The organism is Alcaligenes faecalis (assembly GCF_041521385.1).
Taxonomy (GTDB): domain Bacteria; phylum Pseudomonadota; class Gammaproteobacteria; order Burkholderiales; family Burkholderiaceae_B; genus Alcaligenes; species Alcaligenes faecalis_E.
The window spans coordinates 3,587,668-3,703,010 of the sequence record NZ_CP168006.1 but is presented as its reverse complement, the minus strand read 5'-3'; the positions used below and the strand labels follow the sequence as shown (position 1 = coordinate 3,703,010).

Annotated in this window: 105 protein-coding genes, 1 tRNA gene and 4 pseudogenes (1 of these 110 running past the window's edge); 52 read left to right on the top strand and 58 right to left on the bottom strand. The window is 55.9% G+C overall.

Features of this window, described 5'->3' with window-relative positions:
• Window positions 1–148 precede the first annotated feature (148 nt).
• From infA to lysS, 5 genes are all read left to right on the top strand, one after another.
• Window positions 149–421: a translation initiation factor IF-1 gene (gene infA, locus ACDI13_RS16030; RefSeq protein ID WP_316990262.1), complete on the top strand. Its 273-nt coding sequence runs from the start codon at window positions 149–151 to the stop codon at window positions 419–421.
• 111 nt (window positions 422–532) lie between these two features.
• Window positions 533–2,242 carry a methyl-accepting chemotaxis protein gene (locus ACDI13_RS16025; RefSeq protein ID WP_316990263.1) on the top strand — a complete coding sequence of 570 codons (1,710 nt, stop codon included), beginning with the start codon at window positions 533–535 and terminating at the stop codon, window positions 2,240–2,242.
• A 110-nt stretch (window positions 2,243–2,352) separates the two neighbouring features.
• Window positions 2,353–3,457 (top strand): peptide chain release factor 2 gene (prfB, locus tag ACDI13_RS16020; RefSeq protein ID WP_316990264.1). Its coding sequence is split into 2 segments (ribosomal slippage): window positions 2,353–2,433 and window positions 2,435–3,457, totalling 1,104 coding nucleotides; the frame shifts between segments, so codons are not numbered across the junction.
• A gap of 1 nt (window position 3,458) precedes the next feature.
• A complete protein-coding gene (locus tag ACDI13_RS16015) occupies window positions 3,459–4,196 on the top strand; it encodes an SDR family NAD(P)-dependent oxidoreductase (protein WP_316990265.1) in 738 nt (245 codons plus the stop codon).
• A gap of 11 nt (window positions 4,197–4,207) precedes the next feature.
• Window positions 4,208–5,731 (top strand): lysine--tRNA ligase, encoded by a 1,524-nt coding sequence (gene lysS / locus ACDI13_RS16010; RefSeq protein ID WP_316990266.1) that lies wholly within the window; start codon window positions 4,208–4,210, stop codon window positions 5,729–5,731.
• Window positions 5,732–5,911: 180 nt separating this feature from the next.
• On the opposite strand, the gene ACDI13_RS16005 is transcribed toward lysS, so the two are convergent.
• The 8 genes from ACDI13_RS16005 to uvrB all read right to left on the bottom strand — a co-directional run bounded on the left by ACDI13_RS16005 (window position 5,912) and on the right by uvrB (window position 13,682).
• The gene (locus tag ACDI13_RS16005) at window positions 5,912–6,919 is read right to left on the bottom strand and encodes a tripartite tricarboxylate transporter substrate binding protein (RefSeq protein WP_316990267.1); all 1,008 of its coding nucleotides are present in this window, start codon (window positions 6,917–6,919) and stop codon (window positions 5,912–5,914) included.
• Window positions 6,920–7,229: 310 nt separating this feature from the next.
• Window positions 7,230–8,108 (bottom strand): methylglyoxal synthase, encoded by an 879-nt coding sequence (locus tag ACDI13_RS16000; RefSeq protein ID WP_316990268.1) that lies wholly within the window; start codon window positions 8,106–8,108, stop codon window positions 7,230–7,232.
• Between the two features lie 6 nt (window positions 8,109–8,114).
• A complete protein-coding gene (locus ACDI13_RS15995) occupies window positions 8,115–8,438 on the bottom strand; it encodes an iron-sulfur cluster assembly accessory protein (protein ID WP_003801383.1) in 324 nt (107 codons plus the stop codon).
• A 53-nt stretch (window positions 8,439–8,491) separates the two neighbouring features.
• The gene (locus ACDI13_RS15990; protein ID WP_372372517.1) at window positions 8,492–8,854 is read right to left on the bottom strand and encodes an iron-sulfur cluster assembly scaffold protein; all 363 of its coding nucleotides are present in this window, start codon (window positions 8,852–8,854) and stop codon (window positions 8,492–8,494) included.
• Between the two features lie 17 nt (window positions 8,855–8,871).
• The gene (locus ACDI13_RS15985) at window positions 8,872–10,065 is read right to left on the bottom strand and encodes an IscS subfamily cysteine desulfurase (protein WP_316990270.1); all 1,194 of its coding nucleotides are present in this window, start codon (window positions 10,063–10,065) and stop codon (window positions 8,872–8,874) included.
• Window positions 10,066–10,098: 33 nt separating this feature from the next.
• On the bottom strand, window positions 10,099–10,575 hold the full coding sequence (iscR, locus tag ACDI13_RS15980) for a Fe-S cluster assembly transcriptional regulator IscR (protein ID WP_021446710.1): 477 nt from the start codon (window positions 10,573–10,575) through the stop codon (window positions 10,099–10,101).
• 142 nt (window positions 10,576–10,717) lie between these two features.
• Window positions 10,718–11,209: a low molecular weight protein-tyrosine-phosphatase gene (locus ACDI13_RS15975; RefSeq protein ID WP_316990279.1), complete on the bottom strand. Its 492-nt coding sequence runs from the start codon at window positions 11,207–11,209 to the stop codon at window positions 10,718–10,720.
• Window positions 11,210–11,660: 451 nt separating this feature from the next.
• Window positions 11,661–13,682: an excinuclease ABC subunit UvrB gene (uvrB, locus tag ACDI13_RS15970; protein WP_316990271.1), complete on the bottom strand. Its 2,022-nt coding sequence runs from the start codon at window positions 13,680–13,682 to the stop codon at window positions 11,661–11,663.
• Window positions 13,683–13,766: 84 nt separating this feature from the next.
• Between uvrB and ACDI13_RS15965 the strand changes: the two genes are divergently transcribed.
• From ACDI13_RS15965 to lexA, 3 genes are all read left to right on the top strand, one after another.
• Window positions 13,767–14,969, top strand: coding sequence for an amino acid aminotransferase (locus tag ACDI13_RS15965; protein ID WP_316990272.1), 1,203 nt, complete (start codon window positions 13,767–13,769; stop codon window positions 14,967–14,969).
• A gap of 70 nt (window positions 14,970–15,039) precedes the next feature.
• Complete coding sequence (locus tag ACDI13_RS15960) at window positions 15,040–15,600, top strand: GNAT family N-acetyltransferase (RefSeq protein ID WP_316990273.1); 561 nt, start codon at window positions 15,040–15,042, stop codon at window positions 15,598–15,600.
• A gap of 107 nt (window positions 15,601–15,707) precedes the next feature.
• Window positions 15,708–16,367: a transcriptional repressor LexA gene (gene lexA, locus ACDI13_RS15955; RefSeq protein ID WP_316990274.1), complete on the top strand. Its 660-nt coding sequence runs from the start codon at window positions 15,708–15,710 to the stop codon at window positions 16,365–16,367.
• 66 nt (window positions 16,368–16,433) lie between these two features.
• Here the strand turns inward: lexA and ACDI13_RS15950 are convergent.
• The 5 genes and pseudogenes from ACDI13_RS15950 to tig form a co-directional block, all read right to left on the bottom strand.
• Window positions 16,434–16,688, bottom strand: a pseudogene (locus ACDI13_RS15950) (IS3 family transposase); the annotation flags it as partial.
• Window positions 16,689–16,919: 231 nt separating this feature from the next.
• Window positions 16,920–19,385, bottom strand: a complete 2,466-nt coding sequence (gene lon / locus ACDI13_RS15945; protein ID WP_316990275.1) for an endopeptidase La — start codon at window positions 19,383–19,385, stop codon at window positions 16,920–16,922.
• Between the two features lie 191 nt (window positions 19,386–19,576).
• Complete coding sequence (clpX, locus tag ACDI13_RS15940; protein ID WP_316990276.1) at window positions 19,577–20,878, bottom strand: ATP-dependent Clp protease ATP-binding subunit ClpX; 1,302 nt, start codon at window positions 20,876–20,878, stop codon at window positions 19,577–19,579.
• A 100-nt stretch (window positions 20,879–20,978) separates the two neighbouring features.
• The gene (gene clpP / locus ACDI13_RS15935) at window positions 20,979–21,632 is read right to left on the bottom strand and encodes an ATP-dependent Clp endopeptidase proteolytic subunit ClpP (protein WP_021446711.1); all 654 of its coding nucleotides are present in this window, start codon (window positions 21,630–21,632) and stop codon (window positions 20,979–20,981) included.
• Window positions 21,632–22,942 carry a trigger factor gene (gene tig / locus ACDI13_RS15930; RefSeq protein WP_316990277.1) on the bottom strand — a complete coding sequence of 437 codons (1,311 nt, stop codon included), beginning with the start codon at window positions 22,940–22,942 and terminating at the stop codon, window positions 21,632–21,634. Before tig ends, clpP begins: the two co-directional genes overlap by 1 nt.
• Window positions 22,943–23,115: 173 nt before the next feature.
• On the opposite strand from tig, the gene ACDI13_RS15925 reads away from it, so the two are divergent.
• Window positions 23,116–24,327 (top strand): CoA transferase, encoded by a 1,212-nt coding sequence (locus tag ACDI13_RS15925; protein WP_316991094.1) that lies wholly within the window; start codon window positions 23,116–23,118, stop codon window positions 24,325–24,327.
• 123 nt (window positions 24,328–24,450) lie between these two features.
• Window positions 24,451–24,535: transfer RNA gene (locus ACDI13_RS15920), tRNA-Leu, on the top strand.
• Between the two features lie 857 nt (window positions 24,536–25,392).
• Here the strand turns inward: ACDI13_RS15920 and ACDI13_RS15915 are convergent.
• The 5 genes from ACDI13_RS15915 to ACDI13_RS15895 form a co-directional block, all read right to left on the bottom strand.
• Window positions 25,393–25,929, bottom strand: a complete 537-nt coding sequence (locus tag ACDI13_RS15915) for an AmiS/UreI family transporter (protein WP_316991095.1) — start codon at window positions 25,927–25,929, stop codon at window positions 25,393–25,395.
• 367 nt (window positions 25,930–26,296) lie between these two features.
• A complete protein-coding gene (locus ACDI13_RS15910) occupies window positions 26,297–27,286 on the bottom strand; it encodes an arsenic resistance protein (RefSeq protein WP_316991096.1) in 990 nt (329 codons plus the stop codon).
• Between the two features lie 20 nt (window positions 27,287–27,306).
• On the bottom strand, window positions 27,307–27,549 hold the full coding sequence (locus tag ACDI13_RS15905; protein WP_316991097.1) for a hypothetical protein: 243 nt from the start codon (window positions 27,547–27,549) through the stop codon (window positions 27,307–27,309).
• Between the two features lie 243 nt (window positions 27,550–27,792).
• On the bottom strand, window positions 27,793–28,635 hold the full coding sequence (locus tag ACDI13_RS15900; RefSeq protein WP_316991098.1) for a DNA/RNA non-specific endonuclease: 843 nt from the start codon (window positions 28,633–28,635) through the stop codon (window positions 27,793–27,795).
• 266 nt (window positions 28,636–28,901) lie between these two features.
• The gene (locus ACDI13_RS15895; protein WP_316991099.1) at window positions 28,902–29,300 is read right to left on the bottom strand and encodes a DUF1090 domain-containing protein; all 399 of its coding nucleotides are present in this window, start codon (window positions 29,298–29,300) and stop codon (window positions 28,902–28,904) included.
• A gap of 314 nt (window positions 29,301–29,614) precedes the next feature.
• On the opposite strand from ACDI13_RS15895, the gene ACDI13_RS15890 reads away from it, so the two are divergent.
• Window positions 29,615–29,971 (top strand): DUF202 domain-containing protein, encoded by a 357-nt coding sequence (locus tag ACDI13_RS15890; RefSeq protein ID WP_372372516.1) that lies wholly within the window; start codon window positions 29,615–29,617, stop codon window positions 29,969–29,971.
• A gap of 19 nt (window positions 29,972–29,990) precedes the next feature.
• On the opposite strand, the gene ACDI13_RS15885 is transcribed toward ACDI13_RS15890, so the two are convergent.
• The 3 genes from ACDI13_RS15885 to ACDI13_RS15875 all read right to left on the bottom strand — a co-directional run bounded on the left by ACDI13_RS15885 (window position 29,991) and on the right by ACDI13_RS15875 (window position 33,247).
• Complete coding sequence (locus tag ACDI13_RS15885; RefSeq protein WP_316991101.1) at window positions 29,991–30,458, bottom strand: PaaI family thioesterase; 468 nt, start codon at window positions 30,456–30,458, stop codon at window positions 29,991–29,993.
• A 40-nt stretch (window positions 30,459–30,498) separates the two neighbouring features.
• A complete protein-coding gene (locus ACDI13_RS15880) occupies window positions 30,499–32,274 on the bottom strand; it encodes an SLC13 family permease (protein WP_372372515.1) in 1,776 nt (591 codons plus the stop codon).
• Between the two features lie 166 nt (window positions 32,275–32,440).
• Window positions 32,441–33,247: a sulfite exporter TauE/SafE family protein gene (locus tag ACDI13_RS15875; protein WP_316991103.1), complete on the bottom strand. Its 807-nt coding sequence runs from the start codon at window positions 33,245–33,247 to the stop codon at window positions 32,441–32,443.
• Between the two features lie 106 nt (window positions 33,248–33,353).
• Here ACDI13_RS15875 and ACDI13_RS15870 point away from each other — a divergent pair, with 106 nt between their 5' ends.
• The 5 genes from ACDI13_RS15870 (at window position 33,354) to ACDI13_RS15850 (ending at window position 39,111) form a co-directional block, all read left to right on the top strand.
• Entirely contained in the window at window positions 33,354–34,121 is a 768-nt protein-coding gene (locus ACDI13_RS15870; protein ID WP_316991104.1) for a helix-turn-helix transcriptional regulator, read from the top strand.
• A gap of 193 nt (window positions 34,122–34,314) precedes the next feature.
• The gene (gene dapD / locus ACDI13_RS15865) at window positions 34,315–35,133 is read left to right on the top strand and encodes a 2,3,4,5-tetrahydropyridine-2,6-dicarboxylate N-succinyltransferase (RefSeq protein WP_316991105.1); all 819 of its coding nucleotides are present in this window, start codon (window positions 34,315–34,317) and stop codon (window positions 35,131–35,133) included.
• 2 nt (window positions 35,134–35,135) lie between these two features.
• Window positions 35,136–36,272, top strand: coding sequence for a succinyl-diaminopimelate desuccinylase (dapE, locus tag ACDI13_RS15860; RefSeq protein ID WP_316991106.1), 1,137 nt, complete (start codon window positions 35,136–35,138; stop codon window positions 36,270–36,272).
• Window positions 36,266–37,189, top strand: coding sequence for a 50S ribosomal protein L3 N(5)-glutamine methyltransferase (gene prmB / locus ACDI13_RS15855; RefSeq protein ID WP_316991107.1), 924 nt, complete (start codon window positions 36,266–36,268; stop codon window positions 37,187–37,189). Before dapE ends, prmB begins: the two co-directional genes overlap by 7 nt.
• Window positions 37,186–39,111 (top strand): ATP-binding cassette domain-containing protein, encoded by a 1,926-nt coding sequence (locus ACDI13_RS15850; RefSeq protein WP_316991108.1) that lies wholly within the window; start codon window positions 37,186–37,188, stop codon window positions 39,109–39,111. Before prmB ends, ACDI13_RS15850 begins: the two co-directional genes overlap by 4 nt.
• A 328-nt stretch (window positions 39,112–39,439) precedes the next feature.
• On the opposite strand, the gene ACDI13_RS15845 is transcribed toward ACDI13_RS15850, so the two are convergent.
• Complete coding sequence (locus tag ACDI13_RS15845) at window positions 39,440–39,598, bottom strand: hypothetical protein (protein ID WP_316991109.1); 159 nt, start codon at window positions 39,596–39,598, stop codon at window positions 39,440–39,442.
• Between the two features lie 20 nt (window positions 39,599–39,618).
• Here ACDI13_RS15845 and ACDI13_RS15840 point away from each other — a divergent pair.
• A pseudogene (locus tag ACDI13_RS15840) lies at window positions 39,619–40,338 on the top strand (MFS transporter); the annotation flags it as partial.
• A gap of 116 nt (window positions 40,339–40,454) precedes the next feature.
• On the opposite strand, the gene ACDI13_RS15835 reads toward ACDI13_RS15840, so the two are convergent.
• From ACDI13_RS15835 to ACDI13_RS15825, 3 genes are read right to left on the bottom strand one after another with little or no spacing between them, the layout of a single operon-like run.
• On the bottom strand, window positions 40,455–40,838 hold the full coding sequence (locus ACDI13_RS15835) for a DUF4148 domain-containing protein (protein ID WP_316991110.1): 384 nt from the start codon (window positions 40,836–40,838) through the stop codon (window positions 40,455–40,457).
• A gap of 41 nt (window positions 40,839–40,879) precedes the next feature.
• Window positions 40,880–42,406, bottom strand: a complete 1,527-nt coding sequence (locus ACDI13_RS15830) for an MFS transporter (RefSeq protein ID WP_316991111.1) — start codon at window positions 42,404–42,406, stop codon at window positions 40,880–40,882.
• A 2-nt stretch (window positions 42,407–42,408) separates the two neighbouring features.
• Entirely contained in the window at window positions 42,409–43,551 is a 1,143-nt protein-coding gene (locus ACDI13_RS15825) for an HlyD family secretion protein (RefSeq protein ID WP_316991112.1), read from the bottom strand.
• 98 nt (window positions 43,552–43,649) lie between these two features.
• Between ACDI13_RS15825 and ACDI13_RS15820 the strand changes: the two genes are divergently transcribed.
• From ACDI13_RS15820 to ACDI13_RS15810, 3 genes are all read left to right on the top strand, one after another.
• On the top strand, window positions 43,650–44,297 hold the full coding sequence (locus tag ACDI13_RS15820; protein WP_316991113.1) for a TetR/AcrR family transcriptional regulator C-terminal domain-containing protein: 648 nt from the start codon (window positions 43,650–43,652) through the stop codon (window positions 44,295–44,297).
• Window positions 44,298–44,320: 23 nt separating this feature from the next.
• The gene (locus ACDI13_RS15815) at window positions 44,321–44,698 is read left to right on the top strand and encodes a hypothetical protein (protein WP_316991114.1); all 378 of its coding nucleotides are present in this window, start codon (window positions 44,321–44,323) and stop codon (window positions 44,696–44,698) included.
• A 210-nt stretch (window positions 44,699–44,908) separates the two neighbouring features.
• Entirely contained in the window at window positions 44,909–46,855 is a 1,947-nt protein-coding gene (locus ACDI13_RS15810; protein WP_316991115.1) for an alkaline phosphatase D family protein, read from the top strand.
• A gap of 32 nt (window positions 46,856–46,887) precedes the next feature.
• Here ACDI13_RS15810 and ACDI13_RS15805 read toward each other — a convergent pair whose 3' ends face one another.
• The 6 genes from ACDI13_RS15805 to purN all read right to left on the bottom strand — a co-directional run bounded on the left by ACDI13_RS15805 (window position 46,888) and on the right by purN (window position 54,570).
• On the bottom strand, window positions 46,888–47,196 hold the full coding sequence (locus ACDI13_RS15805; RefSeq protein WP_316991116.1) for a cytochrome c: 309 nt from the start codon (window positions 47,194–47,196) through the stop codon (window positions 46,888–46,890).
• 53 nt (window positions 47,197–47,249) lie between these two features.
• Complete coding sequence (locus tag ACDI13_RS15800) at window positions 47,250–48,470, bottom strand: sulfite oxidase (RefSeq protein WP_316991117.1); 1,221 nt, start codon at window positions 48,468–48,470, stop codon at window positions 47,250–47,252.
• 387 nt (window positions 48,471–48,857) lie between these two features.
• A complete protein-coding gene (locus ACDI13_RS15795) occupies window positions 48,858–51,152 on the bottom strand; it encodes a UvrD-helicase domain-containing protein (protein WP_316991118.1) in 2,295 nt (764 codons plus the stop codon).
• Complete coding sequence (locus tag ACDI13_RS15790) at window positions 51,149–52,375, bottom strand: fatty acid desaturase (RefSeq protein WP_316991119.1); 1,227 nt, start codon at window positions 52,373–52,375, stop codon at window positions 51,149–51,151. The genes ACDI13_RS15795 and ACDI13_RS15790 overlap by 4 nt, the downstream gene beginning before the upstream one ends.
• A gap of 99 nt (window positions 52,376–52,474) precedes the next feature.
• Window positions 52,475–53,740, bottom strand: coding sequence for an RsmB/NOP family class I SAM-dependent RNA methyltransferase (locus tag ACDI13_RS15785; RefSeq protein WP_316991130.1), 1,266 nt, complete (start codon window positions 53,738–53,740; stop codon window positions 52,475–52,477).
• 173 nt (window positions 53,741–53,913) lie between these two features.
• Window positions 53,914–54,570: a phosphoribosylglycinamide formyltransferase gene (gene purN / locus ACDI13_RS15780; protein WP_316991120.1), complete on the bottom strand. Its 657-nt coding sequence runs from the start codon at window positions 54,568–54,570 to the stop codon at window positions 53,914–53,916.
• Window positions 54,571–54,619: 49 nt separating this feature from the next.
• Here purN and ACDI13_RS15775 point away from each other — a divergent pair, with 49 nt between their 5' ends.
• The 6 genes from ACDI13_RS15775 to rlmF all read left to right on the top strand — a co-directional run bounded on the left by ACDI13_RS15775 (window position 54,620) and on the right by rlmF (window position 61,805).
• Complete coding sequence (locus ACDI13_RS15775; RefSeq protein ID WP_316991121.1) at window positions 54,620–55,585, top strand: bifunctional riboflavin kinase/FAD synthetase; 966 nt, start codon at window positions 54,620–54,622, stop codon at window positions 55,583–55,585.
• Window positions 55,575–58,415: an isoleucine--tRNA ligase gene (gene ileS, locus ACDI13_RS15770; RefSeq protein ID WP_316991122.1), complete on the top strand. Its 2,841-nt coding sequence runs from the start codon at window positions 55,575–55,577 to the stop codon at window positions 58,413–58,415. Before ACDI13_RS15775 ends, ileS begins: the two co-directional genes overlap by 11 nt.
• On the top strand, window positions 58,408–58,941 hold the full coding sequence (lspA, locus tag ACDI13_RS15765; RefSeq protein ID WP_372372514.1) for a signal peptidase II: 534 nt from the start codon (window positions 58,408–58,410) through the stop codon (window positions 58,939–58,941). Before ileS ends, lspA begins: the two co-directional genes overlap by 8 nt.
• A 20-nt stretch (window positions 58,942–58,961) precedes the next feature.
• A complete protein-coding gene (gene coaBC, locus ACDI13_RS15760; RefSeq protein WP_316991123.1) occupies window positions 58,962–60,146 on the top strand; it encodes a bifunctional phosphopantothenoylcysteine decarboxylase/phosphopantothenate--cysteine ligase CoaBC in 1,185 nt (394 codons plus the stop codon).
• Between the two features lie 74 nt (window positions 60,147–60,220).
• Window positions 60,221–60,682, top strand: a complete 462-nt coding sequence (gene dut / locus ACDI13_RS15755; protein WP_123049011.1) for a dUTP diphosphatase — start codon at window positions 60,221–60,223, stop codon at window positions 60,680–60,682.
• 127 nt (window positions 60,683–60,809) lie between these two features.
• Entirely contained in the window at window positions 60,810–61,805 is a 996-nt protein-coding gene (gene rlmF / locus ACDI13_RS15750; RefSeq protein WP_316991124.1) for a 23S rRNA (adenine(1618)-N(6))-methyltransferase RlmF, read from the top strand.
• A 273-nt stretch (window positions 61,806–62,078) separates the two neighbouring features.
• Here rlmF and ACDI13_RS15745 read toward each other — a convergent pair.
• Window positions 62,079–62,211, bottom strand: a pseudogene (locus ACDI13_RS15745) (SDR family oxidoreductase); the annotation flags it as partial.
• 605 nt (window positions 62,212–62,816) lie between these two features.
• On the opposite strand from ACDI13_RS15745, the gene ACDI13_RS15740 reads away from it, so the two are divergent.
• Window positions 62,817–64,100 carry a phospholipase D family protein gene (locus ACDI13_RS15740; protein WP_316991125.1) on the top strand — a complete coding sequence of 428 codons (1,284 nt, stop codon included), beginning with the start codon at window positions 62,817–62,819 and terminating at the stop codon, window positions 64,098–64,100.
• Between the two features lie 16 nt (window positions 64,101–64,116).
• On the opposite strand, the gene ACDI13_RS15735 is transcribed toward ACDI13_RS15740, so the two are convergent.
• From ACDI13_RS15735 to clpS, 13 genes are all read right to left on the bottom strand, one after another.
• A complete protein-coding gene (locus tag ACDI13_RS15735; RefSeq protein ID WP_316991126.1) occupies window positions 64,117–65,766 on the bottom strand; it encodes an N-6 DNA methylase in 1,650 nt (549 codons plus the stop codon).
• Window positions 65,766–66,074, bottom strand: coding sequence for an XRE family transcriptional regulator (locus tag ACDI13_RS15730; protein ID WP_316991127.1), 309 nt, complete (start codon window positions 66,072–66,074; stop codon window positions 65,766–65,768). The genes ACDI13_RS15735 and ACDI13_RS15730 overlap by 1 nt, the downstream gene beginning before the upstream one ends.
• A gap of 377 nt (window positions 66,075–66,451) precedes the next feature.
• Complete coding sequence (locus ACDI13_RS15725; protein ID WP_316991128.1) at window positions 66,452–67,189, bottom strand: ABC transporter ATP-binding protein; 738 nt, start codon at window positions 67,187–67,189, stop codon at window positions 66,452–66,454.
• The gene (locus ACDI13_RS15720; protein WP_316991129.1) at window positions 67,186–68,022 is read right to left on the bottom strand and encodes an ABC transporter ATP-binding protein; all 837 of its coding nucleotides are present in this window, start codon (window positions 68,020–68,022) and stop codon (window positions 67,186–67,188) included. Before ACDI13_RS15720 ends, ACDI13_RS15725 begins: the two co-directional genes overlap by 4 nt.
• Complete coding sequence (locus tag ACDI13_RS15715; protein ID WP_372372513.1) at window positions 68,019–69,125, bottom strand: ABC transporter ATP-binding protein; 1,107 nt, start codon at window positions 69,123–69,125, stop codon at window positions 68,019–68,021. The genes ACDI13_RS15720 and ACDI13_RS15715 overlap by 4 nt, the downstream gene beginning before the upstream one ends.
• Complete coding sequence (locus ACDI13_RS15710; RefSeq protein ID WP_094196387.1) at window positions 69,122–70,054, bottom strand: branched-chain amino acid ABC transporter permease; 933 nt, start codon at window positions 70,052–70,054, stop codon at window positions 69,122–69,124. Before ACDI13_RS15710 ends, ACDI13_RS15715 begins: the two co-directional genes overlap by 4 nt.
• Before the next feature lie 128 nt (window positions 70,055–70,182).
• Window positions 70,183–71,340, bottom strand: coding sequence for a branched-chain amino acid ABC transporter substrate-binding protein (locus ACDI13_RS15705; protein WP_316989255.1), 1,158 nt, complete (start codon window positions 71,338–71,340; stop codon window positions 70,183–70,185).
• 129 nt (window positions 71,341–71,469) lie between these two features.
• On the bottom strand, window positions 71,470–75,243 hold the full coding sequence (gene putA / locus ACDI13_RS15700) for a trifunctional transcriptional regulator/proline dehydrogenase/L-glutamate gamma-semialdehyde dehydrogenase (protein ID WP_316989256.1): 3,774 nt from the start codon (window positions 75,241–75,243) through the stop codon (window positions 71,470–71,472).
• A gap of 112 nt (window positions 75,244–75,355) precedes the next feature.
• Window positions 75,356–75,970: a PqiC family protein gene (locus ACDI13_RS15695; protein ID WP_316989257.1), complete on the bottom strand. Its 615-nt coding sequence runs from the start codon at window positions 75,968–75,970 to the stop codon at window positions 75,356–75,358.
• Complete coding sequence (locus ACDI13_RS15690; protein WP_316989258.1) at window positions 75,967–77,619, bottom strand: MlaD family protein; 1,653 nt, start codon at window positions 77,617–77,619, stop codon at window positions 75,967–75,969. Before ACDI13_RS15690 ends, ACDI13_RS15695 begins: the two co-directional genes overlap by 4 nt.
• Before the next feature lie 10 nt (window positions 77,620–77,629).
• Window positions 77,630–78,916 (bottom strand): paraquat-inducible protein A, encoded by a 1,287-nt coding sequence (locus ACDI13_RS15685; protein WP_316989259.1) that lies wholly within the window; start codon window positions 78,914–78,916, stop codon window positions 77,630–77,632.
• Between the two features lie 3 nt (window positions 78,917–78,919).
• A complete protein-coding gene (gene clpA / locus ACDI13_RS15680) occupies window positions 78,920–81,241 on the bottom strand; it encodes an ATP-dependent Clp protease ATP-binding subunit ClpA (protein WP_316989260.1) in 2,322 nt (773 codons plus the stop codon).
• A gap of 93 nt (window positions 81,242–81,334) precedes the next feature.
• Complete coding sequence (clpS, locus tag ACDI13_RS15675) at window positions 81,335–81,658, bottom strand: ATP-dependent Clp protease adapter ClpS (protein ID WP_316989261.1); 324 nt, start codon at window positions 81,656–81,658, stop codon at window positions 81,335–81,337.
• A gap of 165 nt (window positions 81,659–81,823) precedes the next feature.
• Here clpS and ACDI13_RS15670 point away from each other — a divergent pair, with 165 nt between their 5' ends.
• Both ACDI13_RS15670 and ACDI13_RS15665 read left to right on the top strand, forming a co-directional pair.
• Entirely contained in the window at window positions 81,824–82,069 is a 246-nt protein-coding gene (locus ACDI13_RS15670; protein ID WP_003801483.1) for a cold-shock protein, read from the top strand.
• 46 nt (window positions 82,070–82,115) lie between these two features.
• Window positions 82,116–82,586, top strand: coding sequence for a DUF192 domain-containing protein (locus tag ACDI13_RS15665; protein WP_316989262.1), 471 nt, complete (start codon window positions 82,116–82,118; stop codon window positions 82,584–82,586).
• Here the strand turns inward: ACDI13_RS15665 and pcaF are convergent, their stop codons facing one another.
• Window positions 82,587–83,792: a 3-oxoadipyl-CoA thiolase gene (gene pcaF, locus ACDI13_RS15660; RefSeq protein WP_316989263.1), complete on the bottom strand. Its 1,206-nt coding sequence runs from the start codon at window positions 83,790–83,792 to the stop codon at window positions 82,587–82,589.
• 323 nt (window positions 83,793–84,115) lie between these two features.
• On the opposite strand from pcaF, the gene bfr reads away from it, so the two are divergent.
• Window positions 84,116–84,580 carry a bacterioferritin gene (gene bfr, locus ACDI13_RS15655; RefSeq protein WP_316989264.1) on the top strand — a complete coding sequence of 155 codons (465 nt, stop codon included), beginning with the start codon at window positions 84,116–84,118 and terminating at the stop codon, window positions 84,578–84,580.
• 139 nt (window positions 84,581–84,719) lie between these two features.
• Here bfr and sodB read toward each other — a convergent pair whose 3' ends face one another.
• Window positions 84,720–85,298 carry a superoxide dismutase [Fe] gene (sodB, locus tag ACDI13_RS15650; protein WP_009455685.1) on the bottom strand — a complete coding sequence of 193 codons (579 nt, stop codon included), beginning with the start codon at window positions 85,296–85,298 and terminating at the stop codon, window positions 84,720–84,722.
• Window positions 85,299–85,351: 53 nt separating this feature from the next.
• Window positions 85,352–86,698: an exodeoxyribonuclease VII large subunit gene (xseA, locus tag ACDI13_RS15645; protein WP_316989265.1), complete on the bottom strand. Its 1,347-nt coding sequence runs from the start codon at window positions 86,696–86,698 to the stop codon at window positions 85,352–85,354.
• 426 nt (window positions 86,699–87,124) lie between these two features.
• On the opposite strand from xseA, the gene ACDI13_RS15640 reads away from it, so the two are divergent.
• From ACDI13_RS15640 to ACDI13_RS15595, 10 genes are all read left to right on the top strand, one after another.
• Entirely contained in the window at window positions 87,125–87,730 is a 606-nt protein-coding gene (locus tag ACDI13_RS15640) for a MotA/TolQ/ExbB proton channel family protein (RefSeq protein ID WP_316989266.1), read from the top strand.
• Window positions 87,730–88,134 (top strand): biopolymer transporter ExbD, encoded by a 405-nt coding sequence (locus ACDI13_RS15635; protein WP_316989267.1) that lies wholly within the window; start codon window positions 87,730–87,732, stop codon window positions 88,132–88,134. Before ACDI13_RS15640 ends, ACDI13_RS15635 begins: the two co-directional genes overlap by 1 nt.
• Window positions 88,131–89,210, top strand: a complete 1,080-nt coding sequence (lpxK, locus tag ACDI13_RS15630; protein ID WP_316989268.1) for a tetraacyldisaccharide 4'-kinase — start codon at window positions 88,131–88,133, stop codon at window positions 89,208–89,210. The genes ACDI13_RS15635 and lpxK overlap by 4 nt, the downstream gene beginning before the upstream one ends.
• Complete coding sequence (locus tag ACDI13_RS15625) at window positions 89,210–89,395, top strand: Trm112 family protein (RefSeq protein WP_316989523.1); 186 nt, start codon at window positions 89,210–89,212, stop codon at window positions 89,393–89,395. The genes lpxK and ACDI13_RS15625 overlap by 1 nt, the downstream gene beginning before the upstream one ends.
• 1 nt (window position 89,396) lies before the next feature.
• Window positions 89,397–90,161 carry a 3-deoxy-manno-octulosonate cytidylyltransferase gene (gene kdsB, locus ACDI13_RS15620; protein ID WP_316989524.1) on the top strand — a complete coding sequence of 255 codons (765 nt, stop codon included), beginning with the start codon at window positions 89,397–89,399 and terminating at the stop codon, window positions 90,159–90,161.
• A gap of 102 nt (window positions 90,162–90,263) precedes the next feature.
• The gene (adk, locus tag ACDI13_RS15615; RefSeq protein WP_316989525.1) at window positions 90,264–90,920 is read left to right on the top strand and encodes an adenylate kinase; all 657 of its coding nucleotides are present in this window, start codon (window positions 90,264–90,266) and stop codon (window positions 90,918–90,920) included.
• Window positions 90,921–90,982: 62 nt separating this feature from the next.
• Window positions 90,983–91,747: a 3-hydroxyacyl-CoA dehydrogenase gene (locus ACDI13_RS15610; protein WP_316989526.1), complete on the top strand. Its 765-nt coding sequence runs from the start codon at window positions 90,983–90,985 to the stop codon at window positions 91,745–91,747.
• Between the two features lie 18 nt (window positions 91,748–91,765).
• A complete protein-coding gene (murJ, locus tag ACDI13_RS15605) occupies window positions 91,766–93,319 on the top strand; it encodes a murein biosynthesis integral membrane protein MurJ (protein WP_316989527.1) in 1,554 nt (517 codons plus the stop codon).
• Between the two features lie 56 nt (window positions 93,320–93,375).
• On the top strand, window positions 93,376–93,639 hold the full coding sequence (gene rpsT, locus ACDI13_RS15600; protein ID WP_316989528.1) for a 30S ribosomal protein S20: 264 nt from the start codon (window positions 93,376–93,378) through the stop codon (window positions 93,637–93,639).
• A 157-nt stretch (window positions 93,640–93,796) separates the two neighbouring features.
• Window positions 93,797–94,738 (top strand): 2-hydroxyacid dehydrogenase, encoded by a 942-nt coding sequence (locus tag ACDI13_RS15595; protein ID WP_316989585.1) that lies wholly within the window; start codon window positions 93,797–93,799, stop codon window positions 94,736–94,738.
• 55 nt (window positions 94,739–94,793) lie between these two features.
• On the opposite strand, the gene ACDI13_RS15590 is transcribed toward ACDI13_RS15595, so the two are convergent.
• Window positions 94,794–95,108, bottom strand: a complete 315-nt coding sequence (locus ACDI13_RS15590; protein WP_121738685.1) for a DUF3579 domain-containing protein — start codon at window positions 95,106–95,108, stop codon at window positions 94,794–94,796.
• A gap of 252 nt (window positions 95,109–95,360) precedes the next feature.
• Here ACDI13_RS15590 and argF point away from each other — a divergent pair, with 252 nt between their 5' ends.
• Entirely contained in the window at window positions 95,361–96,302 is a 942-nt protein-coding gene (argF, locus tag ACDI13_RS15585) for an ornithine carbamoyltransferase (protein ID WP_316989584.1), read from the top strand.
• A 275-nt stretch (window positions 96,303–96,577) separates the two neighbouring features.
• Here argF and ACDI13_RS15580 read toward each other — a convergent pair whose 3' ends face one another.
• The 7 genes from ACDI13_RS15580 to ACDI13_RS15550 all read right to left on the bottom strand — a co-directional run bounded on the left by ACDI13_RS15580 (window position 96,578) and on the right by ACDI13_RS15550 (window position 105,101).
• Window positions 96,578–97,285: a response regulator gene (locus ACDI13_RS15580; protein ID WP_316989583.1), complete on the bottom strand. Its 708-nt coding sequence runs from the start codon at window positions 97,283–97,285 to the stop codon at window positions 96,578–96,580.
• Complete coding sequence (locus ACDI13_RS15575; protein WP_316989582.1) at window positions 97,282–99,951, bottom strand: sensor histidine kinase KdpD; 2,670 nt, start codon at window positions 99,949–99,951, stop codon at window positions 97,282–97,284. The genes ACDI13_RS15580 and ACDI13_RS15575 overlap by 4 nt, the downstream gene beginning before the upstream one ends.
• Before the next feature lie 45 nt (window positions 99,952–99,996).
• Window positions 99,997–102,081: a potassium-transporting ATPase subunit KdpB gene (kdpB, locus tag ACDI13_RS15570; RefSeq protein ID WP_316989581.1), complete on the bottom strand. Its 2,085-nt coding sequence runs from the start codon at window positions 102,079–102,081 to the stop codon at window positions 99,997–99,999.
• 14 nt (window positions 102,082–102,095) lie between these two features.
• Window positions 102,096–102,770: a K(+)-transporting ATPase subunit C gene (kdpC, locus tag ACDI13_RS15565; protein WP_316989580.1), complete on the bottom strand. Its 675-nt coding sequence runs from the start codon at window positions 102,768–102,770 to the stop codon at window positions 102,096–102,098.
• Window positions 102,771–102,782: 12 nt separating this feature from the next.
• Window positions 102,783–104,486, bottom strand: coding sequence for a potassium-transporting ATPase subunit KdpA (gene kdpA / locus ACDI13_RS15560; protein WP_316989579.1), 1,704 nt, complete (start codon window positions 104,484–104,486; stop codon window positions 102,783–102,785).
• A gap of 137 nt (window positions 104,487–104,623) precedes the next feature.
• Complete coding sequence (gene kdpF, locus ACDI13_RS15555) at window positions 104,624–104,719, bottom strand: K(+)-transporting ATPase subunit F (RefSeq protein WP_316989578.1); 96 nt, start codon at window positions 104,717–104,719, stop codon at window positions 104,624–104,626.
• A 76-nt stretch (window positions 104,720–104,795) separates the two neighbouring features.
• Window positions 104,796–105,101, bottom strand: coding sequence for a hypothetical protein (locus ACDI13_RS15550; protein WP_316989577.1), 306 nt, complete (start codon window positions 105,099–105,101; stop codon window positions 104,796–104,798).
• A gap of 464 nt (window positions 105,102–105,565) precedes the next feature.
• Here ACDI13_RS15550 and ACDI13_RS15545 point away from each other — a divergent pair, with 464 nt between their 5' ends.
• The 7 genes and pseudogenes from ACDI13_RS15545 to ACDI13_RS15515 all read left to right on the top strand — a co-directional run.
• A complete protein-coding gene (locus ACDI13_RS15545; RefSeq protein WP_316989576.1) occupies window positions 105,566–106,615 on the top strand; it encodes a LacI family DNA-binding transcriptional regulator in 1,050 nt (349 codons plus the stop codon).
• A 153-nt stretch (window positions 106,616–106,768) separates the two neighbouring features.
• Complete coding sequence (locus ACDI13_RS15540; protein WP_316989587.1) at window positions 106,769–107,734, top strand: ABC transporter substrate-binding protein; 966 nt, start codon at window positions 106,769–106,771, stop codon at window positions 107,732–107,734.
• Window positions 107,735–107,762: 28 nt separating this feature from the next.
• A complete protein-coding gene (locus ACDI13_RS15535; RefSeq protein ID WP_316989575.1) occupies window positions 107,763–108,569 on the top strand; it encodes an ABC transporter permease subunit in 807 nt (268 codons plus the stop codon).
• A 7-nt stretch (window positions 108,570–108,576) separates the two neighbouring features.
• Window positions 108,577–109,389: an ABC transporter permease gene (locus tag ACDI13_RS15530; RefSeq protein WP_372372512.1), complete on the top strand. Its 813-nt coding sequence runs from the start codon at window positions 108,577–108,579 to the stop codon at window positions 109,387–109,389.
• Window positions 109,379–110,470, top strand: a complete 1,092-nt coding sequence (locus ACDI13_RS15525) for an ABC transporter ATP-binding protein (protein WP_316989574.1) — start codon at window positions 109,379–109,381, stop codon at window positions 110,468–110,470. The genes ACDI13_RS15530 and ACDI13_RS15525 overlap by 11 nt, the downstream gene beginning before the upstream one ends.
• Before the next feature lie 70 nt (window positions 110,471–110,540).
• Window positions 110,541–111,374, top strand: a complete 834-nt coding sequence (locus tag ACDI13_RS15520) for a phosphodiesterase (protein WP_316989573.1) — start codon at window positions 110,541–110,543, stop codon at window positions 111,372–111,374.
• 85 nt (window positions 111,375–111,459) lie between these two features.
• Window positions 111,460–111,603: pseudogene (locus ACDI13_RS15515) on the top strand (IS3 family transposase); the annotation flags it as partial.
• Between the two features lie 143 nt (window positions 111,604–111,746).
• Here the strand turns inward: ACDI13_RS15515 and argG are convergent.
• The gene (gene argG / locus ACDI13_RS15510) at window positions 111,747–113,081 is read right to left on the bottom strand and encodes an argininosuccinate synthase (RefSeq protein WP_316989572.1); all 1,335 of its coding nucleotides are present in this window, start codon (window positions 113,079–113,081) and stop codon (window positions 111,747–111,749) included.
• Window positions 113,082–113,258: 177 nt separating this feature from the next.
• On the opposite strand from argG, the gene ACDI13_RS15505 reads away from it, so the two are divergent.
• The 4 genes from ACDI13_RS15505 (at window position 113,259) to ACDI13_RS15490 (ending at window position 115,330) form a co-directional block, all read left to right on the top strand.
• Complete coding sequence (locus ACDI13_RS15505; RefSeq protein WP_372372511.1) at window positions 113,259–113,849, top strand: peroxidase-related enzyme; 591 nt, start codon at window positions 113,259–113,261, stop codon at window positions 113,847–113,849.
• Window positions 113,850–113,851: 2 nt separating this feature from the next.
• The gene (locus tag ACDI13_RS15500; RefSeq protein ID WP_316990709.1) at window positions 113,852–114,241 is read left to right on the top strand and encodes a YbaN family protein; all 390 of its coding nucleotides are present in this window, start codon (window positions 113,852–113,854) and stop codon (window positions 114,239–114,241) included.
• Between the two features lie 46 nt (window positions 114,242–114,287).
• Window positions 114,288–114,701 carry an NUDIX domain-containing protein gene (locus tag ACDI13_RS15495; protein WP_316990708.1) on the top strand — a complete coding sequence of 138 codons (414 nt, stop codon included), beginning with the start codon at window positions 114,288–114,290 and terminating at the stop codon, window positions 114,699–114,701.
• A 155-nt stretch (window positions 114,702–114,856) separates the two neighbouring features.
• Window positions 114,857–115,330: a hypothetical protein gene (locus ACDI13_RS15490; protein ID WP_316990707.1), complete on the top strand. Its 474-nt coding sequence runs from the start codon at window positions 114,857–114,859 to the stop codon at window positions 115,328–115,330.
• Here ACDI13_RS15490 and metC read toward each other — a convergent pair.
• Window positions 115,310–115,343, bottom strand: the 3' portion of a protein-coding gene (metC, locus tag ACDI13_RS15485; RefSeq protein WP_316990706.1) for a cystathionine beta-lyase. The gene runs 1,190 nt beyond the window's last position; the window shows 34 of its 1,224 coding nt (coding positions 1,191–1,224); its start codon lies off the right edge, out of view; the stop codon is at window positions 115,310–115,312. The genes ACDI13_RS15490 and metC overlap by 21 nt on opposite strands.

Sequence of the window (115,343 nt, the reverse complement as noted above, 5' to 3'; positions counted from 1 at the left end):
GATTCACCCCAATTTTTATGGGCCTAGTGCCAGGCTGGACTTTAGACACCGTTTGTACGGTTTGTCGGTCTGTCTTGTTGCCAAGCCCGTCCCCGTCCCGCCCAGCAGGGCCAGACGGGAATGATTATTTTTAAAGGAGTCCCGATTTATGGCCAAAGAAGAGCTACTTGAAATGCAAGGTTCCGTCACCGAAATCCTGCCTGATTCGCGCTTTCGTGTCACCCTGGACAACGGTCACGCCGTGATCGCCTACACGGGCGGCAAAATGCGCAAGCACCACATCCGTATTCTGGCTGGCGACAGCGTCACCCTGGAAATGTCGCCTTACGACCTGAGCAAAGGCCGCATCATTTTCCGCCACTTGCCCAAGCGTGTTGGCGCCCCCACGTCGGCCCCTCGCCGCAGCCCCCAGCGTCGTTAAGACATATCGCCACACCCCTGTCACAATTAGATGCAAAGATAGGCGCGCCTGACAGGGGTGCGACAAGAGCCATCAGTGCTCGGGGGCACCCCACTCTTTGTGGGAGTCGCCTTGAAAAAACTACTGACGCTCAAAACCGGCTTCATCGCCTATTTTGCAATCCTGAGTCTGTTTTTAGTCCTGATGCTGATTGCCCTGCAGCATTTAAGCAGCAGCATCGAACAACGCAAACACCTGGAAGCCCAGCGCCACCAAACGACGGCGCTTAGCAAAGACTTCAAGCGCATCAGCGAATTGCTCAGCCGTCAGGCCATCGCCTTTGTCTCCAGCGAGCAAGTTGAATTTCAGGATACTTTCCGCCATCTGCTGGCGGTGTTTACGGGTGCCCAGGCGGATCAGGAGGGGGTCACCTTGACAATGCTGGACCGCTTCAGGGATCTGGAACTGGCGCCAGCCGAACAGGATTTGCTGCGCTCTGCCTATGAGCAGACTCTGGCACTCAGCCAGGTCCAATCCGAGGCCATCCAAACCGCCAGCGGCCAGTTTGAAGATGGCAGCGGCGCGATCCGTATCGCCCTGCCCAATGCCTTGATGGCTAAAGTGCTGGTGTTCAGCCAGCAATACATTCAAGCCTCTACCCAGATCACGAACACACTGGATCAGTTCGAGCACCAGTTCAGCGACCGCCTGGACAGCTCTCTGGATCAGGCAGGCCGCAGCAGCGACCGGGCATTCAGCCTGGCACTGGCGGCCCTGGCCTTGTTCTTCATCGCCAGCACCCTTGCTCTGCGCCTTTTGTATCGCTCGATCAAACAGCCACTGGATCAAGGGGCAAATCTGGCCAAGGAGCTGGCCCAGGGCAAGCTCAATGCCCAACTCAGCGTGCGCCGTCACGATGAATTCGGAACACTATTGACGGCGCTCAATGGTATCGGCCAAGGCGTACAAACGGTGGTGCATCAAATCCGTGAACAAACCGGCTTGATACGCGATGGCTCGCACGCGATTGTGTTGGGCAGTCAAAACTTGAGTGAACAAATTCTGGATCAATCCACCGAATTGAATCAGACCGTCAAGGCGATGAATCAATTGGCCGACACTGTGCGCCAGAATGCCGAACAAGCCCAAACCGCCGACCACCTGGCGCAGGACACCTCCAGCCAGGTGGCCCAAGGCAATCAGGCCGTGCACAGCCTGCTCGATACCATCAACGCCATTGCCGACAGCTCGCACAAAATGAGCGAGATCACCCAACTGATTCGCAGCATTGCCTTCCAGACCAATATCCTGGCCCTGAATGCTGCCGTGGAGGCCGCCCGCGCTGGCGTACACGGTCATGGCTTTGCCGTGGTTGCCGCCGAAGTACGTAACCTGGCTTTGCGCTCTACCGATGCCTTGCAGCAGATTTCCACCTTGATCTCCAGTTCAGTCGAACAAACTGAACAAAGCTCGACGGCTGCGCGCGGTATGGTAGAGGTCATGGCCAACACACAGCACAAGGTCAATAAGATGCGCAGTATCGTGGCCCACATTGCCCAGGCCTCTCAGGAGCAGGCCACACATATTGAGTACGTGAACCAGGTCATGACACGTCTGGACCAGCAAGGCCAGTCCAACCGGCAGTTGGTTGAACACAGCGCCCACACGGCCCAGGAACAGTTAGAACAAACGACCTTGCTAGCCCAGGTAGTGGCCCATTTCAGCCTGGACAGCGATCTTACCAAACCCGATACTCCCGCCCTGCCAGCCGCCTCCAAGCGGCCTCCTTACCGCTCTGCATCCGCCTATCGCACCGCCACATGCACAATGTCCGGTTCCTGAGCGGCCAATACGTGCCATAGACCTCCGATAAGGGTAAAATCGGAAGTTTGCCGCGCGCCGCCCTGCTGGCTGGCGCGGATGGCCCTCAAATATAGGAAAGCCGCTGAATCATGGAATCGGAACGACTTAATCAACTGGAAGCCCGCCTTGCCGATTATTCGGAGCGGGAAAATGCCTTACGGAGGTATCTTTGACTACGATGACAAAGCGCATCGTTTGTACGTAGTCAATGCCGAACTCGAGGACCCCAACGTCTGGGACAACCCTCAACACGCTCAGGATCTGGGCCGCGAAAAGAAAAGTCTGGAAAACGTGGTGCATGTGCTGGACGCCTTGCACACGGGCCTGAAAGATTCGCAGGACCTCTTCGAGCTTGCCGCGATGGACGATGACGATGCCACGATCGCCGCCATCGAAGAAGATTGTGCCGCCATGGCCAGCCGTATTGAAGAGCTGGAATTCCGCCGCATGTTCTCCAACCCTGCCGATCCGCTGAATTGCTTTATGGATATTCAGGCCGGCGCGGGGGGGACCGAAGCCCAGGACTGGGCCTCCATGCTGCTGCGCATGTACTTGCGCTACGCCGAACACAAAGGCTTCAAGGCTGAAATCCTGGAGCAGTCTGACGGTGATGTCGCCGGCATCAAATCGGCTTCCATCAAGATTGAAGGCGATTACGCCTATGGTTTTCTGCGCACAGAAACCGGCGTACACCGCCTGGTTCGCAAAAGCCCCTTTGACTCGTCCAACGGCCGCCACACATCCTTTACCAGCGTGTTTGTCTACCCAGAGATTGACGACTCTTTCGAGGTCGAAATCAATCCGGCCGACCTGCGTATTGACACCTACCGCGCCAGTGGTGCCGGTGGTCAGCACATTAACAAAACCGACTCGGCCGTTCGTATTACGCACGAACCCAGCGGCATTGTGGTGCAATGTCAGAATGACCGCTCGCAGCACCGTAACCGGGCTGAGGCCATGCAAATGCTGAAGTCCCGTCTGTACGAGCTGGAAATGCGCAACCGCATGGCCGAGCAGCAAAAACTGGAAGACTCCAAGAGCGATGTGGGCTGGGGTCACCAGATCCGCTCCTACGTGCTGGACCAAAGCCGCATCAAGGACTTGCGTACGAACTACGAAAGCTCCAATACGCAAAAGATTCTGGATGGCGACCTGGATCCCTTTATTCAGGCCAGCCTGAAACAAGGTATTTAATATGCACACTTCCACGCTGACTGTTCTAAGCGGTGCCTCGCGCGGCCTGGGCTTATCCCTGGCACGTCAGGCACTGGCCGCTGGCCATCAGTTGATCACTCTGGCCCGCAGTGACCTGCAACTGGAGGCCCCCCAAGGGGCGCATCACCATCTGCAAGTGGATCTGGCCAGCGTGGAAGGTGCGCAACAGGCAGCCAAGGCTCTACAGGCCTTGATCAGCCAGACACAGGCTCAACGCTACGTCCTCATCAATAATGCAGGCACCGTTGATCCCGTTGGGCAAGCCAGCCACCTGCTCAATGCCCAGGCCATTACACAGGCGCTGCAGTTGAACCTTGCCAGTGTCATGAGCCTGACCGCCGCCTTTTTGCAAGGCGCCCCCAAGGATGCCCAGCGCCAGGTGCTCAATATCTCCTCGGGTGCTGGCCGCAAGCCCGTCTCGGGCTGGGCCGTGTATGGCTCCAGCAAGGCAGCACTGGACTTCTATACACAAACCCTGAAACTGGAAAATCCCGAGCTGGCCGTTTGCTCTCTGGCCCCTGGCGTGGTCGATACCGATATGCAAGGTCATATCCGTAACCAGTCCCGCGACCAGTTCCCGAACCTGAGCCGCTTTATCGACCTGCACCAGCAAGGGCAGTTAAGCAGCCCACACGAGGCGGCCGAGCGAATTTTGCGCCTCCTGAACAGCCCGGATTTTGGCCAGCACGTTCTGGATGACATCCGCCACTACGAATAAGTACTGACACAATGACTGAACCGCTAGACACTTCTGCACCCGTCGTAGACGAAAACCGCCTGATCGCCGAGCGACGTTCCAAGCTGGACCGCCTGCGCGAAAACGGCATCGCCTACCCCAACGATTTCCGCCCTGACGCCCATGCTGCCGAGCTGCACAGCCAATACGGCGAGCAGGACAAGGATGCCCTGGCCGCAACCAATAAAGTTGTGAAAGTGGCTGGCCGCATGATGCTCAAGCGTGTCATGGGTAAAGCCAGTTTTGCTACGTTGCAAGATGCCTCTGGCCGTATCCAGATCTACCTGGACAAAGCCGCACTGGGCGAAGAGAACTACGCGGAATTCAAGGGCTGGGATATCGGTGACATCCTGGCCGTGGAAGGTACCGTCTTCAAAACCAATAAGGGCGAGCTGTCCGTACACGCCTCCCGTGTGCGCCTGCTGGCTAAATCCCTGCGGCCCCTGCCTGATAAATTCCATGGTCTGGCCGACCAGGAGTTGAAGTACCGTCAGCGTTACGTCGACCTGATCATGGGTGAAGACACCCGTCAAACCTTTCTGGCTCGCAGCAAGGTCATGAGCAGCCTGCGCCAGCACATGGCCCAGGCCGATTTCCTGGAAGTGGAAACCCCCATGCTGCACCCCATTCCGGGCGGTGCATCGGCCAAACCCTTTGTAACCCACCACAATGCGCTGGACATGGAAATGTACCTGCGCATTGCGCCCGAGCTGTACCTGAAACGATTGATCGTCGGCGGTTTCGAGCGCGTGTTCGAGATCAACCGCAATTTCCGTAACGAAGGCGTCAGCCCTCGTCACAACCCTGAATTCACCATGATGGAGTTCTACGCAGCCTACACGGATTACCAGTGGCTGATGGACTTCACCGAAAACCTGATACGCGAAGCCGCGATCAGCGCCCGTGGTACGGCTACCCTGCAATACCAGGAACGCGAGCTGGATCTGAGCCTGCCTTTTGATCGCCTGACCATTACCGGCGCCATCATGAAGTACGCTCCTTCCTACCAGATCGAACAGTTGGAGGACATCCAGTTCCTGCGTACCGAACTGGCGCGCCTGAAAGTGGACGTAAATTCGCCCCCACTGCGTGATGCCGGCCTGGGCGCTTTGCAACTGGCTCTGTTTGAAGAAACAGCCGAGTCCAAGCTGTGGCACCCTACGTTCATCATCGACTACCCTGTCGAGGTCTCACCGCTGGCACGTGCCTCGGATACCCAGGAAGGAATTACCGAGCGTTTTGAGCTATTCATCACCGGCCGCGAAATTGCCAATGGTTTCTCGGAGTTGAACGACCCTGAAGATCAGGCCGCACGTTTCCAGGCCCAGGTTCAGGCCAAGGACGCTGGCGACGAAGAAGCCATGTTCTACGACGCCGACTACATCCGTGCGCTGGAATACGGTATGCCCCCTACAGGCGGCTGCGGTATTGGTATCGACCGACTGGTCATGTTGCTGACTGATAGCCCGGCTATCCGTGACGTAATCCTGTTCCCGCACCTGCGTCGCGAGGACTGATCAATCTCAAGACGGAAAAACGCGCGGCCTTCTTGACCGCGCGTTTTTTTATGCATCCGCGCCCCCGAATACCCATACGCACATACGCACATACGCACATACGCAGCTATTCTGCCCGTTCGGGAACAAACTCCACTCCAATCTCATCATTAGCCTGCCCTACGCCTGTAAGCGCAGATTTCACTCAGGCTTGATACCAGCAACTGCCGCCACGTCACGAAACAAGGCAATATCCCGTGCCACGATCTGATCCAGCGACTCAGCCGAGCTGGGAGCGATCACAAAGCCCTGCTCCTCCAATGGCGCTGCAAATTCGCGCGAACGCAGTACAGCCGTAATATCGTGATTCAGGCTTACTACCACTTCATCGGGTGTGGCTCGTGGCACAAAGATGCCCTGCCAGCTTTCGATCACGAAATCAGACACGCCCAGCTCATGAAAGGTGGGGACATCCGGCAAAACCTTTGACCTCTGTGGCAACGTTACGGCCAGAGGTACCAGCTCACCAGCCTGAATATTCTGAGTTGCCCCCGAAATATCCATCAGCGCGCCGTCCACATGCCCGCCCAATATATCCAGAACGGCCGGAGCGCCTCCCGCATAGGGAATGTTATTGGTTTGCGTACCCAAACGCTGATTAAGCATCTCCACAGCGAGATGATAGATGCTGCCATAGCCAATCGCCAGTGCCAGGGATACGGCGCCCGGCTGCCGCTTGAGTAGCGCCACATAGTCCTTGAAGTGGCTAATACCCAAGCCAGGGCGAACCACCAAGACCTGCGAATTAACAATAGTACGAGTCACTCCGCGAACGTCGGTCTCGCTATAAGGTAACGTGCGACCCAGGGCCGCGTTGATCGCAAGCTGATCCCCGCTGGAGAGCAAAGTGTAGCCAGTCGGCGCCGCGCGCACCACACGGTTGACACCGAGACTAGTGTGCGCGCCAGGCACATTATCCACAATCACTATTTGGCGCCATAACTCGGCAAGACGCTGCGCAAGCATACGGGCGATACGGTCAGCATTGCCACCTGGGCTCACCGGGACAACAAGGCGCACCGGACTCGACGGAAAAGGAGTGGTCTGCTCCGCCCGAGCCGGAACAACAACACCAAGCGCAGAGACCGCAGTTCCAAGACGTGTGGCGATACCCGCTCCAGAGGCTTTCAAGATCATGCGGCGATTCAAACCGACCTCCAGTATCTATCCTACCCAATTGATCGGACGACCTTGTGTCACAGCGCCTGCAAATTACGATCCCTAATCTAGCGAACCCTCTACTGCAAATCAAGCAGAGCTTGCCCAAGTCATTGATCAAGCCTCTGTATCGGTCTCTTGCACAGTCTGGGGACTTGTCCAGAAAACAGTATGCAAAAATCAAAAAGGACGTTTTTACACGTCCTTTTTAACTGCCAATACCGGCACTACTATATACATCTTCGCCTATGCTGATAGCACGACTTTATTGGTTCGTTCTCGCTAACACGCCCCTGTGCAATCAATCCACCGGCAAACGCATCACCGCCTGCGCCCATTTATGGGCCACTTCGGGCGAAGAAAAACACGACGCCTTGTCCGCCACCACACGAACAGCCCGTTCCAGCAACTGAATGTCGGCCTCGTGCTGACGGGCGACGTGCGGGTCCTCGAAGAAGATCACACGCTGACAACGATTTTCCAGCACCAGCTCGGCAATTTGCGCATCGCCACCCAAAGGACCACTTAAATAAGATTGAATCCAGGAGGTCTCCTTGGGCCAGCCCTTGGACCAGGCCAGCTCGTTCAACAAGCGGCTGGTCGTGCCCGTTCCCACGCGTTGGCCGAAACGGGACAGCAAATCAAAATGCTTGTCAGCGAACTCAACCATTTTTTCCTTGAGCGCATCGTGCGCAATCAAGGCCAGGGTTTGATTCGGAAAGTCAAAAATACGTTTGCAGCTGGAATCGGGCCACAGGCCACGACTGACACGTTCTACTTCAATCCATTCAATCGCGCCCATCAGAGTCGAGATGAAAGGACGGCCATGCGTGATGCATTGGCGCTTGAGTGCCAGTGCTTCCGGGAAAATGGAGGAAGGGTCTACCGGGTCAATCAGGTAAATGGCACCATCAAAAGGCGGCGTGCCGTCCGGGCTTTGAGTGACCCGGGCCACCAGCTTCATCAAGCCGCCATCACGACCATAAGGATAGCGAACCAAGCCGCCATAGCCTTCCAGCAGGCCCGAACGCTCGATGGCATTACAGGTACGACCCACCGTATAAAGCTCAACTTCCAACTCGCGAATACCGCTGGCTGAGCGCCGCAACCACTGAAACAAAGCCGCATCTGCCGAATCATGGTGCAATTGATTGGCCGCCAAACCGAAACGTAATGACATGAGTTCCTACACGGTAAACGATTCGCCACACCCGCAGGAGGCTTTCTCGTTTGGATTGATGAACTTGAAACCTTCATTGAGGCCATCACGGCCATAATCCAGACGCGTGCCATCAATAAAGGGCAGGCTTTTCGGATCAACAAACAGTTTAACGCCGTGCTCTTCAAACAGTTGATCGCCTTCAACCGGCTCATCAACAAAATCCAGCTTGTAGGCCAGACCCGAGCAACCGGTCAGGCGTACACCCAAACGTAGCCCCAAACCGCCCCCGCGTTTTTTCAAATGACGCTGGATATGTTCTGCGGCGGGCTGAGTAAGAGAAATAGACATGATCTTTTCCTTTCTATAAACCTGAAGAGTAGTCAGCCTTCAGGCTTGGACAACTAAAACGCGCCTTTGTTCTGTACCGAGGCAATGGCCGCCTGAACCGCCTCCTGGGCCAACAACGCACAATGCACTTTGACCGGCGGCAATTCCAGCGCTTGCTGTACATCCGTGGACGAGAACCGGGCCGCTTGCTCCAGACTGCGATCCTGTAGCCATTGCGCCGCATAGGAAGCGGCAGCGATGGTACAGCCACAGCCATAAGCCTTGAAACAGCTATCCTGAATCTGGCCCTGCTCCGATACCTTGAGCTGGATCCGAATCAAGGCCCCGGTTTCGTGACTTCCTGCTTCCCCTGTACCTACGTCAGCATCACTGCTGTTCATGACACCCACATGACGCGGGTGCAGAAAATGCTCCATGACAGCGTCACTATATATCATTGTGCGAACGGCTCCGAAGCAGGCTCGCTCCACAAGGGAGAGATGGCCCGCAATTGTTCAACCACACGACGGATGGCCGCAATCGTGTCATCAATGTCCTGCTCGGTCGTGAAACGGCCAAGGCTCAAGCGCAAGGAGCTGTGCGCCAACTGATCGCTGCGACCCAAGGCCGTCAATACGTAGGACGGTTCCAGGCTGGCCGACGTACAGGCCGAACCACTGGACACGGCCAGATCCGTCAGGGCCATCATCAGGGCTTCGCCCTCGATGTGATCCACACTGATATTCAGGTTATGGGGAACACGCTGTTCCAGGGTGCCGTTCAGGAACAAGTCCGGAATCTGCTGCAAGCCCGCCCACAGACGATCACGCAGCGCGGTGATGCGCTGGTGCTCTTCATCCATGTGCGCGCCAGCCAACTCAAAGGCACGCCCCATTCCCACAATTTGATGCGTAGCCAGCGTACCGGAACGAAACCCGCGTTCGTGCCCCCCACCATGAATCTGCGCTTTAAGACGCACCGCCGGTTTGCGACGGATATACAAGGCACCAATCCCTTTGGGCCCGTAGGTCTTGTGCGCCGACATGGACATCAAATCCACCGGCCATTCCTGCAGATTGATCGCCACCTTGCCGGTGGCCTGGGCAGCATCCACATGGAACAGTACCTTATGCTCACGACACATTGCCCCCAAAGCCTGCACATCCTGAATCACGCCAATTTCATTATTCACCAACATGACCGAGGCCAGGATGGTATCAGGACGAATGGCTTGTTCAAACGCCTGCGGATCAATCAGACCACTGGGCAGGACATCCAGAAAGGTGACTTCAAACCCCTCGTCCTGCAAGGCCAAACAGGTATCCAACACAGCCTTGTGTTCCGTACGGGCGGTAATAATATGGCGGCCCCTGGACTGATAAAACTGCGCGGCACCCTTCAAGGCCAGATTGATGGCTTCGGTAGCACCGGAAGTCCAGACGATTTCTCGCGGCTCCGCCCCGACCAGGGAGGCGACCTGACGACGCGCCTGATCCACGGCTTCCTCCGCATCCCACCCATAAGGATGGCTACTGGAGGCAGGATTGCCAAATCGTTCCGTCAACCAGGGAATCATGCTGTCGGCCACACGCCGGTCTACCGGTGTGGTGGCGGCATAATCCATATAGATACGCTGAGCGCGACTCATACAAAACTCCGGGTCAGTAGTGGCGACTGCCTACTACAAAGTACATTCTTCTGGCTGACCGGCTTCCTGAGCGGCCAACTTGAGCTGACGCAGACGTTGCTGATCAACCAAGTCCTGTAGCGAGACAGAGTCCAGATAATCGACCATTTTACGACTAAGCGTCGCCCAAAGCTCGTGAGTCATGCACTCGCCTTTCTGCCCGTTTGTGCCCTGCTTGCAATTACCCTTGCCACCACACTGGGTGGCATCAACGGGCTCATCGACCGCAAACACAATGTCAGCAACAGTAATGTGGCGGGCCAGACGCGCAAGCGTATAGCCACCACCCGGACCACGCACACTATCGACCAGTTCATGGCGGCGCAACTTGCCAAACAACTGTTCAAGATAGGAGAGTGAGATACCCTGTCGCTGGCTGATGCCTGCGAGCGTCACCGGTCCACTTTGCTGGCGCAGCGCAAGATCGATCATCGCGGTTACGGCGAAACGCCCTTTTGTCGTCAAACGCATGATAGTTTCCTTGCCAAAGGCGAAAGCGGCCGGACTGCCAAAGGCAAATCCGACCAATTTGGTCCAGTATAGCAAATACAGGGGAAACTACCGTGCTTGAGCGTGTGTTTTTACACTTATACTGACGTGTTATTTTAGTCGCTCAGGCAGCACGGTAATTAGGTACGCGCTTGCAAACCAACTCGAATACGCCCTGACAGGCATCTTCAATATAGTCCATGACCTTATTGAAGCCATCCTGACCACCATAATAAGGATCGGGCACAGTCGCCGCTTCGTAATCAGTGGCAAAGCGCATCAGCAACATGAGCTTGTGACGGTACATGGGAGGGCACATTTGCTGCAAGGCAGCATGATTTTCCCAGTCCATACTCAAGATAAGGTCAAAGCTGCGAAAATCCTCGCGTTGGACCTGTCGGGCCTGATAGGTAGAAATGTCATAACCGCGTTTACGAGCGGCTATTTGTGCGCGTGTGTCCGGATGCTCGCCAACATGAAAGCCGTGCGTGGCGGCTGAATCCACCAAAATAGCCTCCGACAAACTGGCTTGGTCAACCAGTTGGCGCAAGACGCCCTCGGCGCTGGGGGAGCGGCAAATATTCCCTGTACAGACAAACAAAACCTTACTCATAATGCGTCAAAGTCTGCGGGAAAACCCCAAATAAGGCAAGACAGAACAAGGGCCCAAACAGAGCCTCGAAACGGCTCGGGAAACAGCAAAGCCGTATCGTTTGGGGGCTGCAAATAAGAACAGTACGCAGCTGCTTGAAGTTTGGAATAAACCAAAGGCGCAGCACCCTTTGCTTAGCGGATACCGCGACTTCCCACGATGAGATAAATCAAGCAATACACCTGAGCAATGAAAGCCGGTAGTAGAACTGTGTTTTTTCTGTACTTTCGTCCAGACTTAGTTGCAATTATGCAACAAACATCATCAAAAATGGAATTGCCCCACTTTTACTGGAGGGGCGTCAAGCACGAGTAGATCCGAACATGTAATCCGGTTCCAGGCGAAGGTCGCCACCTCAGTTCAAGACCGACTCCAAAAAGGGCGTCTCTACGCCAGAAACACCACGCCCAAGCCATCAAGCCATCAGCAGCTTGGCCTTGAGCCTTTGCAACTTGTCGCGCGCAGCCGCGGCTTGCTCGAACTCCAGGTTGCGAGCGTGATCCATCATCTCTTTTTCCAGACGCTTGATCTCGCGTGCAGCGGCCTTCTCGTCGCGAATCAAGGCGTCCGGCACATCCTCGCGCAAGCTGGCGGTTGGGTCCGAAGCAACAACACCATCAATCAACTCACGGACGGCCTTGTTCACGCCGCGCGGCGTGATGCCATGCTCTTCGTTAAAGGCGATCTGCTTGGCACGACGGCGCTCGGTTTCTTCAATGGCGCGATGCATGGAATCCGTCATTCTGTCGGCATACAGAATGGCTTTCCCGTTCAGATTACGCGCTGCCCGGCCTATGGTTTGAATCAGGCTGCGCTCGGAACGCAGGAAGCCTTCCTTGTCTGCATCCAGAATCGCCACCAGAGACACTTCGGGCAAATCCAGACCCTCGCGCAACAAGTTGATCCCGACCAGTACGTCGAATACGCCCAGACGCAGATCTCGGATAATTTCGGCCCGTTCCACGGTATCAATGTCCGAGTGCAAGTAGCGCACACGGATACCGTTCTCCGACAAATATTCGGTCAGATCTTCAGACATGCGCTTGGTGAGCGTTGTCACCAGCACACGATCTTCCTGCGCGGTACGCAACTTGATTTCACCCAGCAAATCATCCACCTGCGTGGTGGCAGGACGAACCTCAATTTCCGGATCCACCAGGCCAGTAGGCCGCACCACCTGTTCAACCACATTATCGGCATGCTCTTGCTCGTAGGCAGCGGGCGTGGCCGATACGAACACGGTTTGCGGCATGCGGCGCTCGAACTCTTCCAGCTTCAAAGGGCGATTATCCATAGCCGAAGGCAGGCGGAAACCGAACTGCACCAGCGTTTCTTTACGCGAGCGGTCGCCGCGATACATGGCGCCCAACTGCCCGATGGTGACGTGGCTTTCGTCAATAAACATCAGGGAGTTACGCGGCAGGTAGTCGATCAGTGTCGGTGGCGGATCGCCGGGCGCCGCCCCTGACAAGTGACGGGAGTAGTTCTCAATGCCTTTGCAAAAACCCAGCTCCTGCAGCATTTCCAGATCAAACCGGGTGCGCTGCTCCAGGCGTTGCGCCTCCACCAAGTGCCCTTCCCGTGTCAGAAACTCCAGACGCTCACGCAGTTCCAGCTTGATGGTTTCAATCGCCCGCAACACGGTTTCTCGTGGTGTCACATAGTGCGAACTGGGGAACACGGTAAAGCGGTTCAGCTTTTGCACGACCTTGCCTGTCAGCGGATCGAACAACTCCAATTCTTCAATCTCGTCATCAAACAGGCTGACCCGCAAGGCCAGCTCCGCATTTTCTGCCGGGAAGATATCAACCACTTCACCACGAGCGCGGAACACACCGCGCTGGAAATCCAGGTCGTTGCGCTCGTACTGCATGGCGACCAGACGCGCCAGCAGCTCCTGCCGAGCGATGCGATCACCCTTGCGCAAGGTCAGCACCATGGCATGGTAGTCACCGGGGTTACCGATACCGTAGATGCAGGACACGGTGCCCACAATAATGGTGTCAGGCCGCTCCAGCAGACTTTTGGTAGCCGACAAGCGCATCTGCTCGATGTGTTCATTGATGGACGAGTCCTTTTCAATAAACAGATCGCGTGATGGCACATAGGCCTCGGGCTGGTAGTAATCGTAGTAGGACACGAAGTACTCCACGGCATTGCGTGGAAAGAACTCGCGCATCTCGGCATACAACTGCGCAGCCAGGGTTTTATTGGGTGCCAGAACAATGGCCGGACGCCCGGTGCGAGCAATAATGTTCGCCATGGTATAGGTCTTGCCCGACCCTGTTACCCCCAACAGGGTCTGGTACATCAAGCCGTCATCCACCCCTTCGACCAATTGCTCAATTGCCGCAGGCTGGTCGCCAGCGGGCAAATAAGGCTGGAAAAGCTTGAAGGAACTCCCTGGAAACTCTTGAAAGGCTGGCTCAAATTTCATGCTAGACACACTTTAGGGTAAGCCCGTATTATCACATTAATGCTTTGTTTTTCTACCTTTCTGCGCTAACGCCCCCATATCATCATGACATCGCTCTTCGAAACCGTCGAACTGGCCCCACGCGACCCTATTTTGGGTTTGAACGAACAATACAATGCCGACGAACGCAACGGCAAAGTTAATCTGGGGGTCGGTGTTTATTACGACGATCAAGGGCGTATCCCGATTTTGCAGGCTGTTCAAAAGGCTGAAGACGCCTTGATGAGCAAAGCCGCTGCACGCAGCTACCTGCCTATCGAAGGCATCAACACCTACAACCTGGGTGCTCAAACCTTATTGCTGGGCGCCGATTCCCCCATCATTGCCGAAGGTCGTGCCTTGACCGTGCAATCTTTGGGCGGTACCGGCGCTCTGAAAATCGGAGCTGACTTCCTGCAGCAAATACTGCCGCAGTCCGAGGTTTACATCAGCGATCCAAGCTGGGAAAACCACCGAGCCCTCTTTGAGCGCGCCGGCTTTACCGTCAACACCTATGCTTATTACGATGCCGCTACGCATGGCCTGAACTTTGAGGGCATGATCGCCTCCTTGCGCGCCATGCCTGCCCAGTCCATCGTGGTCTTGCACGCATGCTGCCACAACCCCACCGGCGTGGACCCCAGCATGGAGCAATGGGCCCAAATCGCCGAACTGATCAAAGAACGTCAACTGGTTCCTTTCCTGGACATCGCTTACCAAGGCTTTGGTGCCGGTCTGGAGGAAGACGCCAGCGTGGTGCGCCTGTTTGCCAAGCTGGGCCTGTCCATGTTCATCAGCTCCTCTTTCTCCAAGTCCTTCTCGCTGTACGGCGAGCGCGTTGGTGCCCTGACGTTGGTCACCTCCAGCAAGGACGAAACGTCCCGCGTGCTGAGCCAGGTCAAGCGCGTGATTCGCACCAACTACTCCAATCCACCAACACACGGCGGCAAAGTTGTAGCCACGGTTCTGAGTTCGCCTGAGCTGTTCCAAACTTGGGCAACCGAGCTAGCTGGTATGCGTGATCGCATCCGTGACATGCGTGCCCAACTGGTTGCCAAGCTGAAAGAACATGGTGCGACCCAGAACTTTGACTTCGTACTGCAACAGCGCGGCATGTTCTCCTACTCCGGCCTGACCGCCGAGCAAGTAGAGCGCCTGCGCCAGGAACACGGTATTTACGCTGTCAGCAGCGGCCGTATCTGCGTTGCTGCACTCAATAGCCAGAACATTGACGTCGTGGCCAAGGCCATCGCTCAAGTCCTGAAGTAAGCTATCTCGCGCTACAGCCCTGACGCCCTTCTTCGGAAGGGCGTTGTCGTTCCGGCCCTTGGAATCCCCCATGACAGACACTATTTCCCTGAACACCGAACGCCTGATCCTGCGCCCCTGGAAAAAGACAGACCTGGAACCCTTTTACCGATTAAATAGCGACCCCCACGCGCTGCGCTTTTATCCAGCCACTCTGGAGCGCGAGCAAAGCGACGCCATCGCCCACCGCAGTCAAAGCCTGATCGAAGAACATGGCTGGGGCCCTTGGGCGGTGGAGCTGAAAGAAAATGGCGCCTTCATCGGTATGATCGGCTTGAACCGCCCGACTGCTGCGCTGTACTTTCAGCCTTGCGTAGAACTGCTCTGGCGCCTGCTTCCCGAATACTGGGGTAAAGGCTACGCCACCGAAGCGGCTTGCGCCTGCATGGACTTTGGCTTTGACGAGCTGGGCCTGGACCAAATTGTGGCATACACCGCGCAGTTGAACCTGCCTTCACAAACCGTCATGCAGCGCCTGGGCATGACAAAGCAAGCCGGCACCTTTGCACACCCTGGCGTACCTGCGGGCCACCCACTTGTCCCTCACGTGTTGTACACGCAGGACCGCAAAGATTGGCCCCGGTCTGTCTGAACAGGGTCCGAGGGCTCAAAAATTAAGCCTTCACGGCCCGCAGTGCTTGCAAAAACGCCAACTGTAACGCACAATCTTTACTGTATATATATTCAGCAGACAATACTATGACCGCCAAGCTCACTGCACGCCAGCAACAAGTGCTGGACATTATCCGTTCTGAAATCGAACGGACGGGTTTCCCCCCCACTCGCGCAGAAATTGCTCAAGTGCTGGGTTTCAAATCCGCCAATGCGGCCGAAGATCATTTGAAAGCTCTGGCCCGCAAAGGCGCTATCGAGCTGACCGCCGGCGCCTCGCGTGGCATACGCCTGCTCGGCACGGAGACACGCGAAAGCACAGCGCCTAGCAACAGCGCATTAGCCAATCTGGCTGACGCTCTCTTGCTGCCCATTATTGGTCGCGTGGCTGCCGGTAGCCCTATTCTGGCCACCGAGCATATCGAGCGTGAAATTGGTGTTGCCCCTACGCTGTTCACCCAAACGCCTGATTACCTGCTACGCGTACGTGGCCTGAGCATGAAAGATGCTGGAATTTTTGACGGCGATCTGCTGGCCGTCAAAAAAGCCAGCGAAGCACGCAATGGGCAGATTGTGGTGGTCCGCATTGGTGATGATGTCACCGTCAAGCGCCTGTCGCGCTCCAGTAATCAGGTCATCCTTTTGCCTGAGAACCCGGATTTTGAACCCATCATCGTTACCGACCCGGAATCCCTGTCCCTAGAGGGCATTGCAGTAGGTCTGATTCGTACCAGCCCGCTGCATTAAACCTTGTCTCTCTGGGCTACCAGACCTGTTTTATACGCTTGGTACACCTGATGAGAGCCCCCCCGTCTATGAACTGCCCCCCCCCATCAGTTGGACGGCCATAGATGAGAAAGCCAAGGCCTGAGTTCGGTATTGCACTGAACTCAGGCTTTTTAGTGTTGTTCTGATACGTTCGTGATTGTAGTAGTAAATGTATTGGCAGATGCCGACCTGAAGCTGCTCGATGTTCTCGAAACAGTTCAGGTAGAAGAACTTGGACTTCAACGTACCGAAGAAGCTTTTCATCGCGGCACTGTCCAGGCAGTTGCCATTGCGTGATATGCAAACCTGAGTGTTTATTGGCCAGAGCGCATGCTGCCCTGCAGATTGAAGTCACCGCACAGCGGCGACGACGATTATGGTTGCCACTATATTTACGATGAAGGTCTTTGCTGCAATGTGCATGTGGGCAGTAGCCTATGTCTATGGAAAGACTTAGACAGCCCAGCCAAAAAGTAAACAGGCCACCTTGATTTCAAGGTGGCCTGTTTTACATCTTGCTGAAGCTAACGCTTAGTGCTTGAAGGACTCAGAGCCCGTACCAGCAGCACGAGAAGCAGCCAAGGCCTCTGCCGCCAAGCGAGCGACTTCCTCGTCGCTCAGAGGCGTGACGGCATCTTGCAGGGCGACTTCCAGTACACGATCAATCCAACGCACTGGAATGATCTCCAGCGTGTTCTTCACATTATCTGGAATATCGGCCAGGTCTTTGACGTTTTCCTCTGGAATCATCACCGTTTTGATACCGCCGCGTTGCGCTGCCAAGAGCTTCTCTTTCAAGCCGCCAATAGGCAGAACTTCGCCGCGCAAGGTGATTTCACCCGTCATAGCTACGTCGGAACGAACCGGAATACCCGTCAGGCTGGACACGATAGCGGTCGTGATGGCAATACCGGCCGATGGACCGTCCTTGGGCGTAGCGCCTTCTGGAAAGTGCACATGCAGATCACGCTTCTCGAACACCGTATTGGGGATACCCCATTTCTGGGCACGCGAACGCACCACGGTACGGGCCGCCTCGACGGACTCTTTCATCACGTCGCCAATCGAACCCGTACGCAGCACATTGCCTTTACCGGGCATATCGGCCACTTCAATGGTCAGCAGATCACCACCCACCTCGGTCCAAGCCAGACCGGTCACCTGCCCAATCTTGTTCTCCTTCTCGGCCAGGCCGAAGGAGAAACGACGCACCCCCAGGTACTCGTTCAGATTCGCTGCATTCACGACCAAGGTTTCCTGGGTCAGCGTCTTGTTGCGGGCCGCACGCGTACCAGCCTGAGGATTGGCCACCAGCAGTTTGCGAACCACCTTACGGCAGATCTTGCTGATTTCACGCTCCAACGACCGCACACCCGCTTCACGCGTGTAGTAACGCACGATGTCCCGTACCGCGTCTTCTGTCACCTCCAGCTCACCATGACGTACGCCATTGTTCTTCATCAACTTGGGCAAGAGGTAATCGAACGCAATGCGTACCTTCTCGTCTTCGGTGTAGCCGGACAGACGAATCACTTCCATACGGTCCAGCAGGGCCGGTGGAATATTCAAAGTATTGCTGGTTGCCACAAACATCACGTCAGACAAGTCGTAGTCCACTTCCAGGTAGTGATCCTGGAAAGTGTGGTTTTGCTCGGGGTCCAGAACCTCCAGCAGCGCCGAGGAAGGGTCACCACGGAAATCCGCACCCATCTTGTCGATCTCGTCCAGCAGGAACAGCGGGTTACGTACACCCACCTTGCTCATGTTCTGAACCACCTTGCCGGGCATGGAACCGATGTAGGTACGACGGTGGCCACGAATCTCGGCCTCGTCACGCACACCACCCAATGCCATGCGAATGAACTTGCGGTTCGTTGCCTTGGCAATGGACTGACCCAGCGAGGTTTTACCCACGCCTGGAGGGCCCACCAAACACAAGATTGGAGCCTTCAACTTGTCCACACGTTGCTGAACAGCCAGGTACTCGACAATACGTTCCTTGACCTTTTCCAGACCAAAATGATCGGCATCCAATACCTCCTGGGCATTGCCCAAGGAATTATTGATACGGCTCTTTTTGCGCCAAGGCAGGCCAACCAGCGTTTCGATGTAGTTGCGCACCACCGTGGCTTCGGCTGACATCGGCGACATCAGCTTGAGCTTCTTCATTTCAGCCTCGGCCTTCTTGAGCGCCTCCTTGCTTAGCTGAGCCTGTTCGATGCGTTTTTCCAGCTCTTCGACATCGGCGCCGTCCTCGCCTTCGCCCAGCTCTTTCTGAATCGCCTTGACCTGCTCGTTCAGGTAGTAGTCGCGCTGGCTCTTTTCCATCTGCTTTTTCACACGGCCACGAATACGCTTCTCGACCTGCAGAATGTCGATTTCACCTTCCAATTGCGACAGCAAGCCTTCCAAACGCTCCATGGCCTTGGGCGTTTCCAGCATGCCCTGCTTTTGCTCCAGCTTGAGCGGCAAATGGGCAGCAATGGTATCGGCCAAGCGACCAGCATCATCGATCCCGGTCAGGGAAGTCAAAATTTCCTGGGGAATCTTTTTATTCAGTTTGACGTATTGCTCGAACTGGGCCAGCACAGCACGGCGCAAGGCCTCGGTTTCAGCCGCATCACCAGCGTCGCCGGGCACCTCGACCACCGAGGCCATAAAATGGGTTTCCGCATCCTGAACCTGGGTGATACGGGCGCGCTGCAAGCCCTCCACCAGCACTTTCACGGTGCCATCAGGCAACTTGAGCATTTGCAAGATACTGGCCGCACACGCAATTTCGTAGAGATCCTCGGGAGCAGGATCGTCCTTGCCTGCGGACTTTTGCGCCACCAGCATAATGTTGTTGCCGGACTCCATCGCCAGCTCAAGGGCTTTTATCGAGCGAGGCCGACCAACAAAAAGCGGAATCACCATGTGAGGGAACACCACTACATCGCGCAAGGGAAGCAGCGGCAGCTCAATAGGTTCCGTAGAAAGAATCTGGCTCGCAGACATAGTCATTTCCTATAAATGTCCTTAGACGCAAAAGGGAAGCCTGGGCTTCCCTTTCACGGTTTAACCTGTTGTAGCTCAGATTGTGGCGAATTTTGATATTTCAAGTAGGCCGCACGAACATTAGAACAGAACTTTATCTTGCCCATGCCCTTCCGACCAGAGCCAGATAGAGCACAAACAAGGATATATCTCTAAGCTACTGCGTTCTTCAGGGGCGACTCAGTGTCACTGGCTTCACTATCGGGCAAAGTGCGCCCCAAAATCAATTCGGGTTTACTCTTTCCAACAATAGCGTCCTCAGTCAACACCACTTTGCTGACATCCTTGCGCGAGGGCAGCTCGTACATCGTATCTAGCAGCGCCTGTTCGACAATGCTGCGCAGACCACGAGCGCCGGTACGACGCTTGATGGCACGCTGGGCCACGGCACGTAGTGCGGCAGGCTGCACCTCCAGCTCCACACCTTCCATGCTCAGCAGCTTCTGGAACTGCTTGACCAAGGCATTGCGCGGCTCGGTCAAAATGCGGATCAAGGCATCTTCGTGCAGTTCTTCCAGCGTAGCGACCACAGGCAAACGCCCCACCAGCTCGGGAATCAGGCCGAATTTGATCAGATCCTCGGGCTCGGCCTCTGAAAACAGCTCGCCAACGCCCCGCTCGGATTTGGCTTTCACCGAGGCGGAAAAACCGATACCCGATTTTTCTGTACGGTCTCGAATTACCTTTTCCAGACCATCGAAGGCACCGCCGACAATAAACAGGATATTGGTGGTATCCACCTGCACAAAATCCTGATTAGGATGTTTGCGGCCACCTTGTGGAGGCACTGAAGCCACGGTGCCTTCAATCAGCTTGAGCAGTGCCTGTTGCACGCCCTCGCCCGATACGTCGCGGGTGATCGAAGGGTTATCCGACTTGCGAGAAATCTTGTCGATCTCGTCGATGTAGATAATGGCGCGCTGCGCTTTTTCCACATCGTAATCGCAGTTCTGCAGCAGTTTTTGAACGATGTTCTCGACGTCCTCACCCACGTAACCGGCTTCGGTCAGGGTGGTGGCGTCTGCCATCACAAAAGGCACATCCAGCATGCGGGCCAGCGTTTGAGCCAGCAGCGTTTTACCCGAACCCGTAGGCCCAATCAACAAAATATTACTTTTGGACAGTTCTACATCGTCACGGCCTGCCTTGCCGCCACGAATTCGTTTGTAATGGTTGTAAACCGCTACGGCCAAGGTGCGCTTGGGCGTCTCCTGGCCAATGACATACCCGTCCAGAAAATCTTTGATTTCCTGGGGTGTGGGCAATTCTTTACGTTCACCATCAGGAGTGGCGCCCGCAGCTTCGTCACGAATGATATCGGTACACAGATCAATACATTCGTCGCAGATGAACACGGACGAAGGTCCAGCGATCAGTTTCTTGACCTCATGCTGGCTTTTATTGCAAAACGAGCAATGCAGAACTTTCTCGTCGGCCGATTTCTTTTCGGACATAAATTTAAATTCACTTCAGGATGGTAAAAGGACGGGAACAAGTCCCGCCCCCGAACAGCCATATTACTGCTTTAGATCGATCCCTGTGGGGAACAGATGATTACTCGTCACGCGTATTCATCACCTTGTCGATCAGGCCATAGGCCACAGCGTCTTCCGCTGCCATGAAGTTATCACGCTCGGTATCCAGCTCGATACGCTCGACAGGCTGACCGCAGTTTTCGGCCAGGATCTTGTTCAAGCGTTCGCGCAGGCTCAGGATTTCCTTGGCCTGAATCTGGATATCAGAGGCCTGGCCCCGCGCACCGCCCGAAGGCTGGTGAATCATGATGCGCGAGTTAGGCAAGGCAAGGCGCTTGCCCTTGACGCCCGAAGACAGCAAGAAGGCGCCCATGCTGGCAGCCATGCCGGTACACAATGTCGAGACTTCCGGCTTGACGAACTGCATCGTGTCGTAGATGGCCAAGCCTGCGTAAACCGAGCCACCGGGCGAATTGATGTAGAGCGAAATATCCTTTTCAGGGTTTTCCGACTCCAGAAACAGCAGCTGGGCCACAATCAGGTTGGCCGAGTTGTCATGAACCGGGCCCACCAGAAAGATGATGCGCTCGCGCAGCAGGCGGGAGTAGATGTCGTAAGACCGTTCTCCACGACCAGACTGCTCGATCACGATAGGCACGTAGCCCAAACCCGTAGGGGCAACGGATTGCCCCCCATGCATTGAGGCGTAGAAGTCGACAAAGGTTGACGACATTAGTTGGTTCCCATGATTTGGTCGAACGCCACCTCCTCGTCGGACACCTTGGCCTGGGACAGTACGTGCTCGACGACGTTGTCTTCGAGTACCACTGCCTCAATCTCGGCGCGACGCTGGCGATCGGACAAGTAGTAGGCCACCACTTGGGCGGGCTGTTCGTAGTTCTGGGCAAATTCTTCGATGCGGGTACGCACTTGCTCGGGCTTGGCTTGCAGTTCAGCAGCCTTGACCAGTTCGGAGACCAACAGACCCAAACGCACACGGCGGGTGGACTCTTCCTGGAAAGCTTCGGCAGGGATAGGCATCTTGTCTGCGTCGGGCACGCCACGGTCTTTCAGTTCAGCACGAGCCGAAGCGATACGACCTTGCACGTCGTTGTCCACCAAGGACTTGGGTACGTCAAATTCGCTGGCGGACAGCAACGCATCCATGACAGCGGACTTGTTGCGGGCATGCACACGCGCCTTGATTTCGCGTTCGATGTTGGCACGGATATCAGCCAGCAAAGCGGCTACATCACCTTCGGCCTGACCCAGGGACTTGGCGAATTCAGCATCCAGCTCGGGCAGAACAGGCTGGGCCACGTCTGTCACGGTGATCTTGAATTCGGCAGTTTTGCCAGCCACTTCCTTGCCGGTGTAGTCGGCAGGGAACTCCAGAGGGAAGGTTTTGGTTTCGCCTGCTTTCATGCCGGCAACGGCAGTCTCGAACTCGGGCAGCATGCGGCCACGACCTTGCAGGTACTGGAAACCTTCGGCGCTACCGCCTTCAAAGGCGACACCGTCAATGGTGCCCACAAAGTCCAGAGTGATACGGTCATCTTCTTGAGCTTCGCGCTCGGCGCTGGACTCGTAGTTGGCGCGTTGCTTACGCAACACGTCTACGGTGCGCTGGATGTCTTCGTCGGTTACAGGCGTATTGGCACGCTTGATTTCCAGCTTGGACAGATCGGGCAAAGCCACTTCTGGGTAGACTTCGAAGGTCGCGGTAAAGGCCATCGTGCCTTCAACTGGCTCGCCTTCTTTGGCTTCCAGATTAGGAGTGCCGGCTACGCGCAATTTGGAGTCCTGGATCACTTTGTCCAGGGCTTTGCCGATTTCTTCGTTGATGGCGTCGTAACGAATACCAGGGCCGTGGCTGCGCTCGACAACGGACAAAGGCGCTTTACCGGGACGGAAGCCCTGTACCTTGGCCGTGCGAGCCACACGCTTGAGCTGGGCCTGGACTTGTTTTTCTACGTCGGCCACCGAAACGACCACATCGACTCGGCGCTCCAAGCCGGACAGAATTTCAACCTCGGGCTGCATTGAAGACCTATATTAAATTGAGTAATTGATAAGAGTAATCCGGCATTTTACCGGAAACTGGCACGGTAAATCCAAACAAACGTATTTTGAATCATAATTTCCTGTCAAGACAATACAGCCGTGCCGGACTATGATCCCTTACTTTACCTTCCCTACGCAAGACTGATATGCACATGACTACCCCTTTGGGCGGCATCCGGGTCCTGGAACTGGGCCAATTGATCGCTGGCCCCTTTGCCGCCAAGATTCTGGGCGAATTTGGCGCGGACGTGATCAAGATCGAATCCCCTAAGGGTGGCGACCCCTTGCGTAAGTGGCGTTTGCTGCATGACGGTAACTCGGTCTGGTGGGAGGTGCAATCCCGTAACAAGAAGTCTCTGGCTCTGGACCTGCGACAGGCTGAGTGCCAGAGCGTGGTGCGCGCACTGGTAAAAGAGTGTGACATTCTGATCGAGAACTTCCGCCCCGGCGCTCTGGAAGAATGGGGACTGGGTTGGGAAGACCTGAACGCCATCAACCCCGGTCTGATCATGCTGCGCGTATCCGGTTACGGCCAAACCGGCCCGTACAAGGACAAACCTGGTTTTGGCGTCATTGGCGAGGCCATGGGTGGCTTGCGACATCTCAGCGGTGAAGCTGGACGGCCACCCGTACGCGTCGGCGTATCCATCGGCGACTCCCTGGCTGCTTTGCACGGTGTCATCGGCATCATGATGGCCTTGCGCCAGCGTGAACAGAACCAGGGCGAAGGCCAATATATTGACGTGGCCCTATATGAATCCGTTTTCAACATGATGGAAAGCCTGCTGCCGGAGTACTCCGCATTTGGCGCGATACGAGAGCCTGCGGGTAGTAGCCTGCCTGGCATCACTCCTAGCAACGCCTATGTCTGCAAGGACGGTAAATATGCCCTGATCGCGGGCAATGGCGACAGCATCTTCAAGCGCCTGATGAACGCGATTGGCCGAGCTGATATGGCTGACCATCCCGACTACGCGCACAATGACGGGCGTGCCCGGAATGCAGGCGTGATTGATGCTGCCATCGGTCACTGGGCCAGTGCCCTGGAGCTAGACAAGGTGCTGGAAATTCTGGACCAGGCTGGTGTGCCCGCAGGCCGTGTGTACGACATCGCCGATATTGCAGCCGATCCCCACTACCAGGCCCGCGAGATGCTGTTGGACAGCCGCTTGCCGGACGGCACACCGCTTAAGGTTCCGGGCATTGTTCCCAAGCTAAGTGACACCCCTGGCGGTATCTACCGCCTTGCCCCCCATCTGGGCCAGGACACCGAGGAAATTCTGGATAAGCTGGGCATCAGCGCCGAGCAACAGGCCAACTGGCAGGCTCGTGGACTGATCGCCAAAAACCCAAAACGCACGTAAAACAAAACACGACAAAAGCGGCTGAGAGCCACCTCAAGATGGCCCCTAATCAATTTGCTTATCCATAAGGCCAATTACTTGCCTAGCGTGAAAATCCACGCTAGAATCTACTTCTTTCGTGCTGCGAACGTGGCGGAATTGGTAGACGCACCAGATTTAGGTTCTGGCGCCGAGAGGTGTGAGAGTTCGAGTCTCTCCGTTCGCACCAAAGCATGAAAACCGTTGATTCAAAAAAATCAATTTTAAACAAAATCAACGGCTTACGAGTATGATTTGAAATCAATTGACCCCTTAAAATCAATTTTTCCAGCAATTTGCTCGCAGATTTACTCCCACATAGCCGGCCTTAAAAAGACCGACAACACGTAGCATTAGTGGATTGGCAAGTCGGCGCTTGAGTAAAAAAGCGGGCCAGAGAAGAAACATCGTCAAGGCACCTCCAAACAGGGCACCTATCCTTAAGCAAACACAAAGTTTGTCGCTCGTGTTTCCCTGGGGACATCACTGAGCCAGCTCAGATGCTGGCGGCCAGAAACCAGTTGCACAACACAGACCCCGCTCGGAACGCTTTCCAAATCGAAATCAACTGCCCAACAACAGACTCCTTTATGGGCTCACATTTGGCGTACAAAAAGGCCGCCCATCCTAGGGCGGCCATATTAATGAGGATTTGATTCCGGCCTGTCATGCTTGCCCGGAAAATCACTAGGCCAACGCATCGGCCTGGGTTCGGGCTGAGGAGCTGGACAGGGAGTGTGAGCACGATTCACGTCCTAACCTCCTTCACTGGATAATCATAGAGGTGCAGCGCCAAGCGCAAATTGCACTAAATATCATAACAATATCAGATCCTGGCAAATCCCCTGGCCTCAAACCCGGAGAAATATATGCCGCTGCTCAAGCCAACATCCCAAAAAGACGTTTACCACCAAAATAAAGGACAGGCCTGCACCTTTTTATAAGACCACGTTCAGCACTTGTAGTTCCCTGCCAACACAATCGATGAAAGCCGTGCTACTGACTAGCGTCACGCACAGTCCGGAAAAACAAAAACCGCCCCTGCAATTAAATCGCCCCCCAAAAATACAATAAGGCAGGCAGCAATGCCGTCAGCACGCCCTGCACAGCAGACACCATGCCTGTCAGGCGAGCAATGGGCTTGTTCAGGACAAGCAGCAAGAAGAACAGGAACCATAGGACGGCCCAAGACAACCAGCTCAACACTTGCCAATAATCAAAAATCCGCTCGGCAAGGCTCAAGTTGGTAATCGCAGCAGGGACCGCGATGCAGGCAACCACCAAGGAATACCAACCCAAAGCACGCCCATCACTTCCTGTAAACGCGTTCACGCCCACCCAAAAATAGGTCAAGGCAAACAGGCCCAGATAAAGGGCAGACAAGGGGGAGTAGACCACGCTGTTGGCCGGGTTCAGGATGTGGGACATGCAGATAAACCCCAACACGGCGGTGAATAAATTGACGATGGCAGCATCTTTAGCCTCCACCACCCTACCCGCGCGATGACCTTCAGAGTAGTAGAGACGAACACCATTAACGAACAGGCACAGGCCTGCAAACGCCAGAAAAGCGGCAACTAGCATTTTGAGGGTTCCTAAATAATAAAAAGCGAGCACAGAACATGCCCGCAACATGATGTTGCACTCAGAGCCGAGGCGGAGCAGATCATAGAGCTTGGCAGCTCTATCACCATGTATGTTTTTTTATAAGCTCTATAAGAAAAAACCACATATTTTGACGGCAGTTTTCTGGTGAGCAATCAGGCTAAGAAATAAAAGCTATGCACAGACATCAACTGGCCAGATCGCCCCTTGTCCATCTTGAAAACGAAACCTGGCCGAAAACAAGAAAAGCGTTCTCCATCAATGCATAGAAAAGCCAATCAAATTCAGGACAAGTGCGCCGAAAATGATGTTTGCCAGTCAACAATCGGCTTACACAAGGAACCACTCAAGCCTGCTCGTGTTGTCCCCAGCGAGCCAATACACGCACATAGACCAGTTGCGCCAGCAACTCCACCAAGGTCTGGGTCAAAATAACGGCGGGCAACAAGGGCGAGGCACCTGGAATAGCCAGGGCCAAAGGCAGAACAACCAGGGAGTTACGAGTCGCACTGCTAAAGGCCGCGGCTCGTCGCAAAGGGACCTCCAAACGTACTTGTCGCGCCAGCACCCAGCCAATGACAGGAGCCAGGAAGGCAAACAGCACATACACCGGCAATACGCGCCACAAAACATCCAGAGCAGGTTCCAACTGCCTCAAAACGGCTGCCACCACGATAAACAGTACCAGGGCAGTAGCCGGAACAGGCGCCAGACCCAAACCCGCCTGGACCTGCGCCCAGGCGCGACTTTTCCCAGCAAGATACTGAGTCGCCCCCGCCAATAGCAGTGGAATCAAAATCAGAAAAAAGAAGGCATCCAGAAAAGGGCCAGCCTTGATGTACAGGCCAAACTGTTCTCCCAGCGCCAACTTGAGGAACAAGGGCAAAAGCAGCATTTGCACTACAAGCAGCACCGGCGTGGCCGCCAGAAGCGTTCGCGCATCCGCCCGGCCTAATTGAGCAAACGTGACGACGTAGTCAATGCAAGGGCTCAGCAAAACCAGCAACACGCCCAGACGCAGCATCGTGTGGTCAGGCAGCAAAGGCAGCAGCGCAAAGACAAAGAGAGGAACCAGGCAAAAATTGGCCACAAGCAGCACGACCAAAAAGCGCAGTTGAGTCAGTGCCTTACCCAGTCGAGAAACAGGCACCTGCAAAAAAGTGACATACAGCATCAAAGCCAGAGCCGGGTTGATCCAGTCGACCAGACCGGCCGGCATCACCCAGACACTGGCCATCAAACCGGCCAGCAACATCGCCACAACATAAATGACGATTTGCCGGCTTTCCAACGCATCACGAATCACAGTCAGCACCTCGCTTGGCAGCAAGCCCATGGCACCGCCGTGACAAAACCTTACAGACCGCTACGGCGCAAACGTGCGGCAGACTGACGATTCAAGTCCCGAGCCTCGCGCTCGGCATATTCGCTTTCACCGGCCTCGTAGCGACCCTCATGCATGCAGGACTCACGGTCCCAGGTACATTCATTGAAGAGTTTTGAGACGGGGCCACCGCCTGGCTTGGCCGAAGAGCACGCCGCCATCAAGGCTGTCAAGCCTATGACCACCACACCTTGAATCAGTCGTCGAAGCATCATTCCGTCTTTCCTACAAAAAATCTTTTCTTACCGCGAATCGAAACGACAACCAATCGCGGCCCATACAAGCACTGTACCCCGAGGCCTGAAAGCTCGTCGATTCCCTTTCCTGTTAATTTGCAATTGATAACTCAAGAGCAATTTCTGCAATTGACCCAAATCTTGCCCTTGTCACCCAGCCCGAAGACAGCGCAGGAAGTGCGACATCGAGGCAGGTGACATCCCTGACCCAAGGACCTCCCACTATTCCGAGGTTTTCACACTGGAATCCGGTAACAAATGCAGTCCAGTCCGACGGACAAACTCCTCGTAGCTGATAGGCGGGCTAAGGCGCGTAGACGCCTGATTCGCTTGCCAATGGACCCAGGAACGGCGAGTGGTGGCGTCATACACCAGCTTGAATAAATAACTGGGAACGGCAACCTGACCGGAGCCAATGCTTGCCGCACTGCGCTCATACACTGGTCCGGTAAAAACAAAGACACTCCCTGCCGCACGGGCGACGTATTTACGAGTATCCGCTTCAATCTTGTTCCAGGGACCGGCATTATGAGTCTGGTTTTGCGGCACCATATTAGCCAAAGAAAAGCTCTGAGCCATACTCTGCTCAGAGGCCATGTCCCCTGCCGGGGCCATATGCCCACGTGAAAAGCCTGAGCCCCGGTAGTCATTCAGTTCGGCTCGTTCCGCCCGAGGCAAACGACCTTCGGCATAAAATCGATCCGTACGCTTGACGCCCTTGGCCGACTGAATCTGTTGCCGATTCAGACGCTGCACAACAAACACCGGGGTTTTGGTTTGGCCGCTATGCAAAATCGCAAAAGAGCTAAAGCACAACTCTCGTTGCGTATAGGCCGCAGGCACAACGGGCCGTGAACCGGGGAAGAACTGGGGACATTGCGCAAAAGAGGTCTGAACATACCCATCAATGGCAGCAGGGACGGGGGAACTGTCTTGCTGAACCGCTGTGGGCCAACCCAGCGATACCAGAAACGGCTCAAGACTTTGCCAGTTCACCCCCTGAGGATGAAGCCAGGCCGTCGCAATCCCGAAACTGGTCAGGGCCGCAGCGATGACTGATTTCAAGAATCGGGACAGACTGGTCTGCCTTGCCTTCTTTCTACTCCTGGTTTTTGTAACGCGACGACCTGTGCTTTTTCTACTCATACCACTCTTGTTTTATGCTTGGTCGGCCTACATCATTGCGCCGACTGCACCTGTGATTATAAGCAGTCCTTTCTGTTTAAACAGTACGTGCCCCCATCGGGAGCACGTACTTCCTTCTGAATCCTGTCCTGTTCAACCAATTTGATGAGCTGGACAGAAGCAAATTCAAAAGCTTGAGCGCACGTTTACTTCACGCTCAAGGCCTGTAGCTCTTTCAATTCCTCTTGCAACTGCCCCAGCTTGGCGCGATCGCGCTCCAGCTTTTTCTCCAATTCCTGCACCTTATCTTGGCGCCCTTCAGAACGCTTTTCAGCGATCTCTTCGATACGGTCCTGAATGTCCTCTTCTTGCTCTCGGATATCGTCCTGCACATCGCGCAGCAAGTCAGCATCCTGACAATGCATTTGCAGATTCGCCAATGCACGCTGCAGACCACGCTCGCGATGCACATTACCATGCTGGCGAGCATAGTCGATCTGATGCTGGATCTCGGCAGCCCGATACTGGCAAGCCGGGTTATCCGCCCAGACAGGCAAAGCCATCACACCTAACATGACACTCAAACACCATACCGAGTTTTTCATCCTGATTACTCCCCTTGTGTTCATTCGGACTTCCATCCTACCAGCGCATTTTCTATTTATCCGGAATGGACGCCTACAACAAACCTCGCCGATTTGTCACAAGAACGTGATTAAATTCGTCTATTCCTTCGTTTATGTCATGTGCAAGCAACATAATTGTCGCGATTTGTGTCAAAGAACTTACACAACGTGTCTTTAAGCATAAAACAGTTCAGTTACACTCAAAATCCTCATAAAGCAAACTTTTACTTTTCATCGTGTCCAACATCACCATCAGGAAATGGATTTTTTTCCTGTGCGCTGCTTTGATTGTCGTGTGGCTCTTTCCCTTTGCGCACATCAACGAAAGTTTGCTCAACTCCTCACAGGCGTATTCCGCCTGGCACACCAGTGTGCTCAACTCCTTGATGCCGTTATCAATCCTGGCCGTTGCCAGCTTGATCTGGGCAGACAAAGCGGTGTCCGCCTGCCTGGCCCTGGCCGTCAATACTGTCTTGTTTTTACTGGCGATCAAAAATATCTGCGATACCGCCGACCGTTTCTCGCACGTATGCGGTATTGACGTTTCTGTTTCTTACGGAGCTATCCTGTATGGACTGGGTATGACAACGCTGTGGATACTGCTGCTTATCTATCGCTGGAAAAGTCCTAAAGAGCGGCCCGGTTTCTGAGATAGCCCCGCCCCCGGCCTCAAGCCTTCTCCGCCCGCCCCTGCATCACCATAATCGTTTGCTGCATCAACGCACATAACGTCTGCTTGCCTTCTTCCACGGCAAATACCTCGGCCTGTGTCACGATCAAACTGCGGCCCTGACGAACCACAGCCCCTCGGGCCAACAAAGACTCCCCCTTGGCCGGCGCCAGAAAATTCAGCTTGTACTCCACACTGAGCACACTGGCGCCCAAAGGCGTATACGTCATGGCGGCATATCCTCCGGCCGAATCTGCAATCATGCCGACAACACCACCATGCACAAAACCATGTTGTTGCTGCACCCCCTCCCAATGCGGCAAATGAATCTCGACCAAGCCTGTCTGAACCAGCGGCATGGTGGCGCGAATCAGGCTCATTGCCTGCTGGCGGGAAAAACTGTCTTGCACGGCTTGCAGCACTTGCGGATCCAAGACGGGATTAGCGGAAGCGCGGGCTGAATTCATCACTGATGTCTCCTTTATTTTTATCCTGGATACAGCGGTATCAAACGGGATTGAACGGCCAGAAAACGGGAATCAACAGGACGCCCAAGACCCAGAAAATCAAGTTCAAGGGCAAACCAACTTTCAGAAAATCAACAAACCGATAGCCACCCGCGCCGTAAACCATGGTGTTAGTTTGATAGCCCACAGGGGTTGCGAAACTGGTGGAGGCGGCAAAGGTCACCGCGATCAAAAAAGGCGTGGGATCAACGCCCATCATATTGGCCGTGGACATCCCTATGGGCGCCAGCAGCACCGCTGCGGCGGCATTGCTCATAAACTCGGTCAAGACCAAGGCCATCAGATAGACCATCGCCAACACCGTCAACGGTCCAAACGAATCGACCAGACCAACCGTGTTTTCCACCAGAAACTGGGCGGCCCCCGTCTCGCTCATGGCCAATCCCAAGGGCAACAAACCCGCCATCAAGATAATGATGCGCCAATCAATGGCGTCGTAAACCTCATCCGCCTTCAGGCAGCCGGCCAGCGTCATGGCGACGGCACCAAGCAATGAGGTAATACTGATAGGGACCCAGCCCAAGGCAGGCACCACAATCACCAAGGCCATGGTGAGCAAGGAAAAAGGTGCGCGCCAACCCATTTCTTTTTCAGCCTCACGCTCGGACAGCACGATAATATTGCTATCCGCCCGCAAATCGGCCGCCTCGGAAGCGGGGGTCAACATCAACAAAATATCCCCCACCTGCAAGCGTACCGCACGCAATTGCTCACGCAAGACCTGACCACGGCGATGAATCCCCAGTACGGTAGCGTTCCTGTGCCAACCCGCCCGTAAACTGCCCAAGGTACGTCCACTAATACGCGAACGCGGCGCAATCATGACCTCCGTCAACACCTGGTCGACCTGTTCAAAAGACCGTTGCTCCAACTTGAACTGCGGATCTACCTCCAGGCCGGCTTCTTTGCGCAACTCATCCAGCTTGGTCCAATCTCCACGCGCCAACAGCACATCATCCTGCTCAATCTTCTGCTCGCGCGGCCCCCACACTTTGATATCACCACGCAACAGTTCCAGAACAAAGACGCCGTATTGCTCACCCAACTTTGCTTCGCCAACAGACTGACCAATCAAGGAAGAATCCGGCATGACACGCAGTTCGGTTATGTACTTGCCCAACTCATATTGTTCGACCAACTCGCCACCGCGCGCAGCAGGCAGCAACCACCGCCCGACTGTCAGCAAATAAACACAACCGACTGCCATGCAAATGACACCCAGCTTGGTGAACTCAAACATGGTGAAGCCCGGATGCCCCATATCACGGGCAATGGCATTGACCAGCAGGTTGGTAGAGGTCCCGACCAAAGTACAGACCCCGGCCATTTGCGAGACATACGACAAGGGAATCAAGGCCTTGGAGGCCGACATGCTTATCCGTGTGCTAGCGGCCATCACGATAGGAATGAATACCGCCACCACTGCCGTGTTATTGACAAAGGGGGCGATTACCGCCAGAACCAGAAACAAGAGCAACAGAAACTGGACCGGGGAGCGGGCCTTGCCCAGCAAATCCCCAATCCCGGACAAAGCCCCGCTATTTTGCAGCCCGGCAGCCAATACAAACATGGCGGCGACAGTGACTGTGGCCGGATTACTGAAGCCGCCTACAGCCTGCTCCGGAGTCACCAAGCCCAAAATAGCCAAGGTGCCAAGCACCAATAAAGCAATCGCATCAATTCGGAGTTTTTCTGTGGCAAACAAGACAATCGCAACGAAAGCCAAGCCCAAAACCACTGCAATCTCTGTTGTCATGTTGCCCCACTCCTGTTTGTTCTGTGCTGCCAAGTATAGGTAAAAATGCAGCATCCCAAGCTCTGCATTTCGCCGTACTCAACAAAAAAACACAAGTTTTTCCAAACAGACAAAGTGACACCCGCTACGTCAGGCGGACGCTAATCCCGCATCGCGCCGACCAAACCTAGATCAGCAACATCAGCAAAAACACCACGCCCAACAAAACGATATAGGCTTGGGCGTGAATACGGTCGGGGATCTTGCCGATCCAGCGTGAAGCCAAGCGAATCCCCAGGCAGGAACCCAGCACCAGCACCAGACAGGCTCGCAGGTCGATATACCCCACATGCCAAGGCCCCAATGAATCTGCGTTCCAGGCCAGCATGGCGTAGCTCAGGCTCCCCATCACCGCCATAGGCAAGGACAAGGGGTTTGCTGCCGCTGTGGCTGCCGTCATGCTGGCGCCGCGTCGGCGCATCAAGGGTACAGTAATCACGCTTCCGCCTACGCCCAACAAGGCGGCGATCGCACCAACAAGAACGCCGGCCCCGGCGCTACTTGCCCTGCTCAACGGGCGCATGACCGTGCTTGCCTCCTGGGTAAAACCCGATCGAAACAGGCTATCGAGAATCGTCAGGCCCAGATACACCACAAAAACCCAACGCACCCAGGACCCGCTCAAGGCCATGGCCGTTACCGCCCCGGGAATCGCCCCCACAGCGATAAACCCGAGCAAAGGGCGCAGTTGCCCCCAAGGCACGGTGCCAGCCTGGTGATGACGCCAACTGGACAAGCCAGCTCCAAAGATCATGACGCAGGTGGACGTCGCTACCGCAATATGCATGGCCGCCTGCCCCATCTGACTGTCCACGCCATACCTAGCAATCAACACCGAATACAGCACGGGGACCACCACAAACCCACCACCGAAGCCAAATAGCACGGTGCTCACCCCAGCCAGCAAGCCAAAAAACAGCAATAGAAAATACATACCTATCCATCAAAAGAGTTGCCAACGTCCAAGGATAGGTCGCCCCACTGTGGCTGACATGCTAAAACCAGTCAACAATACTTTCATTTCAGCCAGAGGTTTGTGTATGCACAATGTACGACTGGATCGCGTGGATACAACCCCGCGCCCCTTGCTGGCCATTGGCACAGATTACGCACCGGGTACCTTGCTGGATTTTCATGCCCACCGGCGGGCACAGATGCTCTATGCCATGACGGGTTTGATGGAAGTGGACACTGACGATGGCGCCTGGGTCATCCCGCCTTATCGCGGTGTGTGGATTCCAGCCGGCAAGCGCCATCGTGTACGCATGCACAGCGCCAGTACGCGCAGTCTGTATATAGAACCAGGGGCAGTCCCCCGCAGCAGCGCCCATTGCGAAGTGCTGGTCATTACGCCCTTGCTGCATCACTTGCTGCTGGCCTCCCTGGCCTTGCCCGCCCTGTACGAGGAAAATGGTCGCGACGGTGCCTTGGCTCAGTTGCTCTTGCATGAAGTTGGCCTGGCACACACCATGCCACTCTTTGCGCCCATCCCTCAAGATTCGTCCTTGGCCGCACTTTGCAAAGCATTCTTGGGCCAGCCTCATATCCAGAGCACGCCAGAACAGTGGGCCATGCAATTGAATAAAAGTCTGCGCAGTTTTACGCGTTTTTTTCGACAGCAGACCGGCATGAGCTTTAGCCAGTGGCGGCAACAGGCCTGTTTACTGACAGCCTTGACCAAGCTGTCTGCCGGCCAATCCGTCACCCGGATCGCGCTGGATCTGGGTTATGACAGCTCCAGTGCTTTTTCCACCATGTTCCGTCGCTGCTTGGGACAGGCACCTAGCCACTTTATTCTGCCCCCCTGAAAACATCAGCAAAACAGGATGCCCCTTGAGGCAAATGCGACAAAGAAAGCCATAAAACCGTGCATGGATGGGGCAGACTCGGTTATCCTGTTGCCTCCATTCAAGCACGGCCGCTGCGGTAGTTAACCGCGCATCATGCGCCTTCTGTATTCCGGTACTGCCCATGACGGCCTGCATTCACAGAGCCTAGCCTATGAGCGACCTCCAAAGTCTGATCGAGTCAGCGTGGGAACAACGAGCTTCCCTCAGCCCCCAAGCACACAGCATTGAACTGCGCACGGCCATCCACACCGTGATTGAAAAGCTGGATTACGGTTCCCTGCGCGTGGCAGAAAAGCTCGACGGACAGTGGCAGGTCAACGACTGGGTCAAGAAAGCGATTCTCCTGTCCTTCAGGATCAAGGAAAACCGCGTGATGTCCAGCGAACCCGCTCCCTTCTATGACAAGGTGCCGCTGAAATTCGAGCAACACGACCAAGCCGCTTTTGCCCAGGCTGGTTTTCGCGCTGTACCCGGTGCCATCGTGCGCCAAGGTGCCTATGTGGCTCCCGATGTCGTGCTGATGCCCTCGTTTGTGAACATCGGCGCGTATGTCGGTGAAGGCACCATGGTCGATACCTGGGCCACCGTCGGTTCCTGCGCCCAGATCGGCAAGCATGTTCACCTGTCAGGCGGTGTCGGTATTGGCGGGGTATTGGAGCCTCTGCAGGCCAACCCCACTATCATTGAGGACAACTGTTTTATCGGTGCCCGCTCCGAAGTGGTGGAAGGGGTCATCGTGGAAGAGAACTCGGTGCTGGCCATGGGCGTGTTCCTGTCGCAGAGCACCAAGATTTACGAGCGCGAAACGGGCAAGATTTATCAAGGCCGCGTCCCTGCGGGCTCCGTCGTGGTTCCTGGCTCCCTGCCTTCTGCCGATGGGCTGTACAGCCTGGCCTGCGCCATCATCGTCAAACGTGTGGACGCCCGTACCCGCGCCAAGACCAGTATTAATGATTTACTTCGCGCCTGAACATGAGCACTGACAATTCTGTACTAGAGACTCTCAAAGCCCTGATTGCCCGCCCCTCGGTCACTCCTGAGGACGCCCACTGCCAGCAATGGCTGGGCGCACGGCTGGAGCAAGCGGGCTTTAGCCTGGAACCTCTGCCCAGCGGCCCGGTGTCCAACCTGTGGGCCCGCCGTGGCACCGAAGCACCCTTGTTTGTTTTTGCCGGTCACACGGATGTGGTTCCTGCCGGGCCGGAAGCGGCCTGGAACTCACCACCGTTTGAGCCTACCGTGCGCGACGGGCAGCTCTATGGTCGTGGCGCTGCGGATATGAAGGCCTCGATTGCAGCCTTTATCCATGCCGTTGAAGAGTTTACCCAGGCCCATCCAGCACACAAAGGCTCGATTGCCCTGCTGCTGACCTCGGATGAAGAAGGCCCGGCAACCGACGGTACCGTGCATGTTTGCCGGGTTCTGAAAGAACGTGGCGAACAACTGGACTACTGCATCGTGGGCGAACCCACCTGCTCACGCCAATTGGGTGACACCATTAAAAATGGCCGTCGCGGCTCCATGTCCGGCCACCTGATCGTAAAAGGTCGCCAGGGCCATGTGGCGTACCCGCAACTGGCCATCAACCCACTGCATCTGTTCGCCCCTGCGCTGCACGAGCTGACAGATCGCATGTGGGACGCCGGCAATATCGACTTTCCACCCACCAGTTTTCAAATCTCCAATATCCATGCCGGCACCGGCGCGGGTAATGTGATCCCCGGTCAGTTGGATGTGCATTTCAACTTCCGTTTCTCTACCGAGCAAACCCCTGCGGGTCTGCAAGCCGAAGTGGAGTCCATTCTGCGCCGCCATAGCGTGGACTTCCAACTGGAATGGACCGTCAGTGGCGAACCCTTCCTGACCGAGGCCGGCCCGCTGAGTCAGGCCCTTGCCAAGGCCATTGAAACCGAAACCGGCGTGGAAACCGATCTGTCCACGACAGGCGGCACCTCCGATGGTCGCTTTATCGCTAAAATCTGCCCCCAAGTGGTCGAATTTGGCCCGCTCAACGCCAGCATCCATCAAATCAACGAACACGTTGCGGTGGCTGATCTTGAGCCGCTTAAAAACATTTATCGCCGTACATTGGAATCCCTGCTTTGTTAAACCCTTGCATCGATCATTCCTCCCTGCTGGAAGCCCAACAGGAACTGCGCACTGTGCGCGACTTGTTGCGCTGGTCCGTTAGCCAGTTCAACCGCTGTCGGCTGGCCTTTGGCCACGGCAGTGACAATGCCTGGGACGAGGCCGCCTATCTGCTGCTGCACACCCTGCATCTGCCCCTGGACACCCTGGACCCGTATCTGGAGGCCACCGTACTGGAGTCCGAGCGTGCTGCCTATCTGGCTCTGGTCGCACGCCGCTGCAACGAACGCGTGCCCGCCGCCTACCTGACCGGCGAAGCCTGGCTGCAAGGCCATCGCTTCCGCGTCACCACTGACACCATCGTGCCACGCTCTCCCATTGCTGAATTGCTGGCCGAGCAGTTGCAACCCTGGATTGCCGACCCCGATGCCATCTACAACGCCCTGGATTTATGCACTGGCTCGGGCTGCCTGGCTATTTTGACGGCCCTGGCCTTCCCGCAAGCCCAGGTCGATGCGGTGGATCTGTCTGACGCCGCGTTGGAAGTGGCCCAATCAAACATCGATGCCTTCGAGCTGAACGATCGCATGAGTCTGTACAAGAGCGATCTGCTGGATCAATTGCCGCCCACCGCCTACGACCTGATCATTTGCAACCCACCGTATGTGAATGAGCAGTCCATGCAAAACCTGCCCAAGGAATACCAGCACGAGCCACAACTGGCCCTGGCTGGTGGAGACGACGGCATGGACCTGGTGCGTCGCATTCTGGAAGCGGCCCCCAACTTCCTGTCGCCCGAAGGCGTGCTGGTATTGGAAATCGGCAATGAGTACGACAATTTCGTCGCCGCTTTCCCCGAGCTTGAGCCTATCTGGCTGAGCACGGAAACCGCTGAAGACCAGATTCTTCTGCTAAGCCGGGAGCAACTGGCTCTGTGATACGCGCAACTGGAATTACGCTGCGTCGCGGCGTCAAAGTCCTGCTGGACAATACGGATTTCATCGTCAATCCGGGCGAACGCCTGGGCATTGTGGGCAAGAACGGCGCAGGCAAATCCTCGCTGTTTGCCTTGCTGCAAGGCGAGCTGGATCTGGACGGGGGGGACCTGAGCATCCCCGATGCCTGGGAAGTGGCCAGTGTGCGCCAGACTATTCCGGACCGTGACCGCCCTGCCCGCGAATTTGTTATCGATGGCGACGAACGCCTGCGTGCCTTGCAGGAAAAACGCGCCAATACACCCGATAGCGACGGGCAAGCCATTGCCGAGCTGGAAAACGCCCTGATCGAAGCCGACGCCTGGTCCGCCCCTTCGCGTGCCGAGCAATTGCTGGCTGGCCTGGGTTTCCGCCCCGATCAGTGGATGCTGCCTGTGCGCGAGTTCTCCGGTGGCTGGCAAATGCGCCTGTCCCTGGCCCGCGCCCTGATGGCACCTTCTGACCTGCTTTTGCTGGACGAACCCACCAACCACCTGGACTTGGACGCCATGCTCTGGCTGGAGCGCTGGTTGGGCTCCTACCCCGGAACGGTCCTGCTGATTTCGCACGACACCGAGTTTCTGGATGCGGTGGCCCGTTCGATTCTGCACGTGGACCAAGGAAAGTTGGTTCGCTACAAAGGCGGCTACAACGACTTTCTGGTGCAGCGTGCCGAGCGCGTGCAACAAAGCCAGATCGCCTACGAGCGTCAAACCCGTGAAGCTGCGCGTCTGCAAAGCTTTATTGACCGCTTCAAGGCCCAGGCCACCAAGGCCAAGCAGGCACAAAGCCGCGTCAAGGCTTTGGCCCGCATGCAAACCGTGACGCTCTTGCGCGACGACTCAAGCGTTTCCATTCGCCTGCCCTCGCCCGAATACACACCCGATCCCTTGCTGACATTGGATCAGGCCGATCTGGGTTACCCCGGTCAGGACAAGGCGATTTTGAGCCAGGTCCGTCTGATGGTACGCGGCGGTGCCCGTGTGGGTATTTTGGGGATGAACGGCGCAGGTAAATCCACACTGGTCAAAACCCTGGCTGGCAAGCTGGAACCTATCAGGGGCGAACGCCTGGAGTCCAAAGGTCTGGTGATCGGCTACTTTGCTCAGCACCAACTGGACTCCATTGACCCGGACTCCACACCCTTGCAACATCTGGCGCGTCTGGCTCCGGATGTACGCGAGCAGGAGTTACGCAATTACCTGGGCTCTTTCGGTTTTAGCGGTGATATGGTCACCAGCCTGACCGCCCCCTTCTCCGGGGGTGAAAAGGCGCGTCTGGCCCTGTCCCTGATTGTCTGGCAAAAACCCAACCTGCTCCTGCTGGATGAGCCAACCAACCACTTGGACGTGGATACCCGCGAAGCCCTGGCAACAGCCTTGGCTGACTACGGTGGCAGCGTATTGTTGGTCTCGCACGATCGCCACCTGCTGCGCTCTACCGTTGATTCTTTCTGGATCGTGGCCGATGGCCAGGTGCAGGAGTTTGACGGCGACCTGGAAGACTACCGCGACTGGCTACTGGCCCGCAGCGCGCAATCGCGCTCGGAAGCTCGCCAGGAAGCCCGTGCTGATACGGGTGGCGAAGGCACAGACCGCAAGACGCAACGCCGTCAGGAAGCCGAGCTGCGCCAACGTCAGGCCCAGCAACGCAAGCCTCTGGAAAGCCGCTTGAAGAAAGTAGAGTCGGCCATGGAGAAAGCTCAACTTCGTTTGCAGGAGCTGGATACCCTGATGCAGGACCCCGACTTTTACTCGGACAGCTACAAAGACCAACGTCCCACCTTGATGACTGAACATGGTGAACTCACCAAAACGCATCAAACGCTGGAAGAAGAGTGGCTGGAAATTCAGGAAGCGATGGAAGAGATCGGGCGACAGATCTAAGCCCATCAACTCCGTTCTGCTCGTGAACTCCTGAGAAAAAAGGCGCCATATCTACAAAGATTGGCGCCTTTTTGTTGGAAGCTCTTGATGGTCTGTAAAACACACACCAAAGCCTTACGAGATTGCTGACACCTGGGGATCTGAGAATCTGAGGCCGGACTATGAGCACAGGGTATATGCACTTTTAAACCAGGCTATGACATCCTATTCTTTGTTCTGCTGCAGTACATCATTCAGTGCATACGGTAGCTAAGGTGATTCCGACCAACAAACAACAACAAACTCATGTGAGCCAAAACTCACTCGAAAACCGGCTCGCCAACTCCGCTCACTTCCCCGCTTTCCCAGGGCTCGCACAGCCCAAATACCCACACAGCAAATCCACAATGGCTTCTTCCACCTGCTCCGGTGGATACGGCACACCAGGCGGAATGATCGCGCCATGAATCAGGGACTCTAGACTTTGCATCACCACCCAGGTGGCCAAATCCAGATCCTGCGGGGCGATACGGTGCCTATGCCGTTGGGGCCCCTTTAGGTGTCGCGGTCAACCAGGACTACGGCTTTAACGGTATCTCGGTCGCCGTCACGCTGTTGCCGTTGATTTCCCTGCTGATGTTGCTCAAGTTTCGCACCACCGCCCCCACTGCGCTGCGTCGCACCCCTTTCTACCAAGTTCTGGGGCTGGTCTGGGGCGCTGGTATGGGCTTGCTGCTGTGCAGTGTCGGTTTTGGTAGTCTGACCGCCTTTATCGCCCTGCTCCTTGCCGATCGCAACTGGGGCAATGCTTCGCTGGCATTCACTGCCTTTGGGGTCGCCTTCATTGCGGCACGCCTGTTCTTTGGTCATCTTCCCGACAAACTGGGCGGGGCACGCGTCGCTTTGCTATGCGTGCTGGTGGAAGCTGCTGGCCTCTTGCTGATCTGGGGCGCCCACAGCCCTGCCCTTGCCTACCTGGGGGCCGCCTTGACCGGATGGGGTTACTCCCTGGCCTTCCCGGGTTTTGGTGTGGAAGCCGTGCGCCGCGCCCCACCCGAGAGCCGAGGTGTCGCCATGGGTGCCTATGTTGCCTTTCTGGACATCTCTTTAGGGATCACCGGGCCCGCCTTGGGCGCCGTAGCAAGAACCTGGGGGCTGGAAGCGATTTATCTGCTCAGTGCCGTGGTAGTCAGCTTGTCGGTACTGGTGGCCTTGCGTTTGATGCGTCGTCCTCAGACCCAGGCTTGAAGCCCGCCCCCCCCGAAGCAACTTCGTCATAACAAGAGGGACTGAGGCTGCGTAAAGGCAGCCTCAGTCCCTTTTTACAAGCTAGACACCGTCCTCAACGGCAACTCGGTACAACCTTATGGGGCTACATACAAAAGACGGCCCTGCTTTCTGGCTTGTTCCAGCTCCTGCACAACTTGCTGGCGCGTCTTATGAGTACCATCGGCAGGCAAGACGGGATACTCATCGTCTGCGAAGTCCAGCAAACCGACTTGTTGCGCTTCTTGCAACTCCTGAACAACCTGAGCACGAGTTTTAACAGAGCCTCGCGGCACGTTGGGATAGCCATGCGCCGCTACGCTGATCAGCCCTTGCTCACGTGCCTGCTCCAATTCCTGCACAACCTGGGCACGACTCTTGCTGTAGGCCTGCTCCTGTACAGAGGCAGAACCGTCAACAGCCCAAGCCGATGTCGAGGCCAGCAAAGCCGTGCAAGCCAATGTCCACAAACCTAATTTCATGATGAATCTCCTTGGTTAAAAAAACGCCTCTCTGCCTGGACCTACACAGACTGAGCAAAGGGAGGCGCGATGGGATTGGGTGGCGAAGAACGCAGCAGCACAGCCAGACACAAGGCCAGCAAGCTGCACCAAAACACCAGGATGTAGGCGCTGATTTGTGCTGCCACCTGTGATTCACGAGCCAAAGTGCGAGCCAGACCGGCCAAACCTGCGGAGGCTCGCTCCATGACCAAAGGGTCACCCTCTACAAGATGACTGCTGAGGCTGCTACGGCTGATATCGCCGGCCATGCGCAGCCAAGTGGAAACCAACGTGGCTGCGGCGACGGGCGTAAAGACACGTGCGATGGGGACATACACGCCCAATGCCACTCCATGTTGGGGATTCAGATTGGTCACAAAGGCAGCAATCAAACCAATCAACATGGTGCTCTCGCCCACGGACTGTAGAATCAGCATCGAGACAAACTGTTCTACCCGCCAATCGTGGCTGATATGAGTTCCCAACCAGGCCGTGAACGCAATAATGCTTAAACCGATAATCATCATCAGGCGTGGCTCAAGACGGCGACCCAGATAAATTGCCAAGGGGGTCGAGGCCAGATAAGCCCAAAACGCTATCCAGGTGGCGGCGCCTGCTTGCAGCGGCTTCAAGTCGCCCATCTGCACCAGAAAGCTGGGAATCAGCAAGGACGTTGGCGTCATCAGTACACCGAACAGACAAGCAATCATCAGACAGATACGGATATTGCGATTGCCCAGCGCCATCAGGCTGGCAAAGGAGTTTTGCCTGCGCATGCCACGCCCTATTGCGGCCACGACAAGCAGCGCGCCCCCAGACAAGGCTGAAACAACCAGACCAGAGTCGCTCCAGCCCAAGCGTTCAGCCGACTCGATCCCCACAAAAGCCAGGACCAGGCCGGTGCAAAACAGGGCCATACCCCCCCAGTCCGCGTTTTGCAGTTGCGGCCGGTCTACTGGAGCCAATGGCATGGCCTTCCAGGCCAGCAACGCAATCAATGGCCCTACAAAAGCAGTGGGCCAGTAAACCCAATGCCAACTGATTTCTTCCAGCAGAAAACCGGATGTGCCATACCCTGCATCCATGCCGGTTGACACACGCAAGCTGTACGCCGCCATGACAGCCAGCCACAACCGAGGGTGAACGCTGCGCAAAGCCAGGGACATCGTCAAAGGCAGATAGATTCCCAGACACAGTCCAGCCAAGGCATGCAGACTTAGCAGAACGGGATAATGATGGGCAAAGAAAGGAATCAACAAGGCGACCAAGCCCAACAGCAGACTTGGGGCCAGCAAAACCCGAGTCGGCCCGATGACGGTCGCTAGCCATGGCGCAATCGGCATGGAAATCAATTGCGCCGCATTCAAGGCGGTCCCCAACCAGGCAGCTTCCAGCACATCCAAGCCAAACTGACCACGCAAATCCGGTAAGGCTGCAGAAAAAAGCCGCCCTTGCACGGTAGTCAGGACCGCACCCAGAAAAATCGCAATCACCGTCAAGACAGGACGTGCAGTTTGTGTATTGGCCATCAGTCGGGAGAAGCGCATGATCAGCCCTCCTGCGCCCGAATGACAGCCAACTGACGAGTCTGTTTCAAGCCAGGCATGTCATAAGCCGCAACAGGGGAACCCGCCGTATCGATTCTGGCCTGGGCCGACATGCCAGGACGCAGGCGCTCCAACTGTGCCTGACCCGGCTCCAGCTCAATACGCACCGGTATGCGCTGCACCACTTTGGTGAAATTCCCGGAGGCATTATCGGCCGGCAACAAGGAGGATTCGGCCCCGCTCATGGGTGCAATCTCGACCACACGTCCCCGCCAGTTCCCCCCAGGCAGGCCATCCACAAACAACTCCACCGGCTGCCCCGGCTGTACGCGGGCAAGCTGCGTTTCCTTATAGTTCGCAATGACGTAGGCCTGCTCCAGGGGGACGATGGAAACAATCTGCGTACCCTGGTTCAACAGACTGCCAACTTGCACATGACGCTTGTTCAAGACCCCGTCAAAAGGGGCCACAATCCGCGTATAGCCCAAATTGCGACGAGCAGACTCCAAGGCAGCTTCAGCCGATTTCAAATCCGCGGTACGAATCGCACGTTGCCCCAGCAGAACCTTCTGGGAGTTTTTCGCCAGCTCCACTTGCGCGGTAGCAGCCTCCCCTTGGCTGATTGCCTCATCCAGATCGGCCTGGGCATTTTCATAGCCCTGACGTGACAAGGCACCTTCCTTGACCAGCCATGCCTGACGCGAAGGATTATTACGGTATTGCCGCACGCGCACCTGCACGGAGCGCAACTTGGCTTGCGCCTCTTTAATACGCGCCTGTTGTTGTGCAATTTCACCGTCCAGATTTTCCAGGTGGGCCTGCGCCTTGGACTGTTCCGCCTGCGCTGCCGCTACGGCCAGCTCGTAATCGGCCGGATCAATCTGCGCAATCAGATCCCCCGCCTTGACCTGCTCATAATCCCCCAAGGGCAAGGCTTTCACGTAGCCCGAAACCTTGGCACTGAGCACCGCAAAGTCGGATTTCACGTAAGCATTCTGAGTGCTCTGTATGCGGCGGCTACTGGTCCACTCGTTCCACCGCGTGGTCGCCAGAATCAACAGCCCAATCATGGCCAAACAGCCCAGCCAAGGAGCCAGCCGCAGGCCCAGCGCTTTGCGTTCCGTCGAAGTTGTTGAGGTGCTCATAACCGTATCCCTGCTCAATCAAGAATCACAATCTAACATTGTTAGTCTATGAGCGAATGATACACTAACATCGTTAGGTTGCAAATATCGGAGAGAACATGGCAACGAAAGCGCCCCGTATTCAACGCGAACACATCATCCAGACAGCACTGGACTTGCTGGACCAGGAAGGTTTGGAAGGACTGACGTTGCGCAAGCTGGCCCAGGCCCTGAATATCCAGGCCCCCTCGCTGTACTGGCACTTCAATGCCAAGCAAGCCTTGATTGATGGCATGGCCGACGCCCTGGTAGAAAACGTGGCGCGCCATTGCCCAAGCAATCAAACCTGGGATGAGCAAGTCCGTCACTTGGCTCTGGAATTTCGGCAGGCCCTCTTGCAACGGCGCGACGGAGCCCGTGTTTTTGCGGGCACCTATGTAGTCACAGACAATGTGCTGCGCACCAGCGAAACCTTCTTGTCCGCTTTCATGCTGGCAGGCGCAGACAGCCAATTTGCTGCCGAGGCCAGCTTTAGCCTGATCTACTACATTCTGGGTTTTGTCATGGAAGAACAGGCGCTTGGGCCAGGCAGCACATTAGACCTGTCTTTACGCAAACAGGCTTTTTTAGCATTGGCTCAAGAAAAGTACCCCAGCAACTGGCTGGCACGGGAGGCGATTTTTTCCGATGACTTTGCGGGCCGTTTTATCACTGGCCTGAACCTGTTGATTGATGGTACAAAGCAGCGCATTCAAAACCATTCATAAACAGACATCTTCAGGACCCGTCCATGCACGTTGCCTCGCAGGAATTTCCCCGTATCTGGATCTCGAACAGCGCCCCTTCCAACTGGAAAGAGGAGCTGGAAACCTTGCTGGATCAAGGGCAACGCTTTGTCTTGCTGACCCGCGAACTGCCCGGTGCAGAGGAAGGCACTGACAAGGAAGCGTTCTCACAATGGATCAAGGACAACCGCAGCCGTTTGAGCGCATCCTGTGCCGCCAGCCTGGTGGTCGTGAGCAATGCCTTGATGGCCTTTTCCCTGAATGCTTTTGTCGCCCCTTTGAGCGAGAAATTTGGCTTTCCGGTACGCGTGGTACACGAGGACGATCTGGACGCGCAAGTGACTGCGTTTCTGCAAGCCAAGCCGGAAATGGAAAACAACTAGGCAGTTCGCACCTTCACCTGCAAGAGCAGATCCGCCAGACATACAGGAGCCACCGCTTACAGGTGGCTCTTCTTATTTTTATTGCACGCATTGAGCACGTGCAATCCAGATGAGGTGACTGCACAGACCTCCCTGCTGGACAGAACTAGCACTGCAACTTTCTACGCTCTACACTGTCCATTGTCTTTTCTGATTCTGGCTGTTACCCGTTTGAGTCTCTCCCAACTTTCATCGAACTTGCCTCCCGTACTGGCTGGCCCTATTTTGCGTCGCCTGGACTCCCAGCGTTTAGTCTTGTGGCTGGTCGGCAGTTCCAGCTTATCCCTGGATTTGATCCTGGAGCCGGAGGACAGCCCCCCTCAACGTATCCCTCTGGATGCCAATCAATGCCAGATTGTGCCGCTGGGCAAACACGCCTTTATTCATTTCATTGATGTCGCTCTCAGCGCCCCGCTTCCCCGGGACACGCTGGTGCATTACGATCTGATTCACTCCCCGGGCCATGGATCAGAACAAGGGATTGCAGACTGGGCCCCTCATTTACTGCATCCAGGGCAGAACCGCCCCAACTTTGTATTGGCCAGCCGCGCCGATAATCTGATGTTTGGCTCCTGCCGCAAACCTCATCACGCCTCGCGCGATGGTCTGGCACAAGCTGACACCGTACTGAGCGAACACATCACCAACGCCAAGGCCCGGCCGGCCTTGCTCATGCTATCCGGCGATCAGGTCTATGCCGATGATGTGGCAGGCCCCATGCTGGCGGCCATCCACTCCCTGATCGAGCAGCTAGGCTTGTATGGAGAGTATCTGGAAGGCGCGGTCGTCTCGGATAGCGAATCCCTTTATCAGCATCCCGCCAGCTATTACCGGCGCGCGGATTTGCTGCCTGCGTTCAAATCCAACGACGATCTGCGTGAGCGGTTTTTTGGTGGGGTAGAAAAACCAATCTTCACCACCGCCAATGCGCACAACCATTTAGTGACCCTGGCTGAAGTCTTTGCCATGTACTTGCTGGTCTGGTCCCCCATTGCCTGGCAGATCATTGCCGAACCCACTCCCCCATCCCTGGAACCCAAGCATCAACAACGTTGGGAGCGTGAGGCCACTGCTCTGGAGGGCTTCCGTCAGGATCTGCCCCAGGCAGCCCGTTTGTTGGCACACGTGCAAACCTTGATGATTTTTGATGACCACGACATCACCGATGACTGGAACCTGTCAGCCAAATGGGAAAACGTTGCCTACGGCCATCCTTTTTCACGGCAGATCGTGGGCAATGCCCTGATCGCCTATCTACTATGTCAGGCCTGGGGTAACCGCCCCGAGGTTTTTGAATCCATACTGGGCACGGTCACCGCCTGGACCCACTCGCCCGATGAGCATCAACGCCTGGAACATCAAACCCAGGATGCAATCATCAAGGAGTTGCTGGAGTTTCGACAGTGGGACTATGTCCTGCGCACCCAACCTACGTTGATTGTGTTGGATACGCGCACACGCCGCTGGCATAACCGCCGCCTACCCAGCCGCCCTTCTGGACTGATGGACTGGGAGTCCCTGACCGAGCTGCAACACGAGTTGCTGGACGAGCGTGCCGCCGTGATTGTGTCACCCACGCCCATGTTCGGCGTCAAGCTGATCGAAGTTATTCAAAGCATCTGTACCTACGCGGGCTTTGCCTTGACGGTGGATGCAGAAAACTGGATGGCCCACCGAGGTGCCGCCAACACCATGCTGAACATCTTCAGACATTCGCGCACGCCCGGTAACTATGTCATTTTGTCCGGCGATGTGCACTACTCTTTCGTCTACGATGTGCAGGTACGTCATAGCAAACATATTCCGCATATCTGGCAAATCACCAGCAGCGGCATCAAGAACGAGTTTCCGGAAAGTTTGCTGAACTGGCTGGATCGGCTGAACCGCTGGCTCTACTCCCCACGATCCCCCCTGAACTGGTTTACGCAACGCCGAGACTTGAGCATCAGCCCACGTCTGCCGGACCAGCGTAAACATGGGGAGCGGGTGTGGAATGGTTCCGGAATTGGCCAAATCTGGCTGGATGAAAAGGGCCGCCCCGCCCGCGTCCTGCATCACAACGCCAACAAAAAACCGCCTACCGAATTTCTACCTCCGGATCAGGAGGAGAAAGGGTAAGGCGGCTACTGTCTGGCTACAGCGGGTAGAGCTTATTGACCCGCTACAGAACTGACGTAAGTGGCAACAGCATCACGCTCTTCGTCACTCATGGTCTGAGCAAAAGACGGCATGGCACCCATGCCTTCTTTCATGACTTTCAGGATCTGCTCTTTGCCCGGCTTGAGCTCATCCAGATCCGGACCGATTGTCCCGGCTGAGCCAGCGTCAGCCAAGGTATGACAGACAGCACAGGCGATGGGCTTGGCACCTGTCAAAAACAATTCTTTGCCCTGCTCCTGAGCATAAGCCTGGGTACTAAAAATAAATACAGATACTGCAGCAACAAAATATTTCTTCATGATTCGCTTCCATAGCCGCCCCGAACCAACGGGGCGGATACAACATTCAAGACTTAAACGACCGTGACAGCCAGCATGTGGTCACGCCAGCTATTATTCAAATAGCCACGGTTATTGGGAACGCGCTCCTCAGGCTGTACCGTGCCTGCTTCACTGGTCGCCCGGCTGGTGATCTCATACTTGCCAGGCTTCAAATCCACGCCCAGAACGAACTGACGCCACGCATATCTACCCAGATCAGGGCCTACAAACGTCGCTTTCACCCAGTTCTTGCCACCATCAACGGACACCTCTACCCCTTTGGCCGCTGACATCCCCCCAAAAGCCAAGCCTTGAATCTGTACCTTGCCCGCCTTGAGTTCTTCGCCAGGCTCACCGCTGGGGCTGGTCACCCAGGACTTGACGGGCATTTCCCATACCGACTCCTGATTCGGGTTGGATTTTTCACCAACCGGCGCCAGACGATAGCTGTTTTGCTGAATGTTGGCAGCAGACTGTTCCTTGGTAAACGCCAACTGCTTGATGTACTTGACGTTATTGACTCCAGTGTATCCAGGGACAACCAAGCGCAAGGGGCCACCGTGAGCCAAGGGGATAGGTTGACCATTAATTTCCCAGGCCAGCATCGCGTCATCAATCGCTTCCAAAGGAAGCGAACGCTCCACCATGATGGTGTTCGGGTCCAGTCCCTGGGGAATCTCTTCACCGCCTTGTCCTGTCATGTACTTGGCACCCTCGTCCATGCCACCGACAGCCTCCAACACAGCCTTGATCGGCACGCCGGTAAAGACCACGCAGCCTGCTGCGCCTACAGCCCACTGAGTACCACTGGGCTTCTCAGGGAAGAAAGCACGGCCATTGCCCGAGCACTGCAGCACCATGGGTACCGCCACCAAGCCCAGGCGTTTCAGCTCGGCGACTGTCATGTCTTTAGGGTTCTTGACGCCCTTGATCGACAGCACCCATGCATCCGGATCAGCCACAATTTGTTCGGATGGGGGAGTTACGTTATTGCGTACGAACAAGCGGTCCAACGGTGTGATCAAGCCCGAACCAAATGCGCTACGCTTGGTTTCAATGGTATTGGCACTGTGCACAATCAAGCTATCGGCATGTTTCCAGGATGCATAGGCAGGCAAGGCTTTAGCCTGCGTTTTTGCCTTCTCCTGAGCCAGTGCCGCAGACAAAGGTGTCAGGCTTGCCGTTCCAGCCAGGGCCATCACCCCGCCTGTGGACAATAGCATGCGCCGGCGTGAAAGATTGCTAGGTTCCATGATCGCCTCCATGTGTATTTGTTAGTTGTAATTAATTTAGGCTTCGATTTTATGGCGGCGCCTTCTTTATAACCAGAATCTATAACCCTTATATATAACGATCATAAAGAGATAAGAAAAAAACCTGAACACTGGAAAAACAGATAGAACGTGGCTTTCAACACCGTCCCTGTTTTTGCTCAAAACGTAAAATAAGGTATGCAGCTTCTCTTGGCGGCATGAACGTCGGGCAAGATGGACTACAACTATCAATGACTTGAACTAAGAAGCCCTGCCCCCGGCAACTGTTTGAAAATAGTCATGCCATTGTGTCGACCAAAAAAAACCCCCGGCGGTTTCCGGGGGCCTACAAACTGCAATCGACAGACTCAGTCTGTGCTTCGTTTTTTAGCTAACAGGATCCAGCTTGGCAATGGCCAGAGCCAAGGTCTTGCTGCCCACTTCGCGGAACTGAATCAAGGCCTGGGCATCATCGCCCTGACCCGTCAGATTAATAATGGTGCCTTCACCAAAGCGGCTGTGATGCACCCCCTGCCCCACACGGAAGGTCTGACCATTCACTTCCAGCACGCTGGTGTGACTGCGACCGCCGTAAGGCTGGGCCGAATAGCTCTTGTCCTTGGACTCCCAGCTTTGACCACGACGGAAGGCCCCCGAACTGGCCTCTGACTGCATGGGCGTACTGGTATAGCGGGCCGACAACCATTTGATGTGTTGCTCCGGCAACTCTTCCAGAAAGCGCGAACGCATGGCGTAACGCGTCTGGCCGTGCAGCATGCGGCTTTGCGCAAGGGTGATGTACAGGCGCTGACGCGCCCGCGTAATCGCCACGTACATCAAGCGACGCTCTTCCTCGATCCCACCAGGGTCGAACAAACTGTTCTCATGCGGGAACAAACCCTCTTCCAGGCCAGTAATGAAAACCGCATCGAACTCCAGACCTTTGGCGGCATGGATCGTCATCAGCTGAATGGCGTCCTGGCCTGCCTGGGCCTGATTGTCCCCTGCTTCCAGAGAGGCATGGGTCAGGAAGGAGCCCAAAGGCGACATGGGAGCCAACACGGAGGCTGTCGCTTGGTCCGGGTTCTGCATGGCCTGCTCGGACTCGCCCGCCACAGCTTCTGGGACTCGACCGGCTGGCAGCTCGGCAAAGCCTTCTTCACCCACAAACACCGTGGCTGCGTTGACCAGTTCCTGCAAGTTTTCCAGGCGCTCGGCACCTTCGCGGTCGGCCTGATAATGGGCCAGCAAGGTGCTATCGTGGACAACGTGCTCAATCAACTCGGGCAAAGACAGAATCTGTGCCTGGCTGGCCATATCCTGAATCAGGTTCGAGAAACGCATCAGGCTGGCAGCCGCACGTCCTTGCAGGTAAGGAATGGCACGCAGCAAACTGGTACCACGCTCACGCGCCAAGTCAGCCAGTTGCTCTACCGAGCGAGCACCAATACCGCGAGTCGGGAAGTTCACAACACGCAGGAAAGCCGTGTCATCATCCGCGTTGTCCATCAAGCGCAAGTAAGCCAGCACGTGCTTGATTTCCTGACGCTCGAAGAAGCGATGGCCGCCATACACTTTGTAGGGCAAGCCTTGGGAAAAAAGCCTATGCTCAATCACTCGGGACTGGGCATTACTGCGATACAAAATAGCAATTTCACGACGCGGCTTGCCTTCGGCGATCAGGGCACGGACTTCGTCCACAATCCACTGCGCTTCCAGGGCATCCGAAGCCAGTTCGCTGATACGTACCAGCTCGCCCTCGCCACTATCGGTCCATAAATTCTTGCCCAGCCGGCCACTATTGTTCTCGATCAGCGCGTTGGCCGAATCCAGAATATGGCCGCAGGAACGGTAGTTCTGCTCCAGGCGTATCACATTGCCACGGGCATAGTCGCGCTCGAAGTCGGCCATATTGCCCACATTCGCACCACGGAAAGCATAGATGGACTGGTCATCGTCGCCCACGGCAAACATGCAGGCCTGATCACCGGCCAAAAGACGCAACCAACGGTACTGCAACACGTTGGTGTCCTGGAACTCGTCGACCAGAATGTGTTTGAAACGGCGCTGATAATGTTCGCGGATAGGCGCATTGCGGGACAACAGCTCGTAGGCACGCAGCAGCAGCTCGCCAAAGTCCACCACACCTTCACGTTCGCACTGCTCTTGATAAAGCTGGTAAAGCTCGATCAAGCGGCGGCGGTGAGGCTCGTGTGCTTCCAGGTCGCCAGGACGTTGGCCGTCTTCTTTACAGGCGTTGATGAACTTCTGAATTTCCTTGGGTGGAAATTTCTCGTCATCGACGTTATTGGCCTTGACCATGCGCTTGATGGAGGCCAACTGATCTGCCGTATCCAGGATCTGGAAAGTCTGTACCAGACCGGCATCGCGGTAATGCATGCGCAGCAAGCGATTACACAGGCCGTGAAAAGTCCCGACCCACATTCCGCGAGTATCGATAGGCAATAAAGAAGTAAGCCGCGTCAGCATTTCGCGCGCGGCTTTGTTGGTGAAGGTAACAGCAGCCAGTCCGTGAGGGCTGACCTGCCCAGTCTGGATTAACCAGGCCATTCGGGAGGTCAGGACACTGGTTTTTCCGCTACCCGCTCCGGCCAGCACCAAGGCATGGCCAGAGGGGAGAGTAACGGCGGCTCGCTGTTCCGGGTTTAAACGATCCATCATGCCGCGTAGCGGCGCAGACGCAAGGCGAACTGCTCAAGACTGTCGATACCACTTTGCTGAGCACGCTGGCACCATGCGCGCAGGTCAGACAGCAACTGTTCGCTAGAGGAGCTGGAACTTTCCCAGATACCGGCCAGTTCACGCTGCATGCGAACCAGGATGGACAGGCGGGAATCGCCAGCCGCTACGGTTTCCAGTTCCGCACGCTGCTCGGGAGCCAGCACGTCGTCACCACGGCCAATCCAGTCGTTGCAGCTTTCCAGCAAGGACCAGGAGCAATTCGGGTTGTTCTTGTTCACTTGCGGTTTCAGACGTGCAATTTCTTCCGAAGCCGTCGTTTTGATGATGTCTGCGTAACGGGCCAGAATTTCGTAGCGGTGAGTAATCACGCCTTGCAAGGTGGCCAGGCTGATACCGTCGATTGGAGCGTTAGAAGGCACACTGGGTTCCAGACGCAGCTTGGGAGCAACCTTCTTGACCTTGGCCAGACCCAGTGCCTTGAACACCGAGATATAGCACCAGCCCAAGTCAAATTCGTACCATTTGCTGGAGAACTTGGCGGACGTACCATAAGCGTGGTGGTTGTTGTGCAGCTCCTCACCACCAATGATGATGCCCCAAGGAAACACGTTAGTACTGGTATCAGGGCTGGCAAAGTTGCGATAACCGATCGCGTGACCCAGACCATTGACCACACCGGCAGCCCAGAAAGGAATCCAGGCCATCTGAATAGCCCAGACCGTCAGGCCCAGCAGACCGAACAGGAACAGATCAATACCCAGCATGATGGTAATACCCAACATGCTGTACTTGCTGTACAGGTTGCGTTCGATCCAGTCATCGGGAGTACCGTGACCGAAACGCTTCAAGGTTTCGGGGTTAGTGGCTTCTTGACGGTACAGTTCTGCACCACGGAAGAACACCTTGCCCAGACCAAAGACCACGGGGGAGTGGGGATCGCCTTCGCGCTCGCATTTGGCGTGGTGCTTGCGGTGAATCGCCACCCATTCCTTGGTGACCATACCGGTGGTCATCCAGAGCCAGAAACGGAAGAAATGCATCAGCGCCGGGTGCAAGTCCAGCCCGCGGTGCGCCTGACTACGGTGGAGAAATACGGTAACTGACACAATAGTGACATGCGTCACCGCCAGAATGACAAGAGTAAGCTGCCACCAAGACAGTTGCAGCCATCCGTCAGCAAGAAAAGAAAGAAACGATTGCATAGACCCTTTTAGACCTGATCTTTGTTAAGGGAAACCGGAAAAGTGTAGCCCACCTAACCAGTTAACAATAACATTATTTAAGGACGAACTTGCTTTAAATCAAGCACTTTCCGTGATTCGTTCAAGTGCCGCACCAAAGAAACAGTCGGTTTGGTGACGGTCCGTGCGCAGATTCAAATAAGGCCCCTCTAGCGCAAGGGCTGGACATTTGTCCTTCAAGATTTCCCGGGCATCCAGCAGTCGGAACTCGGGGTGTTTGTCCAAGAATGCCTGCACTTGTTGCTCGTTTTCTTCGGGCAAAAAACTGCATGTTGCATAAACCAAACGACCTCCTGGTGCGACACACGCTGCGGCCTGCTCCAGAATGTCGGCCTGCATCTGAGTGTACTGCTCCAGAGCTTGTGGGTGTTGACGCCACTTAAGATCAGGATTTCGACGTAAAGTTCCCAATCCGCTGCAAGGCGCATCCACCAATACGCGCTGCGCCTTGCCATGCAGGCGGCGAACACGCTGGTCGCCCGATTCCTGTATGACAACAGGCACCACATTGGACAGGCCGGCACGCGCAAAGCGGGGTTTGGCCTTGTTCAAACGAGTTGCCGACACATCAAAGGCGTACAAACGGCCTGTAGAGCGCATCAAGGCGCCCAGCAGCAAGGACTTGCCACCCGCACCAGCGCAGTAGTCAATAACCATCTCGCCACGACGTGGCTCCAGCAAGGCAGTCAGCAATTGGCTGCCCTCTTCCTGAATTTCCAGCTCGCCTTTCTCATACTGTGGCCATACGGCGACAGATGGGCGGCCTTCAATACGGATACCCCAAGGTGAAAACGGCATGGCCACGGGTTTGAAGCGAGCCATGGGACCGTTTTGCAACTGACGCAACACCGTGTCGCGCTCGGCTTTCATGGGGTTGACGCGCAGATCCAGCAAGGCCTGCTCGTTCATGGCAGCCATCAGCTTGTAGGAATCCGGAATCTCTTTCAGACGCTCTTCCAGCCACTCGGGCAGGCTCAGGCGCACACCAACCGGCAAACCGTCCACATTCAGGGAACGGATATGGCCCAGCCACTGGCGCTCTTCTTCAGCCAGCCCCAAAGACAGGGATTCCTGACCAATTGCCGTAGCCAGACCCAGAATGGCCAGACGACGGGTGGAGGGACCGACGCCGCTTTCCGCCCAATTACGGTACTGACGCAGGTGGCGCAGCACATCAAACACGGCCTCGCGGATCTCGGCACGGTCACGCGATCCCATTTTGGGGCGTGTACGCGCCCAGCGTGTCAAAGCCAGATCAGCGGGGTGCTTCCATTGCAAAACTTCACCCAGGGCGCTGGAGACCTGCTCCAGACGGCGCTGTGCCATCGCGCCCGGCTCGGGTGGACCCGAGGGTTTGTCGCGGCGTGCTGCATAAGGGCGACCACGCGCTCCGGACTCGTTACGTTGGGCAGACGAGGACGGGCGCTTGCGGTCCGAGCGGCCGCGGGATTGTTGGTGATCAGACATGAATATTCAAAAATTCCAAATAGCCCGCTCAATCAGGCGGGGAAATAAAAGCCGCGATGCGTCAGTCCGGCAACCTCGACACGGCCATCGGCCTGTAAACGTACCCGTCCCTCGATCAGCCAGCGTACGGCCTCGGTATAAACGTGGTGTTCAGTTGCCAAAACGCGCTCTGCCAAGGTTTGTGCATCATCGTCGTGCAGGACGGGCACGATACTTTGGGCAAGGATGGGACCATCATCGAGCACCGGGGTCACAAAGTGCACCGAGCAGCCATGAAACTGCACGCCCGCGTCAAGTGCCTGTTGATGGGTATTCAAACCGGGAAAGCTAGGAAGCAAGGATGGGTGTATATTGATGAGCTTGCCTGCATAGTGCTGAACAAAATCGGTGCTCAGGATGCGCATGAATCCCGCAAGTAGAACATAATCTGGCTGGTAGCGGTCAATCACGCGTGCCAAAGCTTGGTCAAAGGCTTCACGTGTTGCAAATTCGCGATGCGAAACCGTCTCGGTAGGCAGCCCTTGACGCTGCGCCCATTCCAGTCCGGGCGCATCGCCCTTGTTAGAGATGACCGCCTCAATACGGCCATTCAAGCCTGCTGTCTTGATCAGTTCGCCAATGGCCTGCAAGTTGGAGCCCCGGCCTGAAATAAGCACAACAAGGCGACAAGGTAGGGTGGAATCGGTCAAAATCCTGTTTCCCGAGAAATAACGAATCCAAAATTGTAAACTCTCGCTTGTGAAATCTGATCTAAAACTCTATCGCTCTCTGCCACGGCGCAACAGCACGGCCCGCAGCGCCGTCACCATTGGCAATTTTGACGGGGTCCATCTGGGCCATCAGGCCATCTTGCATCGCGTCAACGAGGTGGCGCGCCAGCAGGACCTAAGCTCCTGTGTGATGACCTTTACGCCCCACCCGCGTGCCTTTTTTGCGCAGCGCGGCCAACGGCCCGAACTGATCCCCACGCAGATCAGCGGTCTGCGCGACAAGGTCGAAGCCCTGCACCAATGCGGCATTGAACAAATTTATCTGGCCCGCTTCAATCAGGCCATGGCCGATATGTCGGCAGCCACCTTTATTAACGAAATTCTGGTGCAAGGTCTGAACACCGGCTGGCTATTGGTGGGCGAAGACTTCCGCTATGGCCACAAACGTGCTGGCAACATTGAAATGTTGCGCGAAGCGGGCAAGCAACATGGCTTTAGCGTCGAGACCCTGCACGATGTGGCCGATGCCGATGGCCGCCGCATCTCCAGCTCGGAAGTGCGTACGGCCTTGGCCGTAGGCCAGTTAGATCGTGCTCGCGCCCTGCTGGGCAAACCCTTTCATATTAGTGGTCATGTCATTCATGGCCAGAAACTGGGCCGGGACATTGGTTACCCGACCTTGAACGTGCGCGTGCCCGAACACTGTGCCGCCCGCTCCGGCGTGTACGTAGTCCGGGTTCACGGACTGACCGGACAGGCTCTGCCCGGCATTGCCTCCTTGGGGGTACGCCCAACCGTCATCGACCAGGGACGGCTGCTGTTAGAGGTACATTTACTGGACCAACGCCTGGATGCTTACGGTAAACTTGCCCGTATAGAATTTCTGGAATTTGTCAGGGACGAAGAAAAATTCCCGGACCTCATCACAATGATCGCCGCCATCGACAACGATGCACAACGCGCTCGCGACTACTTTGCTTCAAATGGACTATAAAAACTCTCTCAATTTGCCCGACACCCCTTTTCCCATGCGTGGCGACCTCGCCAAACGTGAGCCGGGCTGGATTAGCCAGTGGGAAGAAAACAAAGTCTATGCAGCAATTCGGCAAGCCAGCGCCGGTCGTCCCAAATTTATTTTGCACGACGGCCCTCCCTATGCGAACGGCGACATTCATATTGGCCACGCGGTCAACAAGGTTCTGAAAGACATCATCGTCAAAAGCCGCAATATGGCTGGCTTTGACGCGCAGTACGTCCCCGGCTGGGATTGCCACGGCATGCCCATTGAAGTTCAGATCGAAAAGAAATACGGCAAGAACCTGCCTGTGGCGGAAGTTCAGGCCAAGGCGCGCGCCTACGCTCTGGAACAGATCGACAGCCAGCGCAAGGACTTCAAACGCCTGGGCGTGCTGGCCGACTGGGAGAACCCTTACCTGACCATGAACTTCAGTAATGAAGCCGACGAGCTGCGCGTACTGTCCAAGATCATGCAAAAGGGTTTCGTGTTCCGTGGCCTGAAGCCCGTGAACTGGTGTTTTGACTGTGGTTCCGCCCTGGCAGAAGCCGAGGTTGAGTACGCCGATCGCACCGACCCGTCCGTGCACGTGGCCTTCCCCTTCGCACAAAAAGACAAGCTGGCCACCGCCTTTGGCGTGGACAGCGTGGACGATGGCGCCATCGTTATCTGGACCACCACCCCCTGGACCATCCCTGCCAACCAGGCACTGAACGTACACCCTGAAATCAGTTACGCCCTGGTCAAGCTGGACAGCCCACGCTCTACCGGCTCCATGCTGATCGTGGCTGAAGAGCTGGTGAAATCCTGCCTGGAGCAATGGGGTCTGAGCGGTCAGGTCGTGGCTACCGCCACCGGCCAAGCCCTGAACCTGGTCGAATTCAATCACCCACTGGCTCACGTGGACGCAGGCTACCAACGCCGCTCCCCCGTGTACCTGGGCGACTACGTCACCCTGGACAGCGGTACGGGCGTGGTTCACTCCGCCCCTGCCTACGGTATTGAAGACTTTATCTCCTGCAAAGCCCACGGCATGAAGGACGACGACATGCTCACGCCCGTGATGGGCAATGGGCATTACGCCGAGAATCTGCCTCTGTTTGGCGGCCAAATGATCTGGAAGGCCAATCCGCACATCGTGGAAGCCCTGCAGAACGCCGGCACCTTGCTGAAAACCGAACAGCACCCGCACAGCTACATGCACTGCTGGCGTCACAAGACACCCATCATCTACCGTGCCACCAGCCAATGGTTTGCCGGTATGGACAAAGAAAACAGCAGCGGCCGTACCTTGCGTGAAATGGCGCTGGAAGCCATTGATAACACCGAGTTCTACCCCTCCTGGGGTCGTGCCCGCCTGCACGCCATGATCGCCAACCGCCCCGACTGGACCTTGTCGCGTCAGCGCCAATGGGGCGTGCCCATGGCTTTCTTTGTGCACAAGGAAACGGATGAACTGCACCCCCGCACGCCCGAGCTGATGGAACAAGTAGCCGAGCGCATCGAAAAAAGCGGTATCGAAGCCTGGCAGAACCTGGACCCACGCGACCTGCTGGGTGACGAGGCCGATCTGTACGAGAAAAACCGCGACACGCTGGACGTGTGGTTTGACTCAGGCACCACGCACGCTACTGTGCTGGGCGGCAAGGATCACACGACTCACGGCTCGCACGCTGACAAACTGCAATGGCCTGCCGACCTGTACCTGGAAGGCTCGGACCAGCACCGTGGCTGGTTCCACTCGTCCTTGCTGACGGGCTGCATGCTGTATGGCCGCGCACCCTACAAAGCCCTGCTGACCCACGGTTTCGTGGTGGACGGCAATGGCCGCAAGATGAGCAAATCGCTGGGCAACATCATCAAGCCGCAAGAAATTGCCGACAAGATGGGTGCCGAGATCATGCGCCTGTGGGCCGCCGCTACCGATTACTCGGGCGAGTTGTCCATCTCCGACGAAATTCTGAAGCGTGTTGTGGAAGGTTACCGCCGTATCCGCAATACCCTGAAGTTCCTGCTGGGCAACCTGGCCGACTTCGACGTCACCCAACATGCTGTTCCTGTTGATCAACTGACCGAGATCGACCGTTACGCCCTGCAAATGACCGCCGACATGCAGGCCGAATTGCTGGAGAACTACAAGCGTTACGAGTTCCACCCCATCGTGGCTCGCTTACAGACCTTTTGTTCTGAGGACCTAGGCGCGTTCTACCTGGATATTCTGAAAGACCGTCTATACACCACCGCCAAAAATGGCCAGCCACGTCGCTCGGCTCAAACGGCGCTGTACCACCTGACGCAAACCCTGCTCAAGCTGATGGCCCCTATCCTGTCCTTCACGGCAGAAGAAGCCTGGCGTGACATGCACGGTGGTTCGGTTCCTAGCGGCACCATCTTCACCGAACTGTTCCATGTCCTGCCCGAGCAAGGTGAACAGTCGGCACTGAACACCAAGTGGCAACGCCTGCGCGCCATCCGTGCCGACGTGATGCGCCGTATCGAAGATGTACGTAGCACCGGCGCCATCGGCTCCTCCCTGGCGGCCGAGATCGACATCTACGCCAACGGTCAGGATCTGGAGTTCCTGCAATCCCTGGGCCAGGACCTGCGTTTCATGCTGATCGTCTCGCGTGCCGACGTGCACGCTGGCGAAGGCGATCTGCGCATTGACGTTACGCCTACCGAACAGGCCAAGTGCGAGCGTTGCTGGCATCACCGCCCAGACGTAGGCCAAAGCGCCGAGCACCCCACCCTGTGTGGTCGTTGCGAGGACAATCTGTTTGGTCAAGGCGAAGTGCGTCACCATGCCTGATCAAGACATGGCCCCTACCCCCGGCCAGGCCCGACTGCCCTCGCGGCAGTTCTGGGCCTGGATAGGTTTTGCCGCCTTGATTGTCGGCCTGGACCAATGGACCAAACAGTATTTCGACAGCAATCTGTTCTATCAGGAGCGTTGGAATATCCTGCCCTTTTTTGATTTCACCTTGGTCTACAATCCCGGCGCGGCTTTCAGCTTTCTGGCCGGTGGCCAGGGTTGGCAACGCTGGTTCTTTGTCGGCATTGCCGCTGTTGCTACCGTCTTTATCGTCACCATGCTGCGCCGCTCGGCCAAACAGCCCTTGTTTTGCCTGTCGCTAAGCCTGATTCTGGGCGGTGCCATTGGCAACGTGGTCGATCGCCTGATGCACGGCCACGTAGTGGATTTTCTGTTGTTCTACTGGAATCAGTCCTACTTTCCGGCCTTCAATATTGCCGACGTTGCCATCAGCTGCGGCGCTGCCCTGTTGGTGCTGGACGAGTTCATGCGCATGCGTCGCAACAAACGACAACGCTCCTGAGTCTGTAAGGATCATGTCCTATGCTTAGCCATAAAAAACTGGTGTTTGGCATCACTGGCGGCATCGCTGCTTATAAAACCGCCGAGCTTTTGCGTCGCAGCCAGGACCTGGGCGCCCGAATTGATGTGGTCATGACCGAATCAGCCACGCGCTTCATCAGCCCGGTCACCTTTCAAGCCTTGTCGGGCCGTACCGTCTACACCGATCTGTGGGATGCGCGTGTTCCCAACAATATGGCCCACATCCAGCTTAGCCGGGATGCTGACGCCATCTTGATCGCCCCCGCCAGCACCAACTTCATGGCCAAGCTGGCCAACGGCTTGGCCGACGATTTGCTCAGCACCTTATGTATTGCTCGGGGCCATTGCCCCCTGTTGATCGCCCCAGCCATGAACCGGGAAATGTGGCTACATCCAGCGACCCAGCGCAACGTCGAACAACTGCGCCGCGACGGCGTGTATATTCTGGGCCCCGGCAGCGGCGACCAGGCCTGTGGTGAAACCGGCGATGGCCGCATGCTGGAACCGGCCCAACTGCTGGCAGAGCTGACTGCCTTCTTCCAGCCCAAGCTGCTGCCCGGTAAACGCGTCCTGATCACCGCTGGCCCGACCAGCGAGCCTATCGACCCGATCCGTGTCATCAGCAACCGCTCCTCCGGCAAGATGGGCTACGCCATTGCCCGTGCGGCTCAGGAAGCGGGTGCGCAAGTGACCCTGGTCTCCGGTCCCGTTGCACTGGAAACGCCTTACCAGGTGCGCCGCATCAACGTAGAAACCGCCCGTCAAATGCACGCCACTGTCATGTCCCAAGTTGATGATGCCGATATCTTTATCAGCGTCGCCGCGGTAGCAGACTGGTACGTCAGCAATGCCAGCGACATCAAGATCAAAAAAACCTCCGAACAAGCCACGCCAGACCTGCAATTCAGCCCCAACCCCGACATTCTGGCCGAGGTTGCTGCGTTGAAAAACGGTCCTTTCTGCGTCGGCTTTGCCGCCGAGACCGACAACTTGATCGAACACGCCCAGGCCAAGCGCCAGCGTAAAAATGTGCCCTTGCTGGTTGCCAACCTGGCCCAGCGCGCCATGAACGCCGACGACACCGAACTGGTGCTGTTTGACGAGCAAGGTCATAGGCACTGGCCCGCCCAGGATAAACTGCTGGCGGCGCGCCAACTGGTGCAAGACATCGCCCAGCGGCTGTAAACCCTTTTCTCTTTTATGACGACGGGCAGCGCGAAAGCAGGTACGCTGCCTCTTTTTTTTTCAGGATACCGTCTATGCACCGCCGTATTGAAGCCCGCATCGTCAATGACTTGTTGGGCACGACCATTGAAGCCCCCAGCTACGCCACGGACGGCTCGGCCGCCATGGACCTGCGCGCCTGCCTGAGCGAAGCCGTTACCCTGCCCGCAGGCGGCCGTACGCTAGTTAAAACTGGCCTGGCCATCAATATGATGGATCCGGGTCTGGTGGCCATCGTCGCCTCGCGTTCGGGCCTGTCGCTAAAGCACGGCGTGCGTGTTGCCCAAGGCATTGGCGTGATTGATGCCGACTACCACGGCGAAATCGGCGTGATCCTGGCCAACGACAGCGACCAGGATTATGTGATCCAGCCCGGTGAGCGTATCGCCCAATTAATGTTCCAACCGGTGGTGCAAGTGGCACTGCAATTTGTGAACGAGTTCTCTACCGAGACCGAGCGCGGTGCAGGTGGCTTTGGTAGCACGGGCAAAAACTAAGCAATAAAGCGGGAGAAGGAGGCGATGCAGAACACCTTGGCACAACACACATCGCTCCTTCCAAACTGTGTTTTAAATACGTAGCAGCACCACGGTTCAGACTTACCCAGGCCAATTTCGGAATTCAATGCCCTCTCCAAAAACTAGTAATTCCAAGGCTGAATTACCCACCTCAAATAAAACGGCGGCTCAGCTCCACCCGCGCAACCGTCATCGGGGCCGTTACGACTTTGACGCTCTGATCAAAGAAACGCCTGAACTGGCTGCATTCGTTTTTGTGAACCCCTACGGTGATCAAAGCATCAATTTCGCGAATCCGAATGCCGTCAAAACCCTGAATCGTGCCCTGCTAAAGAGCTTCTACGGCGTCACGCATTGGGATATCCCTGCCAATTACCTGTGCCCTCCCATCCCGGGTCGAGCCGATTACGTGCACTATCTGGCCGATCTGCTGGCCAACAGCAATAAGGGAGCCATTCCCCGTGGTGAGGCAGTACGCGTCCTGGATATTGGCGTAGGTGCAAATGCCATCTACCCGTTGATCGGCCATGCCGAATATGGCTGGCAGTTTCTCGGTTCGGACATTTCCGCCGATGCGCTGACTTCTGCACGAAGCATTATTCACGCGAACCCAGGCTTGTCGGCCGCAATCAAGCTACGCCAGCAGAAATCCCCCAGGCATATTTTCAAAGGTCTGCTGGGCGCGAATGATTACTTTGACCTGACACTGTGCAACCCGCCCTTCCATTCCTCGCAGGAAGAGGCAGCAAGCGGTAGCCAACGTAAATGGCGTGGCTTGGGTAAAGCCGCACCCAAGCACAATGCTCCTGTGCTGAACTTTGGTGGGCAGAATACGGAGTTGTGGTGTGAAGGTGGCGAGGCGCTTTTCATCCGCCGCATGATAGAAGAAAGCGTGACCGTAGGCGGGCAAGTGTTTTGGTTCAGCACCTTGGTGTCCAAAGCATCGAATGTACCCGGTGTATTAAATGCCTTAAAGAAGGCCAAGGCGGTTAAAGTCAAAACCGTAGAAATGACGCAGGGACAAAAGCAAAGCCGCTTCGTAGCTTGGACTTTTCTTGATGCTAAAGAGCAAGAGGTTTGGCGCAAGGCGCGTTGGCGGTAGGCGCGTATCAAGTCGGGATGCTCGATACGCTGATGGCATTAGCTGCTATCAGCTGCCAACGCCAAGACCCCGACTCCCTACCTTTCACCAAGCAACGACTTCCAACAAACACCAACCCTAGCGAGCAAACGGATCAATCGTCGGATGGGGATTACCGATCAAACAGCACAATGCCAATCTGTTTTTTTGTTGTGTTCCCTGATGTGCTGTTAGATGTAGTCGATACAGCCTTACCGCTCATGGTGTGCCCCTTCATGGTTGAAACTTAATAACTTAGATCGTAGCTCGTACCAAACCACCATCAATAGATAAATTCTGACCCACGGATAAAACCTGCGGCCTCGCTGCACAAGAAGGCACATGCAGCACCAAACTCGCTCGGCGTTCCAGCACGCCCTGCAGGTACTAAGGCAATCAAGGTCTCTACCACAGGCCCCAGCTCCAGGTTTGTCACAGGCGAGCGGAGAGAAACCGAAGCGATATTGACAATACGGCCAAAGCGGCAACAATCCATTTAGCTGCAATGTCTGTAGATGCTTCAATCTGCCTGGCGGATTCTTGTAGCTTGTGTTTGTTGCGGGATTTATTTTTAATCACTGACACTTTAAATAAAAAAGTGAACAATTAATTTTTCTATTTATTCAACGTAGAGACACATTCTTTTGGTTACTATTCTGTCTGCTTTCGGTCAGAATCGGCCAGCCGCGCTGGGCAAAAAAACCTGAGGTGGGCGGTGATCCCAATTAATAAATTTATTCCCCTCTTCGAACTGAGAACATCATTCGGCCCTTCGTCATCGGTAGCAAGACTGACTGTTCAGCGCCCCTCCGAAGGGCGCCACAGTCAGCAGGCAGATTGAGAGCCTGATTGAAACCGCCAAAGCCAACGGCTAGGAGCCCTGCGCCAAATTCTGGAACATCTGCCTATTGCGCGCAGTGTTAAGGTGCTACAAAGTGCTGCTAGCGTCGGGCCCGGCGTCCTGAAGAACACCTTCCGGTAAGGAAGAGAGCTATGGAGCGTTTACCGTCAGACCTCTGTAAACGCTCCGTGGTTGTTATATTTTCTCACCACGCAACCGCGTATACCTACAATCACAAGGAAGTAGATGTGCATATTTCTATAATTTCTCAACCATTTACACAGCTTGGCAACGAAATTACGAACTTACTGCAGTCCAATGTATTTCAAGAAGTCAGGTTTGTATCGGCCTTTGTGGGCTTGCGTTCAGTTCTTAGATTCAAAGAGTATCTAGCTTTTCAAAACCAAAATTACGCTGAAATAAAATTTTTGATCGGCATTGACCTGGGTGGAACCAGCCAAGACGTATTAAGCGAACTTATACAATGGAATGCTCAAACTTACATAGTTCACAATCCAATTCCTAGATCAACCTTTCACCCTAAATTTTATTATTTCAAGGCACATAACAGAGCTGTGTTGTTTATCGGCTCCAACAATTGGACAGAAGGTGGGCTTTATACCAATTATGAAGTATGTACACGATATGACTTCGATTTACCAAATGATAACCAATACCTAGCTGATTTAATGAAACCACTGCAACCATATTTTAACCTTGCCCGGCCAGACGTTGCACAGCTAACACCAGAGCTCATACAGACGTTAAGTGCCAGAGGCATGATCGTCAATGAAGCGGAAGCACGTCGACGGAGAAATCAATCCATAGCTACTCCCAATGAACTTGACACCCCGCCAAATCCATTCCCCCCCGTTCCAATAACAATGCCACCAAATCTGCCATCCTCAATTCTTAATACCGAACAGCGAATTGCGCCGTTCACTCCACAGATGACGCATCAATACAACCAATCAATATTACCGCCCGTGCCTAGTGGGGCTTTGGTTTGGCAAAAAGTTCTTTCCGCTAGTGAGGCTCTCCAAATTTCGAATGAAGGAACAAATCCAGTTGGCGGCATTAGGCTTACTCAGGCACGTTTTGCAGATGCAAACGGACGGATCGACCAAACGAGGTATTTTCGAAACCTTTTTGCCGATTACCATTGGGAACCCGAAATAGGTAGGAACAGAAACTCGACGCAAGAATTCGCAACTGTCCCCATGCGCGTGATCATCCGAGGCATCGATTATGGAGTGCAAACGTTCGAAGTTAGCCATAAACCAGATGGTGAAGCAGGCCAGAACAACTACACAACAATCATCCGGTGGGGGCGCTTTTTTATGGAACGAATTCCCAGTCTACACCTTACAGGTGCAACCCTTTCACTTTATGCGACATCCAGCTTGGAAGTAGGCTTCTTGATGGTAATCGCATAAAGTTCAGAGTCGAATGCTATGGGGCTTCCGCAACTGGCTCGCTGGAGGCCCTATGCCTTCTGTCACGCAGCATTCGCCACCCATCTAGAATCCTGATTTGGTCCTTGGTAGAAATACCCAGTGCACCCAAAATTTTTTCTCCCTGTTGTGCTAGCACGTCATGGGTTGGAAGACGACGAATATCTTGGTCTAGCTCATTAATATTAATGCACACATCTGGGGTCGGAATTACTAGTTTATTTATTTCAGATGGAATTAACTCCAACACACCACCACCATAATGACGGCTTTCTAACTCCGCGCTTAGTGCTGTCAGTGGATTTACAAAACATGAAACCAGGTGTTCGGCTGCTATCCCATACGATTTAATACGATAGGCAGTATCGGTTGTATAGGCACGCAGCTTGTTCAATATCAACCTGGGCGTATTATGCGAACGCTTTAACATGCCAATTTCAGTAGCATGTACAGATGGTACTGTGAACCAAGGCGATCGAATCCGACACTTGTAACGTTTATGCAACTCATCTGACTCACCCTTTGTGATATATGCCCGAGCATTTAAATCCAAGTCGCTACTGCCATCTTTGAACCATATAAAATTTGTGGGCGAACCTTTTTCGGAATTAAATTTATGCTGCTGTTCATCATAAATAATGCCCGGGCAATGTTCGCTCCGGCCAAACATTGGGTGCGCCCATTTATGAAGACCGTAGGCCTCTACAGTGTCATCAGGAACCAGAAAGAACTTATTTGCACCCGTAACGATGCCGACTTCTACTTTTGCTATATCTCTAAATCTGTGGACGTCGTGATGACCGCAGATTTCATTAAACAGCGACCTAGTTTCAGTGTCTAGTAACGCTCTCGTCCACTTGCCTACCACCGTTTCCCCGTTGATAGCCTTGGGACAATCGAAGACTGCGCGGGGGGCCAGTTTTGCGAAGTTTCTCCCCTTAACCGGATAGATACCAAGGCCTTCCGCGACATCCTCAGCGTGAGCCTTCTTTTCAGCCATTAGTATGACGGCACCTTGTAAAGTCCCTTCAAACCACAATTCTTCTGGGTCTACGATTATGATACGTCGGCATTGCTGCCCTAGATATGACCGAAGGGACTGCGCGTGAGTGACGTGAATAATTTCGGCTGGCACAACCATGGCCAAACGGCCACCTGGGCGTAGCATACTGAAAGTGGCCAAAACGAACGGTACCCACGCGTTAGTATGCTTGGTAAACGGCAAATCTAACGCTTTGAAAATATGCTCAGCATTGTCTTGGAACGGTTCTGGGAGATATTGATAACGAATGAAGGGGGGGTTTCCTAGAACCGCATCAAAAGTTTCAACATTTCGCCCAATGCGTGGCACTGCCCACCCTAAAAAATCTTCATTGTGTACGCGAAAGGCCCTCAGTCTCGCAGTACTGCCTCTCTGGACTGCCTTAGCAGCTTCTACTGGCTCCAACTCAAACGCTGTCAGAGTCGCTTCTTGAACGGATTCAACACTCGAAACCGCTTGGAGAAATACCCCATCGCCACAGCTGGGTTCCAAAAGTCGAGCGGGCTTAATTTCAGCCACCCAACGTGCCAAAAACAAAGCAAGATCATATGGTGTGTAATAACCACCGCGTAGTTTTTGGGCGGTTTCATTTTCTATAAAATTCATTAACTATGCCCTTGATGGTCGTCTGTAGCTGGTGACCCGAGGTTTCGATTCAAACTAGCAGCGTTCTTCGCTTTCAATCCGCGTGACTTACTGGCGTTATAATCAATGCGGTTCAGCACCGCGGAATAATCGACCCCATGCTCAGCCAGCTCAGCGAGTAGTGCCGAAATGATTGCAATATGCGCAGGGACCTCACCAGTAACAGCGTGATTAGTAACGGAATTGGGATTCTGCTTAAGCAAACGCGCAAATCCCTTTACCGTGATCCCAGCCTTCCCAAGCTGCCTTCGGAATTCTTCGTAGGTCATTCCCAACACCTCGCTTATCCATAGCTGAATCATCTCACACATTAAGCCATGTGCTAAATAAACCTTTTAGTGTGTAGAGTACATGTATTGATGTGCGGGCGCCAGCATTTTTAAGGGTAGAGCCCGCCATACATCTGCATGAACAAGCCAACGACAAGGTTCAAATTGAATGGTGGCGTGCTCGTCGATGCCGAGCTCGGAATAGGACATAAGTGAAGAGGAGGCTGATTTATTTATCGGGACCACCGTCCGTTTCCGGCCACTTCGGGTCGAAAACAGACACCTATACGTCAATCTGCGCTACTTATAAGACTTAGCACAAAAAAAAGCCAATCGGCTTTGGGCTGATTGGCTTTTCCTCCAAACCTGAATCCTACCTAAGCAGCAAAATCCTCTTCCCCCAGATATGCCGCTCTCACCTTCGGGTCATGCAGCAACTGCGCAGCCGGGCCTTCCAGGATAATCTGGCCTGATTCCATCACATAGCCTCGATCCCCCAGTTCTAAAGCCAGTCGCGCATTCTGCTCGATCAGCAAGATCGTCACGCCTTCTTTGGCAATCGTCTGGATCAATTCAAAAATCCGTTCGACCATGATGGGAGCCAGACCCATTGAAGGCTCATCCAGCAGCAGCAATGAAGGCCGGGAAATCATGGCCCGTCCCATTGCCACCATCTGTTGCTCCCCACCGGATAAGGTCCCTGCCGATTGTTTTTTACGCTCCGCCAGACGCGGGAACAAGGTATAGATACGGTCGATATCCTGGCGCACTTCGTGGTGGTCCTTGCGGGTATACGCCCCCATGGCCAAGTTTTCTTCGATCGTCAGTTGCGGAAAAATCCCCCGCCCTTCCGGCACCATAACCACGCCACGGCGCACCAGTTGGTGCGATGGCAGGCCAATGATGCTCTCGCCTTGATGTTCGATCTGACCCGCAGCCGCAGGCACCAGGCCTGTGATAGCTCTCAGCGTGGTGCTTTTACCGGCGCCGTTCGCTCCGATCAGGCAGACCAGCTCTCCTTTGCCCACTCGTAAATCCAAGCCACGTACCGCCCGGATGCCGCCATAAGCCACATCCAGACCCCGAATATCCAACATCAACGGTTCTGTGCTCATGCCTTTTCCTCTTCAACGTTAACACCCAGCTCTTTGGCGGCACCTGCACCCAGATAGGCTTCAATTACGCGTGGGTTATGTTGGACTTCGGCAGGTTTGCCTTCGGCCAGCACTTTGCCGTACTCCAGCACCAGAACTCGATCACACAGGCCCATGACCAGCTTCATATCGTGTTCAATCAGCAAGACGGTAATGCCGTCACTACGGATTTTTTCAATCAATTGGCGCAGGACGACGGTCTCGGACGGGTTCATGCCAGCAGCGGGTTCGTCCAGTGCCAGCAGCATAGGATCGGTTGCCAATGCACGGGCAATTTCCAGGCGACGTTGGTCGCCGTAGGACAAGGAGCGCGCAATCTCGTTGGCGTGCTGGGCGATACCGACGTACTCCAGCAGCTCGTAAGCACGGGCTTCAATCTGCTCTTCTTCCTGACGGGTAGCGCGGTTACGCAGCACCGCCCCCAACACGCCCGCACGGGTGCGGACGTGGCGGCCAATCATGACGTTTTCCAGGGCTGACAGGCTGCCGAACAAGCGGATGTTCTGGAAGGTACGCGCAAAACCGGATTCAGCGATTTGATGGGGTTTGCAATCGGTCAGGTTGCGACCGGCAAAGGTGCAGCGACCGGACTCGGGGATATACAAGCCCGTCATTACGTTAAACAGCGTGGTTTTACCCGCGCCGTTCGGGCCGATCAGACCGTAGATATCGCCCTTGCGAATGCTGAAGCTGACGTCGGACAAGGCCTGCAAACCGCCAAAGCGTTTGGACAAGCCTTCTGCCTGCAACAGCACCTCGCCGTCTTTTACGTGTTGGTTCATGGTCAGACTCATGCTTGCACCTGCTTCATTTTGCGTTCACGACGGCGCACGGCCGAGGGCCACAGGCCTTCAGGGCGATAGATCATGACCAGTACCAGGGCAAAGCCAAACAACAGCATACGGATGCCGTCCGGATCCAGAATCACGTCGCCAAACACGCTTTGCTGCAAGGGCACTACGACGGAACGCAACAGTTCGGGAAATACGGAAAGCAGCAAAGCACCCACAATCACACCAGGGATATGGCCCATACCACCCAGCACCACCATGCACAGCACGGAAATGGACTCGGTCAGGCTAAAGCTCTCTGGGCTAACGAAGCCTTGCATGGAAGCAAACAAGCCCCCTGCCACGCCACCAAACGTCGCACCCATGGCAAAGGCCAGCAGTTTGACGTTACGGGTATTGATGCCCATGGCCTTGGCAGCGATTTCGTCTTCACGAATGGCCTCCCAGGCACGGCCAATACGGGAGTGCTGCAGGCGCACGCAGATGAATACAATCAACAGCGTGATCAGCAGGAGCAAGTAATAGTATTTCTCTGGCCCGGTAATCCGTATGCCAAACAGGGTTTCTGCCTTGCCGAAAATAAAGTCACCAATCTTGAAGGTATCGATCCGGTTGATCCCTTGCGGGCCGTTGGTGATATTGACGGGCGCATCCAGGTTGTTCATGAAGATGCGGATAATCTCACCGAAACCCAGCGTCACAATGGCCAGATAGTCGCCTCGCAAGCGCAGCACCGGAAAACCCAGTAGCACACCGAAGACCGCCGCCAAGGCGATACCGGCTGGCAGCACCATCCAGAACGGCAAATGCAGACCAAAATGTGGCGAGGCCAACATGGCCCAGACATAGGCCCCAACGGCATAGAAGGCGATATAGCCCAGATCCAGCAAACCGGCAAAGCCCACCACAATGTTCAGGCCCAGGGCCAGCATCACATACAGCAAGGCAAAGTTCAGTGTGCGGACCCAGCTTTGACCGGCCATCCCCAAAACAAAAGGCAGAATGGCCAGCACCACACCGATAAGAAGCGCACCGACCCAGACTTTAGCCGGTGTTGCGGGACGCTGTTTGGAGCCAGCGCCACTTAATGTTTGATTCAAACTCATGCGCGATCTCCCACACGTTCACCCAACAGGCCCGAGGGACGGAAAATCAGCACCAAGATCAGCACGATAAAAGAGAACACATCCTGATAGTTACTGCCAAAGACCCCATTGGTCAGGTCACCGATGTAGCCTGCGCCCAGAGCTTCGATCAAGCCCAGCAGCAAGCCACCCAGCATGGCGCCACCCAAATTACCAATGCCACCCAAAACAGCGGCGGTAAAAGCTTTCAGGCCCAGCATGAAGCCCATCGTGTATTGGGCAACACCGTAGTAGGTCACGATCATGACGCCTGCAACAGCCGCCAAGGCCGAGCCAATCACAAAGGCAGCGGAGATCACCGTATTGATGTTCACCCCCATCAGGCCGGCCACTTCCCGGTTCTGGGCGGTAGCACGCATGGCCGTACCCAGACGGGTGCGGTGCACCAGCACCATCAGGCCAGACATGATCGCAGCGGCACCGACAATAATCAGAATTTGCAGCAAGCTGATGCGTGCTTCGCCCAACTGGAACACCATGGGCTCAATAATGTGCGGGAAGCTCAGGTAGTTACGCCCCCAGATCATCATAGCCAGATTCTGCACAATGAAAGACACACCGATAGCCGTGATCAGTGCCGCCAGACGGGGAGCACGTCGCAAGGGACGATAGGCATAACGCTCGGCGGTCCAGCCTATGCCCATGCAAACCGGGATAGCGGCCAAGAGGGCCAGCCCCACCATCAACCAGGCGGACAAGCCTGCCGGGTCCGCACCGACCAGCGACAACACCACTGTCGTAGCCAACATCGCCCCAACCATGACGACATCACCATGCGCAAAATTAATCAGGCCAATAATTCCGTACACCATGGTGTAGCCCAGCGCCACCAGCGCGTAGACACTGCCCACGGTCAGGCCATTTATGAGTTGTTGTATCAGGATTTCCATAGATTGGGACTCGTGGTCATTGCTCCCTGCCCTGGCGCAGGGCGACAGAACAGAGAGCGTGAGCCTGCCAAACACAGGCCACGGTAAAGATGAGCCCCGAAGGGCTCAAACTGCAGGATCAAACGCGCTTAGTTAGCCTGGCTGACCATGGTTTTTACCATCGTCCATTTGCCATCTTTCACTTCGTAGATAGTGACGGCGATTTCTTTCAGGTCGCCGTTCTGGTCGTAGGCAATATTGCTGCTGGTAGCGCCGTTGCGTTTCAAGGCAGCCAGCTTAGGCAGGTAGTCTTCCGCTTTGGAAGAGCCTGCTTCTTTCATGGCAGTGATCATGTTCCAGGCACCGTCGTAGGCGTACGGAGCGTAAACACCGGGGTCAACCTTGAAACGGACTTGATAGTCCTTGGCGAACTTTTCACCAGCGGCCATGGTAGATAGCGGCACACCAGCCAGGGACGCATAGGTACCGTTGGCGGCATTGCCAGCCAAGCGCAAGAAGGTGTCGCTGCGGGTCATTTCTCCCGAAACCAGTGGTGCCTGGATGTCCAGCGTCTGCATCTGACGCTTCATCGGGCCGGACTGCGCGTCCAGACCACCAAAGAAGATGGCATCGGGTGCCTTGGACTTGATGTTGGTCAGAATGGAGGTGAAATCGTTGGCTTTGTCCGTGGTGTATTCACGGGCGACGATCTGGCCACCGGCTTTTTCTACCGCACGGGCAACCTGGTCTGTCAGACCTTGGCCATAGGCGGTACGGTCATCGATCAGAGCCACTTTCTTGGCCGCCAGATCCTTGACAATGAACTGACCCACTGCCGCACCTTGCTGGGTGTCGCTGGTCATCATGCGGAAGGTGTTGTCGTAACCTTGCTGGGTGTACTCAGGCGAGGTTGCCATGGCGATCTGGGGGATACCCGCATCGTTGTAGACACGCGAGGCAGGAATGGTGGTACCCGAGTTGAAATGGCCCAACACGCCATCGACCTCATCATCCACAATTTGCTGAGCTACCTGAACAGCGGTACGCGGGTCAGCCTGATCATCCTTGGCCACCAGCTCGAAACGAGCGGTCTCACCATCAATCTCAATCTTCTGGGCGTTAGCCTCTTCCAGTGCCAGCACCAGACCGTTGCGCATATCTTCACCGTAGTGAGCTTGCGGGCCGGTCAGGGGAGCCGCAAAACCCAGCTTGATAACCTTGTCAGCGGCCAAGGCGGGGCTGGCCGCCAATGCACCGAAAACCGCTGTCGAAACCAAGGCCAATTTAAACGTCGTGATGGACTGCATAGTGTTCTCCTTCGTTTTTTAATATAGCCGCGCTACAAGCCGGCCCGTGCCGCGAAAATGGACGCCGGGCCGCCGCTCCAGGTGAAATGTGCGACCAAACGTATGCATAACAATGGGTACCCGCCAAGATCAACCAACCATCATCAAACTGGCATTGCCCCCAGCTGCCGCTGTATTGGTACTAACTGAGACTTCACGCAGCAAACGCTCGATCACGTACACCGCGCCCTCCTCCAATTCCTGTGTCAACAGCCCCTGAACCCCAACAATGGGGCCGCGGCGTTCAGCCACCTGGCCCAGCACGTGCCGGAGTTCATCGCTGTCACCTTCAAACAAAACAGCATCATATTCTGCCCCACCTAAATCAGACAGGGTGATTTGCTCGGCAGGGGCATCCTGCCAGTTACCCAAACCCAAACGGTCCAGCAAGATGGCCTGATTGCCGCTTTGCGCGCAGGCGTCACGCTGGGCGCGCCAGCCATGAACGCTGACGGGCATGCACAGAACACGCCCGCGTGGCTGCAGTTGATACGTATTGGATTCACCCGTCGGGCCGGGCAAAACCACGCCCTGCTCCTGCCAAGTTTGCAAGGGCAGATTCTGCGGACAACGACTCAGCAGTCGACGCAGGTACAAGGGGCCGCCCGCTTTGGGGCCCGTACCCGACAAGCCTTCGCCACCAAAAGGTTGTACGCCTACCACCGCGCCCACCATATTGCGGTTCACATAGACGTTACCGGCGTGAATGCGCGAAACGACACGCTCAACAGTTTCGTCCAGACGGGTGTGAACGCCAAAGGTCAGGCCGTAGCCACGTTCGTTGATCTGATTGATCAGGCTGTCCAGTTCGCTACGTTTGAAGCGTATGACATGCAATACGGGACCGAAAATTTCGCGTTCCAGATCCTTGACCTGCTCAATCTCGATAATGGTCGGCAAGACAAACGTTCCTGTCAGGCTACGACTTTGCTCACTTTGAGTGATGCGAAAACCTGCCTCGCGCATGGCGCTGATGTGTTCTTCGATACCGGAGCGAGCTTCTTCATCAATCACTGGACCGACATCGGTGCTGAGCAAATCTGGATTGCCCACGCTCAGCTCCTGCATGGCACCGTTCAGCATGGTTAGCACACGCTCGGCCACATCCTCCTGAATGCATAGCAATCGCAAGGCAGAACAACGCTGACCAGCCGAGTCAAAGGCCGAGTTCAAGACATCAAACACCACCTGCTCAGGCAAGGCCGAACTGTCGACCACCATAGCGTTCAAGCCGCCGGTTTCGGCAATCAGCGGCACGGCCTGGCCGTCAGCCGTCAAACGTGTGGCCAATTGACGATTCAAGCCCATGGCAACGGCGGTCGAGCCGGTAAACATAACGGCATTGACCTTTTCACTGGCCGCCAAAGGCGCACCCACAGACGGGCCATCGCCGGGCAGGAGCTGCAAGGCTCCGGGAGCAATGCCGGCTTTATGTAGCAACTCAACAGCCGCCGCCGCAATCAGGCAGGTTTGCTCAGCGGGCTTGGCCAGAACAACGTTACCCGCAGCCAACGCGGCCGATACCTGACCCAGGAAAATAGCCAAAGGGAAGTTCCAGGGACTGATGCACAGCACCACGCCCACAGGACGGTACTCATCATTATCAAAATCGCGCAAGACTTGTCCGGCGTAATAGCGCAGGAAGTCCACGGCTTCACGCACCTCAGCAATGGCATTCGCGTAGGACTTGCCGGCCTCACGCACCAGCAGGCCCATCAAGTCCTGCATATTGTCTTCCAGCAATTGGGCGGCTTGGTGCAAGGCAGCGGCACGCTCTTGTACCGGCGTAGCCTGCCAGATAGGCGCATAGTGGCTGGCGGCTTCCAGGGCCTGCTCCACATCCTGCGCCGTAGCAACCATGACCTGTCCCACCACGTCCTGGTGATTGGCCGGATTACGAACAATGGTGGCCTTGGACTCATCCCAGACCGGATTGCCCTGACCCAGGATAGGCTGAGCCTGACGTGGCAAAGCGGCGGTTTGCATCAAGGTGGCGGCCAAGGAGCCCAAGCGATGCTCGTTGCTTAAGTCCAGACCAGCCGAGTTCATGCGCTGCTCGGCATCCCAATACAATTGGCGCGGCAGTGGAATCTTGTCATGCGGACGCCCCACGGGTTGCAGGCTCAAGGCCTGAGCCACGGGGTCGGCAATCAATTGTTCCATGTTCACATCAGCATCACCAATCTGATTCACGAAGGAGGTATTGGCACCGTTTTCCAGCAAACGGCGCACCAGATAAGCCAGCAAGGTTTCGTGAGAACCGACAGGTGCATAGATACGGCAAGGACGGTTCAGTTTGCCGTCTTTGCTTGGGCCGACCACTTCGTCGTACAGGTCCTCGCCCATGCCGTGCAGACACTGGAACTCATATTGACCGGTGTAATAGTTCTGACCGGCCATCACATAAATGGCGGCCAAAGTTTGGGCATTGTGCGTCGCAAACTGCGGGTACACGGCTTCGGGAGCCTGCAAGAGCTTGCGAGCGCAAGCCAGGTAGGACACGTCGGTATGAACCTTGCGGGTATAGACGGGGTAGTCTTCCAGGCCATCGACTTGGGCACGTTTGATTTCCGAGTCCCAGTACGCGCCTTTCACCAGACGCAACATCAGGCGGTGACCGCTGCGGCGGGCCAGATCAATCAGGTAGTCAATCACAAAGGGGGCACGCTTTTGATACGCCTGCACCACAAAACCAATGCCGTTCCAGCCTGCCAAAGACGGGTCAAAGCACAGCTTGTCCAGCAAGTCCAAGGACACTTCCAGACGGTCCGCTTCTTCGGCGTCAATGTTCAGACCCACATCGTAGTGATGGGCCAGTTGCGCCAGGGACAACAAGCGCGGAAAGAGCTCGCGCATAACGCGATCACGCTGTGAGCGGCTGTAGCGCGGGTGCAGTGCAGACAGCTTGATGGAAATGCCAGGGCCTTCGTAAATCCCCCGCCCCTGGCTGGCACGACCAATCGCGTGGATAGCTTGTTCGTATGCCTGGTAGTAACGCTGCGCGTCTTCCGCTGTCGTGGCGGCCTCGCCCAACATATCGTAGGAATAACGGAAGCCCTGCTCTTCAAATTTGCGGCTATTGGCCAGTGCCGAGGCAATGGTTTGCCCGGTGACGAACTGCTCACCCATCATGCGCATGGCGACGTCCACACCCTTGCGGATCAAGGGCTCGCCGCCCTTGCCGATCAGGCGGGTCAAGGCGGAGGACAAATTCTTTTCGCTATTGACGCTCACCAAGCGCCCCGTCAGCATCAAGCCCCAGGTGGCGGCATTCACAAACAAGGAAGGAGACTCGCCCATATGTGCACGCCAGTCGCCGTGGCTGATCTTGTCACGAATCAAGGCATCGCGTGTCGCGCGGTCAGGGATACGCAGCAAAGCTTCGGCCAGACACATCAAGGCCACACCTTCCTGGCTGGACAGGGAGAACTCCTGGATCAGACCTTCTACCCCACCGCCCCGGCGCTTGGCGCGTAGCGCTTTGACCAAACGAGCGGCCAATTCCTGGGCACGCGCACTTTGGGAAAAACGCGCTGCGCTCAGCAGCAAAGGCAAACAATCGGTTTCTGGACGACGATAAGCAGCAGTAATGGCAGCACGCAACACGCTTTGCGGCTGCACATCTTGGGCGAAGCCGTAAAACGCAATAGCAGGCAGCACGACACCTTCTTCGGCGGCTTCGGAATCGCCCCCGCCAAGCAGAGCCAATTCGCCAGGCAGTACACCTCGCTCGATGCCTTCGATATAGGACAGCAAAGCCTGCTTGTGCAGCCAATGTGGAGTGCACTGCAACTGATCAGCCGCACGCCGTAAACGTTCGCGCAGCTCTATATCGACTTTGATCCCCAAGGTTGTGCTCGCCATGCTGTTTATCCCGGTTACGCTTTTTTTAACTGCGATATGCCGAAATAATACTGACGGTTAACCCAATTTCGTATTCAGGTTAACCCGTGCAAGAAAAAGTTAACCTCAGAGCTTAACTCATACAAATCATGGCCTTGCCGAACTGAGCCGGAACAGGTTTACCCTGCATTTGAGCTGCCAGCGCATCGGCCCAGCGCCGCTGCAATAGGCGATGCGCCTGCACCAGTTCTGGAACCGTAGAGGCTGGCTCGGAGTCCAGCCAGCGACATTGCTGGGTTTTCCCCTCAAACCCCACAGGGGTCAAGGCCCAGCTCAACTCCAGGGTAGCGCGTTCACCATAGACGGACTCAAAACGCTGCACCAGCACATCAATCTGCCAGCGTGGCGTTTTCGCAGCGGCGCTGGCTAACTGAGGAACACCCAGACGATCCTGCAAACCAGACACCAAGGCCAGGGACATTTCGTCGGGCAACGGCGATGCCCACTGGCTATCGTTCAGCAAATTAACCTGCCCACCCACGGCCTGCGTCAGCACGAAGGATCGACGATCCAACTGAGCGGGCATATCCATGCGTCGCAACTGAAAACCCTTCCACGCTTGCGTGAAAGGGGCCACCGCCGCAGGAGCGGCATTGGGAGTTTGCAAGGTGTAGTAAGTGGGCGCAGATGAGGCGCAAGCCGTCAGCAAAGCGGCGCACACCACGGGAATCAGAAAACGGGACATCATGGCGCAGGCTCCGGCAGCACATCAGGGGAACGGCCTCGCAAAACTGCCGAAGGCTGGCTTTGCAAGGTGTCACTTAAGTCACGCAGGGATCGCAAGGAACGTTTCAGCTCGTTCAAGGTTTGATCCACCGAGGTATTGAAGGAAGAATCCGAGTCCAGCATGGCACCCAGTTTCTGAACAGCCACATCCATGGATTTGAGCGCACCATTTAGTTGCGGCATTGTCGTCTTGTCCAATTGCCTGAGCACCTGCCCCAGCTCCGTCAGCCCGTTTTGCAGATTCTGACCAATCTGATCGAATGGAATCGCTGAAATCTTCGTGACAATGTCGCTGACCTGCTCTTGCAAGCGGTCAAAATCACCGGCAATTACGGGTACCACCAAGGGCTTGGCCCCCTCATCAAAATCGGCTTTTGGTGCTTTGTCGAAAAACTCCAGGGCAATATACTGCTGACCGGTAATCAGGCTGGCAGGACGCAACTGAGCACGCAACCCACGTTCAACCATTGGTTTAAACAAAGCACTTATCGAGTCTTTTTCCCCTGGTTGGGTTTCTACAACCCGCTCGTACAGGTGACCGAAGCGTTGTGGGTAGATACGGGCTTTTACCAAAGCGAAAAAGCGTTTGCGCTCAAAGTCAAATTCCAGATCCACATCATAGACCTGGCCTAGCTCCAGGCCTCGGAACTCCACCTTGGAGCCCGGTATCAAACCGCGTACGGACTGATGGAAGTGAAAACGCAGCTCAACCGCAGGGCCATCGGGCTCGGCCATGGCGCGATCTTGTGTCGGAAATAGCTCGTATTGGGCATCTGCCGCTGCCACTTCCGTGGGCTCGCCTTCCATCTGATCAAAAGCCAGGCCACCTGCCAAGGCAGAAACCAAAGAGTGCGTACGCACATTAAAGCCCGTGGAATCCAGGGACATGTTCACACCACTGACGTTCCAAAAGCGCGAACCTTGAGTCACAAACTTATCGTTGGGCGCATCCACAAACACCTGTACACGAACCCCATCCCCTGCCTCGTTCAGCTCGAAGCTGCTGACCTGCCCGACCTGAATCCCTTTGTAGTACAGGGGAGAGCCCAGATCCAGCGAACCCAGTTCAGGCGCGGTCAACACATAGCGTTTGCCAGCACGACCACTGGTCACTTCGGGCGGGCTCTCCAGGCCGACAAAGTCCAGTTGATCTGTCTTTTTGTTCACCTCAAGGGGAGCATCTACGCCGATATATACACCTGACAACAAGGTGCCCAGTCCTGATACCCCGCTTAAGCCCAAACGCGGACGTACCACCCAAAAATGGGTGCCTTCTTGAGTGATAAACGCCGAGCCGTCGCGTTCCAACTGAGCCGTCACGATCACGCCTTTGCGATCCGGACTGACCTGAATATCGGAAATCGTCCCCACATCCACATCGCGATACCGCAGCTTGGTTTGGTCTACCGCCAAACCATCGGCTGAATCAAAGCTGATCGTAATCCGCGGCCCCGTCAACATCCAGTTTCGCAACACCAACGACGCCCCCACCAAGGCAGCCGCCATCGGCAAAATCCAGATCCAGGAGAATCGAGAACGCTTGGAGGGAATCACATTCGGTTGCGCCGGCTCGGTCTGACCGCCCGGGCGCTGTGTGGTTGATTCTTGCACCTTATTTCCTTCAGGAAGTCGCCTTTGGCACAGGCGAGGACAGCTTTTGTTGCGGGTCTAGAGCTTCGTCGTGGGCCCCCTGGTCCCAGCCCTGACGCGGGTCGTAACTAAGCGCAGCCAACATGGTCAAGACCACCACCATGCCAAAGCTCAAGGCCCCTGCCCCAGGAATGATTTGTGACAGCCCAGGGAAATTGGCCAATGCAGCCATCAGGACCACCACGAACACATCCAACATGGACCATTGCCCAATCAGCTCGACCATATCGTAAATACGGTTGCGCTGGCGCTGCACCTCATTACCCCGCCAGCGCCGCCCAATCAACAAAACGACCAAAGCCAAGAGCTTGGTGATCGGCACGACAATACTGGCAATAAAGACAATCAGGGCCAAGTCCCAGGAGCCCAACTCCCAAAGCTGAATGACCCCACCCAAAATAGTATGGGCACTGGTGCCCATAATGCTGCGCAGCTCCATCACCGGCAGGACATTGGCAGGAATATAAAAAACACAAGCCGTCAACACCAGTGCGGCAACTCGTGTACGGCTATTCGGTTTGCGTTTATGAACAGGGGCTGCACAGCGATCACAACGTGTGTTCTGGCTGGATTGGACAAATCCGCAATGGGTGCAGGCGCTCCAGGCCGGACACACATTCAAGACTTGGCGGGTCGCAATCGGAACCAACTCACGATCCTCCGCCCAGCGCCAAAGGCGACCTGCCGTAATACGGCTCAAGCCGGTTAACAGGAACGTCAGCACAAAAAATGCATACAAACCTGGCGCCACCGTCAAATGCCCGATGCCAGCAAACTTCACAATCGCCACGATCAAACCCAAGAACAACACAGCCGTCATGGACCAGTGCTCCAGATGGCTCAGAGCGCGCAGGCCAATACCGAAATCACCCGGCAAGGGTTTTGCTCGGGCAATCAGCCCCAAAGCCCAGAACTGGAAGATCAGTTGGAACAAGGGTAGCCAAAAACCCACCAACCCCGCCATCACGGACAAGCCCCAATACCCCTGCTGCCAGATCAACAGCAAGGCTTTAGGAAAGGTGGGCGATACCGTTTTACCCGCCATGCTCAGATGGACGACGGGAAACAGATTGGCAATCAGAAAAAGAATGAAAACCGCCAGAACCAGGGCTTGCCATTCACGTGGCGAAAATCGGCTGTGGCGGTAAAGTTCGGTATCACAACGTATACAACGAGCGAGCCCCGCCTCTTGAAGGGGGACTCGCTCGTGTACGGTGTCACAATGCGTACAGACGATTAAGGGGCGCGATGCCCTCACGGCTTAATCGACTAATTCCGGCTCAGGACGCGAGGAGGTCTTGCTGTCAGGTTCGTCTGGCCCTGAAGAAGGATACTCCAGCACCACCTCGCCATTCTCGTCCAGATCAACCTCAACCTGGCCACCATCGACCAGACGACCAAACAACAGCTCGTCGGCCAGCGCCCGGCGAATGGTGTCCTGGATCAGCCTGTGCATGGGGCGAGCACCCATCGCTGGATCGAAGCCCTTGGCCGCCAGGTGTTCACGCAAGGCGTCCGAGAAGGACACTTCGACGCGTTTCTCGTGCAACTGGTTTTCCAACTGCATCAGGAACTTGTCCACCACACGCAGAATAATGTCGCGCGACAACGGCTTGAAGCCAATAATCGCATCCAGACGATTGCGGAACTCCGGAGAGAAATGACGCTTGATATCCTGCATTTCATCGCCGGAACGCTGGGCCTGGGTAAAGCCGATGCTGGTCTTGTTCAGTGCTTCGGCACCGGCGTTGGTGGTCATGATCAGGATGACGTTACGGAAGTCCGTCTTGCGGCCATTGTTATCTGTCAAGGTGCCGTGATCCATCACTTGGAGCAGGATGTTATAGACGTCCGGGTGCGCTTTCTCGATCTCGTCCAACAAGAGTACGCAGTGCGGCTGTTTGGTAACCGCTTCGGTCAACAAGCCCCCCTGGTCGAAACCCACATAGCCGGGAGGTGCACCGATCAGGCGCGATACGGTGTGACGCTCCATGTACTCGGACATATCAAAGCGCAGCAGCTCGACACCCAACACAAAGGCCAACTGACGTGCCACTTCGGTTTTGCCCACACCAGTCGGGCCGGAGAACAGGAAAGAACCTATCGGCTTATCGGGCAGCCCCAGGCCCGAACGGGCCATCTTGATCGCCGCTGCCAAGGCATCAATGGCCATATCCTGACCAAACACGACCGATTTCAAGTCGCGCGCCAAGGTTGCCAACTTATTGCGATCGTCGCTAGAGACGGTCTGGGGCGGAATGCGCGCAATACGCGAAACCGTGGCCTGGATATCAGCCTTGCCAATGACCTTTTTCTGCTTGGAGCGTGGCAGCAGGCGCTGCGCCGCACCGGCCTCGTCGATCACGTCAATGGCCTTATCCGGCAAAAAGCGGTCATTGATGTAGCGCGCGGACAATTCCGCTGCCGCTGTAAGCGCAGCCGCCGAATAACGCACGCCGTGGTGCTCTTCAAAACTGGACTTCAAACCACGCAAAATCTGAATGGTCTGCTCTACCGTGGGCTCGACCACATCAATTTTCTGGAAACGACGTGACAAAGCATGGTCTTTCTCGAAAATCCCCCGGTATTCCGAGTAAGTGGTTGCCCCCAGACATTTGAGCTGACCCGAGGACAGCGCGGGCTTGAGCAAATTGGAGGCATCCAGCGTACCGCCCGAAGCCGAACCGGCTCCGATCAGCGTGTGGATTTCGTCAATAAACAAAATGGACTGTGCTGTTTCCTTGAGCTGCTTGAGCACCGCTTTCAGGCGCTGTTCAAAGTCGCCCCGGTACTTGGTACCGGCCAGCAAGGCCCCCATGTCCAAGGCATACACGCGCGCTTCGCTCAGAATTTCCGGCACATCACCACGTTGAATACGCAGGGCCAGACCTTCGGCGATTGCCGTCTTGCCCACGCCTGCCTCACCCACCAGCAAGGGGTTGTTCTTGCGACGGCGGCACAGAACCTGGATGACGCGCTCCACCTCCTTCTCACGACCAATCAGCGGGTCGATACGCCCCTGGCTGGCTTCGGTATTCAGGTCAGTCGCGTACAGATCCAGGGGAGACTTCTGAGCGTCCGAACGGGTATCCGTTTCCGCAGCAGCAGCGGCCTTAGGAGGCTCGGGAGCAGCAGGCTCCGGATTGGCCTTGGTAATACCGTGCGAGAGAAAATTGACGACATCCAGGCGCGAGACGCCTTGTTGCTGCAGGTAATACACGGCATGCGAGTCTTTTTCACCGTACATCGCCACCAGCACATTCGCGCCGGACACCACATTTTTACCGGAGTTACTGGACGATACGTGCATGATGGCACGCTGTATCACACGCTGAAAGCCCAGCGTAGGTTGGGTATCGACCTCGCCTTCGCCAGGGAAAGTGGGCGTATTTTCATTAATGAATTTACGCAGATTCTGGCGCAGTGCATCAATATCGGCAGCACATGCTTTCAACACTTCCAGCGTGGAGGCGTTATCAAGCAGGGACAACAGCAGATGCTCTACCGTGATGAATTCATGGCGCGCGGCACGAGCCTCGACAAAGGCCATGTGTAGACTGACTTCAAGTTCTTCGGAGATCATGCTTCCTCCTACACGGCAAGAGTAAAACTAGGGGTTAAAGCTATTCTATGACTAATTTGCCTGATCTGAACAATACGGTAAACCACTAAATGGTCAAGCATCAGGCACCGGCTCCATCACGCACTGCAAAGGATGCTGTCGCGACTGCGCCAGTTGTCGCACAATTTCCACCTTGGTGGCCGCAATATCGCGCGGATACACACCACAGACCGCCCTGCCCTCGTAATGTACTTTAAGCATAAGCTGTTCGGCCTGCTCCGGGGTCTTGGCAAATACCCGCTCCAGTATATTCACCACAAACTCCATGGGTGTGTAGTCATCGTTGAGCAAGATGACCTGATACATGGGAGGGGGGGCAAGCCGCGCAGTTTGGCGCTCTACCGTTGTGGCGCCTTGCTTATCGATCTCAATGGCCATAATACAGAACTAGGTGCTTTCCATAGGTTGACTGGGGGGAACAAAATTCAGCATCATCCGACTGATCGTGTCAACTTCGCAATAAAAAGTGAAGTGCCGTGATCACAGGCCCAGGGAGGGGCCGAAAAAAGTATCAACCATACACTAAGTTGAGAGGCAGCAAGCATGTCGGAAACTACCACCACCGCAGGCACTGGAGACAATCAAAAACTATCCGGGACCGTTAAGTGGTTCAATGACGCCAAAGGCTTTGGGTTTATTACACCCGATAACGGCGGCGAAGATCTCTTCGCTCATTTTTCATCCATTCAGATGAACGGGTTCAAGACCTTGAAAGAAGGCCAGAAAGTTCTGTATGAAGTCGCCCAAGGCCCTAAAGGCAAGCAGGCACTTAATATTACTTCGCCTTAAGATCTCTTGCGCTCTCGATTCTAACAAAAGCAGGTTTGCAACACACATGCAGTATCGCACTACAACTACGGGGCCTGCGCGCCCTGTTTTTTTTGCCTGTCTCCTGGCAGCGCTTTGTATTAGCGCCCCGGCCCAGGCTGATGAGACTCTTCCCACCCTGACACTGACCCTGGGTTCCAAAAAAATCCAGGCTGAAGTGGCCGATCGCGACGAGACTCGTGCTCAAGGCTTGATGCATCGAGAAAGCCTGGCCCCCGATCACGGCATGTTATTCGTATTCGAGCAAACCGGAATGCCTTGCTTCTGGATGAAGAATACGCCCCTGCCGCTGGATATCGCCTTTATTACCGATGAAGGCACGATTACCAATATCGAGGCCATGCAGCCCTTTGATCTTCAATCCCACTGCCCGGTGCGGCCTGTGCGCTACGCCCTGGAAATGGAACAAGGCTGGTTCAAGCAAGCAGACAAAAAGGCCGGCGAGACAATCACCGGCCTGCCTGCCCTGCAACCTTAGTTAGACGCGCTCGAGAATCAAGGCCACGCCCTGGCCGACACCAATACACATGGTGCACAGGGCGTAGCGTCCGCCTGTGCGATGCAATTGGTTAATAGCCGCAATCGCCAGACGCGCACCACTGGCACCCAGAGGGTGACCCAGCGCAATCGCGCCCCCGTTCGGGTTCACGCGCGGGTCGTTATCAGCCAGACCCAGCATGCGAGTCACCGCCAGACCTTGGGCGGCGAAGGCTTCGTTCAGCTCGATCACATCCATTTGATCCAGAGTCAGACCGGCCAAGGCCAGGACTTTCTGGCTGGCAGGTGCCGGGCCAATACCCATGATGCGCGGTTCCACACCAGCAAAGGCCATGGCCACCACACGAGCGCGCGGAGTCAGGCCCTGGGCTTCCACGGTTGCCTTGTTGGCGACCAGCAGCGCGCAAGCACCATCATTCACGCCCGAGGCATTACCGGCCGTCACGGTGCCATCAGCACGCACGACAGGTTTCAAACGAGTCAGGGACTCCAGCGTCGTGGCACGTGGGTGTTCGTCCTTGTCCACCACAATGGGATCACCCTTGCGCTGGGGAATGATCACAGGGGTGATTTCTTCAGCCAGAATGCCGGCTTCCTGGGCAGCGGCAGCGCGCAGTTGGCTGTTCAAAGCAAACACGTCCTGGTCCTCACGGGACACATTGAACTGCTGAGCCACGTTTTCAGCCGTTTCGGGCATGGAGTCCACACCGTACTGCTCTTTCATGGCTTTGTTGATGAAACGCCAGCCAATCGTGGTGTCGTAAATACCCGCACTGCGGGAGAACGCCGTTTCGGCCTTGCCCATGACAAAGGGAGCGCGACTCATGCTTTCCACACCGCCAGCCAGGATGAAAGAGGCATCACCGGCACGAATGGCTCGTGCAGCCGACCCAATGGCGTCCAGACCCGAACCACACAGACGGTTCAAGGTCACGCCAGGCACATCCACGGGCAAACCAGCCAACAAGGCCGACATGCGTGCCACGTTGCGGTTGTCTTCACCGGCCTGGTTGGCGCAGCCGTACATCACATCATCCAGCTTGCTCCAATCAATTTGGGGATTGCGCTTGATCAGCGCAGCAATGGGCACCGCCCCGAGGTCATCTGCCCTTACAGCGGACAGTGAACCGCCATAACGTCCGAAAGGCGTACGAACCGCATCACAAATAAAGGCGTCCTGACTCATGAAAATCACCCTGAAAACTTGAATAAAATCACGCAAGCACGCTATGAAACGCGCTCGAAATCAATGGTTTTGATAGTAGCGCCAGAGCACACATGGTATTTTCCCCACCCGCACACTTGTCCGCTGAGCGGTCAATTCAACGCAAGCCCCCCAACAGCCAGTTCAAAGCAAAAACTCAAAAACCGCAAATATGCATAGAGACGGAACAGAAAAAATCAGTCAAAATTTCGTCCCTCCCGAATCTGGACTCTGCCTGCCCAACCCCTGGCATGGCCTGCTCATGGCATACTCTTGACGTTGACATCCTCTACAGGCTCATCATCATGCAAGGCAATCCCGAAGTCCTCGACTATCTGAATCAGTTGCTGCGCGGCGAACTCGCAGCGCGCGACCAGTACTTTATCCATTCCCGTTTTTACGAGCATCTGGGTTTCACGCAGCTTTACGAACGCATGAACCACGAAATGGAAGAAGAAACCCAGCACGCTGACGCCCTGATCCGCCGCATCCTGATGCTCGACGGCATTCCCGATATGCGCCCCACTGCGTTTGAGCCCGGCAAGGACGTGGTCAGTATGTTGCGCAAGGACCTGGAACTGGAATACGAAGTTCGCGCCGCGCTGCAAAAAGGCATGGCACTGGCTGAGTCCGCCAGCGATTTTGTCACCCGAGACATCATTCTGGCCCAGTTGCGTGACACAGAAGAAGACCACACCTACTGGCTGGAAAAACAATTGAGCCTGATCGAAAAAGTGGGTCTGGAAAACTACCAGCAATCCCAGATGTAACGCTTTCAACAACAAGGCATGGCGGCCCATGCCTTATGCCTTGTTTGCATTGAAGCCATAAAAAAACCGCCAGCATTGCGCATGGCGGTTTCTTATTGCCGTGCAGCACAACACAGAGTGCTGCCCAAGACTGGGAAAATTAACCCAGGTTCTTGGCGGCAAAATCCCAGTTCACCAGGTTCCAGAAAATTTCCAGGTACTTGGGACGGGCATTGCGGTAATCGATGTAGTAGGCGTGTTCCCACACATCACAGGTGATCAGGGCAACGTCATCGGAAGTCAGGGTCGTGCCAGCGTTGCTGGTGTTGACGATATCCAGAGAACCGTCGGCCTTTTTGACCAACCAGGTCCAGCCCGAACCGAAGTTGCCAACGGCAGACTTGGTGAAGGCTTCTTTGAAGGCGTCAAAGCTGCCCCATTTGGCGTTGATGGCATCAGCCACTTTGCCAGTAGGAGCGCCGCCGCCGTTAGGGGACAGGCTGTTCCAGTAGAAAGTGTGGTTCCAAACCTGGGCAGCGTTGTTGAACACGCCACCGGAGGATTTCTTGACCACATCTTCCAGGGAAGCGTTTTCAAATTCGGTGCCAGCAACCAGGTTGTTCAGGTTGGTGACGTAAGCCTGATGATGCTTACCGTAGTGAAACTCCAACGTCTCTTTGGAGATATGTGGCTCAAGAGCGTTGAGTTCGTATGGAAGAGCTGGAAGAGTGAATGCCATTTCAATTCCTTCTAAAAAAAACCGGGTTTGGTATCCAACAAGGACGACGCAGCCTAAAGTAGATCGTGCGTGCGCACCACATCCACCGTCACATGACCGCGACTCAACTCGACATCGAGTCGTTCACCAATCTTTAAGTCTAACGCATTTTTTACAACTTTCCCCTCGCTATCCCTGACTATGGCATATCCACGATTGATGATAAGACGTGGAGACAAGGCTTGCAGTGTTTGCTGGGCCGCAGCCAGGCGTTGACGGCGCAAAACCAGCGCATGATCCAGACCTTTTTCCAACTGCTGGAAAAGCATATTCAGATTTTGCTGTCTTGACGTCAGTTGCGGAATGCTGCGCTCCAAACGCGCCTTCAAGGTGACCAGGCGCAAAGCAGCGGTATCGGGAACGCTGCGGGCCACGCGTTGCAGCCTTTGGCTCAGATGATCCAGGCGTTGCTGCTGCTGGGCAAGACGTTGATGCGGAGAAACCAGTTTGGCCACCGCCCGATCCAGGCGCAAGGAAGCACGGTCCAGGTGACGTTGCACGCCGTGGCTCAACGCCCCCATGCGTGCAAACACCTGCTCCAGCAACTGATCACGCCCCAGACAAGCCAATTCGGCTGCTGCGGTGGGGGTGGGTGCGCGCAAATCGGCCACGAAATCAGCAATGGTGAAGTCCGTCTCGTGCCCCACCCCACTAATAATAGGGATAGGGCTGGAGGCAATCAGGCGTGCCAGACCCTCATCGTTAAACGCCCAAAGGTCCTCCAGACTGCCGCCCCCACGCACCAGCAAGAGGGTGTCGACCTCGGCGCGCTCAACCGCCGTTTCCAGAGCCTGGCGCAATCGCGGCGGCGCTTCGGCACCTTGAACCGGGGCAGGGTAAATAATGATGCGCACATGCGGGGCTCGGCGCTCCAGGGCAGTCAGCACATCTCGCAAGGCCGCCGCCGCCAAGGAGGTGATAATACCTATGCTGCGCGGCAAACTGACGATGGGACGTTTGCGTTCCGGCTCGAACAGCCCTTCGCTTTGCAGTTGGCTTTTCAGTCGCAAAAACGCCTCATGCAAATCCCCCAGGCCCGCGCGGCGCATGCCCTCGACCTGAACCTGAAAGTCCCCACGGGCCTCGTACAAAGTCACCGAACAGCGAAACTCGAAACGCTCGCCCGCACGCGGCACAAAGCCCACGGCTTGAGCACGCCCCCGGAACATCACGGCACGAACAGCCGCCTTGTCGTCCTTGATGGAGAAGTACCAATGCCCGGACGCAGCCTGGGTAAAGTTGGATACTTCGCCACTGACCCAAACCACCGGCATGTGCTCGTCCAGCAATTGGCTGACACGGCGGTTCAACTGTGCCACGGTCCATACCGCAGGTGCTCTAGATTCTTGATAATGCATCATATTCTTTGTTTTTGACTCGCCACGAGCTAGTTTTCCACCGCTCCGTATCCACAACTGTCATGGTTTTGTCAAATAGACGCCAAGACAATGGTTTCCACTCAATACCTGATAGAACACATCACATAATCATACTAAGCAATTGAAATTAAACGATATTTACGAAAACACAAAGATGGTCGAAAATTAACCAGAGAACCTCTAAACCACCACCCGAGCCACTATGGGATGTTTTATGCACAGAATTATCCACAGTTTTTGTGGATAGCTTTAGCACTACACCTATTACTTCAAATACATCAGGGGTTTGGCATCACTTTGCGTGAAAAAGACCGTAAAGTGTACCGCGCTCGCGCCGGAACATTCCCGCAATGCAGACAGGGGCTCTACAATAAGTGCTGATTTGTTTCCTGACCGGATAATCGACTCGTGCTTACTTTGATCCATGCCGCTGGCTGGCCTGTCTGGTTCCTGCTGGCCTGCTCCATTCTTGCCCTGGGTTTGATCCTGGAGCGCCTTCTGGCCCTGCGCAGCAAACGGATCTTACCGACCGGACTGGCACGCCAGATCAGCGAACTCACGGCCCAGAACCGTATCCAGGATGACTCCCTGCCTCGCTTGTACGACAACTCGCCTTTGGGTCGAGTATTAGCCACCGTACTGAGGAACCGCCACCTGCCCCCTGCCTTGCGTGAGGCCGCCGTGGAAGCAGAAGGCAAAGATATCAGCTACCAATTGAACAAGTACATTCCGGCATTAGGCACGATTGCCGTCATTGCCCCTTTACTGGGTCTGTTCGGTACGGTTATTGGCATGATCGATATTTTCGCCGCCTACGACCCCGCAGGTGGCGACCCCAGCCTGATTGCCCGTGGCATTTCCGTTGCCCTCTACAACACCGCCCTGGGGATTCTGATTGCTGTCCCAGCCATGATCTTTCACCGCTACTTTCGCAGCCGTGCCGACTACCTGCTGCATTGCCTGGAAACAGAAGCCGGTGTCCTGGATCGCCTGCTGGCGCAGAGGGCTGCCTGATGCGCTTTCACCGAGCCCAAGACCCAGACACGCTGGAGCTGAATCTGGTGCCCTTGATTGATGTCTTACTGGTGGTGCTGATTTTTCTGGCCGCCAGCAGCACCTTCGTGCGCTATCGCCAGCTGGATGTGTCGCTGCCCCAGGCTCAGGCCCAAGCTGCCCAGGCGGCTGAACTGCTATTGGCCATCAGCCAGGATGGGCGCTATGCCTTGAACGGCATGTGGCTGGACGCCAGTAACGCCTCCCCCCTTAGCCAAGCCCTGTCTACCGAAAAGACCGACGAGAACAGCAGCCTGCTGATTCTGGCTGATGCCCAGGCGCCCCACTTTGCAGTGGTCCAAGCCATGGAAGCCGCCCGCCAGGTTGGCATCCATCGCATTCACTTTGCGACCCAGGCCCCATGAGTGTGCGCGTCCACCTGACTGATTGGCTCCATCGGCAGTGGCAAACAAAAGGCTGGTTCAGTCTTTTGATGCGCCCTCTTTCCGCGCTGGCGGCAATCTTCGTACAACGCAAGCAGCATCGCTACGAGCAAGATCCCTGCGCATCCTACCGCAGCCCGGTGCCCGTGATTGTGGTGGGCAATATCATCGTCGGTGGCGCGGGCAAGACCCCCGTTGTCCTGGCGCTGACCGAGCAATTACGCACTTTGGGATGGACTCCTGGCATTGTCAGTCGTGGGTATGGCATGAAGATCGGCCCCAGCCCACGTGTAGGTCAAGGAAAATTAGCCGCCGAACAATTTGGTGATGAGCCTGCCTTGATTGCCGCCCAAACCCAGGCCCCCATTGCTGTCCACCCTCGCCGTGCGCTGGCTGCCCAGGCTTTACTCAAGAAATACCCAGCAGTCGACCTGATTATCTCGGATGACGGCCTTCAACATCTGGCCCTGCAACGCGATCTGGAAGTCGTGGTCCAGGATGCTCGTGGTGTGGGGAACGGCTTGCTGCTGCCAGCCGGCCCATTGCGTGAAGGCCCCGAACGCCTGCGCAGCGTGGACTGGCTGATCAGCCAGATTGTGGCCGACCAAACACCGCCTGCTACCCCTCAACCCGCTGAGCCTGGCCGCGCCCTGAGCATGAGCCTGCGTCCATACCAGGTGGAGCACCTGAGTTCGGGCCGCAGCCTGAACTGGTCGGACTGGCAGCAGGAGTACGGTCAACAAGCACTGCAGGCCCTGGCCGCCATTGGCCAACCCGACCGTTTTTTTTCGATGCTGCGCGCTTGTGGTCTGCATCTAAGTCAGACTTTCCCCCTGCCCGACCATGCCGCCTTGCAAGCCCAGGACTTTCAGGCCCTGCATGACGGGCTGGTACTCATTACCCGTAAAGACGCCGTAAAATGCCAGCACCTGAACGACTCACGACTGTGGGTTGTCGATGTCCAACCCGAGTTCTCACGCCCGGACTGGATTGCTGAACTGGACAGCCTGTTGCGCAAGCGGCGCTTAACCCCACCCTCTTTATCCGGAGTTCAATAATGGAAACTCGCCTACTCGACGTGCTGGTCTGCCCTTTGTGCAAAGGCCCACTGCGCCACGACCGCGAACAGCAGGAACTGGTTTGCAAAGCTGACAAGCTGGCCTTCCCTGTTGTGGACGGCATCCCCACCATGCTGATCAACGAAGCACGTCAACTGGACGCGCAGGAACCTTCCAGCAACTGATATGACTTTTTCCGTCATCATCCCCGCACGCCTCGGTTCCACCCGCCTGCCCAACAAGCCCTTGGCCGACATTGCTGGCCAACCCATGATCGTGCGCTGCGCCCAGCAAGCAGCACGGAGCGGAGCGCGTCAGGTGTGGGTGGCGACGGACTCGCCGCAAGTGCTTGAGGCCGTCCAGGCGCACGGCTTCAAGGCCTTGCTGACCGACGCCGAACACCCGACCGGCACGGATCGCCTGGCCCAGGCCGCCCGCCTGTTGGAGCTGTCCGAGGACGAAATCGTGGTCAATGTGCAAGGTGACGAACCCCTGATCCAGCCCGAGCACATCCAGGCCGCCGCCGCACTGCTGGCTCGTAGCGAACCGGCGGATATCGCCACGCTGGCCGCGCCCATCAAGAACGCCGAGACGCTGTTCAATCCCAATGCGGTGAAAGTGGTGTGCGACCTGCAAGGCCGCGCCCTGTACTTTTCCCGCGCCCCCATGCCCTGGGCCCGCGACGCACTGGCCAATGGCGAACGGATACTGGCCGACGGGCTTCCCGCATTGCACCATATTGGCCTGTACGCGTACCGAAATCGCTTCCTGCAGCAGTACGCCCAGCTACCGCGTGGGCCGCTGGAGCACTTCGAGTCTCTGGAGCAGTTGCGAGCCATGGAAAACGGCTTCCAGATTATGGTTCACCGCCTCCAGGAGATTCCTGCAGCCGGGGTAGACACCGAACAAGACCTGGAAAGAGTACGCGCTCACTTCGCAAATCGGTTATAAAAGATCTTTTTTCTGCGCTATCCGAATAAAAAATGCGCTCATTATGCTGCAACGCATCATGTTGAAGCGTGAATCGGATCGACGCATTTCCTGGAGGAATTCATGCGACTTATACTGCTCGGGCCCCCTGGTGCCGGCAAAGGCACTCAGGCTGCTTTCATCACCGAGAAATTTGGTATTCCACAAATTTCCACGGGCGATATGTTGCGTGCCGCTGTCAAAGCCCAGTCCCCGTTGGGCGTAGAAGCCAAAAAAATCATGGACGCCGGTGGCCTGGTCTCCGATGACATCATCATCGGCCTGGTACGTGATCGTCTGAAAGAAGCAGACTGTGAGCCCGGCTACCTGTTCGACGGCTTCCCGCGCACCATTCCCCAGGCTGACGCCTTGAAGGATGCTCAGGTCAAACTGGACTTCGTGATTGAAATCGACGTGCCGGAAGAAAGCATCATTGAGCGCATGAGTGGCCGCCGTATCCACGCAGCCAGCGGACGTAGCTACCACGTCACCTTCAATCCACCCAAAACACCCGGTGTGGACGATGTGACTGGCGAACCCTTGCTCCAACGCGACGATGACCGCGAAGAAACCGTACGCCACCGCTTGTCTGTCTATCGCGAGCAGACCCGCCCTCTGGTCGATTACTACTCGCAATGGTCAGCCACCGGCGACCCGCAAGCGCCGACTTACCGCAAGATTTCCGGCGTTGGCAGCGTCGATGAGATCCGCCAGCGCATTGTGGACGCCTTGGCAAGCTAAACCAGTCAAGACTCAACCGGCCCCAAAGGGCCGGTTGTTTATTATTCAAGGGAGACAAGCTCATGCAAATCAATAACAAGACTTTTATTGTCACGGGCGGCGCATCGGGTCTGGGCGCAGGCACCGTGCGTATGCTGGTTCAAAACGGCGCCCGCGTGATCATTGCCGACATTCAGGACGAGGCCGGTCAAGCGTTGGCCCAGGAGCTGGGTCAGCATTATCAACGCTGTGATGTCACTTCCGAGCAAGATGCCCAGGCCGTCGTGGATCTGGCTTGCCAGGACAGCAGCCGCCCCCTGTTCGGACTGATCAACTGTGCCGGCGTGGCACCTGCCTCACGTACCGTAGGTCGGAATGGGCCCCACACGCTGGACCTGTTCCAGAAAACCGTCATGATCAACCTGGTCGGCACCTTCAATATGTGTCGTCTGGCCGCCGCCGCCATGAGCAACAACACGCCTGAAGCATCGGGCGAGCGTGGCGTGCTGATCAATACGGCTTCGGTAGCCGCCTATGACGGCCAGATTGGCCAAGCGGCTTACGGTGCCTCCAAGGCTGGTGTGGTCGGCTTGACCCTGCCGCTGGCACGTGACCTGGCACAAACCGGCATTCGCGTCATGACCATTGCTCCCGGCATCTTTGGCACCCCGATGATGTTTGCCATGCCTCAGGAAGTTCAGGACTCCCTGGCGGCCAGCATTCCGTTCCCCTCGCGCCTGGGTCGCCCTGAAGATTTCTCCCAACTGGTGCAAAGCATCATCAATAATGAAATGCTCAATGGCGAAACCATCCGTCTGGATGGCGCCATCCGTATGGCACCAAAATAACTTTCTGTATCGGCTCCAATGGGTTTGTTTCGCTCGGCGGCCACGATTAGTGGCCTGACGCTCCTGTCTCGCATCACCGGACTGGCACGCGACATCCTGATTGCCCGCGCCTTTGGGGCGGGCCCGCTTACCGACGCTTTCTGGGTCGCATTTCGCATTCCCAATCTGCTGCGACGTCTGTTTGCAGAAGGGGCGTTTTCGCAAGCCTTTGTGCCCATCCTGGGCCAGGCGCGTAAAGAGCACGAACACGACAAGGTGCAGCAATTGCTGGACCGCGTTGCCCTGTTGCTGACCTTTGCCGTCATGCTGGTCACGGCCGTCGGTATCCTGGCCGCCCCTTGGGTGGTCAGCGCCATGGCCAGCGGTTTGACCGCCCCTGAACGACAAACCGAATTTGGTGCCGCCATCACCATGACGCGGATGATGTTCCCCTACATCATCTGCATGTCGCTGGTGGCGTTTGCGTCTGCCGTACTCAATACCTGGAGCCGCTTTGCGGTGCCGGCCTTCACCCCTATCCTGCTGAATCTGTCCATGATTGGCGCCAGCCTGTTTCTGGTGCAGTACATGGACACGCCGATTTATGCGCTGGCCGTTGGGGTCATGATAGGGGGTCTGGCCCAATTGCTGGTGCAATGGAGCGCACTGGCTCGTCTGGGCCTGTTGCCACGATTCTCGCTACGACTGGGTCAAGCGCGCCGCGACCCCATCGTGCAACGCATTCTTAAACAGATGCTGCCCGCCATTTTGGGGGTATCCGTGGCGCAGATTTCCCTGCTGATCAATACCAATATTGCCACCTGGCTGCAGTCAGGCAGCGTGACCTGGCTGTCCTTTGCCGATCGCCTGATGGAATTTCCCACCGCCCTGCTCGGGGTGGCGCTAGGCACGGTCTTGCTGCCCAAACTGTCGGCTGCCCACGCCAATAAAGATGACCAGAATTACAGCAGCTTGCTGGACTGGGGCCTGCGCCTGGTTCTGCTGCTGGGCCTGCCAGCCGCGCTGGGCATGGCCATGCTGTCCGATGGTCTGGTCGCCACCCTGTTCCACTACGGTGCGTTTGCCGCTGCTGACGTGGCCCAGACCAAGCTGGCGGTGGGCGCGTATTCGGTTGGTTTGGTCGGTCTGCTGGCCATCAAGATTCTGGCCCCCGGTTTTTACGCCCGCCAGGATATTCGCACCCCGGTACGCATTGCCATTGCCGTACTGATCATTACCCAACTCTTCAATCTGCTGCTGGTGCCCACCTTTGCCCATGCCGGACTGGCCTTGTCGATTGGCCTGGGCGCGACTGTCAATGCACTGACCTTGCTGGTCATGCTGCGCAAACGCGGGATTTATCAGCCCAATCATGACTGGTTACGCTTTTTCCTGAAGATGATTCCTGCGCTGGCCGCCCTTGCCGCCGTCCTTGTGCTGGCTGACCGCTATATCGACTGGATCAGCCTGGGAGCCACACCCCTGCTGCGTGTGCTGTATTTAGGTGGCGTGTTGCTTGCCAGCGGCATTTCTTATTTCGGCATGTTGTTTATCGTAGGCATTCGCCCCTCTTACTTTACAAAGCGGGCTTAGTGTCCTAGAATAATTGTCTTTGCCGATTAAACTTTAAAACTTAGGCTTTACTAAAAATGGCTAATTCCGCACAAGCACGCAAGCGCGCCCGCCAAGCAGTGGCTCGCAACAAACACAACGCCAGCATCCGTTCCATGCTGCGTACCGCTATCAAGCGCGTTCGTCAGGCCATTGACGCCGGCGACAAAACCGCTGCTAACGAAGTTTTCCGCAAAGCGACCAGCATCATTGATCGCGTTGCCGACAAGAACATCATTCACAAAAACAAGGCTGCCCGCCACAAGAGCCGCCTGTCTGCTGCGATCAAGGCCCTGGCCTGATTGCTGAAGATTTTTAATGGTTTAATCGGCTCTGGCCTAAAAACCAGTTAGAAAGGGGGTGCTTAGCACCCCTTTTTTATTAGCCACAAAACCATTGCCTGAACATGCAGGCCAATCATGCTAAGTTATGGATTTGCTTGTTCATCAGCGAGTCCCCATGACACGTCCTATCGTGCTGCAACTGGCATCTTTGGCCCAGCACCCTTCTTTTGACGAAATCGATCGTCATTTCGAGCGCATTACCCTCCCGGACCTGAACCAGCTCTGCGCCGAACAGATCGAACGCGTACAGGTACTGCTGACCAGCGCCGTCACCCCCACGCCCGCCGCCCTGATAAACCGCCTGCCCGCTTTGAAAGCAATTTGCAGCGTCGGGGTAGGCTACGACGCCATCGACGTGCAAGCCGCCCAACAACGTGGCATCCAGATCAGTACCACCCCTGATGTCTTGAACGATTGCGTGGCCGATATGGCCTGGGCCTTAATGCTGGATGCCGCCCGCCGGGTGACAGAATCCGACCGTTACGTACGTGCCGGCCTGTGGGACAGCCCCAATGGTTTTGGACTGGGTACTCGGGTCAGCGGCAAAAAACTGGGGATTGTGGGCCTGGGCCGCATTGGCCAGACCATTGCCCGCCGAGCCAGTGGATTTGATATGGCACTACGCTATCACAATCGCCGTCCGCGTCACGACGTTCCCTGGCACTACGAACCTTCCCTGATCGAACTGGCCCACTGGGCTGACATCATGGTGGTCGCAGCCGTTGGTGGCGACGAGACACGTGGGTTGATCAACGTTGACGTGCTGAACGCTTTGGGGCCCAAAGGGATTTTGGTCAATATCGCCCGGGGCAGTGTGGTGGATGAAAGCGCACTGATTGCCGCCCTGCAAGAAGGACGGCTGGGCGCCGCTGGGCTGGATGTATTCGAAAACGAACCCCTGGTTCCCCAAGCCTTGCGCGACCTGAACCAGGTTGTACTGGCGCCACACACGGCCAGCGCGACACACGAGACACGCGAAGCCATGCTCTCGCTTGCGCTGGACAATATATTGCAGTATCAAAAAACCGGCAAAGTACTAACACGACTTGCCGTATAAAAAACAAATCGCCTACCGTTTTACCGATGGCGATTTGATGAATGCGCTGTCTCCATCAGGAGTCGACAGGGCCCATATTGCTGGGATCAATGCCGCTGGTTTTTAAATTATTATCTTCCGCAAAGCCACAGACGAATTTCCAGGCCAAAGGTTCCAGCTCCCGCAAGCGTGCATCCACCACCACACAGCGCACGCCGTCAATCAATCGCGGCACCACATAGGGCGAATACGTCAGATGCCCTCCCATCGCCCCAGCCGGACGGAACTGAGACATTACCCCGGCCAAACGTTCTGCCCAATCACTGGGACGAAATCGCTGATCCTGCCGGGTCACACCATGGATTACAAGTTGCTTCACTGGCTCTGTCATAACAATTGATCACTCATCGTGCAGTTCAGGTAGGCTGCACCTTTTCCTTTCTCGCTCCGCATTGTATCCGATCGCGGCCAGGCAAAGCCCGGGATTCAATAAATTAGCCACTTGACAATTTATTGCCAATCATTACCTTGCCCCTTCTTTTTATCCTAAAACCAAGCCAATTCCCCTTGTCTTACGCAGGCCGGCTTTGCTCTAAATAGCTGGACAGGTTAAGATGGCTTTCTTTATCCGCAGGATTTTTTTATGGATGCCATCGTGCAAGCAGGACCGCTTCGGCACTTTCTGCAATTTCGCGACTTTTCCCACGACGAAATTTTATATGTGCTGGAACGCGCACGCCTGATCAAAGACAAGTTCAAACGCTATCAGCCGCACCACACATTGCACGACCGCACCCTGGCGATGGTTTTTGAAAAAGCCAGCACCCGCACCCGTGTTTCCTTTGAAGCCGGTATGTATCAGCTAGGCGGTTCGGTTATTCACCTGACCACTACCGACTCGCAGCTAGGCCGCTCCGAACCCATTGAAGATACCGCCCGCGTGGTTTCGCGCATGGTCGATATCGTCATGATTCGCACCTTCGAGCAAACCCGTCTGGAACGCTTTGCCTCCCATTCGCGCGTGCCGGTCATCAATGGCCTGACCAACGAATTCCACCCTTGCCAGATTCTGGCCGACATCTTCACCTTTATCGAACATCGTGGCGATATCAAGGGCAAGACCGTAGCCTGGATTGGGGACGCCAACAATATGGCCTACACCTGGCTGCAAGCGGCGGAAATCCTGGGCTTCACCCTGCATGTATCCGCCCCTAACGGCTACCACCTGGAGTCGGATCGCACAGGCAACCCGGACGCCAGTGTCCTGCGTGAGTTTGACGACCCGCTGGAAGCCTGCAAGGGCGCACATCTGGTCACCACCGACGTGTGGACCAGCATGGGCTACGAGGCCGAAAACGAAGAGCGTCGCAAAGCCTTTGCCGATTGGTGTGTGGATCAGGAAATGATGGATGTGGCTGCTCCTGACGCCATCTTCATGCATTGTTTACCCGCTCACCGTGGTGAAGAAGTCACCGGCGAAGTCATCGACGGCCCACAAAGCGTGGTCTGGGACGAAGCTGAAAACCGCTTACACGTACAAAAAGCATTGATGGAATTCCTGATTCTGGGTCGTTTGGAAGCCTAAACGCGGCGGCCAGAGCAGACAGCTCATTGCTGACAAAAGGGGATGCTCAGCATCCCCTTTTTTGCGCAACAACGGCGCATACATGTATCCAGGCCATCATTGAAGTAATCGCTTAAAGATGATTTCAATAGGGCGAAATCTAACCTGCTTCATGTAAACGACGCGACACGACGGCTCTGCTCAGTGCCGCGACGATACCAACTGCAAGTTACTACAGCCAGACTCTGTCCCTGTGCTGCACTTCGCCACCGATGCTCAGCACAGCGCACCCATCCCTATTCGTCGACCTCCAACCCCGCCAATCGGTAACCAACCTGCAACTCCGTCAGCAGATGCTTGGGCTGTGCCGCATCCTCTTCCAGTTTTTGGCGCAACTGCATCATATACACCCGCAAATAATGGGGCCGATCCGAATAAGCCGCTCCCCATGTTTCATGCAACAGATGCTGGTGCGTCAACACCTTGCCATGGCCCCGAATCAAAGCCGTCAACAAGCGAAACTCGATTGGCGTTAAATGCACCGCCTCGCCATCACGGGAGACCTCATGGGACGCCAGATCGACATGGACACTCCCGAAGCGAACCTGCGACGAGGCTGCCTGTGCAATCGGGACTAATTGAGAACGCCGCAACAAGGCCCGAATTCTGGCCAGTAACTCCGGCACCCCAAAAGGTTTGACCAGATAATCATCCGCGCCCGCATTCAAAGCCGCCACTTTTTCCTCTTCCCGATCACGCGCGGACAAGACCAGAATGGGCGAGTAGACCCAACTTCGCAGATCGTGAATCAAGTCCTTGCCGTCGCCATCGGGCAGACCCAGATCCACAATCATCAGATCGGGGCGACGGGTTGCCGCATCCATGCGCGCCTGCGCCAGCGTACTGGCCTCAATGACGGACATCCCCTCCTGCTCCAAGGCAATCCGTACAAAACGACGAATATTGGATTCGTCCTCCACAATCAAGATCTGGGTTTTGTTCATATCAGTCGTTCGTCATCATCCATATGGGGAGCCGCTTTCCAAGGCAGACGGATTTCGAAGATCACCCCATGAGGCTGACGCGGCTTGGCGCTGATCGTACCACCATGCGCGGCGATAATTGTTCGGCATAACCCCAAACCTAACCCTACCCCTGCCACCGAAGACTCCTTGTAGCCCCGCGTAAACGTCTCAAACAAACGCTCGGGATCACCAGGCGGCAGGCCAGGGCCATCATCACTCATCAGTAAATACATGGATTGGCCAGAACATAGGCCACGTAGCGAGATCGTGCTGGTAGTGGGGGTATATTTGGCGGCATTATCCAGCAAGTTCGTCACCACCCGCTCCAACATCACACCGTCCACCTCGACCAAGGGCAGGTCTGCAGCGAACTCGGTCACAATTTTGCGGGGCTGCAAGGCGGTTGCACAGCGGGCAACAGCAATCCCTACAATCTCGCCCAAAGCATGCCACTCCTTATGCAGCTTGACCCCTTCATTCTGCATACGCGCCAAATCCAGCAAGTTAGATACCTGGCGACGCAGTTCGTCAGACTCAATACGGATGGAATGGGCAATATCCGTGCGCTCCGCCTCGCTTAAGCCCTTGGGCTGCTCCAATGTTTCAGCCAAACCCCGAATCACAGTCAAGGGGGTACGCAAATCGTGCGAGACCGCGGACAACAGGGCATTACGCATTTTCTCCCCCTCCATGCGCAGCACGGTATCCTGGGCAATTTCCACGTAATGAATCCGCTCCAGGGCCTGAGCCAAGATAAAACAACAGGCATCCAGCAAACGCCGTCCGTCAGGCGTGCTTAACGAGGCCGCAGCCCCGGACTGCACCACCAAGACACCCCGTGGGGCCATCGGGCCTTTCAAGGGCAGGTACAAGGCACTGGCGCCGTTCAGGGTCTCCGTACCATTACCGGCTGCTTCCATGTGATCAAACACCCATTGCGCTACTGACAACTCCACAAAGCCGGTGTGGCGGGTTGCCACCAGTTGGTTCTGTTGATCCGGTACCACCAGCACCACCTGCATCTCAAACAAAGGCTCCAACGTATCGCGGCAGACCGCCAGAACCTGCTCCAGGGCCAAAGCCCCCGCCAAATCCCGACTGACACGCGTTAACGCCGCTGCACGACGCTCCCCATCACGCGCAGCCCGGGCCTCGGCCTGCAGCTTGGCAGCCAACTGGCCAATAATCAGCGTCACAACCAGCATGACGCCAAAGGTAAACACGTATTGAGTGTCGGTGACAGAGAAAGAGTAGCGCGGCTCAACAAAGAAAAAATCAAAAAAAGCCACTGACAGCAAAGATGCCCAAGCCCCCGCCAGCCGTCCCAACCGCAAAGCGATAAAGACCACCGTGATCAGGAACAGCATGATGACGTTGGAAAGATCAAAAAAGGATAAAAGCTGCTCGGCCAACAAGGTGGTCACAACGCAAATAAGTGAGGCAATGAACAAGGCCTTACCCTGCACCATGGGCTGTTCCAGCTCCAAAGGCCGGATAGGTCGCTGAACCGTATCCATACGCAGGAGCAGCAAACCAATTTCAGGATTGCTGCGGGCCAGGCGCTCGAACAGGCTGGTGCGCCAGGGCCAGACAGAGCGCGCTGAAGAGTTCCCCAGAATCAGCTTGGTGACATTGCGCTGACGGGCATAGGCCAGAATCGTCTGCGCCACATCCTGCCCGGCAATATTGGCAAACTCGGCTCCCGCATGCTGGGCACTGGCAGCCAAACGCACCAATGCTTCCTGCGCCTTGATCTGCCCACTTTCCTGCGGCGTATCCACATGCAGCACAATCCAGGGGGTCTGCCATTGCTGCGCCAAGCGCGCCCCCTCCCGAATCAGAGCCTCCTGGGCACTCTCGGCGCTGACGCAAACCATTAACAGCTCGCGCGTGGGCCAGACAGTTCGTATGGCATGGGAGATTCGGTAGACATGCACATCGGCATTGACCCGATCCGCCACGCGACGCAAGGCCAGCTCACGCAAAGCAATCAGATTGCCGCGACGAAAAAAATTCTGGCGTGCGTGGGCCACCGAGTCGGCCAGATACACCTTGCCCGCGCTCAGGCGAGACAACAAATCGTCTGGAGGCAGATCCACCAGCAGGACATCCGCCGCACGATCAAAAATCCGGTCTGGCACCGTCTCTCTAACCCGTACCCCGACAATGCCACCCACCACCTCATTCAGGCTGTCCAGATGCTGCACATTGAGCGCGGTATACACATCAATACCCGCATCCAGCAATTCCTCCACATCCTGCCAGCGTTTGGCATGACGGCTACCCTCGAGATTGGAGTGCGCCAGCTCGTCCACCAGCAGCAACTGATAGCCCGACGCCAAGGCCGCATCCAGGTCAAATTCCGTCACCACCCGCCCCTGCCGCTGATACGCCTTGCGCGCCAGTACGGGCAAACCGTCAACCAGGGCCTGGGTTTCCTGACGACCGTGGGTTTCCACAATCCCAATGGCCACGGACATCCCTTCGGACTGGCGTTGATGCGCCTCCTTGAGCATGGCGTAGGTTTTCCCTACGCCCGCACAAGCGCCGAAGAAAATCTTGAGCTGCCCGCGACGAGGCTGGTGCGGATCCTCGCCAATCACCTGCAACAGCGTATCTGGGTCCGGCCTATCCTCAAGTGACATGAATCTGCACACTCCATCCAGAAAATTGCTATTGATCTTACGCTCTTATCCGAAAAACGGCGTCAGCAGCAAGTCAATGAGTTTGATACCGATAAAAGGCGCAATCAGTCCGCCCAAGCCGTAAATCAGCAAGTTGCGTTTCAGCAAACGGCTGGCCGGTTCGGGCCGATACTTCACACCCTGCAAGGCCAAAGGAATCAAGGCGATGATGATCAAGGCGTTGAAAATGACTGCCGACAGGATGGCGCTAGCCGGACTATGCAGCTGCATCACATTCAAGGCACCCAAAGCAGGATACGTGACCACAAAAGCCGCAGGAATAACCGCAAAGTACTTGGCCAGATCATTGGCAATACTGAAGGTGGTCAGAGCACCACGCGTCATGATCATCTGCTTGCCCACTTCCACCACCCGCAAGAGCTTGGTGGGGTTGCTGTCCAGATCCACCATATTGCCGGCCTCTTTGGCCGCCTGGGTGCCGCTGTTCATCGCAACAGCCACATCGGCCTGCGCCAGAGCAGGCGCATCATTCGTGCCGTCGCCAGTCATGGCCACCAGGCGACCTTCATCTTGATAGCGCCGAATCAATTGCAGCTTGTCCTCGGGCGTGGCTTCGGCCAGATAGTCATCCACCCCGGCCTCAGCAGCGATTGCAGCGGCGGTCAGCTTGTTATCCCCGGTAATCATCACGGTCTTGATACCCATGGCGCGCAACTCGGCAAAGCGCTCCTTGATACCGCCTTTGACGATATCCTTGAGCTCCACCACACCCAGCGCCTTATTGCCCTCGGTAACGACCAGCGGTGTGCTGCCGCGCCGAGCCACCTCATTGACCAAGGTGTCCAATTCGCGGGGAAACACACCGCCCTGAGATTCAATATGCGCGCGCATGGTATTGGCCGCTCCTTTACGGATCTGGCGACCCTCAATATCAATGCCGCTCATGCGGGTATGGGCGCTAAAGGCAATAGTCTGCGCGCCCTGCAATTGACGACCACGCAAATTGAAAAGCTGCTTGGCCAGCACCACAATGGAGCGTCCTTCGGGGGTCTCGTCCGCCAGCGAGGCTAATTGGGCTGCATCGGCCAAGACTTGTTCCGATACCTGCGGCGCGGGCAAAAAGGCCGAGGCCTCCCGATTACCCAGCGTAATGGTGCCTGTCTTGTCCAGCAGCAAAACATCCACGTCTCCTGCCGCCTCGATAGCGCGGCCCGAGCTGGCCAGCACATTGGCTTTCATCATGCGGCTCATCCCGGCGACACCTACCGCCGACAGCAAGGCACCGATGGTAGTCGGAATCAAGCAAACCAATAGGGCAATCAAAGCAGTCATCGTGACGGGCGAGCCCTGTCCGGTCAGCGCCGTCGCAAAGCTGGAGAAAGGCAGTAAGGTAACGCATACCAGCAAGAAGATCAGTGTCAGGGCGACCAGCAAGATATTCAAGGCAATCTCGTTCGGCGTCTTGCCGCGCTTGGCGCCCTCCACCATCGCAATCATGCGATCCAGAAAAGCCTCACCCGGTTTAGCGGTAACCCGCATCACGATCCAGTCCGACAGGACTCGCGTCCCACCCGTCACCGAGCAAAAGTCGCCCCCCGATTCCCGGATAACCGGCGCCGATTCACCCGTAATGGCGGACTCGTCTACCGACGCTGCCCCCTGCAGCACTTCGCCGTCAGCCGGAATAATCTGGCCCGCTTCCACCAGCACATAGGCACCGGGCAGCAGTTCGTCGCTGGGGACAGGCCAGGCACGGCTATCACGGGCGGGGTCTTTCAGAACCTTGGCCATGACCCGCTTGCGCGTAGAACGCAGCGCATCAGCCTGCGCTTTACCCCGGCCTTCTGCCACCGCTTCGGCCGCATTGGCAAACAGAACCGTAAACCACAGCCAGGCTGCAATAGACCAGATAAATCCAGCGGGGGCCTCACCCTGCCCCATCAAGGCCTGCACGCCCAGCAAGCTAGTGACGATACTGCCCAGATACACCACACACATCACCGGGTTCTTGAACTGCACCCGAGGCGACAATTTCTTGAAGGCTTCCTTGCACACCGTGCCCCAGGGCACGGCCTGAAATGCCGTCGAACGCTCGGACTCTTGCGGGGCTTTCAGATCAGTAATAGACATATTGACACCTGCTCCTAACGCACAACGGGCTGGTTACTCTTGGCCATATCCAGCGCAAGATTTAGCTCCAGGACCTGCACACGTGGTTCACCCAGTACACCCAGTTGACGAGCATGGGTATAACGATCAACCAAGACCAGCACCTGTTCCAGCGATATGCCGCGCACCTTGGCAATACGCACTGCCTGCAAACGGGCATTGGCCACCGAAATATGAGGGTCCAGACCCGATGCCGACGCTGTCACGGCATCCACAGGCACGGGGGCATCCTCTGCCAAACCATTCATCAGGCGATATGCCTTGCTGCGTTCTGCCACAGCATTGAGCAAATTCTTGCTTAATGCCCCTTGATTGCTGCCCCCGCTAGCGGCGGCGTTATAGGGCTGCGAGATACTATCGGATGGATCTGAAGGGTCCACACCCAGGGTCACACTGGGACGCCCATGAAAATACTCGAGCTGGCTGAAATACTGGCCAATCTGGCGTGAACCCACGACTTGGCCATCACGCTCAATCAAGCTGCCCTTTGCCTGTTCCGGGAACAAAGCCGTCCCGATGACGGTCGTTGCCAAGGGATAGGCAATACCGGTCAGAAGCATAAAGAACACAGCCGACAGCAACACGGGACGCAACAGGCTTTTCACCGTCGGTGCCACTGGACTTGAAACCATAAATTGATGGGTAGACATGACAGTCAATCCTCAAAAAGTAATGCCATCGAGCATCAACAGGTGCTCCACAATCGGGCCCAGCGCCAGAGCAGGCAGAAAAGTCAGGCCGCCCACCACCAGGACCACGAAAATCAACAGGCCGGTAAACAAAGGGGTGGCCGTCGACAAGGTTCCTGGACCCGCAGGAACGGCTTGTTTGGCCGCCAGCACACCGGCCAGAGCCAGCAACGGCAATAAAGTCAGATACCGCCCAACCAGCATGGCCAGCCCGATCGTGGTGTTGAAGAAAGGCGTATTCGCATTGAAACCGGCAAAGGCCGAACCGTTATTGGCCGTACCCGAGGTGTAGGCGTACAACACTTCGCTGAAACCATGCGGCCCCATGTTCGAGAGGCTATCCATGGTGGACGGCAGTACGCTGGCCAAGGCCGTAAAGCCCAGAATGCTGAAGGCGTGCGCCAGCATGGCGAGCATCACGTACTTCATCTCCCGCGCCTCGATCTTCTTGCCCAAAAACTCCGGACTGCGCCCTATCATCATGCCCACCAAAAACACCGTCAAAATGGCGTAGCTGACCAGGCTGATAAAGCCCACGCCTATCCCACCAAAGACATTGTTCAGCATCATTTGGGCAATCGGCACCAAGCCACCCAAAGGGGTCAACGAAGCATGCATGGCGTCGACCGAACCCGTAGTCGCTGCGGTGGTCACCGTGGCGAACATACTGCTTTGGGCAACACCGAAACGCAGTTCTTTACCCTCCAGATTGCCACCGCCCATGGTGCTGCTTGGGGTCTGATCCACCCCCAAGGGGGTCAGCAAAGGATTACCGGCCTGCTCGGCGCTGTAAATCAGTGACAGAAAACCGATGAACATCACCAGAAAGGCCCCAAAAAAGGCCCATCCCTGGCGACGACGAGCCAACATGGAGCCAAAGGCATAGGTCAGGGCCGAGGGCACCAGCAACATGCTGAGCATGTGCACGGTATTGGTCAGCGGCGTAGGATTTTCAAATGGATGGGCTGCATTCATGCCGAAAAAGCCGCCCCCATTCGTTCCCACATGCTTGATGCTTTCAAGACTGGCCACAGGTCCCAGAGCAATCTGCTGCTTGAGTCCTTCCAGCGTGTTGACCACGACATCAGAACTCAGTGTTTGCGGCATGCCTTGCCAGATATAAAACAAGGCCAGCACAAAACTGCACGGCAGAAGCAAACGGTACAAGGAACGGGTGAAATCCACCCAGTAATTGCCAATATCCGCCGCGCTTTTACGGCTTAAACCACGGATGAAACCACCTGCCGCTGCCAACCCCGTGGTGGCACTGATCATCATCAGAAAGGTGATGGCCGCCATTTGAGAAAAGTTGGACAGGCTGGATTCGCCTGAATAGGCCTGCCAATTGGTATTGGTCGTAAAAGACACCGCCGTATTAAAAGCCAGGTCTGGCGTTTGTGCGGCACGCTGCAGGCCATCACCTGGAATCCAAGCCTGTATCCGCAAAAGAACATATCCCAGAAGCAACATGGCCGCATTACTCAATAAAAGTGCCAGACCATATTGCTTCCAGGCCATTTTCTCCTCAGGATTGACCCCTAACAGCCGATACGTACCGCGCTCCACCAAACTGTGTTTCGGGCTGCTGAAAAAATGGGCAATCCATTTGCCCACCACCACTAGCAAGACCGTAGAGACGGCCAGAATAAGTAGAAACTGCATCAGATCTTCCAGCATGACAGCCCCTCTTACAGTTTCTCAAGACCAACAACAAATCCGATCGCCATCACAAAGAATGCGAATAGCAACGCTAAAAATAGAAAATCACTCATGTGCACACCTGCTCCAAACAATGAACACTTGCTGGCCTGAACCTAGAATTTTTCGGCCTTGAGCAAGGCATAGAACAAATAGATAAACAGCCCCAGAGAAACCCCTCCTGCCAGAACCGTAAAAAAAGACGCACTCATCCCGAACTCCCGATCAATGCTGACTTGCAGCAGACAGAGAAAGTCTAGGAGTGGCGGCATAAATTCAGAGCAGTGTTTACTGGCCCGCGTATAAAGACGGCATATGGATTTGGGCTCGGACGGCACCAGCTCGTTCCAGCAACTGGTCTGTCCAGCGTTGATAGGTCTGTCTGGCAATAAGGTGCAAGGTGCTTAGATGCTGATCCAGGCCCGACAAGATATGCTCCGCATCCTGGGCCGCCGGACCGTACACCTGCTCCAGCTCGTGGCGACCGTAATTGCACCACTGTCGGATGCTATCGGCGGTTACTTCCAGGTGGCCTTGAAAAGCCCAATGCGGGCCCAGGCAAAAGCCTTTATTCAGGCAATGAGGGCCGGACAACGTCCGGCTGGCCCCCGAAGGAATTTGAAAAGTGTCGTAATGCCAGTTGAACAGCCCAGCACGACAACCCCACTGTAATCACGTGCGGATGCCGGCGCCCCGCCCTCCAGCGGTGACATCAATCGTTGATAGCAAAGGCCGTTTTTCTCCAGATAATCCAGTAAAACACCTGGCCCTTGTGTAGCCTCGTGCTACAAAACAAGAATGGGTTTCATGACGTGAAAGCCTGACCGCGCAGGCCTGTTGCTCAGGAGAACCCACTGTAGAATCCGCCGCATCAAGACCAGGATCTGTTTCAAATCCGGCTCGTATAAGTGGCATCAATTTTGTTGGACAGCATCGCTGCCTGCCGCAAAACCCGATGGGCTACCTTCAGCCAAGCTGACAAAAAAAACTGAACCGTCATTTGCCTGACATATGCCTTTGTTCAAATGTAATCGTTTTCATTTTGACGGCTGAATGTCATGGCCAATGTTGGAATCCTGGATGTTGCCAAAGCCGCGCAGGTATCGGTTGCCACGGTATCGCGCGTTATCAATGAGCCTGAAAAGGTGGGCGACAAGACCTTGCAGCGTGTGCAAGCCGCCATCCAGGCCCTGGGCTATCAACCCAATGCCTCGGCCCGCAGCCTGCGTAGCCAACGCAGCCGAGTGATTGGCGTAGTCTTGCCTACGTTGCTGAACCCCGTCTTTGCCGAGTGCCTGAAAGGAATTGCCGATACCGCCACCCGTGCCGGCTACGCCATCTTGCCCTTTTTTACGGAATACGACGTTGAGCGGGAATCTCAGGCCGTAGCTCTGCTGTTGGCCAGCAATGTAGAAGGCATTGTGCTCGTGGTCTCGAATCCGGCCACCTCCCCGGCATTGGAACGCTTGAGCACCACACCCTGCCCCTATGTGCTGGCCTATAACCAGCATCCCGAACACCCGTGCGTAAGCGTCAATGGCGAACAAGCCATGATTGAACTGATTGATCACCTTGCCACCCAAGGGCATCGCCGTATTGCCATGGTGAGCGGACATTTACATGTCTCGGACCGGGCTCAACAACGCAGCTGCGGTTACCTCAAAGGAATGGAAAGTGCCGGCTTGGTCCCCTTGCCACTGCTGGAAGTACCTTTTATGGGTCAGGAGCAAACACAGCCTGCTGACGGCGTGCATCTTGCCAGCGTCGCCCGGCTTTTGCGCCAGACGGACCGGCCTACCGCCGTCATTGGCTCCAATGACTTGATTGCAATTCGCTGTCTGCGAACCGCCCAGCAGATCGGTTTACGCGTACCCCAGGACATCAGCATCATCGGCTTTGACGGCATTGGTTTAGGAGCAGACTTGTTCCCCCGCCCCGCCACCATTGTGCAGCCCAATGAGGAAATGGGTCGCCAGTGTATTGCTTTGCTCCTGAATGCGATTGCTCAACAGCAGCCTGTCCCCGCGCAGGAGTCCATATTCCTGCCCTACACCTTTGATCAAGGCGAATCCTGCGCCCCCTCTCCGTTTCCACTGCGGGCACCTTGATGATGCTGTGCCTTCCGCCCAACAAAATTTTCCCTCAACACCCCTTGCTTACTAGCCATGCCGGCTTTATTTAGCCCCACTTACTGACTGGAGTGACCAACCATGAAACATATTTTGAGCACCTTGGCCTGCCGCGTCGCATTGCCATTGGCCATGCTGACATTGGGCAATGCGGCCGCCGCACAGACGGCCATTTGCTACAACTGCCCACCTGAATGGGCTGACTGGGCCAGCCAGATCGAAGCCATCAAACAGCACACCGGCATTACCGTTCCTCCTGACAACAAGAACTCGGGCCAGTCGCTGGCTCAACTGGTTGCCGAATCGGCCAACCCCGTGGCCGATGTGACCTATCTGGGCATTACCTTTGCTATTCAGGCCCAGAAAGAAGGCGTGACGCAGGCCTACAAGCCCAAAGGCTGGGAGCAGATTCCGGAAGGCTTAAAAGATCCGCAGGGCCATTGGTTTGCCATTCACTCCGGCACCATGGGCATCATGGTCAACAAATCGGCCTTGGGCGATATACCCGTGCCTACCTCCTGGAACGATTTGCTCAAACCGGAATACAAAGGCTTGGTTGGATATCTGGACCCCTCGTCGGCTTTCGTGGGGTATGTGGGTGCCGTGGCCATCAATGAAGCCCTGGGCGGCACCATGGATAACTTTGACCCGGCCATCAACTGGTTCAAAACCCTGCAGCAAAACAATCCCATTGTCCCTAAGCAAACCGCCTATGCGCGCCTGATTTCAGGCGAGATCCCTATCTTGCTGGACTATGACTTCAGCGCCTACCGCGCTCAGTACAAGGACGGCGAGGATGTAGCCTTCGTGATTCCGCAAGAAGGCACGATTGTGGTTCCTTACGTCATGTCGCTGGTCAACAAGGCACCGCACACCGAAGAGGGACGCAAAGTGCTGGATTTTGTGCTGTCTGAACAAGGCCAATCCATCTGGGCCAATGCCTTCCTGCGTCCGGTTCGCAGCAGCGCCATCAGCGAACAGGCACAGTCGCGCTTTTTGCCTGACAGCGAATACGCCCGTGCCAAGGCCATTGACTATGACCGCATGGCGCAAGGCCAGAAACCCTTTGCCGAGCGTTACCTGGCTGAGGTCCGCTAAGCGGCCCTCTGAGATGTGGAGTTAGCGTATGCAACGCAAATACCTGTTACCCCTGTGCTCGGCCCCCGCTGTCGCTTTCTTTGCCGCCTTCTGGCTCTTGCCTGCAGCACAGCTTCTGGCCCTACCCGCACAAGAAGGTGTGCACACTTATTGGGTCGTCCTGACATCAGGCCGGTACTTGCAGGCCCTGCTGCAAACGCTGCTCCTGTCTGCCATCGTGACGCTGGCGACCCTGGTACTGGGCGCCACCGTCGGTATCGTGATGGCTCGCTATCGCATACCGGCCAAGCGCCTGCTGCTTTCCTTGATGACTTTACCCCTGTCCTTTCCAGGCGTGATCGTCGGTTTTTTCATTATCTTGTTAGGTGGCCGGCAGGGGTTGCTAGCCCAAATCACACAGAGTCTGGGATTGGGGCGCGTGACCTTTGCCTATGGCTTGTTAGGTCTATTTTTGGCCTATCTGTACTTTTCCCTGCCGCGCGCCATTGCGACCTATACCGCGGCAGCCGAGTCCATAGACCGCAATCTGGAGGAAGCCGCGCGCTCCTGTGGAGCAACACGCTGGAACATTGCCAGAGATGTCTGGATCCCGGAACTGGCCCCCACGTCCCTGTCTTGCGGTGCCATTGTTTTTGCCACCTCCATGGGCGCTTTTGGCACGGCCTTCACCTTGTCCAGCCGCTACGAAGTCCTGCCCATCACCATCTATAACGAATTTACCAATTATGCGAATTTCACCCTGGCCGCCAGTCTGTCCATTTCATTGGGGCTGCTGACATGGCTTACCTTGTGGATGGCCCGGCGTCTTGTACGCGACACATCCATCACTGCATGAGGGTTCCATGAAGCAGACATCTTCTGGCGGTATGAATCGCCCTGCTCCTTTGCTACTGGCCGTCACAGGTCTAACGATTTTATTTCTGCTGGGACCCATCTTGATTTCCGTGATGGCGGGCCTGGTCAACAACTATCGATTGGGCCTGAAAAGTGGACTGACCCTGAAATGGCTGGAACAAGTCTGGGTGAACTACGGCGGTACCGTCTGGCTATCACTGCAACTAGCCTTGCTCTGCGTACTGGCTGTCATTGTGCTTGGCGTGCCCTGTGCCTACGCATTGGCTCGCAGTCGCTCGCGCCTGGCCCGAGCCTTTGAGGAACTGCTGACCTTGCCAGTCGCCGTTCCTGGTATGGCCTCGGCGTTGGCCCTGCTGCTGGCTTATGGCTCCTTGCAAGGTTTTCGCCAAAGCTTCTGGTTCATTTTGGTGGGTCACATTGTATTCACCCTGCCCTTTATGGTGCGCACCACCAGTGCGGCCCTGCAAAAACGCAGCCTGATTGATCTGGAAGAAGCCGCCCGATCCCTGGGGGCCAGCTTTGGCCAAATCTTTCTCGGCATCTTGCTGCCTGCCATCCTGCCTGCGATTGTGGCGGGCAGCCTGATGGTGTTCACCTTGTCCCTGGGCGAGTTCAACCTGACCTGGATGCTGCATACACCACTGACCCGCACCCTACCTGTGGGGCTAGCCGACAGCTATGCGTCGATGCGTATCGAAGTGGGCTCGGCCTATACCCTGATTTTCATGCTCGTCATCTTGCCCGTACTCTGGGGGCTGCAGACCTTGGCGCGCTTGCTGGAGAAACACGATGGAAACTAAACACGTCCCGGTGCGCATCGAACAATGCGCCAAAACCTATGCGGATGGCACACGAGGATTGCACCCCAGCACGCTGGACATTGCCCCCGGCGAAGTCATGGCCTTGCTCGGGCCTTCAGGTTGCGGCAAGACCACCTTGCTGCGATTGATCGCCGGTCTGGAAATGCCGGATGCCGGCAGCCGCATTCTGTTCGACGAACAAGACGTCACCCATTTGCCGATTGAAAAGCGTGAGGTAGGCATGGTGTTTCAACACTATGCCCTGTTCCCCACGATGACAGTAGAAGCCAATATCGCTTATGGCCCCAAAATCAAGGGCATGGCGCAAACCCTACGTCAGCAACGGGTCGGCGAACTGGTCGATCTGATGCGTCTGAATGGCCTGGAAAAACGTCTGCCCTCTGCCCTGTCCGGAGGCCAACGACAACGTGTTGCTATCGCACGCGCCATTGCCAATCAGCCCCGCGTCCTGCTATTGGACGAACCCTTGGCCGCCCTGGATGCCAAGCTGAAAATCTCCTTGCGCGACGAACTGGCCGAGTTGCTGCGACGCCTGCGTATCACGGCCATTCATGTGACCCACGATCAGCAGGAAGCCTTTGCCATTGCCGACCGGCTGGCCGTCATGCACGAGGGCCGTATCGTTCAAACCGGTGACGGAGAAAGCCTGTACCGCAACCCGGCCCACCCTTTTGTCGCAACCTTTTTGGGGCGTGTGAATGTATTGCAACGTACAGCACAAAACCTGCTGAACAAGAACATTCAACTGGCTAATCTATGCCTGCCCTGCCCCGAAACCTTGCAGGGCACCGATCAGTTACTGGTCCGGCCAGAAGACATTGACGTTTCCGTGAGCAGACCCATAGGCTGGGCGCAGGCACGGGTGCGTCAACGCAGTTTTATGGGAGGAAAAGTGCAACTGACACTCAGCGTAGAAGGCCAGACAGACATGATTGCCGACGTTGATCGAGATCACACGGCGGTGGTAGGCAGTATCGTAGGCATTCGGATCGATCCCATCAAGCTGATGCCGGGCACCGCGCCACTTTCACAGGATGCCTCCAATCACCCATATTCCTGAACAAGCCATTTATCTTCCCCACCGAACCTTTGATACAGGAAGCGCGCCACCCAGGGCGGCGCGGAAAAAGATGCTGCAAACACTATTGATTCAAATGACAGACCCGCATATCCGGGAAGAAGGCAGGCTGGCCTATGGACGCCTGAATACCGCCCCCTATCTGAAACAGGCCATAGAGCACGCTCTGACCCTGCCCCAAAAGCCAGATGCGATCGTGCTGACAGGTGACCTGACTGATTTTGGCAGACCGCAGGAATATGCCCACTTGCGCCGCTTGCTTGCCCCCCTGGGAACGATTCCGGTGTACCTGCTGCCCGGCAACCATGACGATCGACAGCAATTACGCGCAAGCTTTCCCGAACATGCTTACTTGGGCAAGGCTGGCCCCGTCTGCTACGGTGTGGATATCGGTGAGTTAAGACTATTGGCCCTGGACAGTGCCGTCGCGGGTGCCAGTGCGGGTAGTCTGGACCAGGAGCAACTGGACTGGCTGGCAGCCGAACTGAGCGCACAGCCCAAGCGCCCCACCATCATTGCCTTGCATCACCCCCCTTTCAACACCCTGATCGGCCATATGGACAAGATTGGCCTGCTGGAAGGGGCAAAACAACTGGAGGCGATTGTGCGTCAGCACGGCAATGTGGAACGAGTGATCAGCGGACATTTGCATCGCAATATACAGATCCGCTTTGGCGGAACCATTGCCAGCACGGCTCCCTCTGTGGCCCACCAGGTCTGTCTGGATCTGGATGAGGATGCTGCCTCGGCCTGGACGCTGGAGCCGCCTGGCTACGCGATTCATGCTCTGGACAGCGTTGGCCAGATCGTCACCCACACGGCCACCGTCGGTCAGTTCGATGGCCCCTTCGCTTTCCATGAACCAAGCGGGAAACTCATCGACTGACTCGATGCAGGACGCGCTCTGAGCGCAGCTTGACCTGACAGTGTCGTCCAGCCAAATAGCAAGTCGGCTTCTGCCTCCTCGCTCGCTCAAGGCAGAGTGCTTCCACCTGAGCCGCTTCGAGAGCATCGAGCACCGACAAGCAGCGACACAGCCGTACATCTATTACTACAATTACGGACGTATCAAGCTCAAGCTAAAAGGCCTGAGTCCAATTCAGTACCGGACCCAGGCCTTCGACCCCTCGCTTCCTAAACTGTCCAACTTCTTGGGGTCAGTTCACCTGTGGAATCAGGCATCGGGGCGTTTTTATACGTCTGCTTAAAACCGGCAGAGCCCCCGTTCAGAGGCTGCTAGAGTTCCAGACCGTATGTCTTACTTTTTGCTGTCTTTCAACTGAGGCACAGCCGAACCGGCGGCAGGAGCCAACAGGCCAGCCTGGGTGTAGGTAAACAGCTTGTCGCGTGTGTCCACGATGTCCAGATTGCGCATGGTCAGTTGACCGATACGGTCGCGTGGCGAGAACATGCTGTCCACTTTTTCCATGCTCAGACGCTCGGCCTTGTAGGTCAGGTTAGGCGAGACAGTATCCAGAATGGAGTAATCGTTACCACGGCGCAGTTCCAAAGTGACTTCACCCGTCACGGCACGAGCCACCCAACGCTGGGCGGTTTCACGCAGCATGATGGCTTGTGGGTCGAACCAGCGGCCTTGGTACAACAGACGGCCCAAACGCAGACCGTTGATGCGGTACTGTTCAATCGTGTCTTCGTTGTGGATGCCGGTAACCAGACGCTCGTAAGCAATGTGCAGCAAGGCCATGCCAGGGGCTTCGTAAATGCCACGGCTCTTGGCTTCGATGATGCGGTTTTCGATCTGGTCGCTCATGCCCAGACCATGACGGCCACCAATGCGGTTGGCTTCCAGCATCAGTTCCACAGGGTCGGAAAATTCCACGCCGTTCAGGGCGACAGGCTGACCTTCCTCGAAGCGCACACGCACTTCTTCAGCGGCCACGGCCACATCGTCACGCCAGAAGGCCACGCCCATGATGGGTTTGACGATATTGATGCCGGCGTTCAGGTATTCCAGATCCTTGGCTTCGTGCGTGGCACCCAGCATATTGGAGTCGGTGGAATAGGCTTTTTCGGCTGACATTTTGTAGTCGAAGCCGTTTTCCTGCATGTACTCGGACATCTCGGCACGGCCACCCAGCTCGTCGATGAAGGTCTGATCGAGCCAAGGCTTGTAGATCTTCAATTCCGGGTTGGTCAACAGACCGTAGCGGTAGAAACGCTCGATGTCATTGCCCTTGTAAGTGCTGCCGTCGCCCCAGATATGAACGTCATCTTCTTTCATGGCAGCAACCAGCATGGTGCCAGTCACGGCACGGCCAATCGGCGTGGTGTTGAAGTAAGTAACACCGCCGGTGGTGATGTGAAAAGCGTTGCACTGCAAGGCAGCGATCCCTTCAGCCACCAATTGCTGACGGCAATCAACCAGACGGGCCAGCGTGGCGCCGTATTCCGTAGCCTTGCGGGGAATGGCATCGTAATCGGGTTCATCAGGCTGACCCAGGTTCGCGGTGTATGCGTAAGGGATTGCCCCCTTATTGCGCATCCACAAAAGTGCGGCGCTGGTGTCCAGGCCACCGGAAAAAGCAATGCCGACCTTCTGGCCGACTGGAAGAGATTCAAGGATGGTTGTCATTATCGCGTCAGTAGTGGTGTGCAAGTACAGTTCCGCCCGTAAGACTCCATAGCAGAGCCATGCCCGCGGCAGGATCAATATGTCATTATATCGTCTTGACCGACCCTGGACACCTTTGCGTAGCTGGATTTCATTACCCGATGCACTAGAACATCCATTTTCACCTGGAGACAAGCCATGCCCGAGACCCACGCTCAACCCGCTATCAGCCGTTATCCCGTCCCTACCCTGGCCGACATGCCCGAGGATATTCGCAGTCGTATTGAAGCCGTGCAGGAAAAATCCGGTTTTATCCCGAATGTGTTTCTTGCTCTGGCACACCGCCCTGACGAATTTCGTGCCTTTTTTGCCTATCACGACGCGCTGATGGAAAAGCCCAGTGGTTTGAGCCAAGCCGATCGGGAAATGATCGTGGTGGCGACTTCCGCCGCCAATCAGTGTCATTACTGCGTCATTGCCCACGGTGCCATCTTGCGCATCCGCGCCAAAAACACACTGGTCGCCGACCAGGTTGCCGTCAATTGGCGCAAGGCCGATATTCCTGCGCGCCAAAAAGCCATGTTGGCCTTTGCCATGAAAGTCTCGCAAAACGCCCAGGAGATTGACGACGCCGATTTCCAGGCTTTGCACGAACACGGTTTCAGCGACGAGGACGCCTGGGACATTGCTGGCATCAGCGCCTTTTTTGGTTTGAGCAACCGCATGGCCAACTTCATGTCCATGCGCTGCAATGACGAGTTCTACATGCTGGGACGCGTTCCCCGCTAAACATGATGCGTTACGCCCTGATGTTTGCCGGGTGGATATGTGTGGCGCTGGCCATTGCCGGCGCTGTTTTACCCTTGCTGCCCACCACGCCCTTTGTCCTGCTGGCGGCGTGGTGCTTTTCCCGTAGCTCCCCCCGCTTTCATCAATGGCTGCTGGATCAACGCCATCTGGGTCCCTACTTGCGTAACTGGGAAAACGGCCAAGGCTTGACCCGCAAGGCCAAACGTCGGGCGCTGATCATGTTGTGGCTGTCGCTGGCCGCCTCGGCCTGGCTGACCAGTCACCTGGGCTGGTATCGATTGGGGCTACTGATTCCGGGTATTTTCGCCACCCGTTATTTGCTGCGCGCCAAAACCCTGGATGACACTCCTTCTGAGCCTGTGCAAAAATAGCCTGCTTGAACCGATCCTGGTTTGCCCCTTTTTAGCTTGGAAACCTATGTCCAACCCTGTCATCTTGCTGGCTGCCGCCTACATCACCAACTCTGAAGGCCAAATCCTTCTGGTCCGCAAACATGGCAGCGCCTACTACATGCAGGCCGGCGGCAAGCTGGAAGCAGGAGAAACACCCCTTCAAGCCCTACAACGCGAACTGGACGAGGAGCTGGGCCTGAAAGCGGAAGAAACCGCCTCTGCCCGCTACGAAGCGTACTTTGAAAGCCCCGCCGCCAATGAACCTGGCCACGTGGTTCATGCCCATGTGTTTACCTTGACAGTAGACCGTGACCTCCAGGCCGCCGCCGAGCTGGAAGAGGCCCGCTGGGTCAGCCCGCAGGAAATTCGCTCTCTGACGCTAGCCCCTTTGCTGGCTAATCATATTCTGCCGCGTCTGTGCGCGCAGGCTGCTGCCTGAGGTTCTGCCCACACAAGACTTCCTTCCGTCTTGTGCCATCCAAGCCACGAACCGTCTATTTTTTGGCATAATGTCGCCCTTGAGCCCCTCCAGGGGACACCGCTGTTTGCCCGACCAGCCCGCAACGGCGGGCTTTCTTTATTGAGCACTAATTTATGTCCTCTTTGCCCTGTCAAGGCGCAATCGTCACCTTTACCCTGCAGCAACTGCGTGCCGCCACGCAGGCCGGGGGAATTTTAGGTGTGTCTATCAAAGGGCAAGGCAATCATTTTTTTGTGCAGGTGGCTACCCGCGCTGGCCAGGCTGTGCTGGTTACCGCCCGCAGCAAAGATCCACGCAGTTTCAAAAGCCCCTTGCAGGCCATGGTCCTGCTCAAGCAAGTCGGAATTGTCACGGGCCAATTCGACCTGACCCAATACTCGCCTGACCAACATGAGACCGCCCCGCGCAGCCGTCGTCGCCCGGCCAAGCCCAGCAAACTGGGGTTGCGCTGGAACCGGATTGCAGAACGCATCTCCAGCCCCGCTCAACCTTCTTTGGATGATCCCAGCCTGGACATCAACGAAGAACAGACGCGCCGTCTGATCGCCCGACAAGAAAACCAGCAATTAAGCCTGTTGGGCAACTAGGCGCAGTCCATTT

What these genes read in the sequence shown, in the direction of transcription:
- infA (WP_316990262.1), top strand. Translation starts at nt 149, where the DNA reads ATGGCCAAAGAAGAGCTACTTGAAATGCAAGGTTCCGTCACCGAAATC.
- ACDI13_RS16015 (WP_316990265.1), top strand. Translation starts at nt 3,459, where the DNA reads ATGCACACTTCCACGCTGACTGTTCTAAGCGGTGCCTCGCGCGGCCTG.
- lysS (WP_316990266.1), top strand. Translation starts at nt 4,208, where the DNA reads ATGACTGAACCGCTAGACACTTCTGCACCCGTCGTAGACGAAAACCGC.
- ACDI13_RS16000 (WP_316990268.1), bottom strand. Translation starts at nt 8,108, where the DNA reads ATGTCATTACGTTTCGGTTTGGCGGCCAATCAATTGCACCATGATTCG.
- ACDI13_RS15995 (WP_003801383.1), bottom strand. Translation starts at nt 8,438, where the DNA reads ATGTCTATTTCTCTTACTCAGCCCGCCGCAGAACATATCCAGCGTCAT.
- ACDI13_RS15990 (WP_372372517.1), bottom strand. Translation starts at nt 8,854, where the DNA reads ATGGAGCATTTTCTGCACCCGCGTCATGTGGGTGTCATGAACAGCAGT.
- ACDI13_RS15985 (WP_316990270.1), bottom strand. Translation starts at nt 10,065, where the DNA reads ATGAGTCGCGCTCAGCGTATCTATATGGATTATGCCGCCACCACACCG.
- iscR (WP_021446710.1), bottom strand. Translation starts at nt 10,575, where the DNA reads ATGCGTTTGACGACAAAAGGGCGTTTCGCCGTAACCGCGATGATCGAT.
- uvrB (WP_316990271.1), bottom strand. Translation starts at nt 13,682, where the DNA reads ATGAAATTTGAGCCAGCCTTTCAAGAGTTTCCAGGGAGTTCCTTCAAG.
- ACDI13_RS15965 (WP_316990272.1), top strand. Translation starts at nt 13,767, where the DNA reads ATGACATCGCTCTTCGAAACCGTCGAACTGGCCCCACGCGACCCTATT.
- ACDI13_RS15960 (WP_316990273.1), top strand. Translation starts at nt 15,040, where the DNA reads ATGACAGACACTATTTCCCTGAACACCGAACGCCTGATCCTGCGCCCC.
- lexA (WP_316990274.1), top strand. Translation starts at nt 15,708, where the DNA reads ATGACCGCCAAGCTCACTGCACGCCAGCAACAAGTGCTGGACATTATC.
- lon (WP_316990275.1), bottom strand. Translation starts at nt 19,385, where the DNA reads ATGTCTGCGAGCCAGATTCTTTCTACGGAACCTATTGAGCTGCCGCTG.
- clpX (WP_316990276.1), bottom strand. Translation starts at nt 20,878, where the DNA reads ATGTCCGAAAAGAAATCGGCCGACGAGAAAGTTCTGCATTGCTCGTTT.
- clpP (WP_021446711.1), bottom strand. Translation starts at nt 21,632, where the DNA reads ATGTCGTCAACCTTTGTCGACTTCTACGCCTCAATGCATGGGGGGCAA.
- tig (WP_316990277.1), bottom strand. Translation starts at nt 22,942, where the DNA reads ATGCAGCCCGAGGTTGAAATTCTGTCCGGCTTGGAGCGCCGAGTCGAT.
- ACDI13_RS15925 (WP_316991094.1), top strand. Translation starts at nt 23,116, where the DNA reads ATGACTACCCCTTTGGGCGGCATCCGGGTCCTGGAACTGGGCCAATTG.
- ACDI13_RS15915 (WP_316991095.1), bottom strand. Translation starts at nt 25,929, where the DNA reads ATGCTAGTTGCCGCTTTTCTGGCGTTTGCAGGCCTGTGCCTGTTCGTT.
- ACDI13_RS15910 (WP_316991096.1), bottom strand. Translation starts at nt 27,286, where the DNA reads ATGGGCTTGCTGCCAAGCGAGGTGCTGACTGTGATTCGTGATGCGTTG.
- ACDI13_RS15905 (WP_316991097.1), bottom strand. Translation starts at nt 27,549, where the DNA reads ATGATGCTTCGACGACTGATTCAAGGTGTGGTGGTCATAGGCTTGACA.
- ACDI13_RS15895 (WP_316991099.1), bottom strand. Translation starts at nt 29,300, where the DNA reads ATGAAAAACTCGGTATGGTGTTTGAGTGTCATGTTAGGTGTGATGGCT.
- ACDI13_RS15885 (WP_316991101.1), bottom strand. Translation starts at nt 30,458, where the DNA reads ATGAATTCAGCCCGCGCTTCCGCTAATCCCGTCTTGGATCCGCAAGTG.
- ACDI13_RS15880 (WP_372372515.1), bottom strand. Translation starts at nt 32,274, where the DNA reads ATGACAACAGAGATTGCAGTGGTTTTGGGCTTGGCTTTCGTTGCGATT.
- ACDI13_RS15875 (WP_316991103.1), bottom strand. Translation starts at nt 33,247, where the DNA reads ATGTATTTTCTATTGCTGTTTTTTGGCTTGCTGGCTGGGGTGAGCACC.
- ACDI13_RS15870 (WP_316991104.1), top strand. Translation starts at nt 33,354, where the DNA reads ATGCACAATGTACGACTGGATCGCGTGGATACAACCCCGCGCCCCTTG.
- dapD (WP_316991105.1), top strand. Translation starts at nt 34,315, where the DNA reads ATGAGCGACCTCCAAAGTCTGATCGAGTCAGCGTGGGAACAACGAGCT.
- dapE (WP_316991106.1), top strand. Translation starts at nt 35,136, where the DNA reads ATGAGCACTGACAATTCTGTACTAGAGACTCTCAAAGCCCTGATTGCC.
- ACDI13_RS15835 (WP_316991110.1), bottom strand. Translation starts at nt 40,838, where the DNA reads ATGAAATTAGGTTTGTGGACATTGGCTTGCACGGCTTTGCTGGCCTCG.
- ACDI13_RS15830 (WP_316991111.1), bottom strand. Translation starts at nt 42,406, where the DNA reads ATGCGCTTCTCCCGACTGATGGCCAATACACAAACTGCACGTCCTGTC.
- ACDI13_RS15825 (WP_316991112.1), bottom strand. Translation starts at nt 43,551, where the DNA reads ATGAGCACCTCAACAACTTCGACGGAACGCAAAGCGCTGGGCCTGCGG.
- ACDI13_RS15820 (WP_316991113.1), top strand. Translation starts at nt 43,650, where the DNA reads ATGGCAACGAAAGCGCCCCGTATTCAACGCGAACACATCATCCAGACA.
- ACDI13_RS15815 (WP_316991114.1), top strand. Translation starts at nt 44,321, where the DNA reads ATGCACGTTGCCTCGCAGGAATTTCCCCGTATCTGGATCTCGAACAGC.
- ACDI13_RS15805 (WP_316991116.1), bottom strand. Translation starts at nt 47,196, where the DNA reads ATGAAGAAATATTTTGTTGCTGCAGTATCTGTATTTATTTTTAGTACC.
- ACDI13_RS15800 (WP_316991117.1), bottom strand. Translation starts at nt 48,470, where the DNA reads ATGGAACCTAGCAATCTTTCACGCCGGCGCATGCTATTGTCCACAGGC.
- ACDI13_RS15795 (WP_316991118.1), bottom strand. Translation starts at nt 51,152, where the DNA reads ATGATGGATCGTTTAAACCCGGAACAGCGAGCCGCCGTTACTCTCCCC.
- ACDI13_RS15790 (WP_316991119.1), bottom strand. Translation starts at nt 52,375, where the DNA reads ATGCAATCGTTTCTTTCTTTTCTTGCTGACGGATGGCTGCAACTGTCT.
- ACDI13_RS15785 (WP_316991130.1), bottom strand. Translation starts at nt 53,740, where the DNA reads ATGGCACAGCGCCGTCTGGAGCAGGTCTCCAGCGCCCTGGGTGAAGTT.
- ileS (WP_316991122.1), top strand. Translation starts at nt 55,575, where the DNA reads ATGGACTATAAAAACTCTCTCAATTTGCCCGACACCCCTTTTCCCATG.
- lspA (WP_372372514.1), top strand. Translation starts at nt 58,408, where the DNA reads ATGCCTGATCAAGACATGGCCCCTACCCCCGGCCAGGCCCGACTGCCC.
- coaBC (WP_316991123.1), top strand. Translation starts at nt 58,962, where the DNA reads ATGCTTAGCCATAAAAAACTGGTGTTTGGCATCACTGGCGGCATCGCT.
- dut (WP_123049011.1), top strand. Translation starts at nt 60,221, where the DNA reads ATGCACCGCCGTATTGAAGCCCGCATCGTCAATGACTTGTTGGGCACG.
- rlmF (WP_316991124.1), top strand. Translation starts at nt 60,810, where the DNA reads ATGCCCTCTCCAAAAACTAGTAATTCCAAGGCTGAATTACCCACCTCA.
- ACDI13_RS15740 (WP_316991125.1), top strand. Translation starts at nt 62,817, where the DNA reads ATGGAGCGTTTACCGTCAGACCTCTGTAAACGCTCCGTGGTTGTTATA.
- ACDI13_RS15735 (WP_316991126.1), bottom strand. Translation starts at nt 65,766, where the DNA reads ATGAATTTTATAGAAAATGAAACCGCCCAAAAACTACGCGGTGGTTAT.
- ACDI13_RS15730 (WP_316991127.1), bottom strand. Translation starts at nt 66,074, where the DNA reads ATGACCTACGAAGAATTCCGAAGGCAGCTTGGGAAGGCTGGGATCACG.
- ACDI13_RS15725 (WP_316991128.1), bottom strand. Translation starts at nt 67,189, where the DNA reads ATGAGCACAGAACCGTTGATGTTGGATATTCGGGGTCTGGATGTGGCT.
- ACDI13_RS15720 (WP_316991129.1), bottom strand. Translation starts at nt 68,022, where the DNA reads ATGAGTCTGACCATGAACCAACACGTAAAAGACGGCGAGGTGCTGTTG.
- ACDI13_RS15715 (WP_372372513.1), bottom strand. Translation starts at nt 69,125, where the DNA reads ATGAGTTTGAATCAAACATTAAGTGGCGCTGGCTCCAAACAGCGTCCC.
- ACDI13_RS15710 (WP_094196387.1), bottom strand. Translation starts at nt 70,054, where the DNA reads ATGGAAATCCTGATACAACAACTCATAAATGGCCTGACCGTGGGCAGT.
- ACDI13_RS15705 (WP_316989255.1), bottom strand. Translation starts at nt 71,340, where the DNA reads ATGCAGTCCATCACGACGTTTAAATTGGCCTTGGTTTCGACAGCGGTT.
- putA (WP_316989256.1), bottom strand. Translation starts at nt 75,243, where the DNA reads ATGGCGAGCACAACCTTGGGGATCAAAGTCGATATAGAGCTGCGCGAA.
- ACDI13_RS15695 (WP_316989257.1), bottom strand. Translation starts at nt 75,970, where the DNA reads ATGATGTCCCGTTTTCTGATTCCCGTGGTGTGCGCCGCTTTGCTGACG.
- clpA (WP_316989260.1), bottom strand. Translation starts at nt 81,241, where the DNA reads ATGATCTCCGAAGAACTTGAAGTCAGTCTACACATGGCCTTTGTCGAG.
- clpS (WP_316989261.1), bottom strand. Translation starts at nt 81,658, where the DNA reads ATGGCCATTGAGATCGATAAGCAAGGCGCCACAACGGTAGAGCGCCAA.
- ACDI13_RS15670 (WP_003801483.1), top strand. Translation starts at nt 81,824, where the DNA reads ATGTCGGAAACTACCACCACCGCAGGCACTGGAGACAATCAAAAACTA.
- ACDI13_RS15665 (WP_316989262.1), top strand. Translation starts at nt 82,116, where the DNA reads ATGCAGTATCGCACTACAACTACGGGGCCTGCGCGCCCTGTTTTTTTT.
- pcaF (WP_316989263.1), bottom strand. Translation starts at nt 83,792, where the DNA reads ATGAGTCAGGACGCCTTTATTTGTGATGCGGTTCGTACGCCTTTCGGA.
- bfr (WP_316989264.1), top strand. Translation starts at nt 84,116, where the DNA reads ATGCAAGGCAATCCCGAAGTCCTCGACTATCTGAATCAGTTGCTGCGC.
- sodB (WP_009455685.1), bottom strand. Translation starts at nt 85,298, where the DNA reads ATGGCATTCACTCTTCCAGCTCTTCCATACGAACTCAACGCTCTTGAG.
- xseA (WP_316989265.1), bottom strand. Translation starts at nt 86,698, where the DNA reads ATGATGCATTATCAAGAATCTAGAGCACCTGCGGTATGGACCGTGGCA.
- ACDI13_RS15635 (WP_316989267.1), top strand. Translation starts at nt 87,730, where the DNA reads ATGCGCTTTCACCGAGCCCAAGACCCAGACACGCTGGAGCTGAATCTG.
- lpxK (WP_316989268.1), top strand. Translation starts at nt 88,131, where the DNA reads ATGAGTGTGCGCGTCCACCTGACTGATTGGCTCCATCGGCAGTGGCAA.
- ACDI13_RS15625 (WP_316989523.1), top strand. Translation starts at nt 89,210, where the DNA reads ATGGAAACTCGCCTACTCGACGTGCTGGTCTGCCCTTTGTGCAAAGGC.
- kdsB (WP_316989524.1), top strand. Translation starts at nt 89,397, where the DNA reads ATGACTTTTTCCGTCATCATCCCCGCACGCCTCGGTTCCACCCGCCTG.
- adk (WP_316989525.1), top strand. Translation starts at nt 90,264, where the DNA reads ATGCGACTTATACTGCTCGGGCCCCCTGGTGCCGGCAAAGGCACTCAG.
- ACDI13_RS15610 (WP_316989526.1), top strand. Translation starts at nt 90,983, where the DNA reads ATGCAAATCAATAACAAGACTTTTATTGTCACGGGCGGCGCATCGGGT.
- murJ (WP_316989527.1), top strand. Translation starts at nt 91,766, where the DNA reads ATGGGTTTGTTTCGCTCGGCGGCCACGATTAGTGGCCTGACGCTCCTG.
- rpsT (WP_316989528.1), top strand. Translation starts at nt 93,376, where the DNA reads ATGGCTAATTCCGCACAAGCACGCAAGCGCGCCCGCCAAGCAGTGGCT.
- ACDI13_RS15595 (WP_316989585.1), top strand. Translation starts at nt 93,797, where the DNA reads ATGACACGTCCTATCGTGCTGCAACTGGCATCTTTGGCCCAGCACCCT.
- ACDI13_RS15590 (WP_121738685.1), bottom strand. Translation starts at nt 95,108, where the DNA reads ATGACAGAGCCAGTGAAGCAACTTGTAATCCATGGTGTGACCCGGCAG.
- argF (WP_316989584.1), top strand. Translation starts at nt 95,361, where the DNA reads ATGGATGCCATCGTGCAAGCAGGACCGCTTCGGCACTTTCTGCAATTT.
- ACDI13_RS15580 (WP_316989583.1), bottom strand. Translation starts at nt 97,285, where the DNA reads ATGAACAAAACCCAGATCTTGATTGTGGAGGACGAATCCAATATTCGT.
- ACDI13_RS15575 (WP_316989582.1), bottom strand. Translation starts at nt 99,951, where the DNA reads ATGTCACTTGAGGATAGGCCGGACCCAGATACGCTGTTGCAGGTGATT.
- kdpB (WP_316989581.1), bottom strand. Translation starts at nt 102,081, where the DNA reads ATGTCTATTACTGATCTGAAAGCCCCGCAAGAGTCCGAGCGTTCGACG.
- kdpC (WP_316989580.1), bottom strand. Translation starts at nt 102,770, where the DNA reads ATGTCTACCCATCAATTTATGGTTTCAAGTCCAGTGGCACCGACGGTG.
- kdpA (WP_316989579.1), bottom strand. Translation starts at nt 104,486, where the DNA reads ATGCTGGAAGATCTGATGCAGTTTCTACTTATTCTGGCCGTCTCTACG.
- kdpF (WP_316989578.1), bottom strand. Translation starts at nt 104,719, where the DNA reads ATGAGTGCGTCTTTTTTTACGGTTCTGGCAGGAGGGGTTTCTCTGGGG.
- ACDI13_RS15545 (WP_316989576.1), top strand. Translation starts at nt 105,566, where the DNA reads ATGGCCAATGTTGGAATCCTGGATGTTGCCAAAGCCGCGCAGGTATCG.
- ACDI13_RS15540 (WP_316989587.1), top strand. Translation starts at nt 106,769, where the DNA reads ATGCTGACATTGGGCAATGCGGCCGCCGCACAGACGGCCATTTGCTAC.
- ACDI13_RS15535 (WP_316989575.1), top strand. Translation starts at nt 107,763, where the DNA reads ATGCAACGCAAATACCTGTTACCCCTGTGCTCGGCCCCCGCTGTCGCT.
- ACDI13_RS15530 (WP_372372512.1), top strand. Translation starts at nt 108,577, where the DNA reads ATGAAGCAGACATCTTCTGGCGGTATGAATCGCCCTGCTCCTTTGCTA.
- ACDI13_RS15525 (WP_316989574.1), top strand. Translation starts at nt 109,379, where the DNA reads ATGGAAACTAAACACGTCCCGGTGCGCATCGAACAATGCGCCAAAACC.
- ACDI13_RS15520 (WP_316989573.1), top strand. Translation starts at nt 110,541, where the DNA reads ATGCTGCAAACACTATTGATTCAAATGACAGACCCGCATATCCGGGAA.
- argG (WP_316989572.1), bottom strand. Translation starts at nt 113,081, where the DNA reads ATGACAACCATCCTTGAATCTCTTCCAGTCGGCCAGAAGGTCGGCATT.
- ACDI13_RS15505 (WP_372372511.1), top strand. Translation starts at nt 113,259, where the DNA reads ATGCCCGAGACCCACGCTCAACCCGCTATCAGCCGTTATCCCGTCCCT.
- ACDI13_RS15500 (WP_316990709.1), top strand. Translation starts at nt 113,852, where the DNA reads ATGATGCGTTACGCCCTGATGTTTGCCGGGTGGATATGTGTGGCGCTG.
- ACDI13_RS15495 (WP_316990708.1), top strand. Translation starts at nt 114,288, where the DNA reads ATGTCCAACCCTGTCATCTTGCTGGCTGCCGCCTACATCACCAACTCT.
- ACDI13_RS15490 (WP_316990707.1), top strand. Translation starts at nt 114,857, where the DNA reads ATGTCCTCTTTGCCCTGTCAAGGCGCAATCGTCACCTTTACCCTGCAG.